This is a genomic window from Flavobacterium sp. HSC-61S13 (assembly GCF_024171535.1).
Lineage (GTDB): Bacteria > Bacteroidota > Bacteroidia > Flavobacteriales > Flavobacteriaceae > Flavobacterium.
In genome coordinates this window covers 1-108,942 of sequence record NZ_JALJZV010000011.1, presented here as the reverse complement: position 1 = coordinate 108,942, position 108,942 = coordinate 1, and the positions used below count along the sequence as shown (strand labels likewise).

The following is a 108,942-nucleotide window of genomic DNA, read 5'->3' as shown; positions in this document are numbered from 1 at the left end:
CAGCATTCCTAATCTTTTATTCTTTTATTTTTGGTATTTCTCACGCTCTTTTCTTAACTGACTAGTATCCGTTGTTTTACCTCTTTTATTATTTCGCGAATCGAAAGTCGGGATTCGGGAGTCGAAGGTACTCGTTTGTGAAAAGCAATTGTTCTAGTGATCAGTAAACAGTAATCAGTGACTAGAGGAGTCACGTGAGTCGAAAGTCGGGATTCGGGAGTCGAGGGTTCAAGTTTATGAAAAGTCAATTATTATAGTAAACAGTGATCAGTGACTAGAGGCGGCTCGTGAATCGAAAGCCGTGAATCGGGAGTCGAGGGTTTACGTTTATGAAAAGCTACCTATATATGAGAAGTAAGAAATTTATACTAGCCAACGAATCACGATGAACGAATCACGAATTACTAATAAACAACTAGAAGACTCACTTTTATGAAAAGCTACCTATATAAGAGAGGTGAAAAATTCACACTAGCCGACGAATCTCGATTTTCGACTAACGAATCACGAATTAGTAAAGATTGACTAGAGGGTTCAAGTTTATGAAAAGCTACCTATATAGGAGAAGTGAAAAATTCACAGTAGCAGACAAACAACGAATCACGACTTACGAATCACGATTTTCAAAAAAATACCCTTACACATATAAAGATAACAACCAAAAAATTTACTTTTGCAAAAAAAAAGTGAATATCAAACTCATCACTATAGGCAAAACTGATCAGTCGGCACTTCAGACACTGATAGAGGATTACAACAAACGCTTAAATTTTTATATCAAATTTGAATTGGAAGTTATTCCAGATATCAAAAACGTGAAAAATCTTTCCGAAAGCAGCCAGAAGCAAAAAGAAGGAGCGCTAATTCTATCCAAATTAACTGCTACGGATCATTTAATTTTACTCGATGAAAACGGTAAATCATTTACCAGCATCGATTTTTCTATCGAACTGCAAAAGAAAATGAACTCGGGAATCAAAACTTTAGTATACGTTATAGGAGGTCCATATGGTTTTTCGGAAGAAGTATACCAACAGGCCAAGGGGAAAATCTCACTTTCATCAATGACCTTTTCGCATCAAATGATTCGCCTATTCTTTATTGAACAACTGTATAGAGGTTTTACGATATTACGCAACGAACCCTACCACCATCAATAGATTCGATCGATAGAATCCAATTTTTGATTCAAAGCATCATTTTGTTCCACTCGAATCCTATTTTGCAAATACTCCTCAAAAGTTAAGGTCGCACTAAAACACAAATGTATTATGGGTAAAGAAGCAGTACGCTGTTCTAATTCGTCCCACTGCACTTGCTCATCTTGTAAAAACAAATCATTAGATCCGTTAAAATACAATACATTTTCGGTGCTTTGAGGCCTTTTAAATTCGTAATCGATATATTGAAACGGAAAAAAGGCTAAATTTTTATGCAAGGTATCTGCATAAGAAAAGAAAACCTCCTTATCATCACTATGAGCCTTGTCCGCATATTTTTTATCTTTTAGTTTCTGAACTTCTTCGAGTACCATCTTAGCATTGAGATCGCGTTGAATAGAAAAAACCCAATTCGTTCCGCCCACCGCATTGGTGCGATTAACAGAAACAGTATTACTATCTTTCTCTTTGGAAAAATAAATTGGAGAGTGATCTGTGATCTCAGCTAGTACAGTGACATTATGACGACTTAAATTCATTTCTTTTTTAGAACAAGAAACAAGTCCAAAAAACACTAATGCGATTAAAACTATTTTTTTCATTTCTAATTATTTTAAACGTTTATATATTTTACAGTGTATAATAAATTCCTAACCTAAATTCTATAATAGTTGTTTGACTATTGTAATAACTTCAACAGCCTCTTTTACATCGTGGACTCTTAAAATATTAGCCCCTTTAGTTAAAGCAATCGTATTAACTACCGAAGTTCCATTTAAAGCCTCCCGAGCCTCTATGTCCAAAAGTTTATAAATCATCGATTTTCTAGAAACACCGACCAAAAGTGGCAATTCAAAAAACTTAAACAATTCCTGCTTTTGCAATACTTCATAATTTTGCTCCATTGTTTTGGCAAAACCATAACCCGGATCTAAAATAATATCTTTTATTCCAAAACTTCTGGCAGCAGCTATTCGTTCTGAGAAATAAAAATTCATTTCCAAAACGATATCCTTATAATCTGTCAACTTGGCCATGGTTTTCGGAGTTCCACGCATATGCATCATGATATATGGAACCTGAAGTTGCCCTACTACTTCTAACATATTTGGATCAAGCAAACCCGCAGAAATATCATTTATCATCGCAGCTCCCTGATTTATAGCTCTCTTGGCTACTTCACTTCTAAAAGTATCAATCGAAATAAGCGTATTTGGAAACTCCTTTAAAATCAGATTGGCAACCGGCAGTATGCGTTGCAACTCTTCTTCCTCAGAAACCCAATCTGCATCGGGCTTGGACGAGTAAGCTCCGATGTCAATAAACGAAGCTCCTTGATCTAACATCTTTTCCACTTGTCCCAGAAACTCTAAATCACTGCGGTATTTTCCTCCATCGTAAAAAGAATTTGGGGTACTATTTAAAATCCCCATCACACGTGGAGAAGAAATATCTACTAAGTTTCCTTGACAATTAATAGTCATTTTTATTTCTATATTGTATTTTTACCATTCTAAGGAATCAAAATTCACTTTTTAAATTTTAAATAGCCGACTTTATTCCTATTTTTGACCCAATTATCATACAAATATACTCTAAATGAATACGACTTCTAATCAATTTGACCAAGTAATTACTGTCTGTCGCGATCTTTTTCAAAAAAAAATGAAGGATTATGGCTGTGCTTGGAGAATCCTACGTTTGCCCTCTTTAACGGATCAAATATTCATTAAAGCGCAGCGCATTAGAAGCTTACAAAACAATGTTGAAAGACGTGTAAATGAAGATGAAACCTCTGAATTCATTGGGATTATCAATTATTGTATTATGGCATTGATACAATTGGAAAAAGGAGTAGTAAATCAACCCGACTTAAGTTTTGATGAAGCACTAAAGCTGTACGATCAGCAAATCGCCGCAACCAAAGCTTTGATGGAAAATAAAAATCACGATTATGGAGAAGCCTGGCGCGATATGCGCGTGAGCTCTTTAACCGATATCATTTTACAAAAATTACTTCGCGTAAAACAAATTGAAGACAACCTAGGAAAAACATTGGTTTCAGAAGGAATTGACGCCAATTATCAGGATATGATCAATTATGCTGTTTTCGCCTTGATATTAATGGGTTTCCCAACACAAGAATAAATTTTATATTTATATAAGTATTCGCTGATACAGCAATAGCAAACTATTAAATACCCTATCAAACAACAAAAAATCTATTTATGAAAATAATTACACAGCTTTCTCGACTTATTGTTGGAGTTTTATTCATCATCTCTGGTTTGGTTAAACTAAACGATCCCATGGGCTTTTCTTTTAAATTAGAAGAGTATTTTTCAGAGAGTGTTCTTAATCTCCCTTTCTTTGAGCCACATGCGTTGGCTTTGGCAGTCATACTTGTAATTGCAGAAGTTTTACTTGGTGTAGCTCTATTACTCGGTTTTAAGAAAAAACTTACTTTAAGTTTATTGTTTTTAATGATCTTATTTTTTACGTTCTTGACTTTTTATTCTGCTTACTTCAACAAAGTAACTGATTGTGGTTGCTTCGGAGACGCTATACCGCTAACTCCTTGGAGCTCGTTCACCAAAGATGTGGTTTTATTGGTATTGATTTTAATCATTATCATAAACCAGAAATACATACGCCCATTATTTAACTGCAAGATATCAGCTATTATATTGTTAGCTACATTATTGTTGTGTTCTTTTATGGGATATTGGGTACTTAATCACTTACCTTTAAAAGACTTTAGAGTTTATAAAGTGGGAACAAACATCATGAAGGGAATGGAAATTCCTGAAGGTGCACCAAAATCTGTTTATGAAATGAGCTTTTTATACCGTGTTAACGGAGAGGAGAAACGATTTACAGACAAAGAATTGGGTAATTTACCTGCTGATGCTGAATTCATCAGTCGTGAAGATAAATTGATTACACCAGGATTCCTACCTGCTATTCACGATTTTACCATCGATAAAGACGGCGAAAGTTATTTGGAAGCAATGATGTCCGAACCAAAACTGATTATGCTAATTAGTTATAACCTTTCTCGAGCGGATGAAAAAGGTTTGGAAATGTTAAGTGATTTTGCCAAACAAGCAACTGCAAAAGGATACAAGGTAATCGGAATGACTGCATCTAGTACCGAAGAGACTAATGCTGTCATTAAAAAGTATCAACTACCCTTTGATTATTATACTTGTGATGGAACTACTTTAAAAACCATTGAAAGAGGAAATCCTAGTATTGTAGTTCTTGAGAATGGAACGATCACAGAGAAAAAACACTGGAAAGATGCGTCCACAGTACACTTAAAATAACATAGTAGACTTTGATATCCTATTTTTTCAATAAATTATTCTATGCGTTTTTTACTCTTTTTGGAGTAGTAACTATGGTTTTCTTTCTATTCAACATCCTGCCGGGAGACCCGGCACGGATGATGTTAGATCAAAATGAAAACTCTACTCAACTCGCTGTTGTAAAGAAAAAGTATGGATTTGATCAACCGCTCTCTAAACAGTATCTATATTATCTAAACGATTTATCTCCGCTGTCATTCCACAGCATGCAGTCGGATGACTACACTTTTTGTAGTCCCGGAAAGTATCAGGAAGCGTCTATAGTTTCTTTTCAACGATTTCAAATTGTATTAAAGAAGCCTTATTTACGTGAAAGCTTTCAAAAAAACGGCAAAAAGGTCAGTACCATTATTGTCGAGACACTTCCAAATACCGTTTTTCTTGCGGTTTTCGCGATCGGCATCGCATTGTTTATAGGTATTATACTGGGAATATTTTCCGCATTAAACAAGGATAGCTGGCTAGACAAAAGCATTGCAATCTTTAGTACTTTTGGGATGAGCATCCCTTCTTTTTTCAGCGCAATACTCTTTGCTTGGATTTTTGGATTTTTGTTACACGATTGGACACATCTCAATATGACCGGTAATCTGTATGAAGTAGATGATTTTGGAAATGGAAAAGTACTCCAACTCAAAAACAGTATATTACCAGCAATTGTCTTGGGAATACGCCCCTTGGCAGTAGTCATTCAATTGATGCGCAATGCGCTATTGGAAGTATTAAATCAAGATTACATTAGAACCGCCAAAGCAAAGGGATTATCGACTGTGCGTATTGTCTATAAACACGCTCTGAAAAACGCATTAAACCCAGTTATCACCGCGATATCAGGATGGTTTGCCTCTATGCTTGCAGGAGCAGTATTTGTAGAATATATTTTTGGATGGAATGGTCTTGGCAAAGAAATCGTCGAGGCTTTAAATACATTAGATCTACCCGTAATTATGGGATCTGTTCTTATCATAGCAATTACTTTCGTATTCATAACGATTTTAGTAGATTTGATCTATGCCTATTTAGACCCCAAGGTTAAGTTAAAACAATAAATACACTTTATATGAGAAAGATCATTTTACTATTCATAGCGGCGACCGCTATGCTATCTTGTACTTCTAAGCAAGAAGACAATGAGTTTTCCAAACAAGCGTTAAACGAAAAACTCGTGGGCCTAGATGAAAAAGCCATCAGTTTTAACGAAATCCTTAAAAGGCATGAAGGTAGCACCATCGTCATTGACGTATGGGCATCTTGGTGCCCCGATTGCATTAAAGGTTTCCCCAGTTTAACCGAATTGCAAAAACAATTTCCCGATGTTGATTATGTGTTTTTATCGGCAGATAAAACCCAACAAACATGGAAAGAATCCATTGAAAAATACAACCTTCAAGGAGACCATTATTTTATCACCGACGGAATGAAGGGCAATTTTGGAAAATCAATAACATTAGATTGGATTCCCCGCTATATCGTTGTTGATAAAACGGGAAAAATAGCACTATTTAAAGCTATTGAAGCCGATGCACACGAATTAATTACAGTATTAAAAAAATTAAAATAACATGAGACACTCCATCGTTGCTGGAAACTGGAAAATGCATAAAAATGCATTAGAAACAGAAGATTTACTGAATGAATTGATAGAGAAACTTCCAACCGATAAAGAAGTAGAAATCATCGTTGCACCGGCGTTTACCAACCTTTCATCTGCTGCGCAGCATCTCGAATACACCAATATTGGAGTAGCAGCTCAAAATATGCATCAAGCAGAAGGTGGTGCGTTTACAGGGGAAATATCTGCTAGCATGTTAACCAGTATAGGCGTGAATACCGTTATATTAGGTCACTCTGAAAGAAGACACTACTTTAATGAAACGAATGCCGTACTAGCAGACAAAGTCAATACAGCTATGAAACACGAAATGCGTGTGATTTTCTGTATCGGTGAAGAATTAAAAGATCGTCAGACGAAACAGCATTTCAATGTAATATTCGATCAATTGACAGACGGTTTATTTCACTTAAAAAAGGAAAATTGGGAGCAACTCGTCCTTGCTTATGAGCCGGTTTGGGCCATAGGTACAGGAGAAACAGCAACTCCAGAACAAGTACAAGAAATGCATGCCTATATCCGCAATCAAATCGCTAGAAAATACGATGAATCCGTTGCAGAAAATATATCAATCTTATACGGAGGAAGTGTCAAAGCAGCTAATGCTAAGGAAATTTTCTCTCAGATAGACGTAGATGGAGGCCTAATCGGCGGAGCAGCTTTAGTAGCAGACGATTTTGCTCGCATCGTTGAAGCGATCTAAAACAGTCCATGGTTAAACAAAAAAAGTTCGTCAATGACGAACTTTTTTTGTTTAACCACATCTTTCAAAAGCATCAACTACATTAGTCCGCTGACCAACGTCGTTTTTGATTTAGTTTTTCTTCTTCTTCCAAAACCTCTGCTGGTAAAACCTTTAAAAAGGAAGGATGTTGCTCAATAGCATATTCAATCTTTTCAACTATCTGTTCTATGGTATCATTATCGTAATCAATATCTAAAGGCTCTTTAATAACCATAGATTGCAAAATCCCTTTTTTCTTGAGATAGAGTCCCTTTCGGTCAAAAGACCGACGAAAACCATCAATAACAATTGGCACCACAATTGGGCGATGTTGCTTTATAATATGAGCGGTTCCTTTACGTACCGGTTTAAAAGAGGAGGTGGTTCCCTGCGGAAATGTGATCACCCATCCATCATCTAAAGCAATTTTAATATTCTCGATATCATTTGGATTCACTGCTTTTTTATCTTCAATATCTACTCCCTTGGCACGCCAAGTACGCTCCACAGTAATCGCTCCCATATAAGCCAAAATACGAGGTAAAATACCCGACTTCATCGTTTCTTTTGCCCCAACATAATAGATATTTAACTTGGGATTCCAGATGTAAAATATGTTTTTTATAGAATCGACACGGCCTTTTAAGCTAGCATTGAAAACGTGGAACATCGCTACCACATCAGCAAAATAAGTTTGATGGTTTGAAATAAATAGTACATTATTGTCCGGGAGACTTTTAATAATCTCAGAGCCATCGATTTTTAAATCATTAAAGCCTCTAAAACGTCGATGCGTCAGAAACCCAAAAATACGAATTAGTATTTTCTTCAAAAAAAGTAGGTGCCCGAAAGGATTTCGTTTGAATATCTTCATATGTTGTTTTAAAATCTGGGCTAAATTAGGGAATTTGAATTAAAACAACACTTTTCTCAACGTTTCTTTTAACTCACTTAACATCATAGCTGTGGCTCCCCAAACGATATGTTTTTCAATTAAATACGCTGGGACGTCAATATCTACAGCATAACTGGTATTCATCTTTACATGTTCGATGATGCCGTCATCTAATAGATCATCTAAAGGCATTTCAATAATTTGAGCAACTTCTTTAGGCTGTAAAACAAATTCTAAATTCGCTGTAGCAAAACCAAGGAATGGAGATACGATGAAATTACTTGGGGGAATATATATTTCTGAAAAAGGTTTTATAATCTCTATCTTGTCTTTCGATATTCCGACTTCCTCCCAGGTTTCCCGCAATGCTGTTTGTGTCAGATTTTGATCCGTAAAGTCTTTTTTTCCTCCTGGAAATGCGATTTGAGAGGAATGTATCCCTGGATATTCTGCTCTTTCAATCAATAATAGATTCGTTTTATTATCTTTGGGGTATAACAACATCAGCACAGCTGATTTTTTTGGGTTATACATTTTGTAATCTTCCGTTTCTAAGTATTTTATTCGTTCCAATGGAGCCATTTTGATATGTGCTTTCAGTGCAAATAATGGCTGGGCTTTAATAGCTGGGATGACTTTTATAAATTGATCGTAATCCATAATTCATTGATTTTAAAAAAAAACCTACTATAAATATAGTTAAAATAAATTGATTCCAAACCATGTTTACTAAAGAAGAAGCTCAACAAATAAGAAAAGAATTCTGGATTGCCTTTGCCGATAAATACCCTAGAAAATGGTTATTACACCATACTAAAATCAAAGATTTTTCGTTTAAGTTTTTTGCAGACTCCAAGAAAGCTCAAATTCTTTTAGACATAGAACCGCGAGATCCAGAGAAACGAATCATCTATTTTGAAAAAATAGAATCGCTAAAAACGATTCTATTAGAAGAATATTTATCCGAAGCGATATTTGAACGGGAGTTTTATCTGGAAAATGGTAAATTAATCAGTCGGATATGGGTACAAATCGATCAAGTAAGTATTAATAATAGAAAAACATGGGATACGATATTTGATTTCTTTAATGAGCATATGGGCGCTTTTGAATTGTTCTTCTATGAGTATGAGGAGTATATCAAAGATTTAGAGATCAACACCTAGAATGTAGTCCCCGTAGGTAGTTTATCAAGTGGGCACAAACAGGCCGGATCATCAAAAAATCTTCATAAGAGAACATTATTTTTAATACCTTTCTTTTTTTAAAACCAAATAATGCCGAAAAAACTTCTCTTTATTTTCTTTTTTACCTGGCTAACCGCCAATACGGTTTTCGCACAAACACCTGTAGTCGTTAAGGATTCGACAAAGGTTTTTGAAAACATAGAAGATTACTCTAAAAAGAGAAAAGTAACCAAATTTGTGCATAAATTAATTTTTAGAAAGAACAAGAAGAATACTAAATCTAACATCCCCGAAATAGAGGTTGATCGAAACTTAGAATTAGGCCAAGGGAAGATTATACGTAATATAAATATCACGACCCTAGATCCTTTCGGGCTATCTGAATCAGATAGTTCGAGAACGCCGTCTAAAAAAATTGAAACCCTCGGAAACCGGCTGCATCTTAAAACCAAAAGCTTCACCATACGAAACTTGTTGATTTTTAAAAAAAACCAACGCTTCGATTCTCTGGTAATCAAAGAATCTGAACGTATCATTCGTACCCAACGGTACGTAAGACGGGTATTAATTCGCCCGATCCCGATTGCCAATAGCCCAGACTCTGTAGATGTATCCATTCGAGTATTGGATTCGTGGAGTATTTATCCAACCGGATCCCTGTCGAGTTCTACGGGAAGAATTCAATTGATTGATCGTAATTTTGGTGGATTTGGGCATGAATTCTCGAATCAATACAAAATGCGTTTCAACGAAAACAAGAAAGCCTATAATACACAATACCGCATTAATAACATATCCAATACCTTTATATCTACCAACCTGTACTACGACAGTGACTTGGAAGAAAATTACATCAAAAGCTGGAATATAGAACGTCCTTTCTATTCCCCCTACGCCAAATGGGCTGGCGGTGCCCAATTCTATCAACGCTTCTATAGGGATTCCCTACCTGATGCAGCAATGAAATACAGCATGCAGAATTTCAAATACAACATCAAGGATTTTTGGGCTGGATATTCCATTCCCGTATCCAGGAAATTTGGTCCTGAAAACGAAATAACCAATTTGGTTACCTCCTTCCGTTACTTTAGACAAAAATATACGGAAAGACCGACTTATGAATATGACACCTTGGCCTTCTATTCCAATCAACGACTATATCTGGCTTCAGTGGGAATCAGTTCGGTCAATTATGTACAGGATAAATTCATTTATAACTACGATATTATTGAAGACGTACAGGTTGGTAAATTATTTGCCATAACTGGAGGGTTACAAGAAATCTACGGTAAACGCAGATCGTATTTTGGTGCTAAATTTGCCTTGGGTAAGTACACGCGTTATGGTTATTTTTCGACAAATATTGAATGGGGCAGTTATTTTTTCGGCAAGAACCCAGAACAGAGTGCCTTTAAAATTGAGGTCACCTATTTCACGAAACTCATGCACTGGGGTGATTGGCGTTTTCGTCACTTTATTCGTCCACAACTCATCATGGGATACAATCGTCTCAAACACGTAGGCGACGAATTGCGAATTGACTCCACAACCGGTATAGAAGGTTTTAATGCCGAAAAATTACGAGGTACAAAAAGGGCCATGTTATCGTATCAAATCCAATCTTATGCTCCTACCAACTGGAACGGTTTTCGTTTTAACCCGTATTTCAACGTAGAGCTCGGTATGTTGGGTGATGAAAATAATCGATTTTTACAACGAGATCTCTATACCAAAATTGGTGTAGGGGTTGTGATCAATAATGACTACTTGGTATTTAGCAGTATTCAACTTTCTTTGGCCTATTATCCCTCTATGCCCGACAGAGATGGTAGTGTAATCAAAACCAACGTGCTTAGAAATCACAATTTCAGTCTACCGAATTTTAATTACGGCAAACCAACCACGGTTTCCTATCGCTAATTTTATAAGCCTAATAAAACTGTTTTTATAGGAATGACTATGTTATACTCCTTAATCCCAAGGCTAGTACGAGGTGATTTTCTCTAAGGGTTCATTTTTCTTGATGTAAAAAACACCATCAAAAAGCTGTAACTAAAAGGGCTGTCCCACGATGTGAAACAGCCCTTTTTAAATAGTATACTTATAAAATTTACAATTTCGTTTCCTCAAAAATGTGTTTGATAATCTGAATATCCTCAACGGTTAATTCAACATGACGTCTATCCATAACTACTTTCATGGTCTCCAATGTTTTTTCCAACTCGTAAACCGTACTGTTATCACAGCCACCCCAAGTGAAACTAGGAATAAATGTCTTTGGAAAACCTGCACCAAAAACACTGGCGGAAACTCCAACGACAGTCCCAGTATTAAACATGGTATTGATACCACATTTACTGTGATCACCCATCATCAATCCACAAAATTGCAGTCCGGTATCCTCGTAATCATCCTGTTCGTAATTCCACAATTTAACCGTTCCATAATTGTTTTTCAAATTGGAATTGTTGGTATCGGCACCTAAATTACACCATTCACCGATGACAGCATTGCCCAAAAATCCGTCGTGTCCCTTGTTTGAGTAACCAAATAAAACCGAATTACTGACTTCTCCTCCTACTCTACAATGTGGCCCAACAGTGGTAGCTCCATAGATCTTGGTACCCATTTTAACTTGCGCTTCCTCGCATAAAGCAAACGGCCCACGAATTATAGATCCCTCCATAATTTCAGAATCCTTACCAATATATATAGGACCTGTAGACGCATTAAGCGTTACAAACTCCAATTTAGCTCCTTCTTCAATAAAGATATCTTGATGTCCTATAGCATTTACGCTCGACGGTATCGGTTCTGAAATTCGATCTTCGGTAAGGAATTCAAAATCTTCACGTATCGCTTGGTCATTTTTCATAAAAATATCCCACTTATTTACGATTTGCATCAAATCACCGGTATAGTTTATGACTTCATATTGATCAAAAACAATTTCATCTTGAGAATCTTGTGTATAAAAAGCGACTATTTCCTCGTGATAAAAAATAGCTTGAAGCGGTTCTAAAGCTTGAACCATTTCAATCAAAATAGGGTTCGGTAAAAATGAAGCATTGATCATCACATTGTCTTCCATTTCCACCATGGGAAATTTATCGCTCAAGTATTCTTCGGTTACTGTAGTAGTAGTGTAACCCAATTGTTTTTCCCATTTCTCGCGTATGGTCAAAATTCCAACACGAATATCGGCTACAGGACGCGTAAACGTAAACGGCAACAAAGCCTCGCGAACAGATCCATCAAAAAGTATATAGTTCATCTCAATAATTCATTTATAAACTCAAAGTTAAAGCATTCCTGATTAAAAAAAGTGAGATTACTGACTTTTTCTAAACCTAACGAAGATTTTCTTTTAAAAAATGCGTTGCAATAGGGATGGCAGTGATATCCTTTTGTGGAGCGAAGCGCAACAAAAGATAAAACGGACAGCCCGGCCCGAAGGGATTGCCAAAAAAGTAAAAAAAAAGCCTCCCCGAAGGAAGGCTTTAGTATGTAAAAAATCTCTAGAATTATTTAGAGAATTTTGCGTATTTCGTTTTGAATTTATCAATACGTCCTGCAGTATCAATAAGTTTAGATTTACCTGTGTAAAAAGGGTGAGATGTTCTAGAAATCTCCATTTTGAATACTGGGTAAACTACGCCATCAACTTCAAGAGTTTCTTTTGTATCAACAGTTGATTTGGTGATAAATACGTCTTCATTTGACATATCCTTAAATGCTACTAATCTGTAATTCTCTGGGTGAATACCTTTTTTCATGATGTAAATCTTTTTATTAATTGGCCATTTTGACTTTCGAAGCTTTCCAATTTTCGTAGAAAGGTATAAAGGCTCGACAGCTTTTTTATTTGTACTTCTTTTTGTTATCAGTTTGCAAATTTACAACTAAATTTCAATTATCAAACTTTCCTATCATTTTTTTATTGTTTGTTTGTCTTTTTTTAAAATTTGTCGCGAGCAAAATTCCTATATTTGTACCTTATATATATACAAACCGATCTCATGAACGACGTTATCAAGAAAAATGGACTGCAATTTGGTGCAATTTTATCCGCCTATTATATCGTTACTACTCTTATTATGTTCTTTTTCAATCAAAACTTATTTGTCAGCATACCAATTGGGTTTGCCAGCATTTTTGTTTCCTTAGGTATAGGCGTTGTAGCCTTATTTTGGGCAAAGAAGAAACTCAACGGATACATTACATTTAAAGATGCATTTACGTCGTATTTTATAACGATCGTTATGGGACTTTTGGCACATATCGTGATTACGTATTTATTGTTTAATTTAGTTGATCCATCCGCAAAGGAGACCATTAAAGAATTGACCATCGCATTTACTCAAAAAAACATGACTAGTCTTGGTGTAGAAACGGAGACCTTAAATAAAACTATAGAGCAGATTCGAGAAGCCGATAATTTTAATTTAGGTAATTTGATTAAGTCATTTGCATGGAAAACGCTTTTGTATTCCGTTGGAGGAATGCTTATTGCTTTGGTATTTAGAAATCAAAATGAACCTACCCGTTAAACTATGGATATTTCTCTTATAATTCCTTTACTCAATGAAGCGGAGTCACTTCCAGAACTTCATACATGGATAAAAAAAGTAATGGATCAGAACGGATATTCCTATGAAATTCTATTTATAGATGACGGTAGCAAGGATAATTCATGGGACATAATCAGTGCATTAGCTGAGACCCACCAAGAGGTTAAAGGCCTCCGTTTTTTAAAGAATTACGGTAAATCACAGGCATTACATGCTGGCTTTGCTCAGGCAATCGGTGAGGTTGTTATTACGATGGATGCCGATTTACAAGATAGTCCAGAAGAGATCCCTGGTCTTTATCAAATGATTACGCAAGAGAATTACGATTTGGTATCGGGTTGGAAAAAGAAACGATATGATTCGGTATTGTCTAAAAACTTACCTTCGAAATTGTTTAATTGGTCCGCTCGGAAAACCTCAGGCGTGAAGCTCAATGATTTTAATTGTGGTTTGAAAGCTTATAAAAAAGCAGTCATTAAGGACATTGAGGTTTCGGGAGAGATGCATCGCTATATACCCGTACTAGCAAAAAATGCTGGTTATGATCGTATCGGTGAAAAAGTTGTCATTCATCAGGCGCGAAAATACGGTACTACCAAATTTGGTATGGAGCGTTTTATCAACGGCTTTTTAGATTTAATCACCATTTGGTTTATCTCTAAATTTGGTAAACGGCCGATGCATTTATTTGGTGCTTTAGGAGTTATGATGTTTTTTATAGGTTTTGCCTCTGCCTTGTATATTGGCGTAAAGAAACTGATAAAACTTTATCACAATGAGGCAGCTATCTTAGTAACCGAGGATCCTTGGTTCTATATAGCCTTAGCAACCATGATTATTGGAACTCAATTTTTCTTAGCCGGTTTCTTGGGAGAGATTATTTTGAGAACTAAAAATGAAGAAAAAAGATATAAAATTGCAGCTACAACAAAGCTGTAATAGATAAAACATAAGATTATGCAGTTAGACCAAACTTTATTAGACCAAGCTAACGCCTGGTTAACACCCGTTTTTGATGAAGACACCCAACGTCAAGTCAAAGCCATGATTACAGCATCACCAGAAGACTTGCAGGAGAGTTTTTATAAAAACCTCGAGTTTGGAACGGGTGGGATGCGCGGTATTATGGGGGTAGGAACCAATAGAATCAATCGTTATACTTTGGGTAAAAACACTCAGGGCTTATCCAACTACCTAAAAAAATCTTTTCCCAACGAAACGATTAAAGTTGCCATAGCTTTTGACTGCCGTCATAACAGCCAATCTTTGGCTAAGGTTGTCGCCGATGTTTTTAGCGCCAATGGTATTCACGTTTATCTGTTTTCAGAATTGCGCCCTACTCCGGAGCTATCCTTTGCCGTAAAATATCTGGGTTGCAAAGCAGGTATTGTTTTAACTGCTTCACATAATCCACCGGAATATAACGGTTATAAAGTTTACTGGGAAGATGGAGGTCAATTAGTACCGCCACAAGATGGTGAAATCATTGCTGAAATTGAAAGTCTTACTTATGATGCGATTCAATTTACTCCTAACGAGTCGTTGATTGAATACATCGATCGCGAAGTGGACCAAGCCTTTATCAAATCAAGTATAGAAAACGCGAGTTTCCATACACCAGAGAAAGCTAAAATAGATTTAAAGGTGGTTTTCACCTCATTGCACGGTACTTCGATTACGATTACTCCGACTGTTTTACTACAGGCAGGATATACCGATCTTCACATTGTCAAGGAACAAGCCATACCAAACGGCGACTTCCCCACCGTAAAATCACCCAATCCAGAAGAACCGGAAGCTTTAGCTATGGCCTTACAACTGGCTGATGAAATTCAGGCAGATATCGTTATAGGAACAGACCCCGATTCAGACAGACTTGGTGTTGCTGTGCGTGATACTGACGGCAAGATGGTCTTACTAAATGGTAACCAAACCATGGTGATCATGACTGCTTTTTTGTTGGAGCAGTGGAAACAAAACAATAAATTAACCGGTAATGAATTTATCGGATCAACTATAGTATCTACTCCAATGATGTTGGAGTTGGCTTCGGCCTATCAAGTCGAATGCAAAGTAGGACTAACCGGATTTAAATGGATCGCTAAAATGATTCGCGACTTCCCAGAACAGCAATTCATAGGCGGTGGAGAAGAGAGTTTTGGTTATATGGTTGGCGATGCCGTGCGCGATAAAGACGCGGTAGCCTCTACCCTATTGGTTTGTGAAATTGCAGCAATTGCGAAGGCTGCAGGAAGTTCGCTTTATCAAGAGTTACAAAACCTATATGTTGATTTTGGATATTTTAAAGAGCATTTGATTTCAATAACAAAAAAGGGAATAGACGGCGCACAAGAGATAAAACAGATGATGAGCGACTTGCGTTTAAATCCGTTAAAGGAAATCAATGGCGAGCGCGTGATCTTTATAGAGGATTACCAAAGTGGCAAAGCCACCAATTTATTCACCGGCGAAGAGGAAAATCTTGCCATTCCGAAATCGAATGTCTTGATTTATTATCTCGAGGACGGTAGTAAGATTTGTGCGAGACCGAGTGGTACTGAACCTAAAATAAAATTTTACTTTAGCGTTCACACCACAGTTCACCACACCGACGAGATCGCAGATGCAGAAGCTTTTTTAACACAGAAAATTCAAGATATTATTGCAGACATGCAATTGTCATAGATACTATAAACTCCGAGACCCCCCGAGAATGAACGAATATTTTAGAAAGATTTTTCGCTTTGCGAAACCTTATAAACAGTATGCGTATTTGAATATTTTCTTTAATATTTTATACGCCTTATTCAGTGCGCTTTCGTTTATCGCGTTAATTCCGATGATGAACGTATTGTTTGATGAAGCGCAAAAAGTAACCGAAAAACCGGTATACACTGGTCTAGCAGGTATCAAATCCTATTTTGAAGATAGTATGGGGTATTTTATTACAACCTACTCTGTCGAATATGGACCGCAGACGACCTTAATGGTCATGGTTTCGGTAATCATCTCATTATTTCTACTGAAAAATCTTTGTAATTATTGGGCGATGTATTTTATCACCTATCTGCGAAACGGTGTTTTAAAGGACATCCGAAATGCGATGTATAAAAAAACGGTAGAATTACCCCTATCCTTTTTCTCTGAAAAACGAAAAGGAGATGTGATTTCTAGAATGACTTCCGACGTATTGGAAATTCAATATTCCTTTTTATCCATACTCGAGATTATTATTCGCGAACCTCTAACGATACTCTTTACGATTATTGCCATGTTTGCCATAAGTACTAAATTAACTCTTTTCGTTTTTATATTTATTCCACTCTCGGGTATTATCATTTCGAAATTAGGTAAAACCCTAAAAAAGAGCTCGCAAAAAGCATCTGAGGAACAGGGTTATTTTTTATCCTTGATCGAAGAATCACTAGCGGGTTTAAAAGTGATCAAAGGATTTAATTCTGAAAAGCGATTTAACGATAAGTTTCAGGATTCTACCTTGAGTTTCTATCATTTAAACAATAAAATTTTAAATCGTCAAAACCTCTCTTCTCCTTTAAGTGAGTTTTTAGGTATAGTAACCATTGCCGTATTATTGGTATTTGGAGGTACGATGGTCTTGGTAGACAAATCTTTATCTGGTGCCGCTTTTATTGGATATATCGCCATGGCTTACAATATACTTACTCCTGCCAAAGCCATTTCAAAAGGCTTGTACAGCTTAAAACGAGGTGATGCAGCAGCAGAACGAATCTTAGAGATATTGGAAGAGACCAATCAGATTGAAAATAAAAAAGACGCGATCATCAAAACCACTTTTGAAAGCGATATCGATATTAAAAACATCAGTTTCCAATATGAAAAGGAGACGGTTTTAGAAGATTTCTCTTTAAAAATATCCAAAGGTCAAACCGTTGCATTAGTGGGACAGTCTGGAAGTGGTAAGAGTACCATCGCCAATCTACTTACGCGTTTTTGGGACATCAATAAGGGTAGTATTACCATTGACGGCATCGATCTTAGAGATTTGGATTTGCATTCGCTAAGAGCACTTACTGGATTGGTTACCCAAGACAGCATTTTGTTTAACGATACCATTAAAAACAACTTAAAAATTGGTAAAGAAAATGCCACAGACGAAGAGATCATTGATGCTTTAAAAATAGCTAATGCTTATGAGTTTGTTAAGGATTTACCTCTGGGTGTAGACACCAATATTGGAGATTCCGGTAACAAGTTATCGGGAGGACAAAAACAACGTTTATCCATCGCGCGTGCTGTATTAAAAAACCCTCCAATAATGATTTTGGACGAAGCTACTTCTGCTTTGGATACAGAAAGCGAAAAACTGGTTCAGGACGCGATTGAAAACATGATGAAAAACAGAACATCAATCGTTATTGCACACCGTTTATCGACGATTCAAAAAGCAGACTTAATCGTCGTGATGCAAAAAGGTCGTATCATCGAACAGGGAACACATGATGCTTTGCTCAACCTAAATGGAACCTATTCCAAATTAGTGTCTTTACAAAGTTTAGAAAAACAACATTAGATCCATGTATACACCGAACAGCAACATTATTCTACCAAACGATCCAGATACCATAATTTGGAAATATATTGATTTGTCTAAATTTCTAGACCTATTACTCGCAAAGAAAATGTTTATGTCGCGTTCGGACAAATTTGAGGACCAATATGAAGGAACCTTCAGTGAACCGACCTATGAGGAAATCAAAAAAATAGCTATTGATAAACCCGAATTCTTGGACTTTTACAAATCACATCGGAAAAATGTGGTGATCAGTAGCTGGCATATCAACGAATATGAATCCTTTGCCATGTGGCAAATCTTCACAAAAAACAATGAGGGCTTAGCGATTCAATCCACCTTAGGTCGCTTGCAAAAAGCCCTAGAATCAGAAGATCGCGTTCAGCAATTCATCGGTGAGGTCAATTATATCGATTACAAAAAGGAACACATTCCCTTTGACGATTCTTTTTTTCCGTTTTTATTTAAGCGAAAAAGTTTTCAATACGAAAAGGAGATACGCGTGATTTCCGATGTTACACCATTAAATCTTTCGGTCAATGACGGTATTAAAATACATGTAGATATTCATCAATTGATCGAAAAAATATATATCCATCCCAAATCTGAAAACTGGTACAAGAAATTGGTCTTGGAATTGATGAATCGTTTGGAATTTGGTTTTGACATCGAGAAATCCGATTTGGAAAGCGACATCTTGATTTAGCTTTTTTAAAAAAGGGCTTTTCAAAAAAAAATCGTATCTTATCATCATCAATTATTCTTCTATGAATTCATCTTCAGATAGAATCATTCACTCTATTTTAGACAATGATTTTTACAAGTTTACGATGCAACATGCAAGCATCAAGAAATTTCCGTATGCGAAGGCTTCTTATGTTTTCATCAACCGCGGTGAACATCAATTTCCGATTGGTTTTGCCGAGCGTCTAAAAAGTGCTGTTGCCGAAATGGCGCATTTAAAACTAACGCCAACCGAAAAAAACTACCTTCAAAAAACGTGTCCCTATTTGGATCCCACTTATTTGGATTTCCTTCAAGGATACCGTTATGATCCCAATGAAGTACATATTGTACAAGAGGGCACTCAATTAGAAGTGACGTTGTCCGGTTACTGGTATCGCACCATCTTATGGGAGGTTCCCTTGATGTCTATCATTTGTGAATTGTTTTATAAGATGTCGTCCGAAAAACGAGAATCCGATCAACTCATTATTGCACATGCTAAAGAGAAAATCGAAAATTACCGTAAACTCGGTATTACGATTGCGGAATTCGGAACCCGTAGAAGACATTCCTACGAAGTGCACGATTTGGTTGTGGCAACTTTAAAGAAATATGGTGAAGGCACTTTTATAGGAACTAGTAACGTGCATCTAGCGATGAAATACAACACCAAGCCCATAGGCACCCATGCTCATGAGTGGTTTATGTTTCACGCAGCCAAATACGGTTTTAAAATGGCCAATTCAATGGGGCTGGAACATTGGGTAGACACCTATCGCGGTGATTTGGGCATTGCCTTAACCGACACCTATACCAGCGCTGTTTTCTTTGAGCAGTTTGACAAAAAATTTGCAAAGTTGTTTGATGGAGTTCGTCACGATAGTGGAGATCCACTGGAATTTGCAGACTTGACTATAAAACACTATCAGAGTTTAGGAATTAATCCGCTGTCAAAATTCATTATTTTTTCCGACGGTTTGAACCCTGAAAAAGTAGAGCGAATTGCCCAATACTGCAAAGGTAAAATCGGTATTTCTTTTGGAATTGGCACTGATTTCACCAATGATGTCGGTCTACCGGCCATGAATATTGTTATCAAAATGAAACAAGCATTTCCCGAGGGAGCGCATTGGATCGATGTTGTCAAACTATCGGATGAACGCAAAAAATATACGGGAAATCCAGAAATGATTGACTTGGCTAAACGACTACTCGATATTAAATAGAAGATCACTTGCAAAAATTTAGCCCGTTAAAAGCTGATAATTTGTAGATGTCTAACATATTTTGTAAATTGTAGTATATGACATACTAACCGCGATTTTACAACCTATTAAAAGCTATTTATTTTTTTATTGCTTTTTTGTGCTTACTGTAAAAGTAATCGGTTAAAATACTATTTTTGTACCCAATTAAATTTAAAAAAAATGGCAACTAACAGAACATTTACAATGATTAAGCCTGATGCAGTAGCTGCAGGACATATCGGAGGAATCTTAAACATGATCACAGAAGGTGGTTTTAAAATTGTAGCATTAAAATTGACACAACTTACTGTTGCTGATGCTCAAAAATTTTATGAAGTTCACAGCGAAAGACCTTTCTATGGTGAATTAGTAGAATTCATGTCAAGAGGCCCTATAGTTGCGGCAATTTTAGAAAAAGACAACGCAGTTGAAGACTTTAGAACATTAATCGGAGCTACTAATCCTGCTGATGCAGCTGAGGGAACTATCCGTAAAAAATATGCTAAATCAATTGGTGAGAATGCTGTTCACGGTTCTGACAGTGACGAAAATGCTGCTATCGAAGGAGCGTTTCACTTTGCAGGAAGAGAGCAATTCTAATCCAACACTAAGCAAAAAAAAAAACTTCTGATTTCTCAGAAGTTTTTTTTTATCTCAATATCAAATCTTTTACGACTTCTTTTTTCAATTCCTCATTGATCATTCTAATGATCTTTTCCTTTCCATAGGATAATTCCTCTCGAACTACTGGAGACGTCAACGCCACATACAAAGTTTCGCGTTTTAGAAAAACATCAGTCGTATAACTGGCAATACCCGGTCCCAAAAGATTCACCCAAGCGGCTCTTACGTCGATATTGTCAATTCCAGCCTCGAGGTTATTACCTCTAATAATCACCTTTAAAACGTCTTGAATCGAATTCTCTTCTCTTAATCTTTTATCTGCATTAAATCGCTTTGCCATTATTTTTTTGAAAAGGGTATTGGACGTTTATAATAATATTTAATATCGTGCTCATTCTGAACTACTAATTCGTCTTTTGAGATCGTAATCAACTGCTCTTGCCAATCGGCAAAATCAGTATGATACTTCATAATAGTCTTTCCATCTATTTCCACTATTTCAATACTTTCCTGAACTTCATTAGTCAAATACTCTCCATTAACTTGTGGCATTGCCTTTTGACGAAATCCCTTATTATTTTCGATCTCAAAATAATCTACGATCGTATTGATTTTGTATTCTTTAATCTCTCCATCGGGCATTTCTGCCTTTTCGATTTCCCAATATCCATTTAATTGTTTAATGTCAGATTCTGAAATTGTCTTATTACAGCTGATCATTAAAAATAGAGCAGGAAGTACGGTTAGGAATATTTTTCTCATGTATAGGTATAATTTCTTTTTGAGCACTTATGCTAGACCGCAGTCTAGATGCACTCCTTGATTTTAAACGGTAACTATAAAATTTTACGCGGGTCTTTCTATTTAAAAAACGAATCGACAAATTCGTATTTATTAAATACTTGCAGGTCTTCGATTCCCTCACCGACACCAATATATTTTACTGGAATCTGAAACTGATCGGATATACCAATAACAACACCACCTTTTGCGGTACCATCCAATTTGGTCACCGCCAAACTAGTCACCTCAGTAGCTGCAGTAAACTGCTTAGCCTGCTCGAAAGCATTCTGACCGGTAGAACCATCCAAAACCAATAAGACTTCATGTGGTGCATCTGCAACCACCTTTTGCATTACTCGTTTTACCTTGGACAATTCGTTCATTAAGTTAACTTTATTGTGTAAACGTCCAGCCGTATCGATGATCACTACGTCTGCATTTTGAGTAACTGCCGATTGTAAGGTATCAAAAGCAACCGATGCCGGATCACTTCCCATTTGTTGTTTAACAATAGGCACTCCTACTCGATCAGCCCAAATTTGCAACTGATCAATAGCCGCAGCTCTAAAAGTATCTGCTGCACCCAAGACCACTTTATATCCAGCCTTATTGAGTTGGTAAGCCAATTTTCCGATAGTCGTGGTTTTTCCAACACCGTTGACACCGACAACCATGATGACATACGGTTTTTTATCTGTTGGTATAACAAATTCCGTAGCTTCACCCGATTTAGTCTCCGACAACAAAGAAGCAATCTCTTCTCTTAAGATCAGATTCAATGCGTCTGTACCGACATATTTATCTTTAGATACACGCCCTTCGATTCTTTCAATAATCTTAAGTGTCGTATTTACGCCAACGTCAGAAGAAACCAAAATCTCTTCCAAATTATCTAAAACTTCATCATCTACTTTTGATTTACCAGCAATCGCCTTAGTCAATTTAGAAAAGAAAGTCGATTTAGAAGTTTCCAGTCCCTTGTCTAATGTTTCTTTTTTCTCTGAAGAAAACAACCTTTTAAAAAAACTCATAGTGGTATTAGATGTTTGAAATACAAAGATAAAGAATTTAAGTATATCCTTTTTAAAAGAGTGAATTTGTTTGTCAGCAAATCCAATTATTCGCGGATAAGCGGATACGCTGATACGCGGATGCGTGTGAATAGGCTTAATAATAAACACAAAAAAGCCGCTTAAAAAAGCAGCTTTCTGTATAGGTCGATTCTATCGATTAATTATTTCTTTTTCAAGAAATCATCTACAAATTCCGGAGCCATAACGCTTTCTGTGAAAGTATAAGCACCTGTTTTTGGAGATTTAACCATTTTGATAGCTTTAGTTAACCTTTTTGAAGAGGTTCTTAAAGTTGCTACGGTTTTCTTTGCCATGACTACTAATTATTTAATTTCTTTGTGAATAGTTACTTTCTTCAAGATAGGATTAAATTTCTTAATCTCTAATCTGTCTGGAGTATTTTTTTTGTTTTTTGTCGTGATGTATCTAGAAGTTCCTGGAAGACCAGTTCCTTTATGCTCAGTACATTCTAAAATTACTTGAATTCTGTTACCTTTCTTTGCCATTGTGATCTATTTTTTTTAGGTAGTCTAAATTAATTATTTCATTAATCCTTTTGCTCTTGCATCTTTCAATACAGCAGTGATACCATTTTTATTAATTGTTTTTAACGCAGATGTAGAGATTTTTAATGTAACCCATCTGTCTTCTTCAGCAATATAGAAACGTTTCTTAACTAAGTTAACAGAAAACTTTCTCTTAGTTTTGTTCATCGCGTGGGAAACATTGTTTCCTACCATTGCTCTCTTTCCAGTAATTTCACAAACTCTTGACATTATTTATATCTTTTATTTCATTATTCAAAATCAGGGTGCAAAGTAACAAAAAAGAAACGTATTAAACAAAATGTTTTTACACATTTTTTAATATTTCCTTATAAATCAGCTCCAAGCCTTTTAAAACGGTTGCTTCAACGACCTTTTCTCGTGGTTGCCCAAAGAAAAACTCGGTTGCAAAAGTCTTTTCCGGCGTGGAAATCCCTATAAAAACTGTACCGATTTCGGCATTAGAATCCCCTTTGCTGGGACCCGCATTTCCTGTAGTTGCAATCGCATAATCCGATTTGAATTTTTGGCGGGCCTTTTGAGCCATCTCTACTGCTACTTGTTCACTAACAACGGAATTTTTAGCAATTGTTTCAGCAGAAACACCAAGAAAATCAATTTTCGACTCGGTAGCATACGTAACTATACCCCCTTTAAAAAATGCAGATGAGCCGGGAATCGATGAAAACAATTGTGCCAATCTTCCGCCCGTACAACTTTCTGCAAAAGAAATGGTTTTTTTTGACTTATCAAATAATTTTGCCACAGTAATTTCTAAAGATTCATCTTCGAAACTACTAATGTAAGTAATAACGGCATCTGGGAGTAGATTTATTTGTTGTTGCAAAACGCTTTCCAACGCTTCTAAATCACTTCCAGAAGTCGATAAACGCAATCGAACACGTCCTGGACTTGGTAAATAAGCCAGTGAAACACCTTTTGGCAAGCTGGATTCCCAGTTTTCCAAGTATTCCGCCAACAAACTTTCACCAATTCCGATGGTAATTATATTTCTATGTACGATGTGATATCCCGAAAATTGTTTTTTTATCCACGGGATCAATTCTTCTACAACGATGGTTTTCATTTCAAAAGGCACTCCAGGTAAAGACACAAAATAGGTTTGCCCTTTTTTCATCAACATTCCCGGTGCCGTACCCACCCTATTCAACAATACATGAGCCTGTGAAGGCACCCAAGCCTGTTGTTTATTCACCTCAGAAATCGGTCTTTTATAATAGCGTTCCATCAAGGCGGTAACATGAGTTAAAACACTTTGATTTTCGATCAAATGGTCTCCAAAAAAATCACAAAAAACCTTCTTGGTTACATCGTCTTTTGTCGGCCCTAATCCACCAGTTATCACCACCAAATCAACGCGATCAAGCTGTCGCAATAAAGCCGTATCAATGGCCGCCTTCTCATCAGAAACCGTCAGTATTTCAACCATTTGAAACCCCAAACCATCTAACTCTTTAGCGATAAAAGCCGAATTCGTATCGACGATTTGACCGATCAAAATCTCATCGCCTATGGTGATAATAGTTGCTTTCATTAGCGCAGTTTTTTCTCTATAGAAAAATCCTTTTTCAGTTCTTTAGTTGCGTTTTTAACATGCAATTTAAATACCTTATAAATCTCCTTGACTTCCTTCTTTTTACCACAACTGTCAGCCCACAGTAAAATACTGCTTCCCTCATCAAAAGCTTCATCAATTCCTAAAAACTCCAAACTAGGTTGTATTTTTAACACCAACTTCCGAACCTCATCATGTTTTTTTTCCTCGATTCCCAGCTTCATTTTTTTAAGCATTTTCGATGCCTCCTTACAGAAAACAATCAAATACTCCTGGACTAAATTGGCATCATTATGATATTTTTCATATAAAGATCCCAGATTGTAATATAGCGCCATAATTATTTTACTTGAATGGTAAATACTTTTTCCGCTCCTACATATCCCTCCAACAAGTCCTCTGGATGCACCTTACCCACTCCTACTGGAGTACCAGTAAAAATCAAATCCCCCGTTTTCAGTGTAAAAAAACGAGAGGCATATGCGATGATTTGATCAATTTTCCAAATCATCTGGCTGGTGTTTCCCGTTTGAACTCGTTGCTGATTGATATCCATGGCAAAATCGATCTGATCCACCGATTCCCATGTCTCTTTAGGCAAAAACGCTCCTACTACTGCAGAATTATCAAATGCCTTAGCCTTCTCCCATGGCAGTCCCTTAGCTTTTAATTCTGTTTGAATATCTCGAGCGGTAAAATCGATTCCCAAGGTGATCCATTCATAATATTTTGATGCAAACTTAGGTTCGATGTATTTACCCACTTTACTAATCTTAACCACGATCTCTGCCTCGTAATGTATGTCATTCGAAAAATCAGGAATCGCAAAAACTTGCTCTTTGGGCAACAAGGCCGTATCCGGTTTTAAAAACAAGATCGGCTCCTGTGGAGTTTCATTATTTAATTCTGAAATATGGTCGTGATAATTTCTACCAATACAAATTATTTTCATTTTTTGGAGCTTTTTCCCGCTATCCACTTTATCTTTTGCTTCGCTATCGTTCCGCAAAAGGATATCGTTCCTATCGGGGCTATTGAAATTTATTGTTCAATTTACGCAATTTGATGGCCGTCAACACTTTTTTGGTATATAAAGGAAAATCGGCATTTTGAATCCAGCCAAAATAACCGGGCTCTCGTTCCAATATATCATCTACCAAGGCTCCCTTGTGCTTACCAAAGGAAAACACTTCTTGACCCTCTGCATTTAAAGCTATAAATCCAGCAAAATCCACGGATTTTTTTCTAGTTGTATATTCTGAAAGCGATTTCATATCGTTTTCCAAATCGTCATAACGATCCAGCTGTGCTTTCAAAATCTCGTAAGTCGCATTGGTATCCGCTTCGGCAGAGTGTGCATTCTCTAGCGTTTGATCGCAATAAAATCGATATGCAGCACTTAACGTACGCTCTTCTTTTTTGTGGAAAATAGTCTGAATATCGACAGAAAAACGGTTTTTCATATCAAAATCAACCTCTGCACGCAACAATTCTTCCGCCAACAAAGGAATGTCAAAACGGTCCGAATTAAAACCGGCTAGATCCGAATCTTTGATCATATTGTATACCTGTGCCGCCAACTGTTTAAAAGTAGGCTCATTAGCCACTTTTTCATCAGTAATACCATGTATGGCTGAAGTTTCTGCGGGAATCGGTCGCTCTGGATTAACCAACCACGTTCTGCTTTCTTTATTTCCATTAGGAAACACTTTGAGTATTGAAATCTCAACTATTCTGTCTTTCGCTACATCCACTCCTGTCGTTTCTAAATCGAAAAAACAAATCGGTCTGTGTAATTTAAGTTCCATTGTAAATATTTGTGTTCTTACAAATATATAGATTTTGATCTGAATGACGTTTGTTCGGGCACTATTTATGTTTTTAAGATTTTAAAACACCGGGCTAAAGCCCCCTTGTTTTAGCCGTGTAAGTATTCGCAGAATAGACATTTTAAAAATCGCTTCACCTGCCTCTTTACAAAGACCCTCAGTCATAAACTAATTCTTAAAAGACGGAAATCTCAAATCTCTTTTTAGAAACGAGATCTCTTTTTTTAAATCAAAACGCTTTACAAAAGTCACCTTGTATTGACTCGGGTCTAAACTGCGCTGATAATCGTCGCCGTATTTCACGTAAACCTTATTGTTTAGTGCCGAAATATTCACGGTCCAATCCGGTCCATTGTATCCGGCGGACACCCGACCAAACAACAACGGATTCACACTGAATTTACGTTGATCCTTTTCCTTTTCAATTCCGACATTAACGCCCATAGAAAAAGACCCTGCTAGGTAAAAATTGGGCGCAAAAACCCACGAATAGGCATAACCACCGTTAGGTCCTAATTGCATATTCCACTTGTCATCTCCATAAAACGCATCATCAACGGCCGGCTGTCCTTTAATACTCGTATAAAACACATTCCCCCCTAGTAACCAACTTCCTGCCGAACGCAGCTGTCGCTTATTTTGATCAAAGGCCGCTCCAAAAGAAAATTTATTACCCGAAAATACGTATTGTGAAAATGCACCAAACAAAGAGATTCGCAAATCTGGATACAAATGCACCACATCTTTGTCTTCCCTATAAAAACCCTTGTTGTTCAATACATACAAATCCAAGATCCACTGCTCTCCATAGTGGTGGTATTGAAAGTCCAAGGTTTTTGTCTTTCCCTTATCCTTTTCCCGCATTGAAGAAAAACCATATCCGAAATTCAACGAGGAGTTTTTCCAAGAGAAACCCAATCCTAAAAGCACCGGATTGTTGGGCTCAAAAGTAATTCCCTTTCTATTCTCAGTATCGATATTTAAAGAAAAAGTATTTTTTGCAACAAAGGCACGTGCCGAATACTGAAAGTGAAACGGCTTAATATAAGTCGAATCCACCTGAGAATACATGTCTACACTACCACAGCAAAAAGCTAATACTACCATAGAGCACCAACCTCTTAATTCAACAATTACCTTTTTAATTTTTGTTGTCAAACGAATTTTATTTAAAACAGCCCGCTAAAGCCCCATATTATTTCAATCGCAAAGTAACAAAACCTGTTGCTTACATAACGGTATTCTACCGTAAATCGTATAAAAATGTTCTATAACCATGCTTTTAGTTCACAGTTACTGACTTGTAATTATCAAAAAAATTATACTTTTAAACCTCAAAGTTATTTTTATTAACTTTTATAACAATTAAAATATATTTTTTAATAATTTTTATATAAATGTCGTAATTTTATAAATATCACCTAGGCACTAACTTTTTTTTTAACTATATTTGAGTATAACTAGATGCATACTAAAACAACTGATACCCTAAGAATATCCGTTTATGACTCGCGTTTGTTAACGCAGCAGCAGTTTTATACTATTTAAACACTAATCCGTATAATACGATCAGAAATACTGTGTAATGAAATCATTTTTAGTCTTACTCTTATTGGTATTTGTTTTTAAACCCGTACTCCCTGTAGTGGGGTTTGCTCTCCATTATGACTATATCAAAAATGAGCTTTGTGTAAACCGGGATCGCCCAGAAATGCATTGCAACGGCAGCTGTTTCTTAAAGAAAGAATTGGCTAAAACTGCCGAAGAAAACAACGCTATATCCACGCTTACTAAAAGCATATCCTTCCCCTTTCAGTGGTTGCATTTACCTTTAAATATAGAGGTTATTTTCCCCCTGACTTCAATCCCTATAATCAGCACCAAAACAAGTAGTTACCACCAAATACTATATCAATTCGATCTGATATCCCTTTTATTTCGCCCACCAGTTTTTATCTAATTTATTATCGCAATCCTGAATTCTTCTCCATTGAGAAGTGCTTTGTTATATTTAATTAAGATCTAAATTATGAAAAAAATAAAATCAATATCCCTATTACTATGCAGCATTTTAATACTAGCTTCCTGCAGTTCAGATGATTCCAATCCAGTAAACCCAGAAGTTGACCCTATAGAAGGTTGGCATAAAATACAAGACTTGTCTACCAATCAGTACAGCGTTGAATTATACAGTCAAAACCAAAAACAGCTCCAAGTTGGTTCTAACCAAATAGTTGCACGGATCAAAGCTATCTCCACTACTGACAACAGTGAAATTACTTTTACAAATTGGAAAACTACTATGCATATGGGAACCATGCAACATGGCGCACCTGTATTAAACTTAAGACCCTTCCACAATAAGCCCAATCTTTTTGAAGGTAATCTCATGTTCCAAATGGCCAGCGACGGAAATGAAAATTACTGGGAACTGGAAGTTCAGTTTGAACACCGCGGACAAAAGGTTGTTGTTTCTAAAAAAGTGGATGTTTTCCCTTCGAAACATCAAACAATCCAATCGTTTAAAGGATCGGACAACAAAAATTATGTGATCGCCTTAATCGCTCCAAATTCACCAAAAATTGGGATTAATGATATGACTACGGCGCTGTTTAAAATGGAATCTATGGACAATTTCACCATTGTTAATCAATATAAAGTTCAAATTGATCCTAGAATGCCTAGCATGCAAAATCACAGTTCTCCCAACAACGTCCATTTAACCCAATCGATAGGTGACCTGCTATATCATGGGAAATTATCTCTTACTATGACTGGATATTGGAAGATCAATTTGCAATTACTAGATAATTCAGGCACTCTTATCAAAGGAGAAACCATAGACGACACTACGTTATCTAGTAGTTTGTTTTTTGAATTGGAATTTTAACCCATTAAAAAGAGTTCTTTGCTAATTCATAAAGCAAAGAGCTCTAACACCACTCAAAAATGAAGCATTTAAAACATTTATCATACCTAAGTGTATCGCTGTTCTTTTGCCTCAATAGTTTTGGGCAAAAGACCATCACAGATACCCTTCAACCCGAATCCCTATCTGAAATTGTCATCCTGCAATCGACAAAACCCGTCGCCTTTAAACCACTGGCAACTTTAGATAGTTACTTAGAACAATTTCAAAATGTTTCTTTAGTAAAACGAGGAGCCTATGCCTGGGAACCCTTAATCAACAGTATGCCAACGGAGCGTACCTCATTAACCATTGACGGTATGCATATTTTCAATGCCTGCACCGACAAAATGGATCCCATAACTTCCTATGTCGAAATCAATAATTTGTCGATGGTTCGATTGACATCGGGCCAGCAAGGTAGTCAACACGGTCCAACAATTGGTGGAGGTATGGATTTAGTCAGTAAAAAAGGGAGTTTTTCTGAAGAAGCTCAAAACAACGCAGATATCCAGTCGGGTTATGACAGCAATAACAGACAATTTATCCTAGGTGGCGCCTTTCATCACAGCGCTCCACGTTGGTATTTTGACGGCTCTGCTTTATATAGAAATGCCGATAATTACAGAGCTGGCGGTAATGAAGAAGTTTTGTATTCCTCTTATAAAAAGCTCAATTTAGCTTCCAATCTCGGATATGCTTTGAATCCTCACCAGCGCATCGAGGCAGCCGTTATTTATGACAAAGCTACCGATGTGGGATATCCTGCATTACCGATGGATGTATCCTTGGCGGAAGCCTTGATAACCTCAATAAAATTAGAGAGTCACTTTGAGGATGGATTTATAAATCACTGGGAAACCAAACTATATTACAATACCATCACCCATAGAATGGATGATACCAAACGCCCAGCTGTACCCATACATATGGATATGCCGGGATGGAGCACCACCTATGGATTGTATTCCAAATTAAACGGTAGCTTGGACAAACACCAATGGACCGCCCAATTAAATGCCTATCAAAACACTTCATTGGCCGAAATGACTATGTATCCAAACAATCCCGATGAACTTTCGATGTTTATGTATACCTGGCCCGATGTACATACTTTTTATACCGGCCTTTTCATCAAAGATCTCTATCAAATTGACGCGCGTCAGAGTCTAAATATTTCTGGTAGCCTCGGCAACCAAACCAGTGAAATCAAAAATAATACAGCCTTGGAAAGCATGCAGATTTTTTATCCAAACATGGAGTCTCGTAAGAATCGATTCTTAGGAAATATAGCTATCAATTATGAGAACGAATGGAAAAAATGGAAATTCGGTGGAGGTTTGGCCTACGGTTTACGGGCCCCTTCTGTTTCCGAAGCCTATGGCTTTTATCTATTCAACAGTTCAGATCGCTATGATTACATCGGTAATCCAGATCTAAAAAATGAGAAATCACTTGAAGCCAATGCATATATCAGCTACGAAAACAACGGTTGGAAATCAAAATTAAATGGGTCTTTCTTCCACTTAAGCGATTATATTATCGGTAAACCAGTTGATGATTTTATCGCCATGACCATAGGCGCTGATGGCGTTAAAAGATATATAGCCCTAGATCACGCACAAATTTTTACCGCTCAATGGATGTTGTCTTATCAATTTACGGATCACTGGAACTGGACCGGAAACATCAATTACCACTACGGTCAGGATTCAGACAAAAACAATTTGCCTTTAATCAGTCCCCTAAGCTATTCCAGCAGTTTACAGTATAAAAAGGAACGCTTTAATACGGCGCTAGCACTTCAAGGCAATGCTCTAAAAAGTAATTTCGCCCCCACTTATGGAGAAGAGCGCACTGCCGCCTATGCCATAGTTAATATCAATGCTGGATATCTTTGGCAATTTGGCAAGCAAAGCCTCAACCTTAAAACGGGAATTGAAAACATATTAGATACCAACTATACAACCTTTGCCGATTGGAACCACATACCGAGACTCGGACGTAATATTTTTATCAACCTCAGTTTAGCCTTGTAATTCATCTGACAAATAAATCAAAAAATGACATACAGAAAAGGCGGTTATTTTCCATAGAAAATAACCGCCTTTTCCCTTTTTATAGGATCTCTACAATAAACCAGTATATATTCCACCTTCAGACTAATAATTCAAATCTCAACGAACTTCACTGCGGTATTTCCAATAACACCTTACGAACCAAGTCCGGTTTCCAATCGAAAAATATCATCCCGCAACCAATTGGGTACCGAAATAGACTGATGCGATTCGATATCAATAATTACCTGTGTACTACTACCAGTGGCATGAACGATGGTTTCTCCATCCCTTCCCTTACTCACCACTATATATGCAATATCAAAACTCTTGTTTCCCAAGCGCGATATCCGCAATCCTATCTGAGGGTTTTTAGCGTCTAGCCGCAGTTCTTTCTGAAAATCACATTCAATATGAGCGATTACAAACATATTTTTCATCCAATCCCAACTCGGACTGACGGCATTCATATAGTATCCCCTTCCAATTTGGAAGTATTCCATGTAAAACACATTATTTACATGCCCCAAGGCATCCATATCGTTCCAACGAATTTCTAAAGGTTGGAAAAAATTAAAATTGGTCAATTGATTTTCTGTACTCATAACATCTGTTTTAATTGCGTTTTTATCACTACTACAATTTACAGATTTTTTTTGAATATAAGAATCAAGGAGAGAGGGAAGAAAACACATGTCGATAATCATGGCATCCCTACGGGATTTGTTGAAAACATGATGCGTTATTATCATGCATATATAATCATGGCATCCCTACGGGATTTTTAAAGATAACTTTCTATATCAAAATTTAAAATCGCATTATAGGCTTTAAATTCATCATCGACTTTCGCTTTTAGGTGAATTCTTTCTGACGAAACGGGATGGGTAAATTCCAATTCTACCGCGTGTAGCATCATCCCCATAAGACCATAAGTCTCGAGCCATAATTTGTTTTGTTTGTTACAACCGTGTGGACGGCTTCCCAATATCGGATGAAATATATGACTAAAATGTTTGCGCAACTGGTGAGTTCGGCCAGTTTCAGGCGTGGCTTCCACCAAAGAATAACGCGATGTATTGTGTTTGGCAAATGGCAAATCAATTTCCGATTGCTGTAAACACCTAAACGATGTCAACGCATCTTGTTGGTTTCCCCTGTCATTAGTTAAGGCATAATCGATAGTCATCTCCGCTGGTGCATACCCCCTTAAAATAGCCAGATATTTTTTTACGACTTTGCGTTGTGCAAAATCGTCGTTCATCTTTATCAAGGTATCCTTATCCAAAGCGAACAGCAAAACACCGGTGGTTTTTCGATCCAATCGATGTATCGGATACACGTGTTTGTCGATTTGATTTCTCAACTCTTGAATCGCGTATTCTTTGATATCACGGGCTATAAATGATTTGTGAACTAGTAGATTTCTCGGTTTATTGATCGCTACTAAATAATCATCTTGATATAATATTTCTAACATAATAAATGCAATGAGATGTAATTTGTAATATGGGTACTTCACCAGTATTCACGGATCATATACCGTGGTTATAACAAGTCCAAAAACCAAAAACCCCTTTTTTGAGCTGGCGCTCCGTCCTCAGTTTGCGGCGCATCATAAGTTTTATATACCGCATCACCAAGTTGAAATTCGACCGACTTTTTAAATAAAGGACCGTCGTAAACAAAGGTATGAAATTCTCCATACTCCCCACAAGGATCAACTCCCTCAGGTAAATCATTCAAAAAATCGCTATCTATAGTTCTGCCTAAAAAACTCTTGTCTAAATAGGTCTCATTGACACAGATGACCAAGGCCTTAAATCCCGCTTCAATCATTTCTATCAACAAAGACGCTGTAGGTTTTTTCCAAAGCGGAAAAACAGCAATCAATCCCAATTTACTCAATTGCCCTTCCCGAAACACCTTGAGATCTTCCAAAAGTATATCGCCAAAAATATGATTGACGATTCCTTGCGTTTTATAAGTCATACAACGCTCTTGCATTAATGCTTCATACTGCTGGTTTGTCAAAGGAGTTGGCATCTCGATAATATCGACTGGCAACGCCGTTTTTAAAGCCGCTACTTGACGCAATAGCAGTTCACGTCGAATCCCGTGCATAGATACCCGATCGTACTGCTGTTGCACCGAAGTAGATAACTGTACTACATCGTATTCATTCCTTTGGGAAATTTGATAAAGCGCATAAGCGGCATCTTTTCCCGTACTCCAATGTAGGATGGCTTTTTTCATATAAACTGATTAATTCCATTCACAGACTTTGCTTTTATCTATAAAAGCAAAAAGCGATTCTTTCGAACCGCTTTTTTATATAAGCTGTATAATTATACTTCTCTATTAATATCCCAAGCTTCCAAAATATCAGCTACTCGTTTTACAAAGCTTCCTCCTAATGCTCCATCTACCACACGGTGATCATAGCTGTGTGATAAGAACATTTTTTGGCGGATACCGATAAAATCTCCTTCAGGTGTTTCAATCACTGCAGGTACTTTTCTTATAGCCCCAAGAGCCAAGATACCTACTTGTGGTTGATTTAAAATTGGCGTACCAAAAACACTTCCAAAAGTACCCACGTTTGTTACGGTATAAGTACCTCCTTGAGTATCATCCGGTTTTAATTTACCCATTTTAGCACGATTACCTAAATCGTTAACCGCTTTAGCCATACCTACCAAATTTAATTGATCTGCATTTTTGATAACCGGTACGATTAAGTTTCCATTAGGTAAAGCCGCTGCCATCCCCAAGTTAATGTTTTTCTTTTTGATGATATAGTCGCCTTCAACAGAAATATTCATTCCCGGGAATTCTTTTAATGCTTTAGCAACTGCTTCCATAAAGATTGGAGTAAAAGTCAACTTCTCACCTTCTCTTTTTTCAAAGCTATTTTTAACCTTATTTCTCCAATTAACGATATTGGTTACATCAACTTCAATAAATGATTGAACGTGTGCAGATGTCTGAATGGACTGCACCATATAACCGGCAATCAATTTACGCATTCTGTCCATTTCAACCACTTCATCACCACCATTAACCGATACTGGTACTGCTTTAGCTGCAGCTGCAACTGGCGTTGCTTTTGGAGCCTCAACAGCTTTGGCTACTGGAGCTTGTGTTCCTCTATTTTTTACGTAGTCTAAAATATCACTTTTAGTAACACGTGCATCTTTGCCTGTTCCGGTAATCGCCTCTAATTCTGCCAATGAAATACCTTCTTCCTTAGCGATATTCTTAACCAAAGGAGAAAAGAACTTCTCAGAATCAGCATAAGCTGCCGTCGTTATTTCTTGAGCTGCCACTACTGTATTTTGAACAGCAGCAACTGGAGTTGACGCCGTTGATGCAGCAGCTACAGGAGCCACACTACCACCAGCAGTTTCGATAATTGCAATGGTTTGCCCTACTTGAACTACATCATCTACTTGAAATAAAATCTCTACTAAAGTTCCCGCTACTTCAGATGGAACTTCACTATCTACTTTATCGGTTGCAATTTCTAAAACGGTTTCATCTACCTCAATGGTATCTCCTACATTTTTCAACCAATTTGTTATCGTTGCCTCTGCAACACTTTCCCCCATTTTGGGTAATTTCAATTCGAACTTTGCCATATCTCTAAACTCAAGTTGTGTTTTGCTATTTAAAATACAAATTTAATAATAATTTCGACTATTTATACCTTATTTTAAAAATCTAGACCCTATAATGGAATTATTTGACCTCGATCGTTGCGATCGTTACTTCCAATTAAGAAAGAAGACTGAGAAGGCTTTATCTTAAATGTTATAAATCGAGAGGATTCTTCTCTCATAAAGCAGATTAACGCTTTATTAGAAATAAAATCGCCATCAAAGATGATCTCTATATATTTTTTATTATACTGTTCTAAATTCTTTTTTAATTCTGAAAGGCTAGAAAAAATGTCAATATTTTGACCGACCTTAATTTCAATCGTAGCCCTTAATTCTCTGTTGTTTGACAACAAGAAAAAATGCTGTGGGGGCAGTGATTTTCTTCCGGTCGACTGTTGCTTTACCAACGAAAAATACCAACTTCCTAAGACCATGATTCCATCGAAAAAAACCGATTTTTTAAAGTGTTTTTTATAAAAAAACTGCATGGCCTCTTGAAAACGGTTTCTAAAGGTTTCATCTTTTAAGGTGCTTTCACCCTTATAATGAATCACCGTAGTTTGAGGAAAGTAGTAATTTTTCTTTCCGCTCTTCAAAATCATATACGACAAATCAATATCATCGGAATACATAAAACACGCCTCATCAAATCCTCCTATTTCCAAATACAGTTCGCGCTTCAACCACATAAAAGCCCCTACGAGTATATCTACTTGATCGGTTTGATTTTCACTGACATGTCCTGCATAGTATCGGTTAAACCACGACATTTTAGACAACAAGCTCCCCAGACCACTGATCTTAGTAAATGCGACCCAAGGTGTAGGTACACCCCGTTTGGATTCCGGGAGAAACTTCCCAGCTCCGTCTATAAGCCGACAACCGATAACACCGCTATCTCCGTGTTGTTGTGCAAAATCATATAAACTACTAAAAGTATCTTCAGCAACCACAGTGTCCGGATTTAAAATACAGAGGTATTCTCCTTTTGCGTAGGTCACACCAATATTATTTCCCTTTGGAAAACCCAAATTCTCCGAATTGACTATATACCGCACTGTTGGAAAATGCTGTTGCATCATCATAGTGCTGTTATCCGTTGAATTGTTATCTACAACTATAATCTCAGCATCCATATGAACAAGTGACTTTTGTACACTTCGGATGCATTGTTCCAAAAAAAACTCGACGTTGTAATTTAAAATGATTACGGATAACTGCATGGGCAAATATAATTTGTTTTTAGCAGAATAAAAACATCTTAATTCAAATAAAAAAGCCTGACTCCAATGAAGGAATCAGGCTTTTCTTGTATAATAAAAACTAATTAGTATTAGCTTTTGAATCTTTTACGATCCGTTTCTTTTAAGTAGATTTTTCTTAAACGAAGTGATTTCGGTGTAACCTCAACATACTCGTCTTTTTGGATATACTCTAAAGCTTCTTCTAGAGAGAATTTGATAGCTGGAACAATTCTAGCTTTATCATCAGCTCCTGAAGAACGAACGTTAGATAATTTTTTAGTTTTAGTTACGTTAACCGTCATGTCATCTCCTCTAGAGTTTTCACCGATAACTTGTCCTTCGTAAATATCCTCGTTAGGATCAACGAAAAACTTACCACGATCTTGTAATTTATCAATAGAATAAGGAATAGCTTTTCCGTTTTCCATAGAGATTAACGATCCGTTGATACGTCCAGCGATAGTTCCTTTGAACGGTTGGTATTCCAAGAATCTATGAGCCATAATTGCCTCACCAGCTGTAGCTGTTAAAATTTGGTTTCTCAATCCGATGATACCACGAGAAGGAATTAAGAATTTAACGATCATACGCTCTCCTCTTGGTTCCATACTCAACATCTCACCTTTTCTCAAAGTCACGAATTCTACAGCACGACCAGATAAATTTTCTGGGATGTCAATAGTTAATTCTTCAACCGGCTCACATTTCACACCGTCAATATCTTTTAAGATAACTTGAGGTTGTCCGATTTGAAGCTCGTATCCTTCACGTCTCATCGTTTCAATCAAAACTGATAAGTGCAATACACCACGACCAAAAACCATGAATTTATCAGCACTATCTGTAGGGTGAACGCGAAGCGCTAAGTTTTTCTCTAATTCTTTAGCCAAACGATCTTTGATGTGTCTAGAAGTAACGTATTTACCTTCTTTACCAAAGAAAGGAGAATCGTTAATGGTAAACATCATACTCATTGTAGGCTCATCAATGGTAATAGCTGGTAATCCTTCTGGATTTTCAAAATCAGCAACAACATCACCAATTTCAAATCCTTCTAAACCAACGATAGCACAAATATCACCTGCCATAACAGACTCTACTTTTCTTCTACCAAGACCTTCAAAAGTATGAAGTTCTTTAATTTTTTGTTTTTGGATTTTTCCATCGCGTTTGATCAAAGAAATATTCATTCCCTCTTTCAATTCTCCTCTTAATAAACGACCGATAGCGATACGTCCAGTGAAACTAGAATAATCCAAAGAAGTGATCAACATTTGTGGAGTTCCCTCTTTAACCTCAGCAGCTGGAATGTGCTCCAATACCATGTCTAATAACGGCTCTAAAGTAGTAGTTGGTTGTTTCCAATCTGTAGACATCCAATTGTTTTTGGCAGAACCATAAACAGCTGGGAAATCCATTTGCCACTCTTCAGCACCTAATTCAAACATCAAGTCGAAAACTTTTTCATGTACTTCTTCTGGAGTACAGTTTTCTTTATCTACTTTATTAATTACTACACAAGGTTTTAGACCTAAATCTATAGCTTTTTGCAATACGAAACGCGTTTGAGGCATTGGTCCTTCAAAAGCATCCACGATTAAAAGCACCCCATCAGCCATATTCAATACACGCTCTACCTCACCACCGAAATCGGCGTGACCTGGAGTATCAATAATGTTGATTTTAGTACCTTTATAAGTTACTGAAACGTTTTTAGAAGTAATGGTAATTCCTCTTTCTCTTTCAATATCGTTATTGTCTAAGATTAAATCACCCGTATTTTCGTTTTCACGAAACAGTTGGCAATAGTACATAATCTTATCAACCATAGTAGTTTTACCGTGGTCAACGTGAGCAATAATAGCTATATTTCTAATAGGTGTCATATGGATGTGTTTAACTTTAATTTTTAGTGTGAAATCGACCGTTAGGGATTTCTATATTTCTAACAACAAAAGCCCTCGTGTAGGAGAGCTTAAATTATATTACTTCTTCAAAAACATTGCCTATTATAATGCAGCAACGTGTTTTGTTAATTTTGATTTCAAGTTAGAAGCTTTATTGCTATGAATGATGTTTTTCTTAGCCAATTTATCAATCATAGAAACAACCACGTTCAACTTTTCAGTAGCTTCGTTTTTGTCTTCTACCAAACGCAATGCTTTAATTGCATTACGAGTCGTTTTATGCTGATATCTATTTAAAACTCTTCTTTTTTCGTTGCTTCTAATTCTTTTTAAAGCTGACTTATGATTTGCCATTTTATTTTCTAAATTAATTAACCCTAATTATCTTTTTTATTGTAGTCCGTAGGGGAATCGAACCCCTGTTACCAGGATGAAAACCTGGCGTCCTAACCCCTAGACGAACGGACCTCATGCGCAATATTTGAACCCTAAAGAATTCGTAGTCCGTAGGGGAATCGAACCCCTGTTACCAGGATGAAAACCTGGCGTCCTAACCCCTAGACGAACGGACCGCATTAAATGATGAACTTAGTTTTTATAAAACTTGTAGTCCGTAGGGGAATCGAACCCCTGTTACCAGGATGAAAACCTGGCGTCCTAACCCCTAGACGAACGGACCATTTGTTTCTCTAATGCGGATGCAAAACTACAACATTTTTTCAATCCTGCAAGAGAAAAACAATTTATTTTATTTTTTTTTAGTACGACTTTGCAAACAGCACTCTCCCCTTTGACGGTTGGCCTGTCAACACACATACCCCATCTTCCAAAACCTGATCCAACGGAATACAACGAATGGTCGCCTTAGTCAAATCCTTGATCTTTTCTTCGGTTTCCACAGTACCATCCCAATGCGCTGAAACAAAGCCCGCTTTGCCCTCTAAAACCTCTTTAAACTCCTCGAAAGAATTTACTTCGGTAATATGCGCATCACGATATTCCAATGCCTTCTGAAAAAGACTGTTTTGAATTTCTTCCAACAAATCCTGAACATAGGTCACTATCCCATCTTTTGCAACCACTTCTTTGGTTAAGGTATCTCTACGTGCTACTTCAAAAGTTCCATTTTCCAAATCCTTAGGTCCAACTGCAATTCGCACCGGAACCCCCTTCAATTCGTATTCATTAAACTTCCAGCCCGGTTTAAAGGTAGTACGGTCGTCGTATTTAAACGAAATATTTAATTTCTTAAATTGATCCGTTATGATTTTTACAGCCGCTTTAATCTCTTCTAATTGCTCCTCTGTTTTGTGAATCGGAATGATCACTACTTGTATCGGTGCTAAATTCGGAGGCAACACCAATCCGTTATCATCGGAATGCGTCATCACCAAAGCCCCCATCAATCGAGTCGAAACCCCCCATGAAGTTGCCCATACATATTCCTGTTTCCCCTCTTGACTCGTGAACTTCACATCAAAAGCTTTGGCGAAATTTTGACCCAAAAAATGTGAGGTACCCGCCTGTAAAGCTTTTCCATCTTGCATCAATGCTTCAATACAATAGGTTTCAATTGCACCTGCAAATCTTTCATTCGCCGATTTAAATCCACGAACAACTGGCATAGCCATAAAGTTCTCTGCAAAATCAGAATAGATATTCAACATCAATTCCGCTTCTTGTACAGCTTCACTTTGGGTAGCATGCGCCGTATGCCCCTCTTGCCATAAGAACTCTGAAGTTCTCAAAAACAAACGGGTTCTCATTTCCCAACGAACCACATTGGCCCATTGATTGATTAAGATTGGCAAATCTCTATAAGACTCAATCCACTTTCTGTAGGTATCCCAAATAATGGTTTCCGAAGTCGGACGAACAATTAATTCCTCTTCCAGCTTAGCATCCGGATCCACCTCTATGGTTTTTCCATCCGCAGCAGTTCGCAAACGATAATGTGTCACAACGGCACATTCCTTTGCAAAACCGTCAACGTGACTGGCCTCCTTACTAAAATATGATTTCGGAATAAACAGCGGGAAATACGCATTTTGGTGCCCCGTTTCTTTAAACTTCTTATCTAACTCCGCTTGCATTTTCTCCCAAATCGCATAACCATATGGTTTGATCACCATACAGCCTCTAACGCCTGAATTCTCTGCCAAGTCTGCTTTGACTACCAGTTCATTATACCATTTGGAATAATCTTCTGCTCTCTTTGTGATGTTCTTGCTCATTTTTAATATATTGGCACAAAAATTGTTTAACTTTAATTAACTAGATTAATCAGACAAAACTAACTAATTTTGGATTGCCCAACAATAAAAAACTACACGATATGAAAACTACCAATTTAATACCACGAAAACTATCCTTTTATGGGATTATTGGATTAATAAGTAGCCTATTGGTTTCGTGCGGATCATACCAAAACGCGTCATATGCTGACACCGATGGTATTTACAGTTCTAATAAAACTCCCCAAACCAATCAAAATGCCCGAACATCTTCGGCAGAAGGCAACTATTATTCCGATTATTTTAAACGCCTAGATGACAATTTCACGTATTTCACAGACATCAATGAATACAGCTCTCAAAATAGCAACGATTCATTAAGTTATACCACCAACGCGGTTGGCTATGGCGGATGGGGCGACGAAACACAAGGAGTAACGGTTAATCTTTACAACGACAATTATTACAATCCGTATTATGGCGGTGGTTTCTATAATTCTTTTTACCCTTCTTACTGGGGAGGTAGCAGATGGAGTATTGGATTTGGTTTCGGTTGGGGCGGTGGCTTCGGCTGGGGCGGTGGATATTACGACCCATGGTATGGACCGGGATGGGGATATCCTTATTACGGATCATACTACAGACCTTACTATAACAATTACCGATATAGAAATGCTTCGTATACCAATGGATATCGTTCTAGCCGTAATGTTAACAGCAACGGAAGAGACACCTATCAACGAGGCCGTTCGTTACAACAAAGCACCAGCAACAGAGCCGGAATAAACAATAGCGGTAGAAGGGATTATAACACTTCTGGTAGAGCTGTTCAATCATCGAGTTCAAGAAGTAATTTCAACAACAGTTCATTGAGAAATAACTCCTCAAGAACTTATGATAGCAGCAACAGAGTCAATACTCAAAGAAGTAGCAACAACAACTCTAGCCGCAGCTATAACAGCACAAATTCTTCAAGAAGCTCTTACAATTCAACGAACTCTTCATCTCGATCAGGATCTAATTATTCTGCTCCTTCTAGAAGCAGTTCATCAGGAAGTAGCGGAAGAACAAATTCTAGTGGAAGACGATAAAAAAATTATATTGATAACTTAAGTGTAAACCCAACTTATGAAAAAATACCTCAGCCTCGTTTCAGCCTTATGTTTTGCTTCTGTGCTTCACGCCCAGCAAAGTACTTCTACAGACGCGCTTCGATATACTCAAAGAGACCTCAACGGTACCGCTCGCTTTAAAGCGATGAGCGGTGCCTTTGGCGCTCTAGGTGGAGACTTGTCATCATTACAAGTAAACCCAGCCGGTAGTGCGTTATTTAATTACAATACCGCGGCCTTTTCGCTTTATTTGACCAATAAGAAAAACAAGTCTTCCTATTTAGGAACCAATTCGTCAGATAATTATAGTGGACTAGACTTCGGACAAATGGGCGCGGCCTTTGTATTTAACAATTCCAATACAGAGAGTGCTTGGAAAAAATTTGTCATTGGAGTGAATTACGAAAACACCACCAATTTTAACAACGACATTTACTCCAGGGGCGTTAGCAATAACAGCATGACTAACTACTTTTTGGACTTTGCCAATCACGGAAATAACGGACAACCCGTGCCTTTGGATTACGTACAACTAAAACCAAACGAAAGCGTAAGAGATTTATATCAATATCTAGGAGGACTACCTAATGGCTTTGATTATCAACAAGCATTTTTAGGGTATAACGCTTTTTTACTTGAGCCGACAACTAATAACGATTATGTTTCCAATGTACCGGCAGGTCAATTTCTTCAGAACAACTTTATTTCAAGCTCTGGTTTTAATGGTAAATTAAGCGCAAACTTCTCCACTCAAATCGGCGAACGTTTTTATGTAGGAACCAACCTTAATTTACACTTTACAGACTACACCCAACTCAATTCACTTTATGAAGAGCGCTTAAACTACAATAACGAAGCCATTCGTGAAATTGCTTTTCAAAATGAGCTATACACTTATGGAAACGGATTCTCGTTTAACATCGGAGCCTTAGCCAAAGTAACTGAGAATTTGCGTTTAGGACTTTCTTATGAGTCACCAACTTGGTACAAACTCAACGACGAATTGACTCAAGTTCTAAGAACAAACCATTTTGTAGGAGCTGGTGAACGCGATCCGTTTATTATTGAAAACGTCAATCCGAACACCATCAATATTTACAAGTCACATAAAATTCAAACTCCCTCTATATATACCGGAAGTATCGCATATATCTTTGGTCAGTCCGGTTTAATCAGTTTTGATTATACCCGCAAAGATTACAGCAAAACGAAGTTCAAACCAGAAGATGCTTTCGCTTATCAAAATTCAGAATTGAAGAACCTATTGTCTTCTACCAATGAATTTCGTGTAGGTGCTGAATACCGCATTAAACAAGTGAGTATACGCGGTGGATACCGCTTTGAAGAAAGTCCTTACAAAGACAGCAAAATCATCGGTGATTTAAACAGTTTTTCCGGAGGAATCGGTTATGATTTTGGAGGTTCTCGTCTGGACTTAGCCTATGTACACAGCGCAAGACCCTACGATGTAACCTTTTTAAGTAGCGGAATGAGCGATGCAGCCAGAGTAAAAACTACGGACAACAACATCAGCCTAACTTACAGTCTTAATTTTTAGACCTTTAGCATAAAATCTATTTTAAAATCCCTTTAACTTATTAAGTAAAGGGATTTTTTTATTGTACCTTTGCACTTGAAAAACATTTACTATTAAATAAATACAATTACTATGAATAATTTTTTCAAAATAGTTGCTATTACCCTATCGTTATGGACATTAAGCAGCTCTGCACAAGTAACTACTACACCACCCGTTAGCGACTCTTTACAAGTTATGACTGTCAACGACTACGACAAACTTCAGAACTTCGAAGTTTCACCAGCGCGTTATACGGCACATAACAAAGGAAAATTTTATATTTTCTGGGGAGGAAACCGCGGTAGTTTTACCAAATCAGACATACATTTCAGAGGAAATGATTATGACTTTACACTAGAAAACGTAGCTGCAGATGACAAACCCAAAGGTTGGCATATCGATTATATCAACCCAGCGAGAATGACCATTCCGCAAACCAATTTGAGAATAGGTTATTTCATCACCGATAAGTATAATATATCGATTGGATTAGATCATATGAAATACGTGATGAGACAAAATCAAGTAGTCGATTTCAAAGGACATTATCCCAATGAAGGAAGTTATAACGAAAGACCGAACAACATCGCTAATAACGAAATCCAACTAACCGAAGATTTCCTTACTTTCGAACATACCGATGGCTTAAATTATATCAATACAGAAATCAGCCGTGTTGATGACATTTCAAAATTGTTTCGCATCAACAATACCGATAAAATTCAAATCAACATTACTGAAGGTGTTGGAGGTGGAATCATCTTTCCAAAGACCAATACAAAATTATTAAACAAAGAGCGCTACGACGAATTTAACGTTGCGGGATTTGGACTGTCTGCTAAAGCAGGTTTAAACATCACTTTCCTAAAGTATTTCTTTGTGCAAGCTGAGTTAAAAGGTGGCTATATCAACATGAATAATATACGTACCACAGATAGTAGAAGCGATAAAGCTTCACAAGACTTTTTCTTCTTAGAACGCGTCATTGCATTTGGTGGAATATTTAGAATTTAAACCCATTCTAAATCCGTTAAAAAACCAGCCTTGACCCATTAGATCAAGGCTGGTTTTTTTTTTACTGAATATGTTTTTACCTACAAGATGTCAAAAAACACTGCATTTTAAATCATATTACTTTTTCTAATACCTTAGAAATCAACTTCAAATTCCAGTTTACGAACTGCTAAAATCTTAAGCACTAATCCACAAAACACCAATTCTACGACGAGATACTCGGGCGGCTTTTAAAGCGAAATTTATAATTTACTTAAAGCTGATCGTTTATCATTAAAAAAAGCGTATTTTTGCACACCAATTTTAAATCCATGAGAACCAAAACTTTAAAGAAAAACAAGATTAATGTCATCACCTTAGGGTGTTCTAAAAACGTTTACGACAGTGAAGTGTTGATGGGACAGTTGAGAGCGAGTGGTAAAGAAGTGACTCACGAAGCAACTCAAGACGAGGGAAACATAATCGTTATCAACACCTGTGGTTTTATCAATAACGCCAAAGCGGAATCGGTAAACACCATTTTAGAGTATGTTGAGAAAAAAGAAAAAGGTCTTGTGGACAAAATTTTTGTTACGGGCTGTCTTTCTGAACGATACAAACCGGACTTGGAAGCGGAGATTCCAAACGTAGATCAATACTTTGGAACTACGGATTTGCCGTTGTTGCTAAAAGCTCTTGGAGCGGATTATAGACATGAATTATTAGGTGAGCGTATGACTACGACACCTAAGAATTACGCCTATTTAAAGATAGCTGAAGGTTGTGATCGTCCATGTAGTTTTTGTGCTATTCCAATTATGCGTGGTAAACACGTTTCACAATCGATTGAAAAATTAGTCAAAGAAGCCGAAGGTTTGGCCAAAGATGGTGTGAAAGAATTGATTTTAATCGCACAGGATTTGACTTACTACGGTTTGGATTTATACAAAAAGCGAAATCTAGCTGAATTACTGGAGAACTTGATTCAGGTAGAAGGTATTGAATGGATTCGTCTACACTATGCCTTCCCTACTGGATTTCCAATGGATGTATTGGATTTGATGAAGAGAGAACCTAAGATTTGTAATTATCTAGATATTCCATTGCAGCACATTTCAGACAATATTTTGAAATCGATGCGCCGTGGTACTACACAAGCAAAAACCACTCAATTATTAAAGGACTTTAGAGTTGCCGTTCCTGGAATGACGATTCGAACTACTTTGATTGTGGGATATCCGGGTGAAACCGAAGAAGATTTCCAAATCCTTAAAGATTGGGTTCAAGAAATGCGTTTTGAGCGTTTGGGATGTTTTGCTTATTCTCACGAAGAAAACACCCATGCTTATAACTTAGAAGATGATGTTCCGGCAGATGTTAAACAAGATCGTGCCAACGAAATCATGGAAATTCAATCGCAGATTTCTTGGGAATTAAATCAAGAAAAAATCGGCAAAACGTTTAGATGTATCATTGATCGTAAAGAAGGAAACCATTTTGTGGGTCGTTCTGAATTTGATAGTCCAGATGTGGACAATGAAGTATTGATCGACGCTACACTACACTATGTCAAAGTGGGAGAGTTTGTGAATATACACATAGATGAAGCTACAGAGTTTGACTTATACGGAACACCTGTACTAGCGACTAGTAATCAGTAACTAGTAATCTGTGACTAGCCAATAAACAAAAGGCTGCTTCTTTACGAAGCAGCCTTTTTATATGCTGTATTTTTGATAAAATTATTATTTAAGATGGCAAAAAGATGATTACTTTTTCACAGCAACGACTATTTTGTGCTAACCTCAAATCCTAAAGACACCTTTAATCAACTAGTAAGCTCTTAGAATCCACTGCGTTATGATCTACATATAGAATAATTTTATACAGACCACTCGCAAAAGAACTCAGGTCTATATGAATGAAATTATCATCTCCTTTTACGGGATAATGTACTGCATTGCCCACTGCGCCATAAATTGGTATTATACTAATATAGGACTGAGTTGATTTACTGATATGGTAATAAATATTTACAGATTCTGCGGCAGGATTAGGCACTATACGTTCTAAATAATCCGCTTTTAGCTTAATTTCCACCTCATCATAATCTTTAAATCCATCATTGGCAATCACTTCTAATTGCAACTTTTGATTTTGTTCCAAATTAAAACTATAATTCTGCCCACTATGCACCCTATCACCAGCGGTAGTATACCAATTATAGGTAGCTGGTTCACCGATATCTCTTGCCTGCAGACGAACCGTTTCTCCCCGATTTACTTCGCGGTCTAAGCCTGCATCGGCATAAAACGGATTGCGTTGTTTTTTGCGAATCACATACGCTTCTCCCCCTAAAAGACTTTCATCTTCCATATCTATTTGAGCGACTTTAAACAGGTATTCCTCTTTATCAGTTATTTCTCTAGTTAAAAAATTAAAACTAACATGAACGGTACCGTATTGCTGCGGCTCTAAAATCAGGTTTTCCAAATATGCGTTTGGAGATAAAATTCGCAAGGAACTACCTTCTTTATCAATCTCGACTCCGCGTCCTTTTTGCCCTCCACGGACCCAAGCTTCATATAAACTACTACCGAGCGTGATTCGGATTTCCGCTTCTTTAAACAATTCTTTTTCACCTTTGGTTAACTCTGTAAATGCTATACGGTAGCTTTCAATTCGCTTATGGGGGTTCATCATCAAAACATAGGCTCCAAATGGATTGTTACCTTCTACTTCTATCACGCTAAGATTTTTCCATGCAATATTGTTGTTGTTTCGCACATTAGAAACTAAATCAGCTCTTTCAATAAAGGTCATCGGATCATCATCGGAAAGTACTCTTCCCAACAGACAAAAATGCCAAAGATCAGTACCTTCTGGAGTAATCGATTTGTAGTTATTAGGATTCGGCACCCTCCACGGAAACTTCAATATGGCTGTGGCTCCCGGTTCTAAAGCTGGTATTGGCAGTGTTCCAATAATTCCGCCCATCGGGATGTTATCAATTTTAAAACTACCATCCCAAAAACGCGGAAATGTCAAAGCTGTAGAGGCCTTTGCCCAATGCAATCGCAGGGAATCTTTAACCGTAGAGCTTTGACCTCCGATATTCTTAACCCGAACGTAAACATAATTTTTATTCCAATGGTGGTATTCCGGGTTTTGGTGTTCTAATTGTCCATCGTCATCTACGCGTACCCAGATATCCGGGCTTTGGTATAAATGGTCATTACTAGTAAATGGATCGGGTTCCGCTCCATTATCCACGACAGAGTTTCGGATGTGAAGATCAAGTAAGAGCTCACAATTCCTTACTATAGTTTGCTGGAGGTACGGCAAATTCTGAATAGAATTCCTCATTCTGACACCTTGTAACCTACTAAAATACTCCATGCAAACCACATCAGAATACGACATAATATTTTTCTCATCAGGTTTATACACCTGATTGTTTGAGTCAGTTGCAAATCCATTCCATTTACATGTAATAGGGTCAACGTCAAACATAAGATGAGGATCAGCTGGTGTATCACTTACATAATCTCCACATATAGAAGAATTACTACCATCGACAAGTTCAGGGCAAGGATTATCACTTCCCCCCTCTCTAGTACCATGATGAGTATGCCATAAAAATAACACATGCCCCATTTCGTGAGAAATGATATGTGAAGTCACTAACGAATCATAAGGAGGCTTCCAAAATTTACCTGAAACAAACATTTCAGAAGAACTTCCAACGCCATTAGCCAAACCCAGCCCCGTTGACTCATTATCGAACAAATAAATATCAATTCCATCACTGTGATTATCAATATTAAAAATTGCTGATGTAGGGCTTAGATAATGAGTGTCACTATCTATGAAATTGATCGAATTATCCCATAAAAAAGAAATATTATGGGCTTCAAAATCTTGATTTAAAATTCGAAAACCCTCATTTACCGCGGAAATTGTCTGTCCTCCACTACCATCACTGCGTCGAATAACATGAAAATACACTCTCAAACAATACTTATTATTATTGAAAGGATCTCTCATTAAATGACTATTATTAATCGGTTCATTTATAGTGTAAGACGGTGTAATACATACAGCTTGTCCATAAACAGGGACCGCAGCCATTGCCATCAAAATAAATAAAATATAACACAAATGCTTTTTCATAAACTTATTTTTTAATGTTCACGTAAGAAAATCAATTCAATACCATCTGCTGGCACATCCCAATGGACGATTAAAGTATCACCCATTACTTTGTATTGATAAAGTTGACTATTTAAAAAGATACTATCACCTTGAATAGTATAAGTGTAATTTCCAGACACATTCATTGGTATTTTAGAATGATAATCCGATGAGTAATGGTTTACTTCAGTATATACCTGATTGTTTTCAGTAAAAATCCATCTGATGTCCCCCACTTCGTAATAATGGTAAGGAGCCAATCCCGGTGAAAATTCCCGCAGGTTCCAAATTTCTCTAAATTTCAAATCTGTCAGATTCGATTCCACCAATTCAAAAAGTACCGGTTTTGAAAGCTTGGGGATTCTAACTATATGAAAAGGTTGGTTTTTCCGCAAAGCTTCCGTTCCTTTTATTAAACCATCGACTTGTACAATTACATTTTTTTCGTTCTCTATAATATGTACGATATCGATACTGCTTCCTCCAGGTAGTTTTTCTATATCTGATACAACCACAATTTCAAATTGTGTAAAATCCATTTCAAAGTATAAAGGATTGGAGATATATGAACGAACATGACTGTTATCCAGTAAATCATTCCATTCTCTTTGCTCTCGTATTACGCGAAATTCCCTTTCTCCTGAAGTTCCAAAATAATCTCCCTGAGCCATCGTTTCCATCTCCACTTGTCGTGGTTCAAAAACTTTTTCTATCTTGTTGTCGTCACTGCCACATGCCACTCCCACCAGGAATAGTCCTGCGAATACTATTATTTTTTTCATAATCTTTAAAATTATATTTCCATCAAAAATGCATATCAAATAACTCCCCAAAAACGATGGGTTTATTTATTTTCGGAACTTTCACTATATGATAAGCCTGTGAAATAACTGCTGCAATTCCATAATACAGACGATCAATATCTACGACAACCTGGTCTTTGTATTCCATTACTTCTACTATATCTATAGTAGTATTTCCTCCTCCTATATTATCAACAACCACGAGTACCGTTTCGGTTTTAAAATCTATTATTGCATTTTCCAAAAGAGTTGCGAAAGGGTTGTCATCCATCCCGTCATCAAAATCAGGGCGTCCATTAGTAAATGCATTTACAAATACTTGCCATGATTCTAAATCATTGATTACTCGGTTTTCCCGTCTAATAAGTCTCAAGTCATCGGTATCAGTCCCTATCAAAATGGTTTCCATCTCCACTTGTCGTGGTTCAAAAGGGTTTACTATCTTGTTGTCGTCACTACTGCACGCTATTCCCATCAGAAACAAGCACGCGAATACTATTACTTTTTTCATGTTTTTATTTTATAAACTTTAATTCTTTCCCATACCGTCACGATAACGTATGTCACAACAACAACGCTCTCAATCCGTGAAGACTGGTATTATTATATATACTTTAAAAAGGAATAGATTATGTTTTCCTAAATAGCAACGGTGATCCATTCCCTTGCGAACTGTATTTGCAAAACATAAAAATGGTAGAAGTTTTTTGCAATGATGCCTTGATTTATAAAGGCATTTATATAAACAAAAACTCAACTTTACTAAGGCCTATGTGAAGATAATTGATTATCGAAAAGCTGAAGATTTGTTTCGATATGATGAGATGGCGTATTTGAATTCACCTCATTATTGCGGTGATTTGCTTATCACCCGTAACTACTTTGATCCAAGCAGCCACTTAAAAGTCTGGTATTTTTGATCGTGCTTTCATCTAATACTATTTTATTTAAACATACTAGCTGAAATCTCGTTCTCCAACGTTATTCTAAAAAAACCCATAAAGAACATTAATTCAGCTTTTTACAAGTTAAAAATTAAAAAATTATTTGATAAAAAAAAGAAAAAAAACATTTTTAACAAAAAAGAGGCTATGCGTTTTATCGCATAGCCTCTTCATATTCTGTGTATACTCTTAAAAACTGTAACGCAATCCAACCTGTATTTGGTATGGATTACCAGTTGGAACTGGTGTTCCCTTGGTATTAACGCGGTAGTTAAATTCTTGTTTAGCCGCATCAAAAGCTGGCTTAGCTGGTTGCCCATTAGCCGCAGGAATACCCAATGCATATAGAGCTTGGCTTCCCATGGTTTCATTAGTTCCCCACTCTTTATTCAACAAGTTAGCGAAGTTAAAAATGTCAGCAGAAATTTCGAAATTATGCTTACCATATATCTTTAATTTTTTACTAATACGCAAATCGATGATGCTGTAGAACTTATTGATTCCACCGTTACGCTCAGCCATTTTACCACTGTATTTATTGATGTAATCTTTCATACTTTGGCTCACTTCCGGATTATCCATAATCGCTTGCAGACCATCGCGTACATTTTGAGGAACAGACGGATCATTGCGATCAAATATAAATGCTAAGTCATTAGATCCTGAAACAAAGTCTGCATTGGTATTACCTCCAGACAACAAGCTATAACGCGTTCCTGCAATTCCAGAAAAACGGAAACCAACTTGAACACCGTAGAAAGTAGGTAAAGTTCCATAAACCACTACTTTATGTCTAAAATGGTTATCTGAATAGGTCATTTTAGATAGGTCTCTCGGATCATCCTTTACCGTTTGTACCAAGGTAGCGGTATTGGCTACGTTTCCATTATATGAGGTGTTGTCTTTAGTATCACTCCAAGTATAACTTGCAGAGATCTCTCCATCTTTGAAATAGTTGTAGTTCGCATCAACAACCATTGCAAATTGGTTGATTTTCCCATCACTAGTCAATTCTAATACCCTGCCCAATTTGTCGCTAATACGACCTTTTTGCCAATCTCCAGCTCCGTTTGCCGGCATCGTATTTAAAGGTACAAATACACCTCTATTATCCTCATTCTTTAAAGTAAAAAACGGATCAGTAACCATATTTCTATCTAAATAGGTATAGTTATTTCTGGTAATCGTCGCATATCCAGCAACTCCAACACGGAATTGGCTATTGAAAAAGTGCGTATAAGATATATTCGCTTTATAAACCACAGGAACTTTAGCATCCTTTCCGGTCATGTTGATCGTTACCAATTGATTTTTCTCTAAAGTCGGAGCCGATTCAGCCCCAGAGCGATATCCTAAAAAGTCCGGTCTTGGTACATCTGCTCCGCGTACATCTACTGTAGCCAAGTGATTCCCATCAAAAGTCAAATTGTTTATCAACGCATAGTTATTGATATCTGATCCGAAAATTCCCGCACCAATTCGAATAAAGTCCGTTTTATTTTCGTTAACATCCCAGTTGAACTGAAGACGAGGCTGTATGATAAAGGATTTGAATTTATTGTCCGTACGCAAACCCAATTCATCATATACCAGTTGATTGTATTCTGCCGTAGGATAATGAGCATAATCCATTCTCAATCCCGCAGTCATATCCATACCCTTTCCAACTTTAAATTGCATTTGTCCATACAATCCCAAGTTTAAAATATTGCCCTTAACGGTCAAATCATCCTTTAAAGGAACCTCTCTGTAATACCGGTACGGAATAAAAGCCTCGAAGTTTTCCATAGCTGTTTTACCCGTAGTGGTATCTTCTCTAAAGTGGAAACGCCCATTTACTTCACTACCATAAACCGACTTGGAACCCGTATTTATCAAATCCACACCAAAAGTATATTTGATCTTATCCGTATTATAATACAGATTGTCTACAATCTGAAATACATTATTTCGAAAGCCCTCTTGAGCAAAACGATGCCCCCCAATTTGAATATTCGTCGATCGATTCGACCCATCAATATTGGATACGATGTTCTCCACTATAGCACGAGGAATATTATTAGATGGCAAGTCGTCACCTGGGCTACTCTCTTGATAAACATACAGGTGTTGTACTTTTAATTCATTAGTCATCTTCGGATTTAAAGTACTTCTTAAGGTAGCTAAGAAACTGTTGTCTTTATTTTTATCGTTACCATAGGATTCGTAAAGATTAATCGTTGTATTATCTGCTAATCCCAATGGGTTGTTATCATAGGTAAAGTTATTCCTCACCGTCAATAAGTTGTTTTCATTAATCTGCCAATCCAATCTTAAAAAAGCCGCATCAGAGTTACGTTTTTTATCAAAGGTACCATACTGAGGTTTATTGGACACACCATATTTGTTTCTAGCAATCGATACAAATTGGTCTAAAGTGCTTTTGGTAATATTAAATCGGTCCTCATCTGCTGGAGATTGAATATCTGCAATAACCAAGGAACGAGAATCCAACTGATGGTCCCACGCAAAAAAGTAATGTAACTTATCTTTGATAATTGGCCCGCTTAATGACAATCCATATTGATATGTTGAATAATCCGCAGTTCTTTTATTTCCGCGAATATCATAGGAACTTGACAACCAGTCAGCACGAGCATAAGTAAAAGCCGATGCAGCAAACTCATTGGTACCCGATTTAGTCACCGCACTTACTGTACCTCCACCGCTTCGTCCTAAAGTAACATCATATTGATTGGTAATTACCTTAAACTCTCTAACGGCTTCCATCGATATTGAATAAGGCGCGCCACTTCTACTTGTGGTTGATCCAGCTGAAGTTGGGTTTTTCGCAGACATCCCGTCAATGGTAAAATTCGTTGACGAGCCCAATTGCCCCCCTATAGAACCGCCCTTTGAAAGAGGAGATAAGTCTGTTAAGGTTGCGAAATTTCTACCATTGACCGGTAATCTCTGAATGGAACGCTCTGAAATTGCCGTCGCAGCACCTAAAAACTCTCTCTTGTTTTTTAAACTAGTGCCTTCAATCACGATGGCATCCAATTCCGTTTCATTAGGATCTAAATTCACATCCACGAAGGCAGAATCCCCCTGATTTAAAGTATAGCCCGATTTTTTAACCGCTCGACCTTCTTTATCTAAAACAGTCAGTACATAAGGTCCACCTAATGGAAGCTCTTTAAAAAGATATTCCCCATTGTTATTCGTTTTTGTCCGGGTCGTAAATCCCGTTGATTCGTTTTTTAACACCACTTCAATCCCTTGTTGAATGGCATTCTGATCCAACACGATTCCATAGATGGACGCCTGAGTGGTCTGAGCAAATACCGCTAAAGACCCCAATAAACACCATCCAAGAATTAGGAGTTGTAATTTTGTTTTCATTTTATCGTTGTTAAAGTTTTGACAAAACTACTCGGGCAAGGTTACGGTAATATACTTTTAAAATGATGAAACGTTTAAATAATCCAAACGATTTTACTGCGTAATAAAAAAACGTAAAAAACTATTAACTAGCGTTTTGCCCATAAAAATATCATTTTACAATTTTTAAAACAGTTCTATTTATTTAACGAAAACCTAACGACTGCTTAAGCTCATAAAAACATAGAGTAGCTTCCTTTGCTTTTTATAAACCCTAATTCTTATATTGGTATGCGAATAAAACTTATTTTTACTAGCCTCTTAATGTTTACTATGATTACATCAACAACTTACGCGCAAAAAATTCTCGTTATTGGTCACCGTGGAGCGAAAGGTCATGTCGCAGAAAACACCCTAGAGTCTATCGATAAAGCCTTAGAACTTAAAGTAGACATGATTGAAATCGACGTTTACAAAATAAAAAGTGGTGAATTAATGGTTTTTCACGATGAAACCTTAGATCGCGTTACCAACGGGAAAGGAAGGATTGAAGATTTTACTTATTCGGAATTAAACGGCATCTTAGTCGAAGGAAAATACAAAATCCCTACGCTTCAAGAAGTGATTAAACGCATTGACCGCAAGGTTGTTTTAAACATCGAACTCAAAGGAACGAATACCGCTTTAGACACCTACAAGGTTATAGCAGATTTTAAGAAAAAAGGTTGGGACAATGCTGATTTTATTATCTCTAGCTTCCGTTGGAACGAGCTTGAAATTTTCTCACAACAACCCAATCCAGCGTCTATAGCTGTACTCACTGCGGAAGCTCCGGCTAAAGCCATCGAATTTGGAAAGAAAATTCATGCTACAGCGATCAATCCTTACTATAAGTTTATGTGGTCCGATACCGTTAAAGAGATTCACGATGCCGGATTTAAAATTTATCCTTGGACCATCAATGAGGTTTCTGATATCAACCGTTTAATCGATCTAAAAGTAGATGGAATCATTACTGATTTTCCAGAACGTGTGGTGCTGAAAAAATAAAAGAAATCCATTTAGATTTTAACCTGAAATACTTTATTTCGGGTTTTTTTATAGCTGAATCGCATCGCATTTGTAAGCCTCCTGCTTAAATGAACCATAAACTCCACTGAGACTAAAAAAAACTTGCCCTTAAATATTTTACCAAGCTTTTTATAGGTATTTTTAGTATTATAAAAAAGCTCCACTTTTATTGGAGGTAAGCGAAACAGTTAATCCATTTCTTTCACAATGCGGGCATTAGTAATTTCAGGTGGTGGTAGTAAAGGTGCTTTTGCAGGAGGACTGGCTGAATATCTTATTCAGGAAAAAAAGCAAGACTATCAAATTTTAATTGGCAGTTCTACCGGTAGCCTTTTAGTGCCGTTATTGTCTATAGGACAAACTGCAAAATTGAAACAGGTATTCACCAATGTGAATCAAAAGGATATTTTTAATATCTCTCCGTTTATAATTAGTGAGAAGAACGGTGTTTTTAAAACACGGATCAACCATCTCGGAGTATTAACAACCATGCTTAAAGGCAAAAAAACTTTCGGCGAAAGCAACAATTTACGGCGGTTAATCGCCGATACCATGACCGTCAATGATTTTAACCAAATCAAACAGTCTAACAAAGATGTACTTGTAACGGTATCCAATCTCAGCACTATGAGTGTTGAATATAAAAATGCTCGGGACTGTGAATACGAAGATTATTGTGACTGGGTATGGGCCTCCACATCTATGGTGCCGTTTATGAGTTTGGTCAACAAAAACAATTTTGACTATGCCGATGGCGGTATGGGTGATCTCATACCCATATATCAAGCTATTTTAAAAGGGGCCACTGAAATTGATGTGATTGTATTAAAGAACGATACGCAAACTAAAGCGCCCATTAAAAACGCTTTTGTATTGACATCGCGCGTTTTTGAGTTTATGCTCAATCAAATCGCTATCGATAATGTTGCTTTAGGTAAACTAGAGGGACTAAATCGAAGTATTTCTTTAAATTTTTATCATCCACCTACCCAACTCACAACAAATTCCTTGATTTTCAATCCCGAACAAATGAAAGCATGGTGGGATCTAGGGTATCAAGAAGGGAAAATCAACAATCCTATGAACCAGATATTAAGCATCTCTTAAAGGACATGTGAAATTTATAACACACTCGATTTCTTAGATAGACAACATCCATACGTCCATCCAATAAAAAAAAGCTGCAACGGTATTCGGAACCATAAATACTCGATACCTAGCCCTAAATGAGTTGCCTTTTGAAAATCAACCTGCATCATCGAGGCCCAAATATTGGCCGGTAAGATCATTATCAAAAAAGCGATCAAACTCCAAGCGGCTATTTTTCTCAGCTGTCGAATACAGATGGCTATCGCAAAAGCAATTTCTATAAAACCGCTTATTAAGACGACTGATTTTTTAAAGGGAATCCAATTGGGCACCATCAATTGCATACCACTTGTATACACAAAATGTGTCATTGCGGTAAACAACAGCATAACAGTTAACGCAAGTCGAGCAGCTACAGCATAATTAAAATGCCTCCCAAAAACTTTTAAGTATAAAAGGCTTATCGAAAAAACTCCTAACAAGATAAAAAGTGCTACCATTTTTTTTATTAAAAATAACACCTAAACCTTAGCTATGAAATAAACCTAAGTTAAGAAATTCGCTTTCTAATTCGACTTAAAGCCTGTGGAGTAACCCCGATATACGACGCTAAAAATTTTAAGGGAATGGTTTTTATCCATTGCCTTTTTTCCAGAAAAAGGTTTATATAACGTTGTTCTGCAGTTTCCATAAGAAGACTGCGTTCACGCCGGGCTTTTTTAATAAAAAGCATTTCCGCTATATGTCGTCCGAGTAAATTACCGATCACTGTTGTTTGATATAATTCTTGTAAATCCAGATAACTGATTCTCCATAATTCAACCGCTGTTAGGGTTTCTATTCGATATTCCACCGGCGATCTCGTTAGAAAAGAATCATAAGCACAACAAAACTCGTTTTCAAAAACAAAACCCAACGTATGTTCTTTTTCTTCGTTTGAACTGAAAATCCGAATACTTCCCTTTTCGACAAAGGAAAGATAATCTTCTACTTGCCCACTATCAATTAAAATAGCTCTCTTCGAGAAACGCTGTTTAACCAATTTTGATGAAAAGAGTTCCCAGTCCGCATCACTCATCGAATGAATATGCTCAAAATAATCGCGGATCTGTTTTTTCATTTGCCTCAATTATAGATTAGCCCAAACTTAACAGCGTCTGCTTTCTCAGCATTTTACCCGTTACGGTTTCCTCAATTTTTTCAACAAAAAAAACTTCTTTGGGTTTTTCATATTTAGATAGGGAATTAAAAAGATCCTCTTGCAGTGGATAAGGCTCACTTTCAATAACTAAAATAAGTTTTTCTCCCAATAGTTCGTCTTTTTTTCCAATTACAAAAAATCGAGATGGAATATAACCAATCAGTTTTGATTCTATTTGCTCAGGAAAAAGTTTAATTCCACCGCTGTTCACCACATTATCTATACGTCCCAACCATTTGAATTCGTGGTCACTAATTACCTCAACCAAATCGTTAGTTACCAAAACCTCTTCAGCTACTTTTGGTGCATTGATCACTAAACAACCGCGTTCATCAGCATATATATTCACTTTAGGTAAAACGGTAAAATAGGGTTCACCTATTTTTTTTGCAGCAATATGACTTACCGTTTCAGTCATTCCATAAGTTTCGAATACCGCAGTATCCAAGTTTTGTAACTTTTCCGCTAACTTATTGTTAACCTGCGCTCCTCCTATTATAATGGTTTTAACTTTATCCAGCTCTTCCAAAGAATTTTCAACTTGCAACGGTACCATCGCAACAAAATCATAAATTTCCTTATTGTTTAATAAGGGTGCAGCACTCGGTGCAACCACATCCAATTCTAGTCCTAGAGTCAAAGCGCGAATCACCATCATTTTACCTCCTATATAGCGGGTAGATAAACACAATAGCGCACGATCACCTGGCATCAATTTAAAGTAAGCTCCCGTAGCTTTAGCCGAATTGACCATAGCCTTTTTCTTAATTGAAATGCCCTTGGCTTCTCCAGTAGTACCCGAAGTCATCAACAGGATGCTCTTGTTAAAATCAAACCACTGTAAAATCAACTGTCCCAAGTCCTTTTGATAAGGCTCTCCATCTTGAATCAAATCAAAAGCTAAATGACACAATTGATCCTGATCCATTTTCTTTCCGTTTAATCTAAAATTCGGGTGTATTTCATAACTTTTCATAAGCAGATTTTATTTTAAATTAAGGTCTTATGGTATCGCCTTTCCTTAGCAGTATTTGTTTGCAACAAATGATCTTATAGTGGCGATGTCATAAGCAGATTTTATTTTACATTAAGGTCTTATGGTATCGCCTTTCCTTAGCGGTAATTATTTGCAACAAACAATTTTATATGAGCGATTGCCTAATTATTGATTTTTACACTTCAACTACTTTTCCCATTAATCTATTACGCCAATCCTTCCAACGATAGACTTTGGCAAAAAGCAACAACAACAAAGGCAATACTATACCTACCTGAGTCAGCACCGTAATTAACGACAAGGAATCTTTGGGTGAACTCAATTCTACAAATAGAGAATTGGTCTGAAATGCCGTCCAATTCGATGTCACTAATAATGCTCCAATCAAATTATTTGCGGCATGAAACCCCAAAGCGAGTTCCAAACCGTCGTCCATTAGGGTAATAATCCCCAAAAAGACTCCCGTTCCTATATAATAAATCAAGATATAATACCCGATTTGTCCCACTTCCGGATTGGATATATGCATCATTCCAAATATAAAGGAGGTCGTAACTAGTGCCATAAACCGGCTTTTACTAGCTAAACCGATACCTTGCATCAGATATCCGCGCATAAACAATTCCTCAAAGCTTGTCTGTAAAGGAATCAAAACTAATGCCATTAATAAAAAAGGTAAAAATGCCGCCCAATCAAAATTCCACTTGAAATTTTCTGGTTCACTGTATAAACTATAAAAGAAAATCAACAAGGTTATAGCAGCCCAAACCGCAAAGGAGAAAGCAATTCTCTTCCAATCAACTTTTTTACGAGCCGTGATCAAGCTCAATAACGACTGCTTCTGTACCACCCGCACCCATAAAATCAACACAAAAAAGAAAGAGGATATCGGCAATATAGTCTGCAAAAAATTGATATTTTTGCCATACAACTCTATATTGCGAGCAATGAGCGCTCCACTATCTATATCATTAAATTGCAAGAACACCCAATTAAAAACAAAAATTCCTATAAAAAAAACACTAAAAGGAAGGTATAACCAAAGTTTTTTGGATACTGGTGTTTTTAGAAGTTGCTCGATGTAATTCATTATCCGTTATTTTTGTACTAAGTTACCTTTATTTAAAAATATAATCTATAAATTGAACTAAAAAAATGATTACAATCTATCATAATTCACAATGCAGTAAATCGAGAGAAGGGCTGGCTTATCTAGAAAATCGCGGTATGGAATACGATGTTATAAAATATTTAAGCACGCCACTTTCTACTGCTGAGATTCGAGTACTTCTCGCAAAACTCAATATACCCGCCATAGAATTGGTTCGAACAAAAGAAAGTATTTGGAAGGAGAAATTTGCAACAGCGAATTTGTCGGAAGAAGAAATTATTGAGGCGCTGTCACTCTATCCTAAATTAATCGAACGCCCTATAGTCGTGAATGGCGATCGCGCCGTAATTGCACGTCCAACCGAAAAAATCGAGGAGATTCTCTAGCATTTAATATAATATTAACAATTCCTCATTAAACCTACTGCCCGATTTATAGTCTAACTTGTAAACTAACTAATGACTATAATGAAAAAATTCATGACTTTATGGTTTGTATTGTTTCTGTTTACCTCAGTAACAGCAATCGCACAAACCAAACCTAAAGAATTCACTCTATCGGGTAGTGTTATTGAGGCTGCGACTAATCAGCCCTTGGAATACGCAAGTGTATATGCGCAAAATAAAGCCGACGCTTCTATAGTTTCTGGAGGTATGACCGATGCGAAAGGTAAATTTGAATTTGAAGTACCTCAAGGTGATTATTATTTAAAAATCGATTTTTTAGGTTTTAAAACCATAGAGATTAATTCGATTTCCGTATCCAAAAACACCTCTATTGGAGAACAGAAAATTGTTGTGGATTCGCAAACTTTAGCAGAAGTGAATATTATTGCCGAACGATCAACAGTCGAAATAAAACTCGATAAAAAGGTCTATAACGTAGGTCAGGACATGATCGTCAAAGGCGGAACAGCTAGTGATGTATTGGACAACGTACCTTCTGTCAGTGTTGATGTTGACGGAACAGTTAGTTTGAGAGGGAATGAAAACGTCAAAGTTTTAATTGATGGAAAACCAACTGGATTAGCCAGTAATATTGCAGAGGCCATGAAAATACTTTCTGCAGAATCTATCGAGAAAGTAGAGGTAATAACGAATCCATCAGCGCGATACGAAGCCGAAGGTGGTGCAGGTATTATTAATATCGTATTGAGAAAAGGTAAAGCACAAGGAATCAACGGCAGTTTAACCGGTAGCGTGGGTGATCCAATGAACTACGGTTTAAATGGTAACGTCAATTTCAGAAGTGAAAACTATAATATGTATACCAATGCGGGATATAACCATTCCAAAAGCAAAGGTAGCATGATTAATAATTCCGAATATTTAGACCCACTGACCGGTCTACCTCGTCAATATATAGACGAATCCAAACCAAGCACCAGAGAACGCGAAGGTTATAATATCAATTTTGGCTTAGAATGGTTTTTAACCAAATCCTTTACTTGGACCAATGCTGTTACTTTAAGCAAAAATAACATCAACAGCCCTAACACCATTTATTATAATTATTTCGATAAGGACCGCTTATTCGATTATGCTCGTACGCGTGATGAGGATAAAGACGGATCGAGAGAGAGTATTGAATACACCACAACTTTTGAGAAAAACTTTAAAAAAGACGGTCATAAACTTACTGTTAGCGGTACGGTATCGGCAGATAAAGATCTTGACAACTCGATGATAAAAGATCAAATTCAACTGCAAGATCACTTTTCTTTAGAGCGCACTTTAAACAACGAAAAAGTTGATAGAAACTACCTTCAAGCAGATTATGTTTTACCTATAGGAGAAGATTCGAAATTCGAAGCGGGTTATTTAGGTAATTTCTCCACCTTAGAAACGGTCTTTGCCCTAGACAATTACAATAATTCCCAATGGGTCAATAATATAAACCTGACCAATACTTTGGAATACAAAGAAAAAGTCAATGCTTTATACGCACAATTTGGCAGTAAAGTCAATCGATTTAGCTATATGTTAGGTCTTCGATTTGAAGACACCAATGTCGATGTCAACCAATTGATTACTCAAGATTACAACAACAAAAAATACAATAATTTTTTCCCTAGTGCCTTCTTGAGTTATGAATTCTCCCCTTCGAGCAACCTTACTTTGAGTTACAGTAAAAGGGTCAATCGTCCAAGAGGATTTTTCTTAAATCCATTCTCCAACTATTCGAGTGATATCAATTTTTTTCAAGGTAATCCAGATTTAGATCCTGCGATGACCAATGCTTTTGACTTGGGGTATATGCAACGTTGGACCGGATTCACATTGAGTACTTCCGCCTATGTTAATGTAACAGACGATGCTTTTCAATTTGTTAAGAGAATTAATGGAACGACAGCCAATGGAACACCGATTACCGTTAGCTCTCCTATCAACTTAGCCACGGAATACCGTTATGGTTTTGAATTTACAGTTAATGCTACCCCTTTTAAATGGTGGAGACTAAACGGTAATTTTAATTTCTTTAGAAAAGAAACACAAGGAGACTACACTTTTACCGACTTTGACGGAAAACAAGAAACCCAAAATTTTGACAATACTTCGTATTCTTGGTTTACCAGAATAACTTCGAGAGTGACTCTACCTTATAAAATAGATTGGCAGATGAATGGTATGTATCGCGCTAGAGAGGAAACCGCTCAAGGAATGATTAAAGCCAACTTGTCTGCAAACATGGCTCTAAGCAAAGATATTTTTAAGGATAACGGTACGCTTTCGTTGAATGTGAGTGATCTTTTCAACTCGAGAAAAAGAGAAACAGAAATTCATTTACCACAGTCTAACTCGTTTAGCGAGATGCAATGGAGAGGGCGTCAGATCAATCTGTCCTTTACCTATCGCTTTAATCAAAAGAAAACCGAGAAGCAAAAATTCGCTCCAAAAAGTGGAGAGGGTGATTCTGGAGAAATGATTGGAGCTTAATAGAGTGGTCAATAACTAGTAATCGGGAATCGGATCGATGTTCGTAGTGAACAGATCCGATTCCCGAATTAAGACTAAAATAAAAAGGGAACCCATTGGGTTCCCTTTTTTTAATCAAGCAATCAAATTATTTAATTTGTTCTTGCGCTTCTCTTTTTTTAGCTTTCTTCTCTTTAATTAGTTCGATAACTGCTCCGCCAGCCCAATACTGTACGAAACCCACTAAAAAAATCATTAACCAGAACCCTAATGTAAGGACGCCCATGGCAACTATGAAACCTAAATACTGTTGAAATTCAAACATGTTTTCCGGAATTTTGAATACAATGTCAAAGATATAATGAAAATATGGGAATACCTAAATATCTAAAAAGAAATTAATTGACTTTTAAGTTTGCTTCTTATTCGCTATCTTTATATAGAATTATTCTAAAAAACAATTTTCTAAAAAAGATATAATTATGACCTTTCGAATAGAAAAAGACACCATGGGTGAAGTCAAGGTTCCTTCAGATAAATATTGGGGAGCTCAAACAGAACGTTCCAGAAATAATTTTAAGATAGGTCCCCCTGCTTCCATGCCTCATGAAATCATAGAGGGTTTTGCCTATTTAAAGAAAGCTGCCGCTTATGCCAATTTTGAACTCGGTGTATTGTCTCAAGAAAAGAGAGACGCCATTGCCGCAGTATGCGATGAAATATTAGCAGGAGAACTAAACGATCAGTTTCCCTTAGTGATTTGGCAAACGGGATCGGGAACCCAAAGCAATATGAACGTCAATGAGGTCGTAGCCAATCGGGCTCAAGTACTCGCTGGTTTTCAAATCGGTGAAGGCGAACCCGTACTTAAAGCCAATGATGACGTCAATAAATCACAGTCTTCCAACGATACTTTCCCGACAGGTATGCATATCGCAGCCTATCGTTTGATCATCGAAACCACCATTCCTGGAGTAGAGCAATTACGCGACACCCTTAAAGCGAAGTCCATCGCATTTAAAGATGTAGTTAAGATTGGAAGAACCCATTTAATGGATGCCACTCCACTGACTCTAGGACAAGAATTTTCCGGTTATGTTGCGCAGCTCAATCACGGGTTAAAAGCACTAAACAACACCCTAGCACATTTATCGGAACTCGCCTTAGGCGGAACAGCAGTTGGCACAGGAATCAATACGCCAAAAGGTTACGACGTAGTAGTTGCTAAATACATCGCAGAATTTACCAATCTTCCCTTTATTACAGCCGAAAACAAATTTGAAGCTTTGGCTGCACATGATGCGTTTATTGAAACCCATGGCGCCCTGAAACAGTTAGCGGTATCCTTAAATAAAATAGCGAACGATATCCGAATGATGGCCTCTGGCCCCCGATCGGGAATCGGTGAACTATTTATCCCAGCAAACGAACCGGGATCGTCAATTATGCCTGGAAAAGTCAATCCAACTCAATGCGAAGCCTTGACCATGGTTGCAGCACAAGTGATGGGAAATGACGTCGCTATAACCATAGGAGGCACCCAAGGACATTACGAATTGAACGTATTTAAACCGATGATGGCAGCGAATCTACTGCAATCAGCCCGTTTGATTGGAGAAGCTTGCGTATCATTTGACGAACACTGTGCCCAAGGTATAGAACCCAACAAACCGCGAATACAAGAATTAGTGTCCAATTCTTTAATGTTGGTCACTGCCTTAAATACAAAAATAGGCTATTACAAAGCCGCCGAAATTGCCAATACAGCCCATCAAAACGGAACTACTCTAAAAGAAGAAGCCGTCCGACTGGGATATGTCAGCCCAGAAGATTTTGATGCCTGGGTTAGACCGGAAGATATGATTGGGTAAAAGCAGATACGCAGATACGCCCATAAGCGTATAGACATATGGGCATATAGGCATATAGGCGTATAAGCAAATACAAAAGGCTGTCTAAAAAGACAGCCTTTTGTATTTAAATCAAACTCGTTTCAATCGCACTCGACTGCTCCAAGATTTTATGCACGGGGCATTTATCCGCAATGGTTAAGATGCGACTGCGATAAGCCTCTTCCAACTCAACACCAAATTCAATGGTTCTTTTAAATACTTGTTTTTGCAAAGCCTCGTCCTTTTCCGAAGTAACGCGAACTCGGATATCCCCGACTTCCCATCCTTTACGATCAACATACATTCGAATCGTTATACTGGTACACGAAGCCAAAGCTCCCGCTAACAAGTCTTTTGGACTCATGCCTAAATCTTGCCCACCCAAACTCACCGGCTCATCTACTATAATGGCATGTTGGTCTTTTGTGATGATGGTTTTGTATGTTTGTGTGGAAGTAAGCGATTGAATTTCATTCATTTTTTATTTTTTTAGTCGTGGATGATAGCTTAGCAACAGACCTCATAAGGACTTTGTCGATTGATCGACAAGTACCAAGGTCTTATTTGTCCTATAAAAATAGTTTATTTATCCTTTAAAAACAAGAATAGCAAGTGCAAACTGTTGCATTCAACCAGCACAAAAAAAACATCCGTAATAATTTTACGGATGCTCTAGGTTACACAATTTCTAAAACGACTCAGCTTTCCACTGCTCGTTACATGGGCTCTTCACAGTTTAAAATAAGTCGTATAATTATGTAGATCCTTATCCCCTCGTCCCGACAGGTTAACCACCACTACATCGGTGGGCTTGAATTTCTTTTTGTCTAGCACTGCCAAAGCATGAGCACTTTCGATAGCGGGAATGATTCCTTCTAATTTACACAAGGCCAATCCGGCTTGCATCGCGGCATCGTCATCAATAGCTAAAAATTCAACGCGATTTACCTCTTTTAAATGCGCATATAAAGGTCCAAATCCCGGATAATCCAAACCTGCCGAAATAGAATAAGCCTCTACTGGAAGCCCTTTTTTATCTTGCATAAATAGGGTTTTGCTTCCGTGTAAAATTCCATCTTTACCCAGAAATGAGGTGGCAGCCGTTTGGCCCGAATCCAAACCTTTACCACCGCCTTCAGCGACAATCAACCCTACGGTCTCTTCTTCTAAAAAGTGATAAAAAGCTCCTGTGGCATTACTTCCTCCTCCAACACAAGCGATAATGTAATCGGGTAACGAACGCCCTTCTAGGTCGACCAACTGCTTCGTAATTTCGGCAGAGATCACCGATTGAAAACGCGCAACCATATCAGGATAAGGATGGGGTCCAACCACAGATCCGATAATATAGAACGTATCGTCTGGATTTTCAATCCAATGCAACAAAGCTTCATCTACGGCCTCCTTAAGCGTTTTAGCGCCTGATTGCGCCGCTCGAACCTCTGCACCTAACATTTTCATACGTGCGACGTTTGGCGCCTGTCGTTCCATATCCAAAGCCCCCATATAGATAATGCATTCCATGTCCATTAATGCACAAACCGTAGCCGTCGCAACTCCATGTTGCCCAGCACCCGTTTCTGCAACAATTTTATTTTTCCCTAATCGCTTAGCCATCAGTATCTGACCTATGGTATTATTGATCTTATGCGCTCCGGTATGACAAAGGTCTTCTCTTTTTAAATATACCTTGGTTTGGTACTTCTCCGATAAATTCTTTGCGTAATACAGTGGCGTCGGACGTCCGACATAGTCCGCTAACAATCGAGCCATCTCCGCTTGAAAATCGGGTTCTTGTAAAATAGCCAAGTATTGCTCTTGCAATCTTGTGATTTGCTCTTGCAGCACTTCTGGTACAAAAGCACCTCCATAATTTCCATAAAATCCGTTTAAATCTACTTGGTAATTCATCCTTATTGTTTTTAAGTTATTGAGTTTGATAGGAGTTTATGAATTCCTAATTCGTGTTCCGTTTTTTAAATACCTTGAGTTTAGACCAAAAAAAAAGGCCTGTCGTTAGACAAGCCTTTTTTATATATGGTACAGTTATTTTATCAACTATATGTATAGCAAGGACCGCTCACGACGTTTGACGTAAGTAGGCTCCACCAGCTATTAGTTAATAAGATATTCATTGTTGTATTTCTTTTAGTGAGCACAAATATAGAAAGCATTTTTAAAAATGATGCCCTTTTTGTAATTTTTAACTTTTTAGTTTTTTCCAATCTGGGAATTAACAGAAACTCTAAAATAAAAAAACCAGCTTCGAAAAGCTGGTTCTTCTTAAATTTTTACTACATCGTAACCACCGGATTATCGTTGGCCACTATGTGAGAAGTATCATAACCCGCAAACTTCATCATATACGACTTTATTGACGTACCGAATCCATCGCGAAAACCAATGTGCCCATTACTCTTCAAGAAATTTTTTACCGATCCTGCTCCACCTAAGTGTGCTGCCGCCAAAATTCCAGATTCCGTAATATGAACACCTCCTACTTTTTTACCATCAAATTTTTTAATCTCTTTTCTCAACTCCCATTTGTTTTTTGCCAACAAGGCATTAAATGCTTTTTCTTGTTGAATGGGGTTTTTTAAAAAACCTGCGGTATTTCGGATCCCTACAGCTCGTAAAGCACTTTTTCCAAATTGGTATTTTCCCATATACCCGTATGAATTGACCAAAGTGTATAAACCTAGGGACTCTCGAACTGCAAGAGCCTGTTTAAAACCAGTAAATGATTTACCAGTAAATGGAATTGCTGCTAACTCCTTATTCGCTACATCTGCTACCTCTTCTTCCGTGGCAACATGGTAGAACAACGATTCTTTAACTTCCGTTTTATGTTGCTTTAAAAGTGCTATTTCATAACTTTTAAAACCGGAAATTACCGTTGCGATTAGCAATACAAATCCAATAAAATAAGAACATGTTTTTATCATTAATTTTAATTTCTCAAACCCTGTCACCATTTGAAATTTCTGAGGGCAAAGTTACTTCATTTTTTATAAAAAGCTATTCAGATTGGGGTTATTTAACTTTATCCGGCCTCTTAATAACGCAAAACACTGATAAACAAGGGTCTAAAAAAAATAAAATTTATAAAATAAATTTGCTTTTTTTAATTTTCTTAACTAAATTAATAGCCCAATCCACCAAATCAAGGGCTTATTTGACGTTTAGGAAAAGTCAAATGGGAGTTTTTCAGCGGGAAAAGCACAAAAGAAATACCACGAAAAAAGCCTAAAAATGACAGCGCATTTTTAGGCTTTTTGTTTTATAAATCTCGCGTATTACTTTATGATTTTTGATCGAATTGATGATAAAACCGTTTAAGCTAGCAATACTTCCCAAATCAAAAACAGAGCAAATACATTAACGTTTCCATTCACTCGTTTTTAAGTCGTTAAAATTGCAAACGATACCTATTCAATTCCATTTCTGGTTAGCCAATCTGTATATTTCTTTCTATTGACATTGTGTTGCGCTAAGGTAGCCGCAAATTCGTGGTAGCCCATTTTTTCGACACTGGCACAAAAATAGATATAATCGTGTTGCTCTGGATTCAATACCGCTTCCAAGGAAGAGATATCCGGCATGGAAATAAGTCCGGGAGGCAATCCAGTGTTTTGATATGTATTAAAGGCAGAAGGGATCGCTAAATCCTTAAGATAAACCCTTTTAATAACCTGATCAAAGTCATTGGTGTATTTTTTCTTGGCAAATACCACGGTCGGATCAGCTTGTAACGGCATATCCAATCGCAATCTGTTCAGATAAGCTCCTGCTACAGTAGCCTTCTCATCGTTCTTTGCCGTTTCCTTTTGTACAATTGACGCTAGTATCGCAACCTGAACTGGCGTCATATTTAATTTTTTCGCCTTTTCAATGCGCTCTTCGTTCCAAAACTTTATGTACTCCTTATGCATCGCATTACGAACTTTTATCGGACTAACATTCCAGTAAAACTCATAGGTATTAGGCATAAAGGATGCCAATACGGTTTCTTTAGTAAAACCATTTTCTTCTAAAAAAGCAGGTTCTGTAAAGGTTTCCAAAAGCGACAAACTATCTGGTTCAATTTGAGTTGCCAAACGCTGTACCAGTCGCTCGATGGTTTCTTGGTTGTTAAAAGTTACTTTAACAGGAATGTTTTTACGCAACGCTTGCATCATATCATAACTACTCATCCCTTTTTTCCATAAAAATTTCCCAGAAATGATGTTGGATGAGTATTTGAATTGTTCCGCTACGGTTTCAAATTTATCCATATCGATCACGTAAGGTTCGATAATGTGTTGCACTTCTTGATAGGTCACCTTAGAAGGAATATAGATATAGGTTTCCTTATCGATACCCTTTATATTAGTAGAAAAGGCTTTGTCATACATGATATAAGCATAAACCATAGCTCCACACAGAGCCAACACAGCAATTATACTTACGGCTTTTTTTAAATTCATTTTTTTATATTTAATAATTGATATAAGGCCTCATCCTTTCTAAGGTTCCCCACTCGGTTCCATTGTTTTTTGACTCCCACACATTCGAAGCCAAATTTAGTAAAAAGCTGTACACTAGATAAATTATCCGTGCTAATATTTGCATATAATTGATGCAGGTTTAAGTGATAAAAGGCATAGTTTATCAGCAATTGTAATGCCTCTGACCCCAGTCCTTTTAATCGGTTTTCCGGAGCATTGATCACGATACCAACTCCCGCCCTTTCATTTTTAGGATCAAAATCAAACAAATCAATCAATCCAATGGTCTGATCGGAATCCACTAGGCAAATCACCAATCTCAATTGTTTAGACTCATAGATATCTTGATGTGCATTTTCGAGATATTGATGGATCAAAAAACGGCTATACGGAGTTTGAGTATGACTCACTTCCCATAGAGCCTCTGAATTTTCTAACTGATATATAAACTCTAAATCCTGAGGTTCTAAAGCTCTTAAGTAAACCAACTCCCCTCTTAATGTGATCATAGCGCCATCTTTATAGTACCTTCAAAAACCATTTGCGCAGGCCCAGTGAGAAATACCGAAGTAAACACTTCGTCTTCTTTGACAAACGCAACTTTTAATTGGCCACCCTTCACCAAAATATTCACTTCACAAGCATTAATCAATCCTTTCGTATACATAGCAATTGCAACCGCAGTAGCACCAGTTCCACAAGACCAAGTTTCATCTTCCACTCCCCGTTCAAAAGTGCGTATAGCGAAAGTTTGCTGATCTACTTGTTCAACAAAGTTGACATTGGTTCCTCCGGGCTGATAAGCCGTACTATTTCGAATTTCCTTCCCGCGTTGGTAAACATCATAATGGTCTAAATCATTTACTATCATCACATGATGAGGAGAACCCGTATTGAGAAAGAAATCTTCACCTTGTCGTTCAACCTGATTGACATCACACATCTGTAAGGAAACCGTATTGTGTTCGTCTATAGTCGCGTAATGAAGCCCATCAACAGCTTGGAAATAACCGCTTTTTTCAATGATCCCCAATTGCTTGGCAAACGCAACAATACAGCGACCTCCATTACCACACATCGAACTCTGATTTCCATCAGCGTTGTAGTACACCATTTTAAAATCATAATCAGGATCGTTCTCTATTAAAATCAATCCGTCGGCTCCGACACCAAATCGTCGATCGCACCAACGTTCGATTTGTTCGCGCTCCGATTTGGGAAAATTTCCGAGTCGATTATCGATCATAATAAAATCGTTTCCCGTGCCTTGATATTTAAAAAAACTCCATATATCACTCATGATTTCACAAACTTATAATTGCTACAAAAATACAAATATTAATCAGACGTTGGCGGTTGTTAATCGATGGTTAAAGCTTTTTTTTATAAATTTTTATTCTATATATTTACTATCATAAACTATAAAACACAGATAAAAAATGAACAAAATAACCTCTTTGTTGACCGTATCTTTGTTAAGTGGCGTTATTACTTTAGCGGGCTACAAGTTTTTTATTGACCGATCAAACGACGAAGCTCCAAAAATAGCATCCACAACGACCTTCCCCGCGAAGTCGACAATGGGTTCTGCTAGCAGTTTAGATTTTACTGCAGCGGCAGAAAACACAGTTCATGTCGTCGTACACGTTAAAAACGTCAGTTATCGAACAGCACCAAACAATCCGATTTTGGAATATTTTTACGGTTATCGAAATGCACCTTCTCAACCTCAAATCGGTATGGGATCAGGAGTCATCATATCAGAAGATGGTTATATAGTCACCAACAATCACGTAATTGACGGTGCCGCTCAATTGGAGGTGACCCTCAACGACAATCAAAGTTACCCAGCTCGTTTAGTCGGTACGGATCGTTCCATGGATATTGCCTTATTAAAAATTGAGGCACCCAAAAAACTACCTTATGTTGTTTTTGGGGATTCCGATCAGATACAATTAGGAGAATGGGTATTAGCGGTTGGTAATCCCTATAACCTCAATTCAACCGTGACAGCAGGTATTATTTCGGCTAAAGCCCGTAACCTATCTCAATCAGGCTTGCAATCTTTTATACAGACCGATGCCGTAGTAAATCCCGGTAACAGCGGGGGTGCTTTAGTCAATACCCGAGGGGAACTAATCGGTATCAATACGATGATTTCCTCTAATACCGGATCTTATGTTGGATATTCCTTTGCTGTGCCGTCCAATCTAACTCGCAAAATCGTGCAGGACTTATTGGAATTCGGCAATGTACAACAAGGGGTTTTAGGCGTACAAGGCTTTGAACTGACCCCAGCTATAGCTAAAGAAAAAAATATCAAAAGCACTCAAGGGTTTTATATCGAATCGATTAATAAGGAATCAGGAGCCCTAAAAGCAGGATTAAAGATCGGTGATATCATCACAAAAATCGACCAAAAAAACATCTTGACCTTTGTTGATTTAAATGCTGTTTTAAACACCAAACGTCCGAACGACAAAGTAACTGTCACCGTTCAACGCGATCAAAAAGAACTCAATCTCGATGTTTTATTGATCAAAAAAGCGCTTGTCAATCCGGAGTTTAATGGCTTTATCTTTCAGGATTTGAGCTCTGAAGACAAGAAAAAACTAAATATTCCTTTTGGAATTCGAATTATGGAAGTCAATAATGAGAGTTATGCTCCTTATAAAGAGGAGCTCGAAGGAAGTGTTCTGATTTCAATCAATGGAACACGCATTGAAAACACCGAAAAGGCGTTAGAAATTTTCCATAACTCGAGAATTAAAAAGCAATTTCGATTGGAAATCGTCAATAGGAAAGGTGAATTAATACGGCTGTTATTATAATTTCACAGCTTTTATCAAAAGCGCAACACTAGTTGCGCTTTTATTTTTAAAAGAGCTTAATTATTTGATTTAAAATCGATATTTTTGCAAGAATTTACTACAACACAATCTAACTATGAAAAATTCAGGTTCTTACGAAAAAGAATTGGCCTTTCAGGCAGATCGAAGAAAAGCATGTGTCGAATTCATCAAAATTGTAAGCGACTTATGGTATGACAAATCTATCGAATTGGTTTTATTCCGAAATCAATTAATCGATCGAAATGTAAGCGATATCATCAATTTACATGAATACGCTGCAAAATTTGTTGAAAAACCTATTATGATTTTCGATACGGTTGAAATCGCCAGAGCTATATTATCTTCGGATTTACCTCCTTCTAGAATTGACATCGGTAAACTAACTTATGAATTTCATTTAGAAGACAACCAACATGAAAATGCACTTTCTTTTGTTATCAACAAATTAAAGAATGCCAAACAAACTGAAAACATCGTTCCAAAAGATGTTGTTTTATACGGATTTGGACGTATCGGACGTTTATTAGCTCGCGAATTGATGAGTAAAATCGGAAAGGGACAACAACTGCGTTTAAGAGCTATAGTAACGCGTGATAAAAATGACGCTAACCTATTAGAAAAAAGAGCTTCTCTTTTAAAATACGACTCTATCCACGGTGATTTCGAAGGTTCTGTAATTGCAGATCCAGAAAACAATGCCTTGATCATCAACGGAACTACGGTTCACATGATTTCTGCTTCAAGACCGGAAGATATTGACTATACTGAATTTGATATTGATAATGCCTTGGTTATTGACAATACAGGAGCCTTCACCACAGAAGAAGACCTTAAACGTCATTTATCATCAAAAGGAGCTGACAAAGTATTATTGACTGCACCTGGAAAAGGAGTTCCAAATATCGTTCACGGTGTTAACCACGAAGAATACAGCCCAGACAATATACATATATTCTCTGCTGCTTCCTGTACCACCAATGCTATCACACCAATTTTAAAAGTTGTTGAAGATAATCTAGGTGTTGTTAAAGGGCATTTAGAAACGATTCACGCTTATACCAACGATCAAAACTTGGTCGACAATATGCACAAGAAATACCGTCGTGGAAGAGCAGCCGCTTTAAACATGGTTATTACAGAAACTGGTGCCGGAAGTGCTGTTGCAAAAGCTTTGCCAACACTTGCTGGTAAATTAACTTCAAACGCTATCCGCGTACCTGTTCCTAACGGTTCTTTAGTTGTTCTTAACCTAGAAGTAAACAAAGAAACTAGCATTAATGACATCAATACCATGATGAAAACTGCAGCTTTAGAAGGGACTTTAGTAGAGCAGATTAAATATTCGATGAACAACGAATTGGTATCTTCTGATATCGTTGGAACATCAGCTCCTGCGATCTACGACAGTAACGCTACGATCGTTTCTGCCGATGGAAAAAACATCGTACTGTACATCTGGTACGACAACGAGTATGGATACAGCCACCAAGTTATTCGCTTGGCTAAATATATTGCTAAAGTAAGACGTTATACGTACTATTAGTAGGATAGAATTTTATAAATACAAAAAATCCGGATCTAAAATCCGGATTTTTTTTGATTAATATACCCCAGCTACTTTCAACGTAAGTAGACTAAAATCAAAGATTTAAAAAAATACCCCGTTTGACAACTCAATAAAAACTCTGTTTTAAGTCGTGAAGTAAATTACATACAAGAGGATATACTCCAAATGAATAAATATTTAAGCAACAATCCCATTAATCCTTAAATAATCAGTTAAATACTTATATTTGTCCTGTCTCAAAACTTTAATTTTAACAGCATTTCACTTGATTTTACCGTATATCGTTATCCTTAGCATTTTTATATTTCTGTTCACCCTTTCCATCCGAAAACTGAGTCGTGAAGAGAAGGGAATCAGTCGCCTATTGTGGTTAGTTGTGATCCTTGGATTCCCCGGTATAGGAAGCCTTTTTTACATCAGAAGAATGCAGCGCTTTTCACAGTTTCCAAATTAGAGAATACGGAGGTAATTAGCTAAGCATAAGCCTTTACCGTAAACCAATCCATTACTGCAACAATCGATCCAACTCCGCTCTAAAACTGCCGCTGTTCCAATCTGCAGCACTAAATTTCTTTAGGATAACACGCCCCTGTTGATCGATTAAATACGAGGCAGGAATAGAAGTCGACTCCAATAACTTTGGCGTATTAGACAACGGAAAATACATCGGTAAGGTATATTGGTGTTTCTCCTTATAAGCCACTACTTTATCCGCAGGATCCGAGGTTACAAATAAAAAGACCACACGGTCTTGGTAGTCGTTATACAGTTTTTGAAAACTCGGTTTTTCAGCGATACACGGTGGACACCAGGTCGCCCAAAAGTTAACCAAAATCAATTTTCCTTGAAATTCAGAAAACAACACGGTTTTTCCCTGTTCATCTTGTAACTGCCAAGTTGAAAAATCGACTTTCTCCTCATCAACGGTTTTTTCCAACGAAGGACTAAATGCTATCAACCGGTTGAACAAAACTTTGACTTCCGTTCCCAAAGGTGTAAATAATATGACGCCCATAACAATCATAATGGCTATGTTTATCCAAGAATTTCTTTTCCTATTCTTTATATCTTTTTGCATGTTGTCCTTAATCAAATTTTACAATTATTTCACCCCTACCGGGTTTAACAATAATACCCATTCATCCAATAATCATTCTAGAATTGTTTCACCCCTACGGGGTTTGACAAAAACACCCATTCATCCGATGATCATTCTAGAATTGTTTCACCCCTACGGGGTTTGACAATAATACCCATTCATCCAATAATCATTCTAGAATTGTTTCACCCCTACGGGGTTTGACAAAAACACCCATTCATACGATAATTATTCTAGAATTGTTTCACCCCTATGGGGTTTGACAATAATACCAAATTATTCGATAATTAAATCAAAAGCCCCAATCCTAAGGACATTCCCTCAAAGGAGAAAAATTACCGTAAAAAAAAAGAGGCTACCCATAAGATAGCCTCTTCTATAAATATCTACAAGTTTGCGAATAAACCCATTAGCATATAAGCCTATTTGCTTATTACGCTTTACCAGCAGCGATCAAGTTTAAAGCAGAACCCGCTTTGAACCATTCGATCTGTCCAGCATTATAAGTATGGTTAGCCAAGATAATATCTTTTGAACCATCCGTATGAACAAATTCTAAAGTCAATGGTTTTGCTGGAGCAAATTCCGTCAAATCTAAGAAATTGATCGTATCTCCTTCTTGAATTTTATCGTAGTCTGCTTCATTAGCAAAAGTCAAAGCCAACATACCTTGTTTTTTAAGGTTGGTTTCATGGATACGAGCGAAAGACTTCACCAATACCGCTTCAACACCTAAATGACGAGGTTCCATAGCAGCATGTTCTCTAGAAGAACCTTCACCGTAGTTTTGATCTCCTACAACAATAGTAGGAACACCAGCGGCTTTATACGCTCTTTGAACAGCTGGTACTTCTCCATACTCTCCGGTCAATTGATTTTTTACTCTATTTGTTTCGTGTGTGAAAGCATTTTCAGCACCGATCAACATATTGTTAGAAATATTATCTAAATGCCCTCTAAAACGCAACCATGGACCAGCCATAGAAATGTGATCTGTAGTACATTTTCCAAAAGCCTTGATCAACAATTTAGCTCCTGTAATATTTTTACCGTCCCAAGGTTGGAATGGGTCTAACAATTGTAAACGTTGCGATTCTGGAGATACAGAAATCACTACAGAACTACCGTCGGCAGCTGGCGCTTGATAACCTGGATCTTCTACATCAAAACCTTTAGTTGGTAATTCGTCTCCTTTAGGAGCTACTAATCTCACTTCTTCCCCATTGTCATTTAACAAAGTATCGGTAAGTGGATTAAAGCTAAGGTCTCCCGCAATAGCCAAAGCAGCAACCATTTCTGGCGATGTTACAAAGGCATGTGTATTTGGGTTACCGTCAGCTCTTTTAGAGAAGTTACGGTTAAATGAGTGAACAATAGTATTTTTCTCTCCTTTATCCGCTCCTGCACGATCCCACTGTCCGATACATGGTCCACAAGCATTGGTAAATACTTTAGTTCCCATTTTTTCGAAAGTAGCGATGATACCATCTCTCTCAATTGTGTAGCGAATTAATTCAGAACCTGGATTAATTCCAAATTCAGCTTTAGGAGTAATACCATGAGCTACCGCTTGTTCAACAATGGAAGCTGCTCTAGACATATCTTCGTAAGAAGAGTTTGTACAAGAACCGATCAATCCCCATTCTACTTTTAACGGCCAACCGTTTGCAGCAGCCTCTTCTTTCATTTTAGAAACTGGAGTTCCTCTATCCGGCGTAAAAGGTCCGTTGATATAAGGTTCCAATTCCGATAAATTGATTTCGATCACTTGATCAAAATACAATTCAGGATTTGCATATACTTCTGCATCTGCCGTTAAGTGCTCTGCAACTTTATCCGCTGCATCCACAACATCTTGACGCTCTGTAGCTGCTAAATATCTTCTCATAGAATCATCGTACCCGAAAGTAGATGTTGTCGCTCCGATTTCAGCACCCATATTACAAATGGTACCTTTACCAGTACAAGACATGGAAAGAGCTCCTTCACCGAAATATTCTACTATCGCCCCAGTTCCTCCTTTTACAGTAAGAATGTCAGCTACTTTTAAAATCACATCTTTAGGTGCAGTCCAACCGTTTAATTTTCCAGTCAACTTAACCCCAATCAATTTAGGGAATTTTAACTCCCAAGCCATTCCAGACATCACATCTACTGCATCAGCACCACCAACACCAATAGCCAACATCCCCAATCCACCAGCATTAACTGTATGTGAATCCGTTCCAATCATCATTCCTCCAGGGAAAGCATAATTTTCTAAAACGATTTGGTGAATAATTCCGGCTCCCGGTTTCCAGAATCCAATTCCGTATTTATTAGATACAGAAGAAAGAAAATCAAAAACCTCAGAAGACTGAGTTTTAGCTACCGCTAAATCTGTATTAGCTTCTACTTTCGCTTGAATTAAGTGATCACAGTGAACCGTTGTAGGAACTGCTACTTTACTTTTTCCTGCATGCATAAATTGCAACAACGCCATTTGAGCTGTCGCATCTTGACAGGCTACGCGGTCTGGTGCGAAGTCTACATAATCTTTTCCTCTTTCAAACGATTGAGATGGCGTACCATCCCATAAGTGAGTATACAAAATTTTCTCAGAAAGTGTTAAAGGACGCCCTACTAACTCACGCGCTTTAGCAACACGTTCTGGCATCTTTTCATACACCTTTTTGATCATTTCAATATCAAAAGCCATATTATAATTGAAGTTTAGTTAGTACTATCATTTTTGTCAGCACAAATTTAAGCATTCTTAATGAGAATTGAAAATTTTTAAGGAAACGTTGATTTCAAAGAGTTATTATTTATAAACATTCTAGTTTACTGAATTTTACTCAATGGAATACACTATTTTGACCGTTTACCTACTTATTATCAATTTTTAAAAGTTTAAATATCATATTGCAAAAAAACATACTTATTTTATACTAAAAAGCCATTTCAGATATTTCCGAAATGGCTTTATTTAGTGGTAAAAAGGCTGTGAAAAAATATTTTTATTTTTTCAACCAGTTATTTTTAAAGGTACAATTTCTGTATTCTCCTTGGATATTGATATAGGTATCGTCGATTTTTGAAGTGATCCACTTTGCGATTTCCTTACCTTGCTTGTCATTTAAAGCCATGTTTTTTACTTTGGTATAGTCTTCAGCAAAATCGACTTGATGTTCAGCTTTTCTATTATTTACCGTAACCAAACGGAAGGCCTTCTCCCCTTTTCTATCTGTTTTAAATGCCGCCTTAGAAACCTCACCTACTTTTAAATTGGAAACCAAAGAATACAATTCTCTATCTTCCATCTTGTTTAATTCAAATAATGGATCCTGCGTCATCGGATCACGGATCACACCTCCATTATTTCGCGTTTCCTTATCATCAGATGATGCTGCCGCTGCCGCTGCAAAGGTAATTTCACCTTTTACAATTTTCTCACGGATCGCTTCAATTTTTTTACGAGCCTCTTCCACTGCTTCTTCAGTAGCTTTAGGGATCAATAAAATATGTCTTAAATCCAATTGTTGTCCACGTATTTTCTCTAAGTAAATAATATGGTATCCAAACTCTGTTTCAAAAGGCTCAGAAATCTCTCCCTCCGCCATGCTGAAAGCGACATCTTTAAATTCTTTGGCAAAAGGATCCTTTTTACTCATTGAGTAAAACCCTCCATTGGGAACAGAAGCCTTATCATCAGAAAACAATACCGCTTTACTAAAGAAACTAGAACCGTTTTCAATGATATCACGTTTCATCTCTTTTAACTGATCGATCACCTTTTGTTTTTGCTCTTTAGAGATAACTGGTTTGACTACTATCTCTGCAATTTCAACCTCGTCACCAACCATTGGCAATTCCGTTTTTGGAATAGCATTAAAAAACTGACGCACTTCTTCTGGAGTAATTTCTACTTTCTCCACAATATGTGCCTGCATTTTCTGTGTTAGTTTATTAGACTTAACGATATCAAAAAAGTATTCACGAAATTCTTCTACATTTTTCTTGTTATAAAAAGTCAATACATTTTTCATAGATCCAGCATATTCTACCATACTTTCAATTTGCTGATCCATAAAACCGTTAACCTCAACATCCGTCACTTCCAAACTGTCTTGAACAGCATGGTGCGCAAACAATTTATCTTCCAATAATTTTGTAAAAAGTTGGCATCTATTAAAATTCTCCATCGGAGCACCTTGCGCCTTTAACTCTTCTAAGGTTTTATCAATTTCAGACTCTAAAATCACATAGTCGCCGACAACTCCTACAACACCGTCAATCTTCTTTTTAGTCGCAGTTTGTTGGGCCTGCGCAAATCCTACACAAGCTAGAAAAAGACCTAAAACAAAGCTTAGCTTTTTATTTATAAATTTCATATTGGTTATTTTTGTTTGCATCATCTAATATATCTTTTTGTATTTTTTTTATTAATTCCATTTTTCTGTTGTTCATCACCGTTTGAATCAAGGTCGGCTTAATATATTCAAAGGGCGAAATACTGTTTTTATCCAGCACTTTATTCACTTTTACCATATAAGTACTCTCGGCATCTTTAATCTCGTAAAACAAACCATCTGACAGATAACTTTTAATATTATCCGAGGTTATAAAAGGTAGTTTCCCATAAATCTGATTCATATTTACCCAAACAGAATCATTTAAAGCATAAGATTTCATTTGCAAAGATAAGTCTTCTAATTTTTTAAAGTCTTGTTTTTTATTAGACAAAAAATATTTCTTAATCGAGGCTAATTTAGGGTTTTCATTAAGGACATTTACATATCGCAGTTGCACCAAAACCTCATTGGAAACCAGCTTATCTTTATTTTCATTATAGAAATTGCGCAAATCCGATTCACTGACCACCGTATCAACGCTCTGTTGTACCATACGCTCCAAGTAAGCAGCGGTTAACAAGTCTGTTTTAAACTGATCGACCAAATCTTGAATTTCGCTTTTCTTTTCGTCTGATAAATTAAATGCCGCGACATCCAACAACAATCGCTGCGTTGCCCAATGGTTGAAGTAATTATTGACAATGACCAAACTATCTTCAGCCGTAGTTCCTGGAGCAACTAATTTATCTAAATCCTTACGGTAGATATACGAATCATTGACGCGTACGACCGCATCGGAATCTTGCGAATTTTTATTCTTGCAAGCTCCAAACATCATAAACAAAGTTACTATGGCTACTATTCGAATCATCCTTTACTTAATTCCTGTTTCACTTCTTCTAAGACCGATCGATTGACTTCGATCTTCTTTTCTTTCTTCAAGTTTTCAAGCCATACGGCTTCAAAACTGTCTTGATATTCTTCTAGTAGCTGAGACCTCACCGATTCCATTTCAAGAATTTGCTCTGGGATTACTTCCTTTACTACAATAATTTCTCGGTTATCTTTTGGATTTTGATATACCCCCTGGGTTGTTGGTATATGGCGTTCCGTTACTACAGCACTTTGCAAATCAAAAAGGCCGCTTTCCACCTTGACAACGGCTGGTATAGCCGTTGCTAAATTAGGGTTTTTCAGCCAGCGTTTGAATGTGCGTTTAGCTACTTTTTCATCCTCAAAATGGTAAATAGCCAAATCTAAGCGCTGCTTTTGTTTGTATTTCTGTTTGTGCTTTTCGTAATATGCCGTATACCCAAGCGTATCTACTTTTGCTTTATTCCAAATTTCGGTTTCCATCAATTCAAACAGCAATAATCCTTCGCGGTATTCGGTAACGGTATGATCGAACTCCGGAAATTCGCTTTCTAAGTTCGCCATATAATAGCTCTTTAATTCGCTCTCTAAAAACTTTTCATAAGCCAAATCTACTGCTTTACTCAACGGTTCTACTCCGCGATAAGCTTGCTGATTTTTTTCAATATACTTTAGAAAATCCATTGCTGTGGCAACGCGATCTTTATTGATCGTCAATAAAGGCTTCTGATATTGCTTATCTTCTACAGGTCGTTTCCAACTGTTTTTATAAAAACTTAGATCGACCAAGGAGAAAACTTGTTTCTTCAATTTATGATCTTCGACTACGGAAAATCGTTGTTTGATCTTTTTCACTAACTGTTCATTGATCATGCGTGAGCGGCTGTCTCGTTTGACTTTATTCTCCAGAGCAATTTTTGATTCTTGAAGTGTTGGTAGGGGATCTTTTTGTATTAATTTAATCAGATGCCACCCAAAAGTGGTTTCAACGGGTGCCGAAATATCGCCTGCTTTTTCCAAATTAAAAGCCGTCTGTTCAAATTCAGGTTCATTCATAACGCCAATCCTGAATTTAGCCAATATACCGCCCACTTTTGCGGTATTGGTATCTTCGGAATATTGTGCAACCAGCTCTTCAAAGTTGGCTCCATTTTTCAACTGCGCATCCAATTCTTTGATTCGCTCGTGGATCTCTGTGTTTTTTTCAACAACGTTATCCGTTGATTTCAACAACATCAAATGTGCGATAGTCACCTCGCCTCTATTTTCGCGTATCTCGTTAACTTTAATCAGATGATAACCAAATTGAGATCGGATCGGCATAGAAACTTGACCTATAGCCGTATTATACGCACCGCTTTCAAAGGGATAAACCATCTTAAAAGCGGAAAAATAACCCAGAGCTCCTCCATTTTCTTTAGCAGAAGGATCGTCGGAATATTTCTTTGCCATTTCATTGAAATCGGCACCACTTAAAATTTCATTTCGTACAGTTAGGGCTTTGTTGTAGACCTTCAGTGTATCCGCTGCACTCGCAAAAGGCTTTGCCGAAAACAGTATATGATCGGCATTGATTTCTTTTAATGATCGATTATAGGCTTCGACAACTAAATTATCGATTAGGCTCTCATCAGTCAGATACCTTTCTGCCAGCTGATCCCGATTGGTTTTGAGTTCGTTGATATAAGATTTGCCTTCATGTAATTTTAGATCGTAGGCCTTGCTTACTTTGAGTTTATACAATACGAAGAGGTCTAAGTATTGATCGACATCTCGTTGCTTTGGATCTTGGATTAAATCTAAATTTTTATTGTAAATCCGTTTAAATTCCTCTGAATAATAAGGAGTCCCATCCAAAGTAAACAACACTTTATCTTGTTTATGGACTTGTGAGAAAAGCGTTCCACAGGTGGACATCGCAACTATAACTAGTGCTTTAAAATTCATGTTTTATAATATATACAGCTACAATAACCGGTATCAAAGCTTCAAATCTACGTATTTTGATATAATAACGGTGAACAAAAATAGCAATTCAGCGTAATATTTACCCAAAGCACTATGTTATTAACAAAATATTATCTTGATAATTAATTGAATATCGCGTTAGCAGGACATTTATAGAACTATTTCGATAAATAATAAGTATTTTTGTGCCTTTAAATTTTCGATGAAATGAATTTTATTAAGGAATTAGAACGCCGAAGAACTTTTGGAGTTATTGCCCACCCGGATGCCGGGAAAACCACATTGACAGAGAAACTCTTGCTTTTTGGTGGAGCTATTCAAGAAGCTGGAGCTGTTAAGAACAACAAAATAAAGAAGGGAGCTACCTCGGATTTCATGGAAATTGAAAGACAACGTGGGATTTCTGTGGCTACATCTGTTTTGGCCTTCAACTACAAAAACAAGAAAATAAACATCTTAGATACTCCAGGTCACAAGGACTTTGCGGAGGATACTTATAGAACCTTAACTGCCGTTGACAGCGTTATCGTAGTGGTCGACGTAGCAAAAGGGGTCGAGGAACAAACGGAGAAATTGGTAGAAGTTTGTCGAATGCGTAACATACCCATGATCATTTTCATCAACAAATTGGACCGTGAGGGAAAAGATGCCTTTGAATTGATGGATGAAGTAGAACAAAAACTACAGTTGCGTGTGACTCCAATGAGTTTCCCGATCGGTATGGGATATGACTTTAAGGGTATCTACAACATTTGGGAAAAGAACATCAATTTATTTAGCGAAGACAGTCGGAAAAACATTGATGAAATCGTCAATATCAGCAATCTAAACGACGAAGCACTAGATCGTATTGTTGGTGAAAAACCAGCAAATACATTACGTGAGGAGCTTGAATTGGTTTCTGAAGTTTATCCAGCCTTTGATCGTCAGGAATATTTAGATGGTTTATTGCAGCCGGTATTTTTCGGATCTGCCTTAAACAATTTTGGAGTTAGAGAGTTGTTGGATTGTTTTATTGAAATTGCTCCATCTCCACGTGCAAAGGAATCAGATACTCGTTTGGTACAGCCTACGGAACCTGAATTTAGTGGGTTTGTATTTAAGATACACGCCAACATGGATCCAAAGCACCGCGACCGTTTGGCCTTTATCAAAATCGTGTCGGGTACTTTTGAACGTAACAAACCGTACTTACACGTTCGTAATAACAAGAAATTAAAATTTGCTAGTCCCAATGCCTTCTTTGCAGAGAAAAAGGAAATTGTGGATATTTCATTTGCGGGAGACATCGTCGGTCTGCACGATACGGGTAACTTTAAAATTGGCGATACACTCACAGAAGGTGAAATTATGCAGTTTAAAGGTATTCCCAATTTCTCACCAGAGCACTTCCGTTATGTCAACAATGCCGATCCGATGAAATCAAAACAACTGGAAAAAGGAATTGACCAGTTGATGGATGAAGGGGTTGCACAGTTGTTTACCTTAGAGATGAACGGCCGTAAAGTGATTGGAACAGTAGGAGCCTTACAGTATGAGGTTATTCAATACCGTTTGGAACACGAATACGGTGCGAAGTGTTCTTACGAAAACTTCCCTGCCTATAAAGCTTGTTGGGTTCGTCCTGAAGATCCTAAGAACGAAGAGTTCAAAGAATTCAAGCGTATCAAACAAAAATTTCTAGCTACAGACAAATCGGGTCAATTGGTTTTCTTAGCGGATTCTGATTTTTCCATACAAATGACACAGTCTAAATTTCCGTCAGTAAAATTAAAATACACCTCGGAAGAAGTATAAAAAGTGGTTTTTGCAGTTGATATAAATGCCCCGAGTGCTTTTGCCAACAGTTAACCTTATGATGATGGGGAGTTGTTTTTTCTACTTGTAGACAAACTTTACTCCAAACATCAGTCAAATCTCTTTAAATCAATAAGGGCTGTCTTGATAAGACAGCCCTTAATTTTTTCTAATAATCGCCCTGTTATTTTGGGAATTCTGGTCGGGGCATTTTGTAATAGCTAGCCGATAGCGATTCCATAAAAGCAACTAAAGCTTTGATCTCTTGATTGGTTAATTTTAATGGTTTTAGCAAAACATCTGTTTGCGGAAAGAGTGGATCTTGTTGTTTTTCTTCCGCAGTGGGATCAATCATGTGCATGCCGCTGTTGTATAAATTTACAATGCCGGTTAGATCCTCAAATAAGCCGTTGTGCATCCACGGTCTTGTATACAACAAATCTCTTAAAGATGGCGTTTTAAACCGTCCAACATCTTCAGCCTTGCCCGTTATATGATAACGACCTAGATCTTCATATTCCCGCTTATAATAAGTTAGACCAATATTGTGAAAGCCCTCATCGGTAAAATATTTTCCGCTATGACAGTTCATACAACCCGCTTTAGTTCTAAAAATATGTAGTCCATAAATTTCCTGATCGTTTAAGGCTTTATAATTTCCATTGACAAAAGCATCAAATCGGCTTGGGTTACTCTTTATTGTTCGCTGAAAAGCCGCTAGGGCGGCAACGATTTTGTCGTAAGTAATCCGTTCGCTACCATAAGCCTCTTGAAACATTTTTTTATAGGCTGGATATTTTGATAATTTTTTCGGTAACTGCGCGGTTTTCATATTCATTTCATGGTGAGCCTCAAGTGGTCCACTTGCTTGTTCTTCAAGTGTACTGGCGCGACCGTCCCAAAAGAATGAGGTTCGCTCTGCGATATTATATAAAGCCGGAGTGTTGCGTTTTCCTTGTATGTGGTCGTTTCCCAATGACACTTCACGCCGATCGGACCACCCCATTTCAGGATCGTGACAGCTGCTGCATGAAATCTGATTGGAACTGGATAATTTGGGATCGAAAAACAAAAGTTTCCCCAAATGTACCTCAGGTAAATCTTGGTTTTCAAAGTACATCGTATCACGTGATATAGCCTGTAATTCGCTCCATACCGCTCCCTCTTGGATCTCAGGTTGTGGCCATTGGTCGATGGGCTGTTTATATGACGCTATTACCGTAGTGTATTCGGGATCATCCGATATGGACTTAAACGATCCATAAAACAACAAGAGAATTAGTGAGCCTAATGCAAGGCTCTTTGACGGGATAATCAATTTCATAATGACCTATTTAAAAGGTGATGCCTAATGCGGTTTGAAAGTAGGTGTTTTGGTTGCTTTTATAGCATTGATAGTTAATCGAAGCTTCCCAAAAGACATTTAAGTTTTGTTTTAGCTTAAAATCGTATCGGGCTCTTAAATCGACCTGAAAAAGAGCTGCCGAAAGTTGTTCAAAATTTTGCTGCAGCATTTGGTTGATTTGTTTCTGTCCCGCAATAGCAAGTAAGTGATTTGATGCCTTATCGACCTTTTTATAACTTATTGAAGGAAAAACATGCCAAACCGAGTTGTTTTTCAGCGTTTTAGACCAAGTTGTTTTTAGTCCATACGTCCAATCATTGATACTCATTTCGGATTTTGTCAAAAGGTGTTTCTCCACTTTGGTATTTCGCGTGACGAACGGAGCAAAACCTAAATTCCAATTTTGTTGGTTTATCGCAAACAAACCTTCTACGAAGAATTTTTGCTGCAAATCGTTGTAATTTTCGACTGAACCAATAATCAACATACTCGACAAAGCACCGTTGCTCAAAATGTTTTCAATACCCTTTCTAAGTTTGTTTTGGTATCCGACTTGTATTGCCCAAGTATTGTGTTCAATTTGATAAATCTTTCCAGCAGTGAAATTAAAATCGTTTTCTTTTATTGTAGAACTAACAAAGGCCTGCCCGTCAGCAATACTTTTTTCAAGCTCAAAATTCTTCCATCGCGTTTGAAAAAACCAACCGGGTTGCCTTTCATTATACCATTGCATTGCTGCGGCATACCCCCACCCTTCATAAAGAGACTTTTTTCGAGTACCATATAGCAAATTATTAAAGTTCCCTAGACCGCTCATATGATATAGGGCTGGATTACCCAATTCACTAAAAAAAGCTATTTCGTTGGTTTGGGTGTACTTCTCCACTGAAAAATCAACCCCTAAACGGTACGAGTCCGTTAGCAATCTAGAAGCACCTAAGTTCAAATTTAAGTCCGAAGAAATGTTTTTAGGTCGAGGATCCACAGAGCGATATTCCATCAAAGCTTTAAACACCGCTGTGACTCCAAAATGGTATTTTCCGCTTTTAAAAGCATATCCTCCTTTAAAGCCATAAATTTCCATACTTAAATCACCTCCCACAGAATCTGCTGTAACAAAGGGATAGATTTTATCATAATCAGAACTTTCATTCCACTGTACATTTTTTCGGGTTCCATTTCTATAGTCAGCAGTACCCCATACCGATACAACGGTATCCAACCTATAAAAGGATTGAGCACTTACACCAAATTGATCAATCCCCTCGCCCAATTGCTGTAACTGAAAAGTATTTTTCTCACGACTCATTAAGCCGCCCAGTTCTGATCGTGAATACGCACTAGAAAAGCCCTTTATTGCTGGATTTCTATCCAGTTCGTTATAAAAACTTCGAATGGGTTTAAAATGGTCGCGGGTTTTAACCGCAATAGAAATAGAGTCTTGACTCCAAACCAACGGAGCTTGAAGTGCTATAATAAGTATAAAAATGGAACGAAAGTTCATGATAATTAATTGATTAGTGAAGCTTTAGCTTCCGCTTCAAAATCCAACGTTGAATTGTTGGTGTCCTTTAGTATTCTATGTCCGGCTACATTGGTTGTAATCGTTTTTCTACGAACACTTTTACCGTATCTCGTTTTGTCTTTATCTACTTTACCGCAATAGCTCCATCCCATATCTAACGCAGGTGAAGTTACAATCCACTGAAAATCGGAAGGTATACTTAAATTGACCGCATCGATAATCCACTCATTTGGGATCGCCATCGCTTCATTATCCATCGGATAAGTTTCTCCTCCAAACACCAAATCGTAAGTATATTCGTATTTATTTGCCGCCAAATACGTACTAAGTGTCATTCCCGCAGGTAAACGTGCAATTACATAAGACTTAAAACCTCTGTTGTGAATCGTAAAACGGGAGTAGGCTTCAATGACATTGGCAACTTCTGGATTATCGACATCATCCGCGTCCTGTTGGTAAATTTCAAAATCAGCCTTTCTCAAATCTATGGAATTGATGTTGTATTCTTTGTGATTGATTGCATCCTCCGCAATAACAATTGATTTCCCCGGTTCTACCGCATATTGATTGCCTGTACCGGGTAACATGATAATAGCACCAACAGCCACTGCTTGCGACATAATATCTGGAGTATAAATTTGTTTTTCAACGGTTAAAAAAGCCGATTCTGCAATTAACAATCCATCCGCATACAACACTTTGTCGGTATTGTTATAAATTTTAAAATAACGGTCTCCGATATACTGTTTTCCTTCTGGTGTCATGGTTCCGGTAAAAAAAATCTCCTCAACAGTCAAGTCAGTATGCGTTGATTTTAAAACTAGATTTAGATTTTTATCCGTTTGTAAACCCGTAACTACTTCGGAGCTACTAAAGGCTGAAACCGCAGCTTCTAATACTTTTCCATCCAAATTATATGTTATTTTTCCTTCAACAGCAACCTGATACGTTCCCTGAGGAATACTGCCTTGCCATTGATTGGTTTTCGTTAATAGATCCGTTTTTTCAAATCCGGTATTGAGTTCTTTTAACTGTACTTGCAGCTCAGAATACGCAATGACCTCAACACCTTGAGGAGCTGTAAATTGAAAAGTGACCATAGTGTTATTGGTATCTCCAGTAGCGGAATCGTCAGAAGAACACGATTGAAATACCCCCGTTGCAATTAGGGTTATTAGCACAAATTGTTTAATCTTTTTTATCATAGTTGTTTAAATTAGGATGATCTGTTAATCCTTGCAGATCGTGATATATAATAATTAAAAATTCAAATTCATTTCCATTCCAAAATAGGGAGCATTGACTCCCTTTTGTCTCAGTTTAACTCCATTTACGACGATCGGTTCATCATAACTAAAGATTCTATTGACGAACATCGAGAGGTTTACGGCATTATAGAAACGCTTGGATATTTTTACATTGACATTCATCGAAAGCGGTGTTCGCTTAGAAGTAAATTGTCCTTCGCTGTACTTAATGGTCAACCACTGTAAATCAGGATCTTGTTGATGCTCTTCTAAATAGGGATGCAATACTCCATCTGTCGTTATATAAGCCTGCGGAACCCCATTTCGACGCAGGGCTTCATTGATATAAAACCACGCAACCTGCGTTGACATTGAAAATTGCAAACCCAATTTAGGTACGTAGGTATCGATGGTTAAATTCGTATTTAGGTTTTGTTTTATAGCACCGTCATCGTCGTTATACAGTCCGATAAACGGAACTTCAGCACCATTAATAATCACGCTCTTTTGTCCTCTCTTATAAACGGGTTGGCTGTTTTTATAAGTCGATTCAAACCAAGCTCCATTAAAGGTAAAGCGGGTATTGATCACTTCTAATCGCTTGGACGAAAATTGAAATTCGATTCCTTTTTTATAGAGTGCACTTCCGTTGTTTTGAACGTCGTAAAGGCCTAAATAAGTAGCTACTGTATAGGGCAATTGATTTAAGTCTGGCCGAGAACTCAGTTGTTGATGATCAATTCCGGAGGCATCATATCTCTTGTAATCCAGTAATTGATAGCGGCTGTTATTTCGAAATCCGGAATTCATTTTTTCATCAAAAAACGTCACGGAAAACTGATTGGAATCGTAGCTAAAATCGACGCGGAATTCAATTTTTTTATTGATTGCTGGCTGTATATCTTTATTAACTCGAGGGGTTATATAGGTCTGGTAATTTACTCTTCTATAATCGGGATTATTGTGAAAAAAGTTGAGTTGAGTAAAATCGGTATACAGATTATCGGGGTATAAGGTATTTAGGGTAGGAAACATCGTGTGCTGTCCATAACCTACGGTAAAATCTACCCCCAAGTCTTTGTTTTTAATTTGCCATTTTGGCAACCTCCATTGCAGATGAATTCTCGGATCCCAGTACCACTGATTACTGATTGCATAGGATTTATCTAGGTTTAACATACTAGCCGCGCGCACACCGGTTGACAAGCTCCATCCGTGGTTATTTCGCTCAAAATTGGCTACATTTTCGACATAGAAAGCACCTTCTTGGCTTGCGGGTATATCGTTATAACTCCGAGGTCTTGAATTCATTTCTGGATCTGGAGGTAACATTGGATTATATTGCTGTCCTTCCCCCTTGTTTTTGGTATAGGTCCATTCCAATCCGATTTTGGAATCGTTTTGGATAGACCCCAAATTAAAATTCAAATCCGCTGACCATTTTGAGTATAAATCCAATGGTTGTCCATCAACTGTGAGATTAGAAATATATTGGGGGGTGATGTAAATTCCGTCCATTTCTCCTTCTGATGTATTAATGGGAATGGCCGTGGCACTGGTTAGCTGTACCCACTTTACCTGCTCAATTTTATCCCACTCTCTTCGTATAGAGGTATGCCAATTTATCGACTTAAGCCAAGTTGATTCCAAGACATTCCACTGAAACCGGTTTGATAATCCAAATTGATGGTATGATGATTTATAACGATCTACTTTAGCGTAACCCGCATCGGGGTCTGTTTTTTCGCTATCGATGGAAGCGGTATAGTCCAAATCGGCATTCCACAACAATTCATTGGTGTTCCACAACCAGGTTTTTTGAAATCGAAAAGAAGCCGTGAGTCGTTGATAACTCTCCATATTATTTGTCGGGTCTGGTTTGGCATCCAAATAATCTGCTCCGACGTTTAGTTGTATATTTCGCTTACCAAAATCCAATCCCTTACCCAAATAATACAACTTGCTAAATCCATCGGCCTTAAAGCGACTTTCCCAATCCGTATATCCTCTTTTTCTAATTATTTTGACTAGACCACTGGTTAAATTACCGTATTCAACGGAAGGAATCCCCCGAACGATCTCCACACTTTCAATTTGGTCTGTCGACAAACTTCGCATATCCATACCACTCGTAAGGTGTGATCTGCGTGCATCCGTATAACCATTACCCGGTGTGATGATTTGGCTAGATCCCGTAGTATATTGTAAATTGGCTTTGGAAGTGATCGGTATTCCGTCCATTACAAATGAGGTACCCAACGAAGAGGTATTATACTGACTACCTGCAGTACCAACTTCTCGTAAAGTAATCTTGTTCGATGCGTTTAATAACGGATCTTTAGAACGACCTCCAGGTAATAATTCTAATAAATCTGAAAAACTCGAGGGCTGTAAGTGTTTCATGGCCGACTTATCAATAATTGAAGAACTGGTCAGCCCCTTAGATTCCTTAGCCGTAATAACTACTTCCTGCAAGTTATTGGAATTGGCGTGCAACACGTGTTTGCGAACCGTCGGTTTGTTGATCGTTAAGGTGTCGGAAAAGCTTAGGTACGATAAATGTGTAATATGCAAGGTCCATAAACCTTGCGATAACTGCGTTTCAAAAACGCCTCGTTCATTGGTCTTGCCAATCAATCGTTCCCTTTGATGTTGCAAAACAACTGTTGCATCAGCAAGCTGTTGCTGATCTTCTCCAACGAGCTGTAATGTGAAAGAAGTCTTATTATTTTGAGAAAATGCCGTACAGCTCATCAAAACAAAAAAGACCAGCAATTGTTTTTTAACTCTAAATTTCAAACCGAGTATCTTCATAAAACCTGCGCTACTAAAGGTTTCGCAAAATTATCTAAGAACTAATTAACAAACAACTTATTTAGACTAATTTTAAATAAAGATTAGAAAACCATTATTTTCGTAAGTTTTCTACTAAAATAAAACGAGAATTAGCAAGCTATTAAGCCGGAAAAAAATATAAATAAAAAAATTAACAGCTCTACACAGCAGAGTTGCTGCCCATTTGCGCTTCAGAAATCTAAAAACAAGAGTAAAAGAAGTTTTTGATCCGCAAGTTATGCGTGAAAATAATCCCAAGAGCGTCCATCACAAGATACTGATTTTATTTTTTCAGATAATGATCTCTAAAATCTGAAGGCGTAGTACCAACAAATTGTTTAAAATATTTATGAAAAGACGATTTTGAATTGAATCCACAGTCATACACTACCGACTCGATAGTAAACAAGTAATCTTGTTTAATCAATAAGGTTTTGGCGTGTTCGATTCGATGCTCTGCCAGTAATTGATAAAAGTTTTTATTCATTTCTCTGTTTAGTACTGTCGAAAGTATGTTTTTAGGGACATCCATTTCTTTGGCAAACTTATCAAAAGTAAAACAAGGATTGAGATAATGTTGGGATGTTATAAAGTAGCTCTCAATACTCTCCACGAGTACCGGCCGATCATCATCTATTTGATCTACAACTTCCTCCACATTCGGTTGTACAAATCCTGGTATTTGATTTCTTAACAAGTGTATCACAGTAATTGAAATGGAACAAAGCAAAAAAATAGCTAGGCTTACTTTCGGAGAGACCAATTTAAAAACATAAGAATACTCTTCTATTAGAGACATCAAAATTATCGCCAAAAGAAATACGAGAAACAGCATGCAATAAAGCACGGATTTCCGAAACTCGATGCCAAGCAACTTTTGTTTGTATAACCATAAAAAAATGCCGTAAATAACTAATGAGAAACTGGTCAGTAAACTGATTAAGTCTATGACTTGCCTATTTGTAGTTAAATACCCCAATACCATGCAGCCTATAAAAGGCAAAAACTGCAACAGTAAAAGAACCCGATTAATACGTGTATTTGCAATTCTGAAAACTAGACTCACCAGTATAGGTCCATATAGCAAGCCTCCAAAAAATTCATATCCCATTGACAATGCAACGATATGCATTAACAATATCCATAAAAACATTTTAAAATGATTAAATATAGAAGCGCTACAATTTCCAGAATCGGAAAAGCACAGGACTTTTTTTAAGCAATAAACGGTGGTCATTATAATTGATAAAAGTTATACTTGTGTTTCAACACCTTACTAATTTTAGTAAAAATACCTTTTAAACACATAGTTTTGAGGCCATGACTAGTCGTATTCACGATAACAGACACCCCTAACCTATCCCAAGGCCCACTGAAGGCATCAGAAAGAACTTTTAAAGCGCTAAACCATCACTGAGCATCCTGTTCTTGATTGCTTAGATTCTCTAAAAAGACCGAAGGCGTAATTCCCGTATTCTTTTTAAACACCGCAGTAAACTTACTATGGGTCGAAAAACCACACTCCTCAGCCAAATAACTTATTTTATAATTTTTGTATTCGGGTTGATTCATCATTCTCTCCATGATGTATTGAATACGTAGTCGTCCTATATAATTATTGAAATCCATATTTCTATGGTTTTTTAAAATCAATGATAGATATTTGGTATTGCTATCTAAAGTCGTTGCTAAAGCAGAGGCCGAAATATTTTTATCCAAATACCCTATTCCCTTTTCAAATTCGTCCAATTTAATTAAGATCTTTTTTTCCACCGCGGCTGAAATGGAAAACTTTTCCTTCACTACATCTTCGCTATTCCCAGCAATTTGGTCATTGACTAGGATCGGTTTTTCCGGTTCCTTTTTAGCTTGTTTTAATTGATTGACAATCCTTTTAAAACGCTGTTGATCTTTCTGTTTTTTAATCCGATAGAACACCAAAGAACTCAAAATCAACAAAAGTAATACTCCAATTGCAAGTACATAAAAATACTGACGGCTTTCTAATTGTTGATTGTTTTGATCGATTTTACTAAATATGCCATCTAAAGTCGATTGACTGCGCTGGGTATTGGTATGATAAAGCAAATCAAACTTATGACTGTATTCCAATTGTTTAGGTACATTACCCACTTCACTATAATATTCGCTTAAATCTTTAAAAACGTCTAATTTTAAACCGAGGAAGCCTGAGGAGAGTGCCAAAACTTCTGCTTGCTTTAAGTAATCTAACGCCAACGGATACTCTTTTCGGTGTTTGGCGATTAATCCCTTCCCATTTAAAATTAAGCCCCTCAATACGGATTCCGCCAAAGAGGATTGATCCAGGTAGTTAAGAGATTGATCCAAATGCGTGTCAGCATCATCAAAATTTCCTAGTTTAATATCACATTTTGCGAATAACTCTTCATTAGTTGCTTTATAATAAAAATTATTAGGACTCTCTTTAAGGCGATTAAAATAGGTAGCACTTTTTTCGATAAACTCTTTAGCCTGTTCAAAATTTTGATTATTAATCTCGTAATAAGCTAATTCTTGATTTACCAAGCCGTAATAAAAATTTCTCTTTTTCTGATTTTCTACGTTTTGTATAATCTGTATGCCTTTATTTAAGGCTTGTTTACCCGATTGTGGCAAACCGAGATTTCGGTATTGGGTCGATAAAAAACCCGCAATCTTAGCCTGCCAATCGTAGTCATTGATCTTTGAGGCGATTGTTTCCGCCTTCAGGGCATATTTTATAGATTCTTCTTGTTGCCCTAATTGTTCATAGATCGAAGCCGTCAGCATCAATGCTTTTAATTGATGTAAGGGCGGAGTCGAATGTATAAACAGGGAGTCCGAAATCGCTAAAGCTTTTACATAATCCGTTTTGGCCCATTTAACTGCTGTTTCAAAGTAAATGCTGTCAAATTTAGATGGTTGTACTTCTTTATTTTGAGCAACTACAAGATTCACAAAAAGACTAAGTACCCAAAAAAATAAATGGATTTTTTTCATTTTAGATTATAATTTATTGCAAACTGAAACACGAACTGCCTCCCTGTCTTTAAAATAAGTTTACACTTAGCGCTACCAAGGCTAGATGATTTTAAAGTACGAAGTGCATGTGTAAGTCAGTCATTCACCACCACAGCATAACGTATAAAAACTTAAAAATATATTTTATTAAAACGCTAAAATACACCATAAAAATATAGATTTATCAAAAAAAACCGCAAAAATGTTCTATAATCAACAAATGTAAGCTTTTGCTTAGCTCCAATTTTTTATCGATCATGCCATTGATAAATACAATTATAACCCCTAGCAATTGACTTTTTGAAAGGATAACTTAGCGATATAGAAAGGATACAACTAATAAAAGTCTGTTTTTACAGGCTAAGCTCGCCAACTGTGCTCCCGGTCGATCAATTTAGATGCTTGTTTTATTATATTAATTAATAAAGTTATGAACTATGAAAATAAATGCCATCACTATAGAAACGAACAGTTTGGAAAACACACAGCATTTCTACTCTGACATATTACAATTCAACTTAACCTATAAATCGGATTTAGAACTGCATTATAAAATAGGGCATTCCCTATTAAAATTTGTCGAGACTACTAAGCCCATTGCTGTTTATCATTATGCTTTTAACATCCCTGCATCGCTGTTAGATAACGCTTTAATCTGGTCTACGAAACACTTGAAATTAATCAAGAACCCCAAGGATGAGTGGGTCACTACTTTTGAAAATTGGAATGCACAGGCGATCTATTTTCTTGATAACAATGGTAATCTCTTAGAGTTTATCGCTCGTCATGATCGCAAGGAATCTATAATTGCCGATTCCTTCGATCCATCAAAAATAGAAGGCATCAGTGAAATTGGTATAGTGACCGCACAACCGATGGAGTTGGCAGAAAATTGGATTGAACAATATGGTTTGAGTTATTTTGAGAAGAGTCCCCCTACAACAGATTTCTTAGCTATTGGCGATGACGAAGGACTACTGATCGTGGTTAGTCCTCAAAGAAATTGGTTTCCAACAGCTATTCCCGCAAGAGAAACCTTAACACAAATCGAAATTAGCCTGGCTGATACTGGGTCAATTCATTTATCCACCACTTGCCTTTAGCTCAGTCAGTCAAATAAAGTTGTATTGTTCATTTAAGCTACATCATAAAAAAAGTCGCAATCCTAAAAAAATGAATTTGCGACTTTTTTATACTACTCGAAAAATCAATCTAAACTTTGATAGGTAGAATTCTGCGATTTATATTCTGGAACGATATCTTTTATTTTTTGGACTATGACAGAATTATTCGGTTTAACTTCGGTTTCAGTTGCAAAAACACACAGTTCATTAATCCGAATAGACAGTTGTTCATGGTCGCTAGTACGAACTTGAGCAATCATGATTTTTTCGTGATGCGTTTTTAAGGTATTCTCGTCATCTGCCAGCAATTCTTCGAAAATCTTTTCTCCAGGACGCAGTCCCGTAAATTCAATATCAATATCCTTAGGGTAATTATATCCGCTTAAACGAATCATACGTTGAGCCAATTCAAATATTTTCATGGATTCCCCCATATCAAATACAAAGATCTCTCCACCTTTTCCCATTACTGAGGCCTCCAACACCAATTGACAGGCTTCGGGAATGGTCATAAAATAGCGTGTAATATCTTTGTGAGTCACGGTTAATGGGCCTCCTTTTTCAATTTGATTTTTAAAAAGTGGAATGACGGATCCGTTGGACCCGAGCACATTTCCAAAACGTGTTACAATAAAACTCGTTGCGGTATTTTTATCTAAACCGTTGACATAGATCTCGGCGATTCGTTTGGTTGCTCCCATTACATTAGTGGGATTGACAGCCTTATCAGTAGATATCATTACAAATTTCTGAGCTTGATGTTTTACAGAAAGATCCGCAATAATTTTGGTCCCGCTGATGTTTGTCGTTACAGCTTCGTAAGGGTTGTATTCCATTAATGGCACATGCTTATAGGCCGCAGCGTGGTATACGATATCGGGTTTATAGGTTGCAAACAAGACGTCCATTCGTTTTTCTTCACGAACATTACCTACAATATACTGGATACGGGAACAAGTAGTGCATTCCATACTTTGTTGCACATCATATAAGGCCGACTCCGCTTGATCCAATAAAATTAATTCTTTAAAATCTTTACGAGCAATTTGTCTGGCTATTTCGCTACCAATCGATCCTGCTGCACCGGTAATTAAAATCACCTTTCCCTCAATTTCTTGGTTCACAATCGGATTATCGATTTCGATCGATTTACGACCTAAAAGATCTTCAATTTTCAGTTGCTTGATTTGCATACCCGAATACTTGCCATTGAGCCAATCTGTAGGAGGAGGAATGATTTTGATTTCTACAGGCAGCACCTCTAGTACTGCGGAAATTTCATTTAATCGTTCTCTTGAAATATTCTGTATTGAAATAACGATATCATCAATTCTATTTTTCAATAGAAACCCCATGGTAATGACGCTAGGACTCAAAACAGGTAATCCATTTATTTTTTTTCCGACTTTCTTTGGATTATCGTCAATAAAACCCAAAACTTGAGTGTCGATACGCGTGTCCGTTTGCAGTGCCTTTATGGTAATGACTCCCGAATCTCCGGCTCCATAGATTAAGACCCTTCGGACATTTCGTCCACCCAAAACAAATGTTTTATAAAAATTGCTATAAAAGATTCGGGCTGCAACCATTACTACAACGGTAAGTAACATGTGCAACATAATAATGGAATAAGAAAACCTAAAATAGGGCCTCGTAGAGTCCGGTAAAACTCCATTTCGCTGCAAAAATGCAATAATAGTCAATGCAAATGCTGCAAAAAAACAGGAAACAAATACGGATTGGGCATCTTTTAAACCGGTTTGTCTCACTACACCACGATGCGTTTTAAGCAAAATAAACGTTAAAAAATACACGATCATTACGGTAGGAACTTTACACAGTGTCCGGTTCAGATTAAAAACACCGTAAAAACTACTCAATATAATATTGGAAATCAAAAAACAGAATACCACTATAAAAACATCAATACACAACACAATTCCACGCGGTGTATCTCTTTTTAACCTTGCTTTTATTGACTCCATAGAAACTCGACTGTTCTTTTAATTTTTTAGTTTGACTAAATGCCGGTTTTTATAGAAAAACGACATTTAATTTCAGAAATGTAAAGTTAGGCTATTTTTAAATAATTTTTTAATTAAAATATTTAAGTTTTATTGAACATTTTGAAAAATACAAACTTGATACAAACTTTTTTCACACCTCCCAATCTATTGTAAATCAAGTGGCAAATCTGAAAAGTTAAAAAACAGTTAAACCTACTAACCGAATTTGTATTTTAACCGATCAAAATATAAGCTCAATCTTACTCCGGATTCTTCATTACATGGAACTATTTGTCGCTTTTTTCATGTCAAATTCGCAATTATTATAATTGTGGAAACCCTTCTCAACTATATTTAAAAATGCCTTAATTAACAACGCTTTTTCACATAGAATGCGCGGTATCAATTGACTTAGTATTGGCGTCAATACCCTTATTAAATAGCAAAAAAAAACGCCACATTACCAAAGTAATATGACGGCTTAATAATTTCAGTAATATGTTTATTCTCTTTTGTGAAAAACAAATGTCATCACCTTTCTCTGGTTGAGTTAAGCGTTTTAATAAAAATTATCTCGATCATACAATGTCTTTATTTCTTTTTAATAACAGAAGAAGTCATCAAACGCAGTTTTTCAAATATTTTCTTTTCCTCATTATAATATACCACATTTACCTGATCTCCCTTTATCGACTCTATAGTCATTTTAGGTCCACCCGATTTTAGAACTACGATATCGCCTAGTTTAATATCCATATTTTATTTAAAAACTTTGATTTATCCAAAAATACATTTTTTTAAGGTATAAAAAATTGTTTTAACAATTTTTTCCAAATTTATGGCGAATAATGCAATATAAATAGTAATTAGTCTAAATAAAGACAATATTAGCCCGTAAAAACACAAGCTTTCCACAGCGACAGCCATCTTTTTGAGCCGAGTACACGCTTAGATCTCCGTTGATTTAAAGTCGTTTCCCCACTGTTTTTTCTATAAAAATAATAGTCGAACTTGCTGAATAGTATGCTACTAAAATTTATTACTTTACCTTTGTCCCATGCAATTTGATACTATCCTAAAAAAGCTACAGATTCAAGACTTGAATCCGATGCAGAAAACAACTTACAAAACCACACAAAACGATCAAGACATCGTGCTGCTATCTCCTACGGGATCTGGTAAGACCTTGGCTTTTCTTTTTCCGGTTTTACGCAATTTAAACACTTCAGTAAAAGGTGTTCAAGCTTTAATAATCGTTCCATCTAGGGAACTTGCCCTACAAATAGAGTCGGTTTTTAAATCGATGGGTAGCGGTTTTAAAATCAATTCTTGTTACGGCGGTCACTCGACCAAGATCGAAGAGAACAATTTTATCGAAGCTCCTACTGTATTAGTAGGTACGCCTGGTAGGATCGCCTTCCATGTTGAAAACAATAGCTTTGATGCTAATATAGTCCATACACTGGTTTTAGATGAGTTTGACAAAGCTCTTGAATTGGGTTTTCAGGATGATATGTCCTATATTATAGAACAATTATCGGGACTCAAACAACGTATACTTACCTCTGCCACGAATTTAGAAAAGGTCCCTTCTTTTGCGGGTTTGATCAATCATAAGAAATTAAATTTTTTAGATGACGTTGAAGTTAAGCCTGACTTAACTTTTAGAAAAGTCATCACAGATTCGGAGTCCAAACTCAACAATTTATATAAATTGATCTGTAAGATAGGCAACAAACGTACCTTAATATTCTGCAATCACCGTGATGCGGTTGATCGTATTAGTGCTATTTTAAGTGATAAAGGAATTGCAAGAGAGAGTTTTCACGGCGGTATGTTACAAGATGAACGCGAGCGTTCTTTGTTGAAATTCCGCAACGGCAGTGTCCAGATTTTCATTACCACTGATTTAGCGGCACGCGGTTTAGATATTCCAGAAGTTGAAAACATTATACACTACCAACTACCGGATAAGGAAAGTGCCTTTACCCATCGTAATGGAAGAACGGCTCGTATGAACGCAAAGGGAGTGGTATACCTGGTTATGAGTGAGCAAGAGAATTTCGAATTCCTTCCTAAAGATATAGCTACTGAAAATCTGGAAGGACGCTTTAAAGTTCCTGTCGCCACCGATTTCCAGACTATTTATATCAGTGCAGGAAAGAAGGATAAAGTCAATAAAGTTGATATTGTTGGATATCTTATGAAAAAAGGTCAACTCAACAAAGACGATATCGGAATTATAGAAGTCAAAGATACAGCGGCCTATGTGGCTGTCAGAAGAAGTAAAGTTGCACAAATGCTAAAAACTTTAGCGGATCAAAAAATAAAAAATAAAAAGGTAAAAATGGAAGTAGCTAATTAGATACTGCCAATTGGGGACTACTTACTAGTCCCCAATTTCTACTTGATATCTCGTTTTGCTTTTCTATAGTCGGCTGGTGAGAGGTCGTAATGCTGATGAAAAGCCCGATAAAAAGAGGAACGAGAATTAAAACCACTTTGCATCATGATCTCTTCAATTTTATCTTGATTATGGGGATCGTCCAGTAATGAGACGGCATACAATACCCGCTGAGTATTGATGTATTTATTAAAGTTTGACTGCATTCCCAAATTAAATACTTGTGTTAGATGGTATTTGGGAATTTTCATCTGTTTAGCAAGCAAATCCAAAGTTAAATCGGAATCCAAATAGATTTTGGTTGCCATGATTCTCTTCAATTTGTCGATCGAACTCTTAATTTCTTTTTCTGAAATTCTCGATTTTTGATATTTAATATTTTCGTCTTCATCTAGTGTAATCACCTCTTGAGCTAAGTCGACTTTTTCATTTTCCAAAAAAATGTCCTCCCCTTTATTATAATCAAAAAACATACGCCCCGTATAGCTCTTTTTGTAATAATTAAACTTTCTAACCAATATCAACAGATTATATCTAAATAAGATCATTACGGCTCCAAGCATCAATACATAAACTACCAAGCTATTAAATGTGTTCGATTTTTCCTTTGCATCACTGAGTACAAATGATAAAAAAATAAGGGCCGTAGACAACATTAAAATAATTGATTGACTCATCACTGCAATGGACTTCTTATCCGTGACCGCGCTATTAAACTTCATAAAAGCTGAAATACAATACAGTACCATTTGTATACAAGTCAATCCATACATAGTGATCAAATACACTTTTTTCAGCATTAAGTACTGATCTCCAAATAGCAACAGTATTATAAAAAACACTGTAAATATCAATCCAGGCAAGAAATGTTTCCAAATATTTTGTACAACATTTGATCTATCATCGATTAGAACAGATATTCCTATAAAAAAAAACGGCGCATAGAACAGTCCAAAAGGTGCACCTATATTTGTAAAATCAGACTCTGGAAGAAAAGATCGGACCACACAGATGTAAATACTGTGAATCATAATAAAAGACAAGAACAGAAATTGTACAGAGTAATAGGTTTGACCGTGATAGATCAATCGATTAAAATAAATATTTACTAAGGAAATCAATAGGACGTTGCTCAATATTATAAAATACAAATTATCCATATTACTTACTCTTTTTAAAATTTTCAAAATTTGAATTAAGCTTGCGATATACAGAGGGTCTTACTCCTACATATTCTTTAAAGTACTTATTAAAAGTTGATTTGGATTGAAACCCACATTCAACCATCAAAGTTTCTATGGTATAGTTCTCTTTCTTCACTAACATTTCCCTAGCATATTCAATGCGATACATCGCTGTTATGGAATAGAAGCCGATCATCATTTCGCGATTTAGCACATCAGATAATTCAGCACGGCTGCACCCCAATTCTTTTGTAAGATCTAATAGGGTAAAATCAGGGTTTAAATAGAGGTTTGAGGTTTCGAAAAAAAGGATTATTTGATTGGCTAACGGGTTTTTACTCGTTGACCTATATTTTGGCTGTTTGCTCTTAACCGCTTCCAAAAGCAATCTACCGGAATCTTCCGTATGCGTTTCTTCTTCCCGTATTTCCTTTTTAAATGTTTTTAAAAACAGCAGACCAAAAACCATACACATGGCGAGTATCCCTATAAAAATAACATAGATATTAAAACCAAATATCCGTTTATAATTCATCTCGACAAAGTGCACTGCGGTCACTATAATTGCAAAAACAGAGAAATAATTAAAAATGCTTATAATGTTTTTCGAATTGGAATATAACGAGGGTTGTCGCTGCTTTTTAAGTTCTAGACTAATACGAATGGTATAGTAAGTCAAGTAGCCGATGTTTGCTAACATCACCAAGTTATTATGGGGAAATAAGTTAGCAATAAGAATTAATAGAAAGATGGTGAAATTAATAAATATCGGTAAATATTCTTCCTTAAAAAGGAAATTGTCATTTATATTTTTCTTATATAAATAGATTAACATACAGGGCATCAAGCATATATATAGAGATATATTTAGTAAAACCAATACAATTTGTATGGCAAATACTGCAATAATCACTTTTAACACTTCTCGAAACTGTAATTTCTTAATTCCCTGTAAGTTCAGTAATAAAAATTGTTTCATGGATAGTATAGATAGGTCCTAAACATGCATTATAGGTATATCGCCCAATAAATCTCATGCTAAAACAGCTTTAAATTTTATTAACCATATAAATTTATAGCTTTATTAAAGAATACAATAATAAATTAAAGATTATTTTGATTTATTATTCGACCTCAATAGTCGTATGACGATTGCCGTCAATGAAATAGGACTTTTTTAAAAATTGAAGGATTATTTTGCAAAAAATCGTTATTAGGCACAACGATGCGAGTCCCGTTTTTTTATGTAAAAGGACCGAATAAATAAAATAAAAAGGATGGATACTAAGACGACTATAAAGTGTAAAATCAATACACTTTTAACTGGCATTTTGGGCGCGGTATCATTTTCCAATCGAAAAGAGTTTCTAACTGCTTTCGAGAATTGGATCTAACTTCACTTAAGAATACCCGCTGATTGGACGATACAAAATTCGCAAAGACAAGAATAGCTCTAGCTCTTCCGAAAAAAAGTCTAAAGCTATTCTATACTAGTTATGCAAGATCAAATAATAATTTATCTCTTTACATCTCTAGAATAATAAATTCACTTCTGCGGTTTTCTTGATGTTGTTGTTCTGTACAAGATTTTCCGTTCACACAAGCGTTGATCGGTTTTGTTTCTCCAAATCCGCGACTCATTACTCGACTGCTAAGAATCCCCTGTTCGACGATCCATTTTGCAGTAGCTTTTGCTCTTTTATCAGAAAGCCGTAAATTGTAGTTATCATTCCCACGACTATCTGTATGCGATCTGACATCGATCACCATTTGGGGATATTCGTTCATAACCTCCACAATTTTAGCCAGTTCTACCTGAGCATCCGGTCGAATTTCTGCTTTATCAAAGTCAAAATAAATCGGTTCTAATTTCAGTACTTTAAACAGATCGTCCCCTTTTTTAATTTCAACTCTATTTTTCTCGAGTCCAAAATCAGCCTGCGTTTTATCGGTAATCAATGGTAAATTTACCGTCACCTCGGCGGTATTGTAATCTTCAAGTACCACTTTAACACGATATCGAGTACCACAGTTTAAGTCTTTAAAAGCATATTCGCCTTTAGCATTGGAAGTGGTTTCTGCCAATTTATTAAAATCAACATCCCATAAAGTAACTTGAGCCGAAGCGAGTTTGGTTGCAGTAGGTTGATCGTAAATCTGTCCGTAAATCATTTGTTTACAATCCAATGAGATGCGTTTCAGTTCATTGAACGAATAAATATCATCATTCCCTGTTCTATTGGAGCTAAAAAAGCCCTTTCTAGTTTGAGCATCTATATAATAGGCAAAATCATCGTCAGATCCATTGATTGGTTCCCCCAAGTTGTAGACCTCAGAAAAGGTATGATCTTCACGCATTTGCGTGACATAGATATCCAAGCCTCCTAAACCTGGGCGTCCATCTGTAGAAAAATACAATTCGTTATCTGCATTAATAAATGGAAAACTCTCTCTTCCAGCTGTATTAATTTGGGCTCCTAAATTAATCGGATACCCAAAGGTTCCATGTGCACCTATGGCTACTTTATACAGATCCGACTGTCCTAAAGTACCTTCTCGATCGGACGCAAAAATCAACCATTTCCCATCCGCAGTTAAAGCGGGATGAGCGGTATTAAACTGATCGGAATTGAAAGGTAATTCTTGCACATTGGTCCAACGGTCATTTTCCAAAGTTGCTTTATAAATTTTCAGCAAAGTTGTTCCCTTATCATCCATTTTACGTTCACCATTGAGGAAATTATTACGCGTAAAATACATGGTATTACCATCTGCTGAGATAACCGGTGTCGATTCATTGAACATCGATGCCACCTCTGTTGCAAAGATTTTGGGATGCCCCACCTTTCCATCTGAACCCAAATCCGCTGCATACAAACGCGTGAAAGGTTCGCCAGTCCACGTGTGTATACGTGTAGAAAAACCGGTTTTATCCCGTGAAGAGGTAAAGATCAATTGCTTGTTATATACCGTTGCCCCGTAGTCCGAAAATGGTGTATTCACAGGGAATCGCTCCATCGAATAACGCCCGGAATTTCTTTTTATCTCGGCTAAATAATCTTTGTTTGCCTTAAAAATCACCGATCGAGAATCTTCTACCTCAAGTGCCGCAAACTTTTCCAAATAACTGTCTGCCTTAGCATATTGATTTGTTGCTTTTAAGGTTTGCGCATAACGATAATAGTATTCCGTAGGGATTTTATCTGCTGCTGGCAGTTCGAACAGCTGCCCATACCATATATTGGCATCCGCTAACTTTCCATTGAAATAATAGGAATTCCCTATATTCTGATACAACTTCTGCGAGTGATATCCTTTGTCAGCGACCCTTTCATAAATCCTGATCGCGTCGATATAAGCTAATTGATCGTACTTCTTGTCTGCGCGTCTTTCCTGTGCATACAACGTCGTAGTAAGGAGAAGGCTTATTCCCCAGAGTATATTTTTTATATTGACTTTCATAAAAATTCGTTTTAGAAGAATCTCGGTGATGTGATTCGGTTAAAGCGACTGAACAGTTCAAATCGCATAAAAATCTCATGAGATCCCGAGTTGTAATGAGCCAGTTTCGTGGTGTCGGTATCATAAGTATATCCTATGAATAAGCCGTCTGTTACTTGAAATCCAACCAATCCACTGACAGAAGCATCCCATCTATAAGCTGCACCTACAGTAAATTTCTCAAGAAACAAGAAATTTGCTGTCACATCTACTTGCACTGGAGCGCCAGCTACTGCCTTGGCTAAAAATGCCGGTTTGAATTTTAAACTTGGGCTTAAATCAAATACATGCCCTCCTATCAAGTAGAAATTCATTTTTTGCTTCATCGTAGAAACCGTATTGTCTTCGTACCGATCTGTGGTTAAGAAATTGGGTACCGAAAAACCAAAATACGTTCTTTCGGAATGCAAATAAAGCCCCGCTCCAATATTTGGTGAAAACTGATTGTCGATATTCTCCTGAAATTGCACATCATTGGGATTGTAAATGTTGAGTTTGGTATAGTCAACATTTAATAGATTGGCCGTTCCCTTTACCCCAAATGACAGTTTGAATCGTTGGCTTAGATCAATCGTATACGACAAATCAATTGAAATATTGTTTTCGTCCATCGCCCCAATTTGATCGTTGTTAAACGACACCCCTAATCCCACTTTGGAATCGCCTAGCGGGGTATTAATAGAAACATTAGCCGTTTTTGGAGCCCCGTCTAGGCCTACCCACTGTGTTCGATATAAACCAAAAACACTCATGACTCCCCGAGATCCTGCATAAGCCGGATTAATTTGCACCGTGTTGTACATATATTGGGTGTACTGCGGATCTTGTTGTGCATATAAGTGTTGGAATCCACTCAGAAAAAACAGCCCTATTCCAACGGTCTTAAGTAAGTTATTTAATTTCATAAGCAAGTATTTTGTCTGTATTTTAAATCATCTGGTCTTGCGATAGTCAAAATGGTATCTATGAATCTGTATAAATTTATTTTGAAGATAGCATTATCAATTCCTAGTTATTCTCCAAATGCAAATAACCCGCTTTTTTAATCATATTGGATCCGTTGGCATCGGTATGTTCATAAGTCAGTATATAATAATAGGTTCCTGTTGGCAATTTTTCATTTTTATTGATGGTTCCTTTACCATCTGAATATCCTGCGAAAACATTACCTGTAGTATCATAAGCCTTGGTTTCAAAAACCTTAACTCCCCAACGATTGAAGATTTGCACGGTATTATTCGGATACTTTTGAATGTTGTCAATTAAGAAATAATCATTTGTTCCGTCGCCATTAGTACTTACCGCGTTGTAGATTACCACATCTCCCTCTAAGATCAGGTCGTGTTTAACAGTAGCCAACGTAAAGATCCCATATCCGTCTACTGCGGTTGGAGTCGTAACGGTTTTGTTGGTTACATCTACAATACCCCCTTGATCTACCCACATTTTAGCTTGCTCATCCCAACGTACGATATGCAAATTCTGATCTGCCTTGGTGTATAAGTGATTTGGAGTCGTGTTGGCATCCCAAGACAAGGTTAATATAATATCATTTTTGGTTTGGTTTTGCTGTATCGTCCAATATTCCTTTTCATCGATATCTAAAATCACGCCTGCTTTACTGCTGCTTGGTCGCCCGAAAGTTGCTTTCTTAAAGTAGTACTTAGCCGCAAAATTATCAGCAATATCTTTGGGTGCACTGATTACTGCTTTTCTATAAAAAAGACCGTCTCCAATTGGATATTCAAAAGATTCCTTTCCCTTTTTTTCCACTTCACCATTGACATGACTACCATTGTGTGTATTGATTGCTTTAGCTGATTTCTCAAAAACCAAAGCTCCTTGTAAGGAATCTATATGAACAACCCCTTTGGTGAAATTAGCCGTTCCAGAAATACTGATGTCATTTTTAAGATCAATCCCCGTAGCGGCAATTGTCTTATTAAACAATACATCAAAAAACTGTAACTGTTGTTTGCCTGAGATCCGTTGACTTTCTTTTTGTGGGCTTTCAAAAATGGTATATCCCGTTTTATTGACCTCGTTAAAGGTGAACAATCCATTATTTTTTAAGGAAGCTTGTAAATAAAAATCTCCATCATTATACAAAACAGCCGTCTCGGTATTGTCAAAATCCATCAATGTGGTCACTAGTGTTTTGGGTGAGATGTAAACATCGCCCACGTTTACCAGTATAGCTTGTTCTTGCGAATATCCAGAGATACCAACAAACAACAATCCAGCATAAAGTTTGTATTTTATAATTCGGTTCATATCTTATTTTGTTTGGTCGGGATTATTCCAGGGTTTTCTACTGCAGCAACTACTTTTTTTGAATGACAATCGTCAATCGCACTTGAGTGGTATGGAATAGAAAACCCGAATAACCTCCTTGTTACTGAATCGGTTCAAAGGAAAACGGGAATGGAATTTCCTTCCCGTTTTCTTTGTAAATGTTATTGTACATTATAAGTAACAATGGTATTTTCCTGAACATATTTCACTGCCCATGCCATGGTATTGGCATAAAGTAAACTGTTGTAAACCGTACCTCCTGTATAAGATTTAGACAATGGTAACCCAGTAGTTGTAACATAGGCTGGCCAAATTGTCGTTGAAGTATTGGAAGGTGTCCCTGAAATCCAACCTGCATCACCTACATACACATACCCTAAAGTATTGTGTTTTAACATCCAGGCTCTGGCTGCATTTCCTTGTTGAGTTGCTAGAAGCGTCATGTTTGACGGATAGTTCGTAACATAGTACGAGTTATTCACGTCAGATCCGCCTGCTTTTCCTCTAACATCTTCAAATGGTCCCTCAAGAATTGGGTCTGCAACATTTAGGATTGGGTTTTGATACGTAGTTCCCGTACCACTTACAGTAACGGATCCACCCGAAATTTTATTGATTAAGTCTTGAACACTTGAAGCACTATTTTCCTGAGAGTGAATCAATACTCCTTTTTTGTTTTTAACAAAATCATTTAATATTTCAATACTTGCAGCATTTGGTAAGAAGTTATAAGACAATACGATAATATCAATTTTATTGTTATTGATGTTATTTCTTAAGGTCGCACCTTGGCTCAATCCATTATTAAAGATTTTCATATCTTCAATTTGTACTTTACCACTAGGTCCAAAACTGTTCTTATTTTGTATAATTGCTCTAGCTGCTTCAGAATTCGATGCTGTTCCAGGAGCATAAAGTCCTTGTCCAACACCCAAAACATTCATCGTTCTATAAACAAACGTAATGCTCTTCGTACAATTGGTTCCACCACTACTGCTGTTGCTTGTAATCGTATAGTTGAATGCACCACCCGCTAATGGGATTCCCGATCCTTTTAAAGTAACCGGTTGTGCACCTGTAGTACTAAAAGTACCCGTACCCGTAAAACTAATACCGTTAACCGTATTGGTTGTTATACTATAAGCACCCGGATAGGTTACCGTCACATTTAACGTCATGGTATTAGAAGCAATCATTGGGGTTTCAGGAGCATAACTTCCATTAACCGTTATCGAACTACAACTCATAGCATAATTTACTGGTTGTGCAGCAATTGGTATGGTTATATTACAAGGCGCTTCTAAACCTGGAGTACCTGTAATACCTAATATGATATCATTTGCACCAGTAATAGTACCCGTTCCTGTTAAAGTAATAAGTTGTTCTCCTAGAACATCTAAACTCACTACACCAGAAGTAAAGGTAATTCCTGATACGGTGTTCGTTGTAATGGTTGTCTTACCAGTAGCCAATACATTCACTTTCAACAAAATCGTATTAGAAGTATTTAAAGCCACGTCTTGCATATAAGAACCGTTGATAACCGCTTCACTACAATCCACTGAATATTTAACCGGTGCTACTATTACCGGAATATTAGAACAACTCGATGCATTCGAGGCATTTGACGACAAATTAAACTGGTTCGTACCCGAAGCCAAAGGCGTACCTGTACCCGTTAATTCAATAGTATGAGCTCCCACCGTTGTAAAGTTTCCAGTTCCAGCGAAAGAATATCCATTTAATACATTGGTATTGATACTCCAAAATCCAGTACTCGTTACATTGACAGCAACTTTTAATTTATTGGTATCATTAAGAGCCATTCCAATATAGTAATTACCTTGTGATTGGATATTAGCACAAGTTATTACAAAATCAACACTGGCTTTTTCAACAAATACAAAAGGCTTACAATTGGCGGGTCTGTTGTTTAGTACAATACTCAACTCATCACCTGATTCACCCGTGTTATACCCTTTGTTTGGCGTACCTACGCCATTCAGTGTCAACATATAAGACCCTGTAGTTGGGAAGGTTCCCGATACGGAGAAATAATATCCATTATTCGTCGATGCACTTACCTCATAAGTACCCGCTTGAGTAACCGAAACGGGTATATTTAAGGTATTGTTTGTATTTAAAAACTCCCCTTGTTTATATATTCCGTTGACTACCACTTCATTACACTGAACCGTCGATATATTAATTACTGCCGGTGGAGGTGTTCCACAGAGGCTCAACCATACCGATTGTACTGTGCTCCAATAGTTAAAACACCCCGTAGAGGTATTGTAAATCAATAGACCATCAACCCTGTTCGCCGGTATAATAGCATCACGTTGGCTTGCGGTTAATCGAGGGGTCAAAAACCCTTTATTATTACTCTCTAATTCAAGGACGGCACCTAAAACGGGCGTATTGGGTGTTCCAGACACCGTACCATCTTTAATTTTGGTCATGTTCGTTTGTGCAAACGAACGCTGTACTGAAAAAGTCAGTATTACCAGCACCAAAAGCGTGTGAAATATATTTCTAAATATTTGAGTTTTCATCTGATTTGAGTTTTAGATTACTAGGCTTACTATTTGTTTAATAGTAAAGATTCCAGTTTAGTTAAACGATCCTGAACAGCTTGGTTAGCCTCTTCTAATTTCTGAATTTGTGCATCTTTTTGCTCAATCTGATTTTTCTGATCGATCACGTGTAGATACAATTCTTCCGTTTTTTCTAAAAGTTGGATAGAAAGTTCAGATAGATTAAACGCATACCCCGCATCTGTTTTCACCAAATCATGAATAGGTGTGATACCCGGTAAGTGTCTGTTGGTTTTAATAAAATCCTCTACGCTATCTAAATCTTTGAATTTATAATCGAGTTTTATCTGCGAAAAACCATCAAAATAATCTTCAAATACATAATCCGCATAATTACTATTTACCGTAGAGATACTACCGTTAACCCTTAATTTTTCGTCAGGAACATCGGATGGTGTAGTATATCCAATTCCAACCCATCCTTTAGTGTAGATGTTATCGGTATTCGAAATAGCTCCTTGATTGGTTGTCGTACTGTACCACGGTTCTTGAATAATTGGTGCCAAGTCCAAAACATGAACAACCTTGTTCTCATCGGTGTATACCAATTTTTTCTCATCAATATCCAACTCTAACTTGGTTAAGGTTTCGATATCACCAACCATATCAACTAAATCAAATTTCGTCTCAATGTTTAATTCGTTGGTATAGATTAACGAATGTGTTACCGGATCATAGGTCATTGTCGTTAAGGTTTCTACTCCTTTAACCAATACCGAAATATCAATCGGATTAGCAATTCCCTTTTCATCCGTATATGTCAGCGTATGTACATCGATCTCTTGACCATCTTGATCAAATCCTGGTGTTACTACATCAATCAAAGTTGTTAAGGTTTGTTTCTCTTTAATCAGATTTGTGATGTAATCATTAAATTCTTGATTGGTGTTGTTTACCAAACTTGCAGGAATATCAATAACGGTTGTCGAAGCTTTCTCGTTGGTATAGGTATAGGTTCCATCTGCATTATTTACCAAAGTAGTTGTGGTTTCAGCTGCCTTTACTATATCCGTGATATCGATGATTTGTAAAACACCTTTATCATCATAATAATTGAAATTGGTACCGTCGTAAGTAACATTACCTTCAATTTTATTGATGTATTGGTTTAAAATCTCTTGTACAGACGT

The 108,942-nt window shown here is 37.0% G+C and carries 93 protein-coding genes, 3 tRNA genes and 1 pseudogene; 34 read left to right on the top strand and 63 right to left on the bottom strand.

The genetic code is table 11. The features are described 5' to 3' along the window. The first annotated feature begins 686 nt into the window (after window positions 1–686). The gene (gene rlmH / locus L1275_RS11595; protein ID WP_253473201.1) at window positions 687–1,160 is read left to right on the top strand and encodes a 23S rRNA (pseudouridine(1915)-N(3))-methyltransferase RlmH; all 474 of its coding nucleotides are present in this window, start codon (window positions 687–689) and stop codon (window positions 1,158–1,160) included. On the opposite strand, the gene L1275_RS11590 is transcribed toward rlmH, so the two are convergent. Together L1275_RS11590 and folP are read right to left on the bottom strand one after the other, a co-directional pair. Further along, the gene (locus L1275_RS11590) at window positions 1,154–1,762 is read right to left on the bottom strand and encodes a hypothetical protein (RefSeq protein WP_253473198.1); all 609 of its coding nucleotides are present in this window, start codon (window positions 1,760–1,762) and stop codon (window positions 1,154–1,156) included. The genes rlmH and L1275_RS11590 overlap by 7 nt on opposite strands. A gap of 60 nt (window positions 1,763–1,822) precedes the next feature. Beyond that, entirely contained in the window at window positions 1,823–2,644 is an 822-nt protein-coding gene (gene folP, locus L1275_RS11585) for a dihydropteroate synthase (protein WP_253473196.1), read from the bottom strand. Window positions 2,645–2,759: 115 nt separating this feature from the next. On the opposite strand from folP, the gene L1275_RS11580 reads away from it, so the two are divergent. The 5 genes from L1275_RS11580 to tpiA all read left to right on the top strand — a co-directional run bounded on the left by L1275_RS11580 (window position 2,760) and on the right by tpiA (window position 6,846). Beyond that, a complete protein-coding gene (locus tag L1275_RS11580; protein ID WP_253473193.1) occupies window positions 2,760–3,308 on the top strand; it encodes a DUF1599 domain-containing protein in 549 nt (182 codons plus the stop codon). An 80-nt stretch (window positions 3,309–3,388) separates the two neighbouring features. Then, entirely contained in the window at window positions 3,389–4,489 is a 1,101-nt protein-coding gene (locus tag L1275_RS11575; protein ID WP_253473190.1) for a BT_3928 family protein, read from the top strand. 11 nt (window positions 4,490–4,500) lie between these two features. Beyond that, window positions 4,501–5,580 carry an ABC transporter permease gene (locus L1275_RS11570; RefSeq protein ID WP_253473188.1) on the top strand — a complete coding sequence of 360 codons (1,080 nt, stop codon included), beginning with the start codon at window positions 4,501–4,503 and terminating at the stop codon, window positions 5,578–5,580. An 11-nt stretch (window positions 5,581–5,591) separates the two neighbouring features. After that, window positions 5,592–6,092 (top strand): TlpA disulfide reductase family protein, encoded by a 501-nt coding sequence (locus L1275_RS11565; protein ID WP_253473185.1) that lies wholly within the window; start codon window positions 5,592–5,594, stop codon window positions 6,090–6,092. A 1-nt stretch (window position 6,093) separates the two neighbouring features. Then, a complete protein-coding gene (gene tpiA / locus L1275_RS11560; RefSeq protein ID WP_253473182.1) occupies window positions 6,094–6,846 on the top strand; it encodes a triose-phosphate isomerase in 753 nt (250 codons plus the stop codon). 82 nt (window positions 6,847–6,928) lie between these two features. Here tpiA and L1275_RS11555 read toward each other — a convergent pair whose 3' ends face one another. Then, on the bottom strand, window positions 6,929–7,741 hold the full coding sequence (locus tag L1275_RS11555; protein ID WP_253473179.1) for a 1-acyl-sn-glycerol-3-phosphate acyltransferase: 813 nt from the start codon (window positions 7,739–7,741) through the stop codon (window positions 6,929–6,931). 39 nt (window positions 7,742–7,780) lie between these two features. After that, window positions 7,781–8,422 carry a CoA pyrophosphatase gene (locus L1275_RS11550; protein ID WP_253473175.1) on the bottom strand — a complete coding sequence of 214 codons (642 nt, stop codon included), beginning with the start codon at window positions 8,420–8,422 and terminating at the stop codon, window positions 7,781–7,783. A 62-nt stretch (window positions 8,423–8,484) separates the two neighbouring features. Here L1275_RS11550 and L1275_RS11545 point away from each other — a divergent pair, with 62 nt between their 5' ends. Continuing rightward, on the top strand, window positions 8,485–8,928 hold the full coding sequence (locus L1275_RS11545; protein WP_253473172.1) for a DUF4268 domain-containing protein: 444 nt from the start codon (window positions 8,485–8,487) through the stop codon (window positions 8,926–8,928). A 111-nt stretch (window positions 8,929–9,039) separates the two neighbouring features. Continuing rightward, a complete protein-coding gene (locus L1275_RS11540; RefSeq protein WP_253473169.1) occupies window positions 9,040–10,869 on the top strand; it encodes a hypothetical protein in 1,830 nt (609 codons plus the stop codon). 190 nt (window positions 10,870–11,059) lie between these two features. Here L1275_RS11540 and L1275_RS11535 read toward each other — a convergent pair whose 3' ends face one another. Together L1275_RS11535 and L1275_RS11530 are read right to left on the bottom strand one after the other, a co-directional pair. Then, complete coding sequence (locus tag L1275_RS11535) at window positions 11,060–12,223, bottom strand: GlmU family protein (protein ID WP_253473166.1); 1,164 nt, start codon at window positions 12,221–12,223, stop codon at window positions 11,060–11,062. Window positions 12,224–12,473: 250 nt separating this feature from the next. Further along, window positions 12,474–12,725 carry a type B 50S ribosomal protein L31 gene (locus L1275_RS11530; RefSeq protein WP_219294806.1) on the bottom strand — a complete coding sequence of 84 codons (252 nt, stop codon included), beginning with the start codon at window positions 12,723–12,725 and terminating at the stop codon, window positions 12,474–12,476. 243 nt (window positions 12,726–12,968) lie between these two features. Here L1275_RS11530 and L1275_RS11525 point away from each other — a divergent pair, with 243 nt between their 5' ends. From L1275_RS11525 to L1275_RS11495, 7 genes are all read left to right on the top strand, one after another. Beyond that, entirely contained in the window at window positions 12,969–13,499 is a 531-nt protein-coding gene (locus L1275_RS11525; protein ID WP_253473163.1) for a DUF4199 domain-containing protein, read from the top strand. Window positions 13,500–13,502: 3 nt separating this feature from the next. Beyond that, entirely contained in the window at window positions 13,503–14,459 is a 957-nt protein-coding gene (locus tag L1275_RS11520; RefSeq protein ID WP_253473160.1) for a glycosyltransferase family 2 protein, read from the top strand. Window positions 14,460–14,477: 18 nt separating this feature from the next. Continuing rightward, entirely contained in the window at window positions 14,478–16,205 is a 1,728-nt protein-coding gene (locus L1275_RS11515; RefSeq protein WP_253473156.1) for a phospho-sugar mutase, read from the top strand. A 28-nt stretch (window positions 16,206–16,233) separates the two neighbouring features. Beyond that, window positions 16,234–18,072 carry an ABC transporter ATP-binding protein gene (locus tag L1275_RS11510; protein WP_253473153.1) on the top strand — a complete coding sequence of 613 codons (1,839 nt, stop codon included), beginning with the start codon at window positions 16,234–16,236 and terminating at the stop codon, window positions 18,070–18,072. A 4-nt stretch (window positions 18,073–18,076) separates the two neighbouring features. Beyond that, window positions 18,077–18,778: a hypothetical protein gene (locus tag L1275_RS11505; protein ID WP_253473150.1), complete on the top strand. Its 702-nt coding sequence runs from the start codon at window positions 18,077–18,079 to the stop codon at window positions 18,776–18,778. 61 nt (window positions 18,779–18,839) lie between these two features. Continuing rightward, window positions 18,840–20,024, top strand: a complete 1,185-nt coding sequence (gene pncB / locus L1275_RS11500; protein WP_253473146.1) for a nicotinate phosphoribosyltransferase — start codon at window positions 18,840–18,842, stop codon at window positions 20,022–20,024. Between the two features lie 201 nt (window positions 20,025–20,225). Next, window positions 20,226–20,645, top strand: coding sequence for a nucleoside-diphosphate kinase (locus L1275_RS11495; RefSeq protein ID WP_253473143.1), 420 nt, complete (start codon window positions 20,226–20,228; stop codon window positions 20,643–20,645). Between the two features lie 49 nt (window positions 20,646–20,694). Here L1275_RS11495 and L1275_RS11490 read toward each other — a convergent pair whose 3' ends face one another. The 11 genes from L1275_RS11490 to L1275_RS11440 all read right to left on the bottom strand — a co-directional run bounded on the left by L1275_RS11490 (window position 20,695) and on the right by L1275_RS11440 (window position 27,633). After that, window positions 20,695–21,009: a DUF721 domain-containing protein gene (locus tag L1275_RS11490; RefSeq protein ID WP_219294814.1), complete on the bottom strand. Its 315-nt coding sequence runs from the start codon at window positions 21,007–21,009 to the stop codon at window positions 20,695–20,697. Continuing rightward, window positions 21,009–21,431 carry a hypothetical protein gene (locus tag L1275_RS11485; RefSeq protein WP_253473140.1) on the bottom strand — a complete coding sequence of 141 codons (423 nt, stop codon included), beginning with the start codon at window positions 21,429–21,431 and terminating at the stop codon, window positions 21,009–21,011. Before L1275_RS11485 ends, L1275_RS11490 begins: the two co-directional genes overlap by 1 nt. 98 nt (window positions 21,432–21,529) lie before the next feature. Further along, complete coding sequence (ftsY, locus tag L1275_RS11480) at window positions 21,530–22,483, bottom strand: signal recognition particle-docking protein FtsY (RefSeq protein ID WP_253473210.1); 954 nt, start codon at window positions 22,481–22,483, stop codon at window positions 21,530–21,532. A gap of 203 nt (window positions 22,484–22,686) precedes the next feature. Next, on the bottom strand, window positions 22,687–22,839 hold the full coding sequence (locus tag L1275_RS11475) for a DUF4295 domain-containing protein (RefSeq protein ID WP_253473137.1): 153 nt from the start codon (window positions 22,837–22,839) through the stop codon (window positions 22,687–22,689). 9 nt (window positions 22,840–22,848) lie between these two features. After that, complete coding sequence (rpmG, locus tag L1275_RS11470) at window positions 22,849–23,031, bottom strand: 50S ribosomal protein L33 (RefSeq protein WP_219294818.1); 183 nt, start codon at window positions 23,029–23,031, stop codon at window positions 22,849–22,851. Between the two features lie 33 nt (window positions 23,032–23,064). Beyond that, entirely contained in the window at window positions 23,065–23,301 is a 237-nt protein-coding gene (gene rpmB / locus L1275_RS11465; protein ID WP_253473133.1) for a 50S ribosomal protein L28, read from the bottom strand. A gap of 76 nt (window positions 23,302–23,377) precedes the next feature. Continuing rightward, complete coding sequence (locus tag L1275_RS11460; protein WP_253473130.1) at window positions 23,378–24,625, bottom strand: CinA family nicotinamide mononucleotide deamidase-related protein; 1,248 nt, start codon at window positions 24,623–24,625, stop codon at window positions 23,378–23,380. Continuing rightward, complete coding sequence (locus L1275_RS11455) at window positions 24,625–24,984, bottom strand: histidine kinase (protein ID WP_253473127.1); 360 nt, start codon at window positions 24,982–24,984, stop codon at window positions 24,625–24,627. The genes L1275_RS11460 and L1275_RS11455 overlap by 1 nt, the downstream gene beginning before the upstream one ends. 2 nt (window positions 24,985–24,986) lie before the next feature. Further along, window positions 24,987–25,598: a fumarylacetoacetate hydrolase family protein gene (locus L1275_RS11450; protein WP_253473124.1), complete on the bottom strand. Its 612-nt coding sequence runs from the start codon at window positions 25,596–25,598 to the stop codon at window positions 24,987–24,989. 79 nt (window positions 25,599–25,677) lie between these two features. Further along, window positions 25,678–26,454 carry a 3'-5' exonuclease gene (locus L1275_RS11445; RefSeq protein ID WP_253473121.1) on the bottom strand — a complete coding sequence of 259 codons (777 nt, stop codon included), beginning with the start codon at window positions 26,452–26,454 and terminating at the stop codon, window positions 25,678–25,680. A gap of 189 nt (window positions 26,455–26,643) precedes the next feature. Further along, window positions 26,644–27,633 (bottom strand): DUF4421 family protein, encoded by a 990-nt coding sequence (locus L1275_RS11440; protein ID WP_253473118.1) that lies wholly within the window; start codon window positions 27,631–27,633, stop codon window positions 26,644–26,646. Window positions 27,634–28,060: 427 nt separating this feature from the next. Between L1275_RS11440 and L1275_RS11435 the strand changes: the two genes are divergently transcribed. From L1275_RS11435 to L1275_RS11425, 3 genes are all read left to right on the top strand, one after another. Further along, window positions 28,061–28,435 (top strand): hypothetical protein, encoded by a 375-nt coding sequence (locus tag L1275_RS11435; RefSeq protein WP_253473115.1) that lies wholly within the window; start codon window positions 28,061–28,063, stop codon window positions 28,433–28,435. A 69-nt stretch (window positions 28,436–28,504) separates the two neighbouring features. Continuing rightward, the gene (locus tag L1275_RS11430) at window positions 28,505–29,365 is read left to right on the top strand and encodes a hypothetical protein (protein ID WP_253473112.1); all 861 of its coding nucleotides are present in this window, start codon (window positions 28,505–28,507) and stop codon (window positions 29,363–29,365) included. A 59-nt stretch (window positions 29,366–29,424) separates the two neighbouring features. Next, complete coding sequence (locus L1275_RS11425; RefSeq protein ID WP_253473109.1) at window positions 29,425–31,422, top strand: TonB-dependent siderophore receptor; 1,998 nt, start codon at window positions 29,425–29,427, stop codon at window positions 31,420–31,422. Window positions 31,423–31,595: 173 nt separating this feature from the next. Here L1275_RS11425 and L1275_RS11420 read toward each other — a convergent pair whose 3' ends face one another. The 11 genes from L1275_RS11420 to proS all read right to left on the bottom strand — a co-directional run bounded on the left by L1275_RS11420 (window position 31,596) and on the right by proS (window position 40,487). Continuing rightward, the gene (locus L1275_RS11420) at window positions 31,596–32,045 is read right to left on the bottom strand and encodes a thioesterase family protein (protein WP_253473107.1); all 450 of its coding nucleotides are present in this window, start codon (window positions 32,043–32,045) and stop codon (window positions 31,596–31,598) included. A 179-nt stretch (window positions 32,046–32,224) separates the two neighbouring features. After that, the gene (locus L1275_RS11415) at window positions 32,225–32,920 is read right to left on the bottom strand and encodes a pseudouridine synthase (RefSeq protein WP_253473104.1); all 696 of its coding nucleotides are present in this window, start codon (window positions 32,918–32,920) and stop codon (window positions 32,225–32,227) included. A gap of 68 nt (window positions 32,921–32,988) precedes the next feature. After that, entirely contained in the window at window positions 32,989–33,696 is a 708-nt protein-coding gene (locus L1275_RS11410; RefSeq protein ID WP_253473101.1) for a diphthine--ammonia ligase, read from the bottom strand. 92 nt (window positions 33,697–33,788) lie between these two features. Next, a complete protein-coding gene (locus tag L1275_RS11405) occupies window positions 33,789–35,081 on the bottom strand; it encodes a dihydrolipoamide acetyltransferase family protein (RefSeq protein WP_253473098.1) in 1,293 nt (430 codons plus the stop codon). A gap of 89 nt (window positions 35,082–35,170) precedes the next feature. Beyond that, window positions 35,171–36,325 carry a glycosyltransferase family 2 protein gene (locus L1275_RS11400; RefSeq protein ID WP_253473095.1) on the bottom strand — a complete coding sequence of 385 codons (1,155 nt, stop codon included), beginning with the start codon at window positions 36,323–36,325 and terminating at the stop codon, window positions 35,171–35,173. A 110-nt stretch (window positions 36,326–36,435) separates the two neighbouring features. After that, window positions 36,436–38,232: a translational GTPase TypA gene (gene typA, locus L1275_RS11395; protein WP_253473092.1), complete on the bottom strand. Its 1,797-nt coding sequence runs from the start codon at window positions 38,230–38,232 to the stop codon at window positions 36,436–36,438. A gap of 123 nt (window positions 38,233–38,355) precedes the next feature. Beyond that, window positions 38,356–38,607 carry a 30S ribosomal protein S20 gene (rpsT, locus tag L1275_RS11390; RefSeq protein WP_219294834.1) on the bottom strand — a complete coding sequence of 84 codons (252 nt, stop codon included), beginning with the start codon at window positions 38,605–38,607 and terminating at the stop codon, window positions 38,356–38,358. Window positions 38,608–38,649: 42 nt separating this feature from the next. Next, window positions 38,650–38,721 (bottom strand) — tRNA-Glu (locus L1275_RS11385). Window positions 38,722–38,753: 32 nt separating this feature from the next. Beyond that, window positions 38,754–38,825: transfer RNA gene (locus L1275_RS11380), tRNA-Glu, on the bottom strand. A gap of 35 nt (window positions 38,826–38,860) precedes the next feature. Beyond that, window positions 38,861–38,932, bottom strand: a tRNA-Glu gene (locus tag L1275_RS11375). Window positions 38,933–39,011: 79 nt separating this feature from the next. Beyond that, the gene (proS, locus tag L1275_RS11370) at window positions 39,012–40,487 is read right to left on the bottom strand and encodes a proline--tRNA ligase (RefSeq protein ID WP_253473089.1); all 1,476 of its coding nucleotides are present in this window, start codon (window positions 40,485–40,487) and stop codon (window positions 39,012–39,014) included. 101 nt (window positions 40,488–40,588) lie between these two features. Here proS and L1275_RS16545 point away from each other — a divergent pair, with 101 nt between their 5' ends. From L1275_RS16545 to rimO, 4 genes are all read left to right on the top strand, one after another. Next, a complete protein-coding gene (locus L1275_RS16545; RefSeq protein ID WP_305882338.1) occupies window positions 40,589–41,578 on the top strand; it encodes a hypothetical protein in 990 nt (329 codons plus the stop codon). 37 nt (window positions 41,579–41,615) lie between these two features. Next, window positions 41,616–43,157 carry an OmpP1/FadL family transporter gene (locus L1275_RS11360; RefSeq protein WP_253473086.1) on the top strand — a complete coding sequence of 514 codons (1,542 nt, stop codon included), beginning with the start codon at window positions 41,616–41,618 and terminating at the stop codon, window positions 43,155–43,157. A gap of 216 nt (window positions 43,158–43,373) precedes the next feature. Further along, window positions 43,374–44,192, top strand: coding sequence for a hypothetical protein (locus L1275_RS11355; RefSeq protein WP_253473207.1), 819 nt, complete (start codon window positions 43,374–43,376; stop codon window positions 44,190–44,192). A gap of 311 nt (window positions 44,193–44,503) precedes the next feature. Beyond that, window positions 44,504–45,832, top strand: coding sequence for a 30S ribosomal protein S12 methylthiotransferase RimO (gene rimO / locus L1275_RS11350; protein WP_253473083.1), 1,329 nt, complete (start codon window positions 44,504–44,506; stop codon window positions 45,830–45,832). A 163-nt stretch (window positions 45,833–45,995) separates the two neighbouring features. On the opposite strand, the gene L1275_RS11345 is transcribed toward rimO, so the two are convergent. From L1275_RS11345 to L1275_RS11330, 4 genes are all read right to left on the bottom strand, one after another. Beyond that, entirely contained in the window at window positions 45,996–48,344 is a 2,349-nt protein-coding gene (locus L1275_RS11345) for a hypothetical protein (protein WP_253473080.1), read from the bottom strand. An 11-nt stretch (window positions 48,345–48,355) separates the two neighbouring features. After that, window positions 48,356–49,147 (bottom strand): hypothetical protein, encoded by a 792-nt coding sequence (locus tag L1275_RS11340; RefSeq protein WP_253473077.1) that lies wholly within the window; start codon window positions 49,145–49,147, stop codon window positions 48,356–48,358. Window positions 49,148–49,169: 22 nt separating this feature from the next. Next, window positions 49,170–49,679, bottom strand: a complete 510-nt coding sequence (locus tag L1275_RS11335; RefSeq protein ID WP_253473074.1) for a hypothetical protein — start codon at window positions 49,677–49,679, stop codon at window positions 49,170–49,172. 622 nt (window positions 49,680–50,301) lie between these two features. Further along, window positions 50,302–53,496, bottom strand: a complete 3,195-nt coding sequence (locus L1275_RS11330; protein WP_253473071.1) for a TonB-dependent receptor — start codon at window positions 53,494–53,496, stop codon at window positions 50,302–50,304. A 312-nt stretch (window positions 53,497–53,808) separates the two neighbouring features. Here L1275_RS11330 and L1275_RS11325 point away from each other — a divergent pair, with 312 nt between their 5' ends. Both L1275_RS11325 and L1275_RS11320 read left to right on the top strand, forming a co-directional pair. Beyond that, window positions 53,809–54,525, top strand: coding sequence for a glycerophosphodiester phosphodiesterase family protein (locus L1275_RS11325; protein ID WP_253473068.1), 717 nt, complete (start codon window positions 53,809–53,811; stop codon window positions 54,523–54,525). 228 nt (window positions 54,526–54,753) lie between these two features. Beyond that, window positions 54,754–55,653, top strand: a complete 900-nt coding sequence (locus L1275_RS11320) for a patatin family protein (protein WP_253473066.1) — start codon at window positions 54,754–54,756, stop codon at window positions 55,651–55,653. A gap of 14 nt (window positions 55,654–55,667) precedes the next feature. Here the strand turns inward: L1275_RS11320 and L1275_RS11315 are convergent, their stop codons facing one another. The 4 genes from L1275_RS11315 to L1275_RS11300 form a co-directional block, all read right to left on the bottom strand. Further along, window positions 55,668–56,135, bottom strand: a complete 468-nt coding sequence (locus L1275_RS11315) for a hypothetical protein (RefSeq protein ID WP_253473063.1) — start codon at window positions 56,133–56,135, stop codon at window positions 55,668–55,670. 50 nt (window positions 56,136–56,185) lie between these two features. Further along, on the bottom strand, window positions 56,186–56,755 hold the full coding sequence (locus L1275_RS11310; protein WP_253473060.1) for a Crp/Fnr family transcriptional regulator: 570 nt from the start codon (window positions 56,753–56,755) through the stop codon (window positions 56,186–56,188). 16 nt (window positions 56,756–56,771) lie between these two features. Beyond that, the gene (locus tag L1275_RS11305) at window positions 56,772–57,812 is read right to left on the bottom strand and encodes an AMP-binding protein (protein ID WP_253473057.1); all 1,041 of its coding nucleotides are present in this window, start codon (window positions 57,810–57,812) and stop codon (window positions 56,772–56,774) included. Between the two features lie 196 nt (window positions 57,813–58,008). Further along, window positions 58,009–58,923, bottom strand: coding sequence for a CPBP family intramembrane glutamic endopeptidase (locus L1275_RS11300; RefSeq protein WP_253473054.1), 915 nt, complete (start codon window positions 58,921–58,923; stop codon window positions 58,009–58,011). A gap of 65 nt (window positions 58,924–58,988) precedes the next feature. On the opposite strand from L1275_RS11300, the gene arsC reads away from it, so the two are divergent. Together arsC and L1275_RS11290 are read left to right on the top strand one after the other, a co-directional pair. Next, on the top strand, window positions 58,989–59,330 hold the full coding sequence (gene arsC / locus L1275_RS11295; protein ID WP_253473051.1) for an arsenate reductase (glutaredoxin): 342 nt from the start codon (window positions 58,989–58,991) through the stop codon (window positions 59,328–59,330). A gap of 81 nt (window positions 59,331–59,411) precedes the next feature. Continuing rightward, entirely contained in the window at window positions 59,412–61,880 is a 2,469-nt protein-coding gene (locus tag L1275_RS11290; protein WP_253473048.1) for an outer membrane beta-barrel family protein, read from the top strand. Between the two features lie 127 nt (window positions 61,881–62,007). On the opposite strand, the gene L1275_RS11285 is transcribed toward L1275_RS11290, so the two are convergent. Continuing rightward, the gene (locus L1275_RS11285) at window positions 62,008–62,184 is read right to left on the bottom strand and encodes a hypothetical protein (RefSeq protein WP_253473045.1); all 177 of its coding nucleotides are present in this window, start codon (window positions 62,182–62,184) and stop codon (window positions 62,008–62,010) included. A gap of 157 nt (window positions 62,185–62,341) precedes the next feature. Between L1275_RS11285 and fumC the strand changes: the two genes are divergently transcribed. Beyond that, window positions 62,342–63,730, top strand: a complete 1,389-nt coding sequence (fumC, locus tag L1275_RS11280) for a class II fumarate hydratase (RefSeq protein WP_253473042.1) — start codon at window positions 62,342–62,344, stop codon at window positions 63,728–63,730. Window positions 63,731–63,836: 106 nt separating this feature from the next. Here fumC and L1275_RS11275 read toward each other — a convergent pair whose 3' ends face one another. From L1275_RS11275 to L1275_RS11265, 3 genes are all read right to left on the bottom strand, one after another. Then, the gene (locus tag L1275_RS11275) at window positions 63,837–64,229 is read right to left on the bottom strand and encodes an OsmC family protein (protein WP_253473039.1); all 393 of its coding nucleotides are present in this window, start codon (window positions 64,227–64,229) and stop codon (window positions 63,837–63,839) included. A 251-nt stretch (window positions 64,230–64,480) separates the two neighbouring features. After that, a complete protein-coding gene (gene trpB / locus L1275_RS11270) occupies window positions 64,481–65,662 on the bottom strand; it encodes a tryptophan synthase subunit beta (protein ID WP_253473036.1) in 1,182 nt (393 codons plus the stop codon). A 383-nt stretch (window positions 65,663–66,045) separates the two neighbouring features. Further along, window positions 66,046–66,696 carry a peptidoglycan-binding protein LysM gene (locus tag L1275_RS11265; RefSeq protein WP_253473033.1) on the bottom strand — a complete coding sequence of 217 codons (651 nt, stop codon included), beginning with the start codon at window positions 66,694–66,696 and terminating at the stop codon, window positions 66,046–66,048. On the opposite strand from L1275_RS11265, the gene L1275_RS11260 reads away from it, so the two are divergent. Beyond that, window positions 66,684–67,001: a hypothetical protein gene (locus tag L1275_RS11260; protein ID WP_253473030.1), complete on the top strand. Its 318-nt coding sequence runs from the start codon at window positions 66,684–66,686 to the stop codon at window positions 66,999–67,001. The two genes, L1275_RS11265 and L1275_RS11260, sit on opposite strands and share 13 nt — an antisense overlap. Before the next feature lie 178 nt (window positions 67,002–67,179). Here the strand turns inward: L1275_RS11260 and mltG are convergent, their stop codons facing one another. Genes mltG through dapF form a run of 3 tightly spaced genes read right to left on the bottom strand, consistent with a single transcriptional unit; the run spans window position 67,180 to window position 69,529 of the window. After that, window positions 67,180–68,217, bottom strand: a complete 1,038-nt coding sequence (gene mltG, locus L1275_RS11255; RefSeq protein WP_253473027.1) for an endolytic transglycosylase MltG — start codon at window positions 68,215–68,217, stop codon at window positions 67,180–67,182. Then, complete coding sequence (locus L1275_RS11250; RefSeq protein ID WP_253473024.1) at window positions 68,214–68,747, bottom strand: GNAT family N-acetyltransferase; 534 nt, start codon at window positions 68,745–68,747, stop codon at window positions 68,214–68,216. Before L1275_RS11250 ends, mltG begins: the two co-directional genes overlap by 4 nt. Next, the gene (gene dapF, locus L1275_RS11245; protein WP_253473204.1) at window positions 68,744–69,529 is read right to left on the bottom strand and encodes a diaminopimelate epimerase; all 786 of its coding nucleotides are present in this window, start codon (window positions 69,527–69,529) and stop codon (window positions 68,744–68,746) included. Before dapF ends, L1275_RS11250 begins: the two co-directional genes overlap by 4 nt. A 148-nt stretch (window positions 69,530–69,677) precedes the next feature. Between dapF and L1275_RS11240 the strand changes: the two genes are divergently transcribed. The 3 genes from L1275_RS11240 (at window position 69,678) to L1275_RS16595 (ending at window position 73,111) form a co-directional block, all read left to right on the top strand. Further along, a complete protein-coding gene (locus tag L1275_RS11240; protein WP_253473021.1) occupies window positions 69,678–71,069 on the top strand; it encodes a S1C family serine protease in 1,392 nt (463 codons plus the stop codon). A gap of 115 nt (window positions 71,070–71,184) precedes the next feature. Next, the gene (locus L1275_RS11235) at window positions 71,185–72,633 is read left to right on the top strand and encodes a glyceraldehyde-3-phosphate dehydrogenase (RefSeq protein ID WP_253473018.1); all 1,449 of its coding nucleotides are present in this window, start codon (window positions 71,185–71,187) and stop codon (window positions 72,631–72,633) included. Between the two features lie 250 nt (window positions 72,634–72,883). Continuing rightward, complete coding sequence (locus L1275_RS16595; protein WP_371923473.1) at window positions 72,884–73,111, top strand: PLDc N-terminal domain-containing protein; 228 nt, start codon at window positions 72,884–72,886, stop codon at window positions 73,109–73,111. 51 nt (window positions 73,112–73,162) lie between these two features. Here the strand turns inward: L1275_RS16595 and L1275_RS11230 are convergent, their stop codons facing one another. From L1275_RS11230 to L1275_RS11210, 5 genes are all read right to left on the bottom strand, one after another. After that, a complete protein-coding gene (locus tag L1275_RS11230) occupies window positions 73,163–73,681 on the bottom strand; it encodes a TlpA disulfide reductase family protein (RefSeq protein WP_253473015.1) in 519 nt (172 codons plus the stop codon). Window positions 73,682–74,189: 508 nt separating this feature from the next. Next, window positions 74,190–76,454 carry an aconitate hydratase gene (locus L1275_RS11225; RefSeq protein WP_253473012.1) on the bottom strand — a complete coding sequence of 755 codons (2,265 nt, stop codon included), beginning with the start codon at window positions 76,452–76,454 and terminating at the stop codon, window positions 74,190–74,192. Between the two features lie 301 nt (window positions 76,455–76,755). Beyond that, a complete protein-coding gene (locus L1275_RS11220) occupies window positions 76,756–78,129 on the bottom strand; it encodes a peptidylprolyl isomerase (protein WP_253473009.1) in 1,374 nt (457 codons plus the stop codon). Further along, on the bottom strand, window positions 78,113–78,961 hold the full coding sequence (locus tag L1275_RS11215; protein ID WP_253473005.1) for a peptidylprolyl isomerase: 849 nt from the start codon (window positions 78,959–78,961) through the stop codon (window positions 78,113–78,115). The genes L1275_RS11220 and L1275_RS11215 overlap by 17 nt, the downstream gene beginning before the upstream one ends. Then, entirely contained in the window at window positions 78,958–80,910 is a 1,953-nt protein-coding gene (locus L1275_RS11210; RefSeq protein WP_253473003.1) for a peptidylprolyl isomerase, read from the bottom strand. The genes L1275_RS11215 and L1275_RS11210 overlap by 4 nt, the downstream gene beginning before the upstream one ends. A 228-nt stretch (window positions 80,911–81,138) precedes the next feature. On the opposite strand from L1275_RS11210, the gene L1275_RS11205 reads away from it, so the two are divergent. Continuing rightward, window positions 81,139–82,728 carry a peptide chain release factor 3 gene (locus tag L1275_RS11205; RefSeq protein ID WP_253473000.1) on the top strand — a complete coding sequence of 530 codons (1,590 nt, stop codon included), beginning with the start codon at window positions 81,139–81,141 and terminating at the stop codon, window positions 82,726–82,728. Between the two features lie 184 nt (window positions 82,729–82,912). Here L1275_RS11205 and L1275_RS11200 read toward each other — a convergent pair whose 3' ends face one another. The 6 genes from L1275_RS11200 to L1275_RS11175 all read right to left on the bottom strand — a co-directional run bounded on the left by L1275_RS11200 (window position 82,913) and on the right by L1275_RS11175 (window position 92,680). Next, window positions 82,913–84,052 (bottom strand): cytochrome-c peroxidase, encoded by a 1,140-nt coding sequence (locus tag L1275_RS11200; RefSeq protein WP_253472998.1) that lies wholly within the window; start codon window positions 84,050–84,052, stop codon window positions 82,913–82,915. Window positions 84,053–84,062: 10 nt separating this feature from the next. Next, window positions 84,063–85,577, bottom strand: a complete 1,515-nt coding sequence (locus L1275_RS11195; RefSeq protein ID WP_253472995.1) for a DUF6850 family outer membrane beta-barrel protein — start codon at window positions 85,575–85,577, stop codon at window positions 84,063–84,065. 5 nt (window positions 85,578–85,582) lie between these two features. Beyond that, window positions 85,583–86,803, bottom strand: a complete 1,221-nt coding sequence (locus L1275_RS11190; protein ID WP_253472991.1) for a DUF4876 domain-containing protein — start codon at window positions 86,801–86,803, stop codon at window positions 85,583–85,585. A gap of 54 nt (window positions 86,804–86,857) precedes the next feature. Continuing rightward, a complete protein-coding gene (locus L1275_RS11185; protein ID WP_253472988.1) occupies window positions 86,858–89,659 on the bottom strand; it encodes a TonB-dependent siderophore receptor in 2,802 nt (933 codons plus the stop codon). A 304-nt stretch (window positions 89,660–89,963) separates the two neighbouring features. Further along, the gene (locus tag L1275_RS11180; protein ID WP_253472985.1) at window positions 89,964–90,833 is read right to left on the bottom strand and encodes a helix-turn-helix domain-containing protein; all 870 of its coding nucleotides are present in this window, start codon (window positions 90,831–90,833) and stop codon (window positions 89,964–89,966) included. A 257-nt stretch (window positions 90,834–91,090) separates the two neighbouring features. Further along, a complete protein-coding gene (locus L1275_RS11175) occupies window positions 91,091–92,680 on the bottom strand; it encodes a helix-turn-helix domain-containing protein (protein ID WP_253472982.1) in 1,590 nt (529 codons plus the stop codon). A gap of 458 nt (window positions 92,681–93,138) precedes the next feature. On the opposite strand from L1275_RS11175, the gene L1275_RS11170 reads away from it, so the two are divergent. Further along, window positions 93,139–93,804: a VOC family protein gene (locus L1275_RS11170; protein WP_253472979.1), complete on the top strand. Its 666-nt coding sequence runs from the start codon at window positions 93,139–93,141 to the stop codon at window positions 93,802–93,804. Window positions 93,805–93,908: 104 nt separating this feature from the next. Here the strand turns inward: L1275_RS11170 and L1275_RS11165 are convergent, their stop codons facing one another. Beyond that, window positions 93,909–95,810 (bottom strand): nucleoside-diphosphate sugar epimerase/dehydratase, encoded by a 1,902-nt coding sequence (locus tag L1275_RS11165; RefSeq protein ID WP_253472976.1) that lies wholly within the window; start codon window positions 95,808–95,810, stop codon window positions 93,909–93,911. A gap of 612 nt (window positions 95,811–96,422) precedes the next feature. Beyond that, complete coding sequence (locus L1275_RS11160) at window positions 96,423–96,587, bottom strand: DUF2158 domain-containing protein (RefSeq protein WP_253472973.1); 165 nt, start codon at window positions 96,585–96,587, stop codon at window positions 96,423–96,425. A 301-nt stretch (window positions 96,588–96,888) separates the two neighbouring features. Between L1275_RS11160 and L1275_RS11155 the strand changes: the two genes are divergently transcribed. Further along, complete coding sequence (locus tag L1275_RS11155) at window positions 96,889–98,196, top strand: DEAD/DEAH box helicase (RefSeq protein ID WP_253472970.1); 1,308 nt, start codon at window positions 96,889–96,891, stop codon at window positions 98,194–98,196. Window positions 98,197–98,234: 38 nt separating this feature from the next. Here the strand turns inward: L1275_RS11155 and L1275_RS11150 are convergent, their stop codons facing one another. The 7 genes and pseudogenes from L1275_RS11150 to L1275_RS11120 all read right to left on the bottom strand — a co-directional run. Further along, on the bottom strand, window positions 98,235–99,395 hold the full coding sequence (locus L1275_RS11150) for an AraC family transcriptional regulator (protein WP_253472967.1): 1,161 nt from the start codon (window positions 99,393–99,395) through the stop codon (window positions 98,235–98,237). A 1-nt stretch (window position 99,396) separates the two neighbouring features. Beyond that, window positions 99,397–100,398 (bottom strand): helix-turn-helix domain-containing protein, encoded by a 1,002-nt coding sequence (locus tag L1275_RS11145; protein WP_253472964.1) that lies wholly within the window; start codon window positions 100,396–100,398, stop codon window positions 99,397–99,399. Between the two features lie 545 nt (window positions 100,399–100,943). Then, window positions 100,944–102,881, bottom strand: a complete 1,938-nt coding sequence (locus tag L1275_RS11140) for an OmpA family protein (RefSeq protein ID WP_253472961.1) — start codon at window positions 102,879–102,881, stop codon at window positions 100,944–100,946. Window positions 102,882–102,892: 11 nt separating this feature from the next. Beyond that, window positions 102,893–103,825 carry a type IX secretion system membrane protein PorP/SprF gene (locus L1275_RS11135; RefSeq protein WP_253472959.1) on the bottom strand — a complete coding sequence of 311 codons (933 nt, stop codon included), beginning with the start codon at window positions 103,823–103,825 and terminating at the stop codon, window positions 102,893–102,895. Window positions 103,826–103,928: 103 nt separating this feature from the next. Further along, window positions 103,929–105,194, bottom strand: coding sequence for a gliding motility-associated C-terminal domain-containing protein (locus tag L1275_RS11130; RefSeq protein ID WP_253472956.1), 1,266 nt, complete (start codon window positions 105,192–105,194; stop codon window positions 103,929–103,931). A gap of 182 nt (window positions 105,195–105,376) precedes the next feature. Next, complete coding sequence (locus L1275_RS11125; protein WP_253472953.1) at window positions 105,377–107,770, bottom strand: hypothetical protein; 2,394 nt, start codon at window positions 107,768–107,770, stop codon at window positions 105,377–105,379. Between the two features lie 29 nt (window positions 107,771–107,799). Then, window positions 107,800–108,942, bottom strand: a pseudogene (locus tag L1275_RS11120) (hypothetical protein); the annotation flags it as partial.

What these genes read in the sequence shown, in the direction of transcription:
- L1275_RS11590 (WP_253473198.1), bottom strand. Translation starts at nt 1,762, where the DNA reads ATGAAAAAAATAGTTTTAATCGCATTAGTGTTTTTTGGACTTGTTTCT.
- folP (WP_253473196.1), bottom strand. Translation starts at nt 2,644, where the DNA reads ATGACTATTAATTGTCAAGGAAACTTAGTAGATATTTCTTCTCCACGT.
- L1275_RS11580 (WP_253473193.1), top strand. Translation starts at nt 2,760, where the DNA reads ATGAATACGACTTCTAATCAATTTGACCAAGTAATTACTGTCTGTCGC.
- L1275_RS11575 (WP_253473190.1), top strand. Translation starts at nt 3,389, where the DNA reads ATGAAAATAATTACACAGCTTTCTCGACTTATTGTTGGAGTTTTATTC.
- L1275_RS11565 (WP_253473185.1), top strand. Translation starts at nt 5,592, where the DNA reads ATGAGAAAGATCATTTTACTATTCATAGCGGCGACCGCTATGCTATCT.
- tpiA (WP_253473182.1), top strand. Translation starts at nt 6,094, where the DNA reads ATGAGACACTCCATCGTTGCTGGAAACTGGAAAATGCATAAAAATGCA.
- L1275_RS11555 (WP_253473179.1), bottom strand. Translation starts at nt 7,741, where the DNA reads ATGAAGATATTCAAACGAAATCCTTTCGGGCACCTACTTTTTTTGAAG.
- L1275_RS11550 (WP_253473175.1), bottom strand. Translation starts at nt 8,422, where the DNA reads ATGGATTACGATCAATTTATAAAAGTCATCCCAGCTATTAAAGCCCAG.
- L1275_RS11545 (WP_253473172.1), top strand. Translation starts at nt 8,485, where the DNA reads ATGTTTACTAAAGAAGAAGCTCAACAAATAAGAAAAGAATTCTGGATT.
- L1275_RS11540 (WP_253473169.1), top strand. Translation starts at nt 9,040, where the DNA reads ATGCCGAAAAAACTTCTCTTTATTTTCTTTTTTACCTGGCTAACCGCC.
- L1275_RS11535 (WP_253473166.1), bottom strand. Translation starts at nt 12,223, where the DNA reads ATGAACTATATACTTTTTGATGGATCTGTTCGCGAGGCTTTGTTGCCG.
- L1275_RS11530 (WP_219294806.1), bottom strand. Translation starts at nt 12,725, where the DNA reads ATGAAAAAAGGTATTCACCCAGAGAATTACAGATTAGTAGCATTTAAG.
- L1275_RS11525 (WP_253473163.1), top strand. Translation starts at nt 12,969, where the DNA reads ATGAACGACGTTATCAAGAAAAATGGACTGCAATTTGGTGCAATTTTA.
- L1275_RS11520 (WP_253473160.1), top strand. Translation starts at nt 13,503, where the DNA reads ATGGATATTTCTCTTATAATTCCTTTACTCAATGAAGCGGAGTCACTT.
- L1275_RS11515 (WP_253473156.1), top strand. Translation starts at nt 14,478, where the DNA reads ATGCAGTTAGACCAAACTTTATTAGACCAAGCTAACGCCTGGTTAACA.
- L1275_RS11510 (WP_253473153.1), top strand. Translation starts at nt 16,234, where the DNA reads ATGAACGAATATTTTAGAAAGATTTTTCGCTTTGCGAAACCTTATAAA.
- L1275_RS11505 (WP_253473150.1), top strand. Translation starts at nt 18,077, where the DNA reads ATGTATACACCGAACAGCAACATTATTCTACCAAACGATCCAGATACC.
- pncB (WP_253473146.1), top strand. Translation starts at nt 18,840, where the DNA reads ATGAATTCATCTTCAGATAGAATCATTCACTCTATTTTAGACAATGAT.
- L1275_RS11495 (WP_253473143.1), top strand. Translation starts at nt 20,226, where the DNA reads ATGGCAACTAACAGAACATTTACAATGATTAAGCCTGATGCAGTAGCT.
- L1275_RS11490 (WP_219294814.1), bottom strand. Translation starts at nt 21,009, where the DNA reads ATGGCAAAGCGATTTAATGCAGATAAAAGATTAAGAGAAGAGAATTCG.
- L1275_RS11485 (WP_253473140.1), bottom strand. Translation starts at nt 21,431, where the DNA reads ATGAGAAAAATATTCCTAACCGTACTTCCTGCTCTATTTTTAATGATC.
- ftsY (WP_253473210.1), bottom strand. Translation starts at nt 22,483, where the DNA reads ATGAGTTTTTTTAAAAGGTTGTTTTCTTCAGAGAAAAAAGAAACATTA.
- L1275_RS11475 (WP_253473137.1), bottom strand. Translation starts at nt 22,839, where the DNA reads ATGGCAAAGAAAACCGTAGCAACTTTAAGAACCTCTTCAAAAAGGTTA.
- rpmG (WP_219294818.1), bottom strand. Translation starts at nt 23,031, where the DNA reads ATGGCAAAGAAAGGTAACAGAATTCAAGTAATTTTAGAATGTACTGAG.
- rpmB (WP_253473133.1), bottom strand. Translation starts at nt 23,301, where the DNA reads ATGTCAAGAGTTTGTGAAATTACTGGAAAGAGAGCAATGGTAGGAAAC.
- L1275_RS11460 (WP_253473130.1), bottom strand. Translation starts at nt 24,625, where the DNA reads ATGAAAGCAACTATTATCACCATAGGCGATGAGATTTTGATCGGTCAA.
- L1275_RS11455 (WP_253473127.1), bottom strand. Translation starts at nt 24,984, where the DNA reads ATGGCGCTATATTACAATCTGGGATCTTTATATGAAAAATATCATAAT.
- L1275_RS11450 (WP_253473124.1), bottom strand. Translation starts at nt 25,598, where the DNA reads ATGAAAATAATTTGTATTGGTAGAAATTATCACGACCATATTTCAGAA.
- L1275_RS11445 (WP_253473121.1), bottom strand. Translation starts at nt 26,454, where the DNA reads ATGGAACTTAAATTACACAGACCGATTTGTTTTTTCGATTTAGAAACG.
- L1275_RS11435 (WP_253473115.1), top strand. Translation starts at nt 28,061, where the DNA reads ATGAAATCATTTTTAGTCTTACTCTTATTGGTATTTGTTTTTAAACCC.
- L1275_RS11430 (WP_253473112.1), top strand. Translation starts at nt 28,505, where the DNA reads ATGAAAAAAATAAAATCAATATCCCTATTACTATGCAGCATTTTAATA.
- L1275_RS11425 (WP_253473109.1), top strand. Translation starts at nt 29,425, where the DNA reads ATGAAGCATTTAAAACATTTATCATACCTAAGTGTATCGCTGTTCTTT.
- L1275_RS11420 (WP_253473107.1), bottom strand. Translation starts at nt 32,045, where the DNA reads ATGAGTACAGAAAATCAATTGACCAATTTTAATTTTTTCCAACCTTTA.
- L1275_RS11415 (WP_253473104.1), bottom strand. Translation starts at nt 32,920, where the DNA reads ATGTTAGAAATATTATATCAAGATGATTATTTAGTAGCGATCAATAAA.
- L1275_RS11410 (WP_253473101.1), bottom strand. Translation starts at nt 33,696, where the DNA reads ATGAAAAAAGCCATCCTACATTGGAGTACGGGAAAAGATGCCGCTTAT.
- L1275_RS11405 (WP_253473098.1), bottom strand. Translation starts at nt 35,081, where the DNA reads ATGGCAAAGTTCGAATTGAAATTACCCAAAATGGGGGAAAGTGTTGCA.
- L1275_RS11400 (WP_253473095.1), bottom strand. Translation starts at nt 36,325, where the DNA reads ATGCAGTTATCCGTAATCATTTTAAATTACAACGTCGAGTTTTTTTTG.
- typA (WP_253473092.1), bottom strand. Translation starts at nt 38,232, where the DNA reads ATGACACCTATTAGAAATATAGCTATTATTGCTCACGTTGACCACGGT.
- rpsT (WP_219294834.1), bottom strand. Translation starts at nt 38,607, where the DNA reads ATGGCAAATCATAAGTCAGCTTTAAAAAGAATTAGAAGCAACGAAAAA.
- proS (WP_253473089.1), bottom strand. Translation starts at nt 40,487, where the DNA reads ATGAGCAAGAACATCACAAAGAGAGCAGAAGATTATTCCAAATGGTAT.
- L1275_RS16545 (WP_305882338.1), top strand. Translation starts at nt 40,589, where the DNA reads ATGAAAACTACCAATTTAATACCACGAAAACTATCCTTTTATGGGATT.
- L1275_RS11360 (WP_253473086.1), top strand. Translation starts at nt 41,616, where the DNA reads ATGAAAAAATACCTCAGCCTCGTTTCAGCCTTATGTTTTGCTTCTGTG.
- L1275_RS11355 (WP_253473207.1), top strand. Translation starts at nt 43,374, where the DNA reads ATGACTGTCAACGACTACGACAAACTTCAGAACTTCGAAGTTTCACCA.
- rimO (WP_253473083.1), top strand. Translation starts at nt 44,504, where the DNA reads ATGAGAACCAAAACTTTAAAGAAAAACAAGATTAATGTCATCACCTTA.
- L1275_RS11345 (WP_253473080.1), bottom strand. Translation starts at nt 48,344, where the DNA reads ATGAAAAAGCATTTGTGTTATATTTTATTTATTTTGATGGCAATGGCT.
- L1275_RS11340 (WP_253473077.1), bottom strand. Translation starts at nt 49,147, where the DNA reads ATGAAAAAAATAATAGTATTCGCAGGACTATTCCTGGTGGGAGTGGCA.
- L1275_RS11335 (WP_253473074.1), bottom strand. Translation starts at nt 49,679, where the DNA reads ATGAAAAAAGTAATAGTATTCGCGTGCTTGTTTCTGATGGGAATAGCG.
- L1275_RS11330 (WP_253473071.1), bottom strand. Translation starts at nt 53,496, where the DNA reads ATGAAAACAAAATTACAACTCCTAATTCTTGGATGGTGTTTATTGGGG.
- L1275_RS11325 (WP_253473068.1), top strand. Translation starts at nt 53,809, where the DNA reads ATGATTACATCAACAACTTACGCGCAAAAAATTCTCGTTATTGGTCAC.
- L1275_RS11320 (WP_253473066.1), top strand. Translation starts at nt 54,754, where the DNA reads ATGCGGGCATTAGTAATTTCAGGTGGTGGTAGTAAAGGTGCTTTTGCA.
- L1275_RS11315 (WP_253473063.1), bottom strand. Translation starts at nt 56,135, where the DNA reads ATGGTAGCACTTTTTATCTTGTTAGGAGTTTTTTCGATAAGCCTTTTA.
- L1275_RS11310 (WP_253473060.1), bottom strand. Translation starts at nt 56,755, where the DNA reads ATGAAAAAACAGATCCGCGATTATTTTGAGCATATTCATTCGATGAGT.
- L1275_RS11305 (WP_253473057.1), bottom strand. Translation starts at nt 57,812, where the DNA reads ATGAAAAGTTATGAAATACACCCGAATTTTAGATTAAACGGAAAGAAA.
- L1275_RS11300 (WP_253473054.1), bottom strand. Translation starts at nt 58,923, where the DNA reads ATGAATTACATCGAGCAACTTCTAAAAACACCAGTATCCAAAAAACTT.
- arsC (WP_253473051.1), top strand. Translation starts at nt 58,989, where the DNA reads ATGATTACAATCTATCATAATTCACAATGCAGTAAATCGAGAGAAGGG.
- L1275_RS11290 (WP_253473048.1), top strand. Translation starts at nt 59,412, where the DNA reads ATGAAAAAATTCATGACTTTATGGTTTGTATTGTTTCTGTTTACCTCA.
- L1275_RS11285 (WP_253473045.1), bottom strand. Translation starts at nt 62,184, where the DNA reads ATGTTTGAATTTCAACAGTATTTAGGTTTCATAGTTGCCATGGGCGTC.
- fumC (WP_253473042.1), top strand. Translation starts at nt 62,342, where the DNA reads ATGACCTTTCGAATAGAAAAAGACACCATGGGTGAAGTCAAGGTTCCT.
- L1275_RS11275 (WP_253473039.1), bottom strand. Translation starts at nt 64,229, where the DNA reads ATGAATGAAATTCAATCGCTTACTTCCACACAAACATACAAAACCATC.
- trpB (WP_253473036.1), bottom strand. Translation starts at nt 65,662, where the DNA reads ATGAATTACCAAGTAGATTTAAACGGATTTTATGGAAATTATGGAGGT.
- L1275_RS11260 (WP_253473030.1), top strand. Translation starts at nt 66,684, where the DNA reads ATGTTTTTATCATTAATTTTAATTTCTCAAACCCTGTCACCATTTGAA.
- L1275_RS11265 (WP_253473033.1), bottom strand. Translation starts at nt 66,696, where the DNA reads ATGATAAAAACATGTTCTTATTTTATTGGATTTGTATTGCTAATCGCA.
- mltG (WP_253473027.1), bottom strand. Translation starts at nt 68,217, where the DNA reads ATGAATTTAAAAAAAGCCGTAAGTATAATTGCTGTGTTGGCTCTGTGT.
- L1275_RS11250 (WP_253473024.1), bottom strand. Translation starts at nt 68,747, where the DNA reads ATGATCACATTAAGAGGGGAGTTGGTTTACTTAAGAGCTTTAGAACCT.
- L1275_RS11240 (WP_253473021.1), top strand. Translation starts at nt 69,678, where the DNA reads ATGAACAAAATAACCTCTTTGTTGACCGTATCTTTGTTAAGTGGCGTT.
- L1275_RS11235 (WP_253473018.1), top strand. Translation starts at nt 71,185, where the DNA reads ATGAAAAATTCAGGTTCTTACGAAAAAGAATTGGCCTTTCAGGCAGAT.
- L1275_RS11230 (WP_253473015.1), bottom strand. Translation starts at nt 73,681, where the DNA reads ATGATTGTTATGGGCGTCATATTATTTACACCTTTGGGAACGGAAGTC.
- L1275_RS11225 (WP_253473012.1), bottom strand. Translation starts at nt 76,454, where the DNA reads ATGGCTTTTGATATTGAAATGATCAAAAAGGTGTATGAAAAGATGCCA.
- L1275_RS11220 (WP_253473009.1), bottom strand. Translation starts at nt 78,129, where the DNA reads ATGAAATTTATAAATAAAAAGCTAAGCTTTGTTTTAGGTCTTTTTCTA.
- L1275_RS11215 (WP_253473005.1), bottom strand. Translation starts at nt 78,961, where the DNA reads ATGATTCGAATAGTAGCCATAGTAACTTTGTTTATGATGTTTGGAGCT.
- L1275_RS11210 (WP_253473003.1), bottom strand. Translation starts at nt 80,910, where the DNA reads ATGAATTTTAAAGCACTAGTTATAGTTGCGATGTCCACCTGTGGAACG.
- L1275_RS11205 (WP_253473000.1), top strand. Translation starts at nt 81,139, where the DNA reads ATGAATTTTATTAAGGAATTAGAACGCCGAAGAACTTTTGGAGTTATT.
- L1275_RS11200 (WP_253472998.1), bottom strand. Translation starts at nt 84,052, where the DNA reads ATGAAATTGATTATCCCGTCAAAGAGCCTTGCATTAGGCTCACTAATT.
- L1275_RS11195 (WP_253472995.1), bottom strand. Translation starts at nt 85,577, where the DNA reads ATGAACTTTCGTTCCATTTTTATACTTATTATAGCACTTCAAGCTCCG.
- L1275_RS11190 (WP_253472991.1), bottom strand. Translation starts at nt 86,803, where the DNA reads ATGATAAAAAAGATTAAACAATTTGTGCTAATAACCCTAATTGCAACG.
- L1275_RS11185 (WP_253472988.1), bottom strand. Translation starts at nt 89,659, where the DNA reads ATGAAGATACTCGGTTTGAAATTTAGAGTTAAAAAACAATTGCTGGTC.
- L1275_RS11180 (WP_253472985.1), bottom strand. Translation starts at nt 90,833, where the DNA reads ATGTTTTTATGGATATTGTTAATGCATATCGTTGCATTGTCAATGGGA.
- L1275_RS11175 (WP_253472982.1), bottom strand. Translation starts at nt 92,680, where the DNA reads ATGAAAAAAATCCATTTATTTTTTTGGGTACTTAGTCTTTTTGTGAAT.
- L1275_RS11170 (WP_253472979.1), top strand. Translation starts at nt 93,139, where the DNA reads ATGAAAATAAATGCCATCACTATAGAAACGAACAGTTTGGAAAACACA.
- L1275_RS11165 (WP_253472976.1), bottom strand. Translation starts at nt 95,810, where the DNA reads ATGGAGTCAATAAAAGCAAGGTTAAAAAGAGATACACCGCGTGGAATT.
- L1275_RS11160 (WP_253472973.1), bottom strand. Translation starts at nt 96,587, where the DNA reads ATGGATATTAAACTAGGCGATATCGTAGTTCTAAAATCGGGTGGACCT.
- L1275_RS11155 (WP_253472970.1), top strand. Translation starts at nt 96,889, where the DNA reads ATGCAATTTGATACTATCCTAAAAAAGCTACAGATTCAAGACTTGAAT.
- L1275_RS11150 (WP_253472967.1), bottom strand. Translation starts at nt 99,395, where the DNA reads ATGGATAATTTGTATTTTATAATATTGAGCAACGTCCTATTGATTTCC.
- L1275_RS11145 (WP_253472964.1), bottom strand. Translation starts at nt 100,398, where the DNA reads ATGAAACAATTTTTATTACTGAACTTACAGGGAATTAAGAAATTACAG.
- L1275_RS11140 (WP_253472961.1), bottom strand. Translation starts at nt 102,881, where the DNA reads ATGAAAGTCAATATAAAAAATATACTCTGGGGAATAAGCCTTCTCCTT.
- L1275_RS11135 (WP_253472959.1), bottom strand. Translation starts at nt 103,825, where the DNA reads ATGAAATTAAATAACTTACTTAAGACCGTTGGAATAGGGCTGTTTTTT.
- L1275_RS11130 (WP_253472956.1), bottom strand. Translation starts at nt 105,194, where the DNA reads ATGAACCGAATTATAAAATACAAACTTTATGCTGGATTGTTGTTTGTT.
- L1275_RS11125 (WP_253472953.1), bottom strand. Translation starts at nt 107,770, where the DNA reads ATGAAAACTCAAATATTTAGAAATATATTTCACACGCTTTTGGTGCTG.